Raw genomic sequence first — 110,499 nt, 5'->3', positions numbered from 1 at the left:
GCAGAGAAGCGAGATTATGAACCGTGTTTCGCAGCTCGTCAACAACTTTCTGCACTACATCGTTGCGACTGCGGGGCCATCTTTCTGCGCCGTCGGGCTCGTGACTTCCGAACCTCAACAGAGCACCGCTTCCCTTCCTTCCGCACCGCGTTTCCGTTGGCGCGAAAGAGGCGTGATTCTATGCATCCGCCCCCGTCCGCGCAAGCCTTTTGTGAAGAAAGATTGAAAAAGCCTCCGTGCGCTACCGCGCACGGAGGCTAGGGTGCGACGCACGATGTCGCGCTATCGGCTCGCAGGCCGTCGGCAATCTTTCTCTCTATATATAGAAGCTAGAAGCGCGTCACTTGCCGCCCGCCGCAGCCCGCAGTTGTTCGATCGGCACCGCGTCGGCCATCGCCGCATAGCCCGCATCGCTCGGATGGATACCGTCGCCGCTATCGTATCGGCGCTGCAGCACGCTCGGGCGCGACGGATCGCGCAGCACCGCGTCGAAATCCACCACGCCGTCGAACCCGCCGCCGCCGCGGATCCATCGGTTCACCTCGAGCCGAATCGCTTCGCGTCCGGCCGGCAACGCCGCCGGCGTGAGCGTCGCGCCGAAGACCTTCACGCCCTGTCGGTGCGCCGCCTCGATCAGCCGGCGATAGCCGTCGATCAACGACGCGGCCGTCACCTGCGTATGCGGGTGATCGCAGTCGAGCCCCGCGCGCGGCGGCATCGCCGCGAAGTTGATGTCGTTGATCCCGATCAGCACGATCGCCGCCTTCACGCCCGAGCGCGACAGCGCGTCACGCTCGAACCGCGACGCCAGCGATGTGCCGTAACACGCGGAATCGCTGAGCAACCGGTTCCCGCTGATGCCGAGATTCACGACGCCGATCGAATCGGCGCCCGACGCCATCAACCGGCGCGCGAGCGCGTCGGGCCAGCGACGGTTCCGGTTCACGCTGGAGCGCAGCCCATCGGTGATGGAGTCGCCGATCGCGGCGACGCTGGCATGCGCGGAACCGACTTCGACGGCCAGCTCGGTCACCCACGCATATTGAGTAAAACGGGTGCGGAACACGACGGCGGCCGGATCGCTCACATGATCGCCGGGCCCAGACACATAGTTGAACTGGTTCGACACGCGATGCCAGACCGTCATCCGCTGGTTCGGCCCCATCCGGAGATCGATCGCATACGGCTGCGCGGCCGTCACGTCGATCGTCACCGGATCGCTTTCGAGCTCCTGACCCGGTGCGAGCGTCACCGACGCCTTGCCGCCGAACCGCACCGGCACCGCCGCGCCGCCGGCCAGTGCCGCCCCTTCGCCGGCGCGCGCAAGGCTCGCGGCCTCGACGACCAGCGGCGCACGACCGTATGCGTTGCTCACGCGAATCCGCGCGGCCCGCCCCGACACTGTCGGGTAGACGATCTGGCGCACGGTCCGCCCGGCCACGTCGGGGGCGCGGTAGAGCGGCGTCGGGGAGGCGAGATCGGGAATCGGCTGCAGCGCGGTCGCCCACGCGGCGACCCAACCGGCCGGCGCGGCCGACGCCGCAAGCGGCGACACGAACACGGCCGCGCCCAGCGCTACCGCGGCGAAACTGCTTCGAAATGACATCGGCAAAATCCTCATCGGAAAGCGGGCATTGTGCCGCAGAAGACGCGAGGCTCACTTGCGAGGCCGCACTCGCGGCGCCTGATCTCCACCCAATTCCCCTCGTTTACCCGAGTCTCGCTGCAAATCCTCAAGAAATTTATTAACCGACCGGTCGGTTGGTTTATACTTCGCAACACATTCAACCGGACGAGAGCTTTCGCCATGTACACGCAATCCCTCGACATCCCCGGCAACGTCGCGCCGCTCGACGCCGCAGCCGAGTCGCCCGAGCAGGCGCGGTTCGATGCGGTGATGGCCGCGGACGGCAAGATCGAACCGCAGGACTGGATGCCCGACGCGTATCGCAAGACGCTGGTACGCCAGATCTCGCAGCACGCGCATTCGGAAGTCGTCGGCATGCTGCCGGAAGGCAACTGGATCTCGCGCGCGCCGAGCCTGAAGCGCAAGGCGATCCTGCTCGCGAAGGTGCAGGACGAAGCCGGCCACGGCCTCTATCTTTACAGTGCGGCCGAAACGCTCGGCGTATCGCGCGATGCGCTGATCGACGCACTGCACGCCGGCAAGGCGAAATACTCGAGCATCTTCAACTATCCGACGCCGACCTGGGCCGACGTCGGCGTGATCGGCTGGCTGGTCGACGGCGCCGCGATCATGAACCAGATCCCGCTGTGCCGCTGCACGTACGGCCCGTACGCGCGCGCGATGATCCGCGTGTGCAAGGAAGAGTCGTTTCACCAGCGCCAGGGTTTCGATGCGCTGCTGTCGATGATGAAGGGCAGCGACGCGCAGCGCGCGATGGTCCAGCAGGCCGTCGACCGCTGGTGGTGGCCGGTGCTGATGATGTTCGGCCCGAGCGACGCCGATTCGGTCCACAGCAGCCAGTCCGCGAAATGGGGCATCAAGCGGATCTCGAACGACGATCTGCGGCAGAAATTCGTCGACGCGACGGTCGACCAGGCAAAGGTGCTCGGCGTGACGCTGCCCGACCCCGACCTGAAATGGAACGAGGCGCGCGGCCACTACGACTACGGCACGATCGACTGGGACGAATTCTGGCGCGTGGTCAACGGCGACGGCCCGTGCAACAAGGAGCGCCTCGCGACTCGCGTGAAAGCACACGAGGACGGCGCCTGGGTGCGCGAGGCCGCGCTCGCGCACGAAGCGAAGCGCCGCGCCCGCGCCGAACAGCACGCCGCCTGAGCGGCACCCCTCGAATTCAGGAATCAGGAGAAAGCGATGAACAAGGAATGGCCGATCTGGGAAGTGTTCGTGCGCAGCAAGCAGGGCCTCGACCACAAGCATTGCGGCAGCCTGCACGCCGCCGACGCGACGATGGCGCTGCGCATGGCGCGCGACGTCTACACGCGTCGCCAGGAAGGCGTGAGCATCTGGGTGGTGCCGTCGTCGGCGATCACCGCGTCGGATCCGAACGAAAAGGCCGAACTGTTCGAGCCGGCGGGCGACAAGATCTACCGTCACCCGACGTTCTATACGCTGCCCGACGAAGTCAACCACATGTAACGCGCGCGCCATGACGATCACGCCCGAACACCTCTCCTACGTGCTGCGCCTCGCGGACAACGCGCTGATCCTCGGTCAGCGCAACGCCGAATGGTGCGGCCACGGCCCGATCCTCGAGGAAGACATCGCGCTCACCAACATGAGCCTCGACCTCATCGGCCAGGCGCGCATGCTGTATACGCACGCGGCCGAACTCGAGCGCCAGCTCACCGGCGCGACGAAGACCGAGGACGACTACGCGTACTTCCGCACCGAGCGCGAGTTCGCGAATTTCACGCTCGCCGAGTTGCCGCACTACGGCCCGGTGTCCGGCACCGCGCACGCCGACAAGGACTACGCGGTGACGATCGTGCGCAACTTCCTGTACGCGGCGCTGATGCTGCACGTATGGAGCGCGCTGGAAACGTCGACCGACACGCAACTGGCTGCGATCGCCGCGAAATCGGTGAAGGAAACCCGCTATCACGTCCAGCATGCGCGCGAATGGCTCGTGCGCCTCGGCGACGGCACCGACGAATCGCACCGCCGCGCGCAGGCCGCGCTCGACTATCTGATGCCGTACACGCGCGAATGCTTCGCCGCCGATGCGATCGACGACGCGATCGCCGCCGCGGGCATCGGCCCGGCACCGGCCGCGATCGAGGCCGCGTGGCGCGCGGACGTGGACGATGCGCTCGCGGAGGCCACGCTGATGCTGCCGGCGCCGGTGAAGCATGTGACGACCGGCAAGCGAGGCGAGCACTCGGAGCACATGGGCTATCTGCTCGCGGAAATGCAGAGCCTCGCGCGCCAGCACCCCGGCGCGAGCTGGTAACCGGCCCACGCCACGGAGCCCGACGATGTCCGCCCACACCGCTGCCCCCGATCCCGCCGCGCACCGCGACGATCCGCTGCTCGCCCGTGCGTGGGACGTGCTGGAAGCCGTGCCCGACCCGGAGATCCCGGTCGTGTCGATCCGCGAGCTCGGCATCCTGCGCGACGTCCGCCGCGCGGACGACGGCCGGCTCGAAGTCGTGATCACGCCGACCTACTCGGGCTGCCCGGCAATGTCGCAGATCGCCGAGGACATCGCCGCCGCGCTGCAGGCCGCCGATCTGCCGCCGCACCGGATCGAGACGGTGCTCGCGCCCGCGTGGACGACCGACTGGATCACGCAGGAAGCGCGCGACAAGCTGCGCGCGTACGGCATCGCGCCGCCGGCCGGCCAGTGCGGCAGCGCCGCGCCGCGGGAGAACGTCGTGCGCTTCGTGCCGCGGCCGGTCGCGGCGCCCGCCTGCCCGCGCTGCGGCTCCGCGCGCACCGAGCGTCTCGCGCAATTCGCGTCCACGGCCTGCAAGGCGCTGTATCGCTGCGTCGACTGCCGCGAACCCTTCGACTACTTCAAACCCTACTGAATATGGCGACCCCGCAATTTCATCCGCTGCGTATCCGCGACGTGCGGCCCGAGACCGCCGACGCCGTGACCGTCTCGTTCGACGTGCCGCCCGAGCTGCGCGACGCGTACCGCTTCACGCAAGGCCAGTTCGTCACGCTGAAGACCCACATCGACGGCGAGGAGACGCGCCGCTCGTATTCGATCTGCGTCGGCACGACGGACTACGACCGCGACGGCGAACTGCGCATCGGCATCAAGCGCGTGCGCGGCGGCCGCTTCTCGAACTTCGCGTTCGACACGCTGAAGCCCGGCCACACGATCGACGTGATGACGCCGGACGGCCGCTTCTTCACGCACCTGAACGCCGATCACGGCAAGCAGTACGTCGCGTTTTCCGGCGGCTCGGGGATCACGCCGGTGCTCGCGATCGTGAAGACGACGCTCGAACTCGAGCCGCGCAGCACGTTCACGCTGATCTACGGCAACCGCAGCGTCGACGCGATCATGTTCGCGGAGGAACTCGAGGACCTGAAGAACCGCTACATGAACCGCTTCGTCCTCTATCACGTGCTGTCCGACGACCTGCAGGACGTCGAGCTGTTCAACGGCGTGCTCGATCAGGCGAAGTGCGCGGAATTCCTCGCGACGCTGACGCCGGCCGACGCGATCGACGAGGCGTTCATCTGCGGCCCGGCGCCGATGATGGACGCCGCCGAAGCCGCGCTGAAGGCGGCCGGCGTGCCGCAGGCGAAGGTGCACGTCGAGCGCTTCGGCACGCCGCTGCCGCAGGCCGGCGCGCCGGTCGTCGAGATCACCGACCAGACGCCGGCCGCCGACCTCGAAATCGTGCTCGACGGCAAGAAACGCAAGCTGCGTTTGCCGTACGAAGGCGTGAGCCTGCTCGACGTGGGCCTGCGCGCCGGCCTCGCGCTGCCGTACGCGTGCAAGGGCGGCGTGTGCTGCACGTGCCGCGCGAAGGTGGTCGAAGGCGAAGTGCGGATGGAGAAGAACTACACGCTCGAGGACCACGAAGTGAAGGACGGCTTCGTGCTCACGTGCCAGTGCCACCCGATCAGCGACAAGGTCGTCGTGAGCTTCGACGAACGTTGAGCGGCATCGCGTCGCGGCGCCCGACGGTTTCTCGCCGTCACACATCTCGCTTACACTAGGGTCTGTTTACATATGGAACGCGCATGCGTTGCCACGAGAACGGCCGCTCGCCGTGTTGCGCTCCTTGCGAATACGTCAGTATTCGCGGCGTCGCGCGCCTCGCGAGCGGCCGTTCTCGTGGCAACCCCAAATTAAAAAATCATGTCACGGGAATGCCCGAAATCGCCCGTATGGCGGCGTCGTTCGTCGCTTGTTTGGCGCGGCCAAACGGCGCTCCTCACTCCTTGCCCTACGAGCGATTTCGGGCATTCGCATGTGCGTTCCATATGTAAACAGACCCTAGGGGCCGCCGGCGGGGTGGACGTCTCAACGTCCGCCCCGCCGGCGGTTTTCTTTTGTTGACGACAGGCCGATGAGTACCATTCATGTGATTCAGGGCGGCACCGCCGCCGCGTCGCTGCGCGAGGCCCTTGCGCAAGCCGGACGCGACGAGCGCGTCGTCGGTTTGCTCGACGATCTCGGCGTCGGGCCGCTGAAGGGCGCCGACGAGACGCCCGACACGCGCGCCGCCTTCTGGCAGCACGTGCTCGGCGACCAGATTCCCGACTGGAACGCGGAAATCGAAGGCGAATTCGCACGCCTCGGCCAGCTCGCGACGGAGACCGGCCAGGTCGTCGTGTGGCACGCGCCGAGCGTCGGCGACAAGCTGCTGCTGCGCCGCGTCGCCTATCACCTGCGCAACGTGCCGCAGCGCCTGAACGAGGTGCGGCTGTCGGCCGCCGATCTCGACGCCGCGCAGCGTGCGTCGCTGTCGCGCACCGACCAGGCATGCGCGACCGGGATGTTCTCGCCCGCGGAACTGGCGCGCAAGCGGCCGGCGGCCGCGCCGGTCTCGGTCCTGCGCATCGGCCGCCTCGCGCTCGAATGGCAGGAAGCGAAGCACCTGAACGCCGAACTGCGTTATTGGGTCAGCAACACGATCAAGAGCGGCCACTACGCCGATCTCGACGCACTGATCGTCGCGCGCGCGGAAACCGACTGGCAGCCCGCGCGGCGCCTCGTCGGCAGCATCATGGCCGCCGCCGACCGCGGCGGGCTGTTCGTCAGCGACTCGATCGCCTGGTGGCGTTGCCGCGAGCTGGCGGTCGCCGGCCGGCTCGAGCTGCAGGACGACGCGCCCGACGCCCTCTCTTCCACGCAGGTGCGCGCGGTCCGTGCCGCCCCGCACCGCTAATCTTCCGTATTCGACCATGGCCCGAACCCGAGCGCCCGACCACGAATCCCAGCGCGAGCAGATCCTCGACCTGGCCGCCGAGAAATTCGCGCAGACGAGCTACCCGAGCACGTCGATGTCCGATCTCGCGACCGCGAGCGGCACGTCGAAGGCGCGGCTCTATCACTATTACGAGAGCAAGGAAGCGATCCTGTTCGACCTGCTCGACCGTTACACGAAACGGCTGATGCTGATCATCGCCGAGGTCGAGGGCGCGAGCCAGCGGCGCGGCCTCAGCGAGCGCGACGCGTTCGCCGAACTCGTGCGCGCGTTCCTCGCCGAATACGAGACGTCGCACAGCCGCCACGTCGCGCTGCTCAACGACGTGAAGTATCTCGAGGACGCGCAGCGCGAAATCGTGCTCGACCGCCAGCGCGACATCGTCGCGGCGTTCACGCGGCAGCTCGCGCGCGCGTACCCGGACCGCATCTCGAAGGAAAACCAGACCTCGGTGACGATGATGGTGTTCGGGATGATCAACTGGACCTTCACGTGGCTGAAGCCGGGCGGGCGCCTCGGCTACCGCGACTTTGCCGAACAGGTGATCGACCTGATCGAGCGCGGGCTGTCGACAGCCGTCTGATTGCCGCGCAGCAGCATGCGTTGCGTGACGGGCACAGTGCGACCGCCCGCCACGCATTTCATATGCTGAATTTTATATCCGTTAAAAATCAAATAGATAGAGAATGAACTAAGCGGATTTAGAATTCCCCCTCGGCATAAACACTGTCAAATACGGGTTTTCCCCAACCCCGCTCGGGTAAAATGCTGTTGCATTGCACAACCCGTTTGTGCGCTCACACTGAGGAACCCACGATGAACACGCAATTCAACGGCCGTGCCGATGCTGTCGGCAAGGTCGGTACTGCGCCGGTTCTCGTCAGGGAACTGGCTTCCAAAGACCGTGAGCACATGCTCACCCACTTTCTCTCGCTCGACGAAGAGGACCGCCTGCTGCGCTTCAGCCAGATGGTGCCCGACCACGTCATCGAGAACTATGTCCGCACGATCGACTTCGGTCGCGATACCGTGTTCGGCGTGTTCGACCACGACCTCGAACTGATCGGCGTCGGCCATCTGGCCTATCTGCCGGCCGAGGGCGACACGCGCACGGCGGAATTCGGCGTGTCGGTGCTCGAAAGCGCGCGCGGCCGCGGCGTCGGCTCGAAGCTGTTCGAGCGCGCGGCGATCCGCAGCCGCAACACGCACGTGACGATGCTGTACATGCACTGCCTGTCGCGTAACGCGACGATGATGCACATCGCGAAGAAGTCCGGGATGCGGATCGAGTACGCGTACGGCGAAGCCGATGCGTACCTGTCGCTGCCGCCGGCCGACCACTCGACGATCATCGCCGAGATGCTGCAGGAGCAGGCCGCGGTGTTCGACTACGCGATGAAGCGCCAGGCGCGCCGCACGACGAAGTTCATCGAATCGCTGATGCCCGCCGCACTGACGGCCTGACGTCGACCAGCCGGGCCGCGCGTGCGGCGCGCCCGGCGCCCTCCCTTCCCCGCCGCGCTAGCGCACCGAACGAATCGGCAACGCCGTCGTTTCCTTGAAGCAATCGAGCGAAAAGCTCGTTTTCACGTCGATCACCGACGGATGGTGCAGCAGATGCTCCTGCACGAAGCGGGAGAAATGCGCCATGTCCTCGACCTGCACACGCAGCAGGTAATCCATGTCGCCCGTCATCGCATGGCACGCGACCACTTCCGGCCAGGCCTGCACGGCCGCGCGAAACAGTTCCGCGTGGGTCGCGCCCGCGCGCGCCGACGTCTCGTCGGCCCGCATCGGCGCAAGGCCGCCGCGCTTTTCGAGCCGCACGCTCACGTAGGCCAGCAGGTCGAGCCCGAGCTTCTGCGGATTCAACAGCGCGACGTAGCCCGTGATCACGCCGATTTCCTCGAGCCGCCGGATCCGCCGCAGGCACGGGCTCGGCGACAGGTTCACGCGTTCGGCGATCTCCTGGTTCGACAGGCGCCCGTTCTCCTGAAGAATCGCGAGGATTCGACGATCGATGGCATCCAATTCGACCTGCGCCATCTTCTGCCCTCCGATGAGTATTTTGAGACTGGAAATTGCGCCATCGTAGGCCCGGGCGATTAAGTTCGCAAGTTTCCGCTCGCAGTCGCCCGCTACACTCTGTCGCATGCTTCGACTCGCCGCGCACGCGCGCTGCCGGCGCGGCCGTCGACATCGAACCACGCCGGACACGCGCACGCCGCCCCCGGCCGATCGCCCCGCACAGGAGACACGACATGCAGATCCCCACCTGGGACAACCCCGTCGGCACCGACGGCTTCGAATTCATCGAATACACGGCACCGGACCCGAAAGCACTCGGACAACTGTTCGAACGGATGGGTTTCACCGCGATCGCGCGCCATCGCCACAAGGACGTGACGGTGTACCGCCAGGGCGACATCAATTTCATCATCAATGCCGAACCCGATTCGTTCGCGCAACGCTTCGCGCGGCTGCACGGCCCGTCGATCTGCGCGATCGCGTTCCGCGTGCAGGATGCCGCCAAGGCGTACCAGCGCGCGCTGGAACTCGGCGCATGGGGCTTCGACAACAAGACGGGCCCGATGGAGCTGAACATCCCGGCGATCAAGGGCATCGGCGACTCGTTGATCTACTTCGTCGATCGCTGGCGCGGCAAGAACGGCGCACAACCGGGCGCGATCGGCGACATCAGCATCTACGACGTCGACTTCGAACCGATTCCCGGCGCGAACCCGAACCCGGTCGGCCACGGCCTCACCTACATCGACCATCTGACGCACAACGTGCATCGCGGCCGCATGCAGGAATGGGCGGAGTTCTACGAACGCCTGTTCAACTTCCGCGAAGTGCGCTATTTCGACATCGAAGGCAAGGTGACGGGCGTGAAGTCGAAGGCGATGACGTCGCCGTGCGGCAAGATCCGCATCCCGATCAACGAGGAAGGCTCGGATACGGCCGGCCAGATCCAGGAATATCTCGACGCGTATCACGGCGAAGGCATCCAGCACATCGCGCTCGGCGCGAGCGACATCTACCGGGCGGTCGACGGGCTGCGCAGCAAGGAAGTGAAGCTGCTCGACACGATCGACACGTATTACGAGCTGGTCGACCGCCGCGTACCGAACCACGGCGAATCGCTGGAAGAGCTGAAGAAGCGCAAGATCCTGATCGACGGCGCGCGCGACGACCTGCTGCTGCAGATCTTCACCGAAAACCAGATCGGGCCGATCTTCTTCGAAATCATCCAGCGCAAGGGCAACCAGGGCTTCGGCGAAGGCAACTTCAAGGCGCTGTTCGAATCGATCGAACTCGACCAGATCCGCCGCGGCGTCGTGCAGGACAAGGCCTGACGCTGCCGCCGCGCGGCGGCAGCCCCGAGTAACCGGGACGGCCACGCGATCCGGCGGCACAAAGAAAAAGGGCGGGAACCCTGGGATTCCCGCCCTTTTTGCATTCCGGCGCAGCCCGCGGGCCGCGCGATCGCATCAACGCACGTTCGCCTTCGACTCGGCGGCACGTTCGGCCGACGGCTGGGCTGCGGTGTCCTGGGCCGGCACGATCTGACGCATCTGCGCGCCGGCTGCCGCCAGTGCGCTCGCGCCGCGCGCGTGCACCGGGCCGGTCATCGCGAAAAATGCGGCGGACACGATCAGGAAACTCTGGATATGACGTGTGTTCATTGCACCTCCTGTAAAACTGCCGGCGCCTCCCCGACTGCGTCGGAACGAACCGACGCGGCCGGACACCTCCGGCAGGCCGACAAGATTAACGGCATTTGCCGGCAGATCAACGCGGCTTTACATGCTTTTACATGATGTAACGCATCATCCCGCCCTGTTTTGCGGTGCGCCGCCCTCGTTCCTCCGCGTAGCGACCGATGGGCGGCGGGTTTGCCCCAGTGCTACCATCCCTTGAAACCGGCGAACATGCCGGCCACTGCCGAAGCGTCCAAAAGATGCCGACGCAACCGAAGTTTTGGTGATCCCAGACCGGGTGGAGGAGACAGTTAATGAATGCCCCGCTAGACGCAGACCAACGCGCGTCGCTAGAAGCCGCGCTGAAGTCCGTCACGCTTGACGACAAATACACGCTGGAACGCGGCCGCGCGTACATGAGCGGCATCCAGGCCCTCGTGCGCCTGCCGATGCTCCAACAGGAACGCGACCGCGCCGCCGGCCTCAATACGGCCGGCTTCATCTCCGGCTACCGCGGCTCGCCGCTCGGCGGCCTCGATCTGTCGCTCTGGAAAGCCAAGCAGCATCTGGCCGCCCACCAGATCGTCTTCCAGCCCGGCCTCAACGAAGACCTCGCCGCCACCGCCGTGTGGGGCTCGCAGCAGGTGAACCTGTACCCGGGCGCAAAATACGACGGCGTGTTCGGCATGTGGTACGGCAAGGGCCCGGGCGTCGATCGCACCGGCGACGTCTTCAAGCACGCGAACTCGGCCGGCTCGTCGCAGCACGGCGGCGTGCTGGTGCTCGCCGGCGACGATCACGCGGCGAAATCGTCGACGCTCGCGCATCAATCCGAACACATCTTCAAGGCCTGCGGGCTGCCGGTGCTGTTTCCGTCCAACGTGCAGGAATATCTCGATTTCGGCCTGCACGGCTGGGCGATGAGCCGTTATTCGGGCCTGTGGGTCGCGCTCAAGTGCGTGACGGACGTGGTCGAATCGTCGGCGTCGGTCGACATCGACCCGCATCGCACCGAGATCGTGCTGCCGACCGATTTCATCCTGCCGGAAGGCGGACTGAACATCCGCTGGCCCGATCCGCCGCTCGTGCAGGAAGCGCGGCTGCTCGACTACAAGTGGTACGCGGCGCTCGCCTACGTGCGCGCGAACAAGCTCGACCGGATCGAGATCGACTCGCCGCATGCGCGCTTCGGGATCATGACCGGCGGCAAGGCGTACCTCGACGTGCGCCAGGCGCTGATCGACCTCGGCCTCGACGACGAAACCTGCGCGCGGATCGGCATCCGACTCTACAAGGTCGGCTGCGTGTGGCCGCTCGAAGCGCAGGGCGCGCAGGCGTTCGCGCGCGGGCTCGACGAAATCCTGGTCGTCGAGGAAAAGCGCCAGATCCTCGAATACGCGATCAAGGAAGAGCTGTACAACTGGCCCGACGCGCAACGCCCGCGCGTGTTCGGCAAGTTCGACGAGAAGGACGGCGCCGGCGGCGAATGGTCGGTGCCGATGGGCAACTGGCTGCTGCCCGCGCACTACGAGCTGTCGCCGGCGATCATCGCGAAGGCCATCGCGACGCGGCTCGAGAAGTTCGAATTGCCGTCCGACGTGCGCGCGCGTATCGCCGCGCGGCTCGCGGTGATCAACGCGAAGGAAATGGCGCTCGCGAAGCCGCACGTGCAGACCGAGCGCAAACCGTGGTTCTGCTCGGGCTGCCCGCACAACACGTCGACCAACGTGCCGGAAGGCTCGCGTGCGATCGCGGGGATCGGCTGCCACTACATGACCGTGTGGATGGACCGCAGCACGAGCACCTTCAGCCAGATGGGCGGCGAAGGCGTGCCGTGGATCGGCCAGGCGCCGTTCACGGACGAAAAGCACGTGTTCGCGAACCTCGGCGACGGCACCTATTTCCATTCGGGCCTGCTCGCGGTGCGCGCGGCGATCTCGTCGAAGGCGAACATCACCTACAAGATCCTCTACAACGACGCGGTGGCGATGACGGGCGGCCAGCCGGTCGACGGCGTGCTGACGGTGCCGCAGATCACGCATCAGCTCGCGTCCGAAGGCGCGAAGAAGATCGTGATCGTCACCGACGAACCGGAGAAGTACGACAGCCAGAAGGCGCTGCTCGCGCCGGGCGTGACGATCCATCACCGCGACCGGCTCGACGACGTGCAGCGCGAGTTGCGCGAGATCGAAGGCACGACGATCCTGATCTACGACCAGACCTGCGCGACCGAGAAGCGCCGCCGTCGCAAACGCGGCACGTATCCGGACCCGGCCAAGCGCGTCGTGATCAACGAAGCGGTGTGCGAGGGCTGCGGCGACTGCTCGGTGCAGTCGAACTGCCTGTCGGTCGAACCGCTGGAAACCGAATTCGGCACGAAGCGCCAGATCAACCAGTCGAGCTGCAACAAGGACTTTTCGTGCGTGAAGGGCTTCTGCCCGAGCTTCGTCACGGTCGAGGGCGGCCAGTTGAAGAAGCCGAAGGCCGTGTCGGTCGACGGCAGCGCATTGCCGCCGATCCCCGAGCCGACGCTGCCGGACATCGAGCGCGCGTACGGCGTGCTCGTCACCGGCGTGGGCGGCACGGGCGTCGTCACGATCGGCGCGCTGCTCGGCATGGCCGCGCACCTGGAGAACAAGGGCGTGACCGTGCTCGACGTCACCGGCCTCGCGCAGAAAGGCGGCGCCGTGATGAGCCACGTGCAGATCTCGCACGCGCCGACCGACATCCACGCCACGCGGATCGCGATGGGCGAAGCCGATCTCGTGATCGGCTGCGACGCGATCGTCACGGCCGGCGACGAGTGCACGTCGCGGATGCGGCACGACGCGACGCGGGTCGTCGTCAACAATGCGCAGACGCCGACCGCCGAGTTCATCAAGAACCCGAACTGGGCATTCCCCGGCGTGTCCGCCGAGAACGACATTCGCGCAGCGGCGGGTGACGCGGTCGACTTCATCGACGCGAACCGCTTCGCGGTCGCGCTGCTCGGCGACGCGATCTACACGAACCCGTTCGTGCTCGGCTACGCCTGGCAGAAGGGCTGGCTGCCGCTGACGCTCGCGTCGCTCGAACGCGCGATCGAGTTGAACGCGGTATCGGTCGAGAAGAACCGCGCGGCGTTCGACTGGGGCCGCCGCGCCGCGTACGACCTGGCCAGCGTGAAGCAGGCCGCGGCCGGCGACGCCCGCCCCGCGCAAGGCGCCACGGTGATCTCGCTGCACACGAAGAAGGCGGTCGACGCGCTGATCGCGAAGCGCGTGGCATTCCTCACCGCGTACCAGAACGCCGCGTACGCGTCGCGTTATGCGGCATTCGTCGACAAGGTGCGTGCCACCGAGCGCGCGCTGGCGGACGGCGACACCGTGCAGGAACCGCTGACCGAAGCGGTCGCGCGCAACCTGTTCAAGCTGATGGCGTACAAGGACGAATACGAGGTCGCGCGGCTGCAGTCCGATCCTGCGTTCCTCGCGCGCCTGACCGCGCAGTTCGAAGGCGACTGGAAGCTGAAATTCCACCTCGCGCCGCCGCTGTTCGCGAAGACGGATGCGCACGGCCATCTCGTGAAGAAGGCGTACGGCCCGTGGATGATGACGGCGTTCCGGCTGCTGGCGAAGGCGAAGTTCCTGCGCGGCACGGGGCTCGATCCGTTCGGCCGCACCGCGGAGCGCCGCACCGAGCGCGCGCTGATCGGCGAGTACGAAGCGCTGATCGACGAGGTGCTGGCCAGGCTGAACGCGGCCAACCGCCCGCTCGCGCTCGAGCTCGCGGCGCTGCCGGACGGCATTCGAGGCTACGGTCACGTGAAGGAGAACAACCTGCGCGCGGTGCGCCAGAAGTGGCACACGCTGCTCGCGAAGTGGCGTTCGCCGGCAGGCGGCGAGTCGCACCAGCAGGTCGCGTAACGGTACGCGGCGGGCGACGCGTTCGCGGTCGGAACGCCTCGCCCGCGCCGCCCTTTACGGTTCACACGAAAAAAAACGCCACGGAACGCAGGTTCCGTGGCGTTTTTCATTGCGCCGCGCCTGACGCGCGGCACCCGCGGGCGTGGGCTTACTTCGTGTTCGCGTTCGCGGCGGCAACGGCCGTCATGTTGATGATCCGGCGCACGGTCGCGGCCGGCGTCAGGATGTGGACCGGCTTCGCCGCGCCGAGCAGGAACGGGCCGACCGTCACGCCTTCGCCGCCGACCATCTTCAGCAGGTTGTACGCGATGTTCGCGGCTTCGACGTTCGGCATGATCAGCAGGTTCGCTTCGCCCGACAGCGTCGTGCCCGGGAACGCCTGCTTGCGGATCATTTCCGACAGCGCGGCGTCGCCGTGCATTTCGCCGTCGACTTCGAGGTTCGGCGCACGTTCGACGATCAGCTTGCGGGCCTCGGCCATCCGGCGCGACGACGCCGACGGCGCGCTGCCGAAGTTCGAGTTCGACAGCAGCGCGGCCTTCGGCGCGATGCCGAAGCGCTCGATCTCGGCCGCGGCCTGGATCGTCATGTCGGCGAGCTGGTCGGCGCTCGGCTGCTCGTTCACGTACGTGTCGCACAGGAACAGGTTGCGGCCCGGCAGCATCAGCAGGTTCATCGCGGCGAAGTGCTCGGCGCCCTTCGCGCGGCCCAGCACCTGCTCGATGAACTTCAGGTGGCTGTGGAACGTGTCGATCATCCCGCAGATCATCCCGTCCGCATCGCCCAGGTGCACCAGCATCGCGCCGATCAGCGTGTTGAACTTGCGCATCGCGGCCTTCGCGACTTCCGGCGTCACGCCGTCGCGCGCGCCGATCTCCTGATACGCCTGCCAATAGCGGTGGTAGCGCGCATCGTCTTCCGGATCGACGATTTCGAAATCGGTGCCGGCCTTCAGCTTCGAACCGATCTTCGCGAGACGCATGTCGACGACCGACGGACGGCCGATGATGATCGGCTTCGCGATCTTTTCCAGCAGCACGAACTGCGCGGCACGCAGCACGCGCTCGTCCTCGCCCTCGGCGAACACGATGCGGGCTTCCTTCTGCTTCGCGGTCGCGAACACCGGGCGCATCACCATGCCGGTGCGGTAGACGGTCGCGCCGAGCTGCTCGCGGTAGGCGTCCATGTCCTGGATCGGGCGCGTGGCGACACCCGAATCCATCGCGGCCTGCGCGACGGCCGGCGCGATCTTGATGATCAGGCGCGGATCGAACGGCTTCGGAATCAGGTATTCCGGGCCGAATTCGAGCGAATGGCCTTCATACGCCTTCGCGACTTCCTCGCTCTGGTCGGTTTCCTCGGCCAGCTCGGCGATCGCGCGCACGCACGCGAGCTTCATTTCTTCGGTGATCGTCGTCGCGCCGACGTCGAGCGCGCCGCGGAAGATGAACGGGAAGCACAGCACGTTGTTGACCTGGTTCGGGTAGTCCGAACGGCCGGTCGCGACGATCGCGTCCGGGCGCACGGCCTTCGCGTCTTCCGGGCGGATTTCCGGTTCCGGGTTCGCGAGCGCCAGGATCAGCGGGCGATCGCCCATCGTCTTGACCATGTCCTGCTTCAGCACGCCCGCGCTTGAGCAGCCGAGGAACACGTCCGCGCCGACGATCGCGTCGGCGAGCGTGCGCGCGTCGGTGTTCGCCGCATAGCGCTGCTTCGACGGATCGAGGTTGCCGCGCCCTTCGTGGATCACGCCCTTCGAATCGGCGACGAGGATGTTCGACTTCGTGAGGCCGAGGTTCACCAGCAGGTCCAGACACGCGATCGCCGCGGCGCCCGCGCCCGAGCACACGAGCTTCACTTCCGACAGCTTCTTGCCGACGACCTTCAGGCCGTTCAGGATCGCGGCCGACGCGATGATCGCGGTGCCGTGCTGGTCGTCGTGGAAGACGGGGATCTTCATGCGCTCGCGCAGCTTCTGCTCGATGTAGAAGCATTCCGGCGCCTTGATGTCCTCGAGGTTGATGCCGCCGAGCGTCGGCTCGAGCATCGCGATCGCCTCGACGAGCTTGTCGGGGTCGGACTCCGACAGTTCGATGTCGAACACGTCGATGCCCGCGAATTTCTTGAAGAGGCAGCCCTTGCCTTCCATCACCGGCTTCGCGGCGAGCGGGCCGATGTTGCCGAGACCGAGCACGGCCGTGCCGTTCGTGATGACGCCGACGAGGTTGCCGCGCGACGTGTACTTCTGCGCGTCGAGCGGATCGGCGTGGATCGCCTCGCACGCGGCGGCGACGCCCGGCGAATACGCGAGCGACAGATCGAGCTGGTTCGACAGCGGCTTGGTCGGGGTGACCGAAATCTTGCCGGGTTTCGGGTTCAGGTGATAAGCGAGAGCGGCCTGCTTCAGTTGTTCGTCCATGATTGACCTGCGAGAGACATGCGAAATTGTGACGATTCAGTACACAGCACCTTCGGCCGCGTCTGCTTGAATCGAGGGGATGGTCGACTGCGAGACGGCCCGCGACGCGCCGGATCGGCGCGCCATCGAACCTTGGCGGATGGCAAGAGGAAAGTACAAAGTACTGAACGATTTCCAAGGGTCGCCTAGTGTACACCCCCTAAATGACCTCTGTTGGTGCACCGCCGCATCCCCGGCATCAGCACCGGGACGGTCGTGCTCCATTTGTTTCGCCGGTGGTGAGCGACATCGCGAACCCGCGCGAATTCCGCCGAAAACCGACCTGAATCGGGTAAAATAGCCGGCTACGCGCGCAGCGATGCGATCGGTCCGCCGATCGCGCCCCGGCCCCCCGGGCGGGTTCCCTTGCTGCGCCACCGGGCCCGCGCCCGCTCCTCGCTCATCACCCAAGGAATGCCCATGACAGGCTACGATCGTCAGTCGATCTCGGATACGACCGCCAAAATCCTGCTCGAAGTGCAGGCGGTGCACTTCAATGCCGAAAAACCGTTCATCTTCACGTCCGGCTGGGCAAGCCCCGTCTACATCGACTGCCGCAAGCTGATCTCGTATCCGCGCGTGCGCCGTGCGCTGATGGAAATGGCGGAAACGACGATCACGCGCGACATCGGCTTCGAGCAGATCGACGCGGTGGCGGGCGGCGAGACGGCCGGCATCCCGTTCGCGGCCTGGATCGCGGACCGGATGATGGTGCCGATGCAGTACGTGCGCAAAAAGCCGAAGGGTTTCGGCCGCAATGCGCAGATCGAAGGCCATCTCGAGGAGGGCTCGCGCGTGCTGCTGGTGGAAGACCTGACGACCGACAGCCGCAGCAAGATCAACTTCGTCAACGCGCTGCGCACCGCCGGCGCGACGGTGAACCACTGCTTCGTGCTGTTCCACTACGACATCTTCAAGGAAAGCGTGTCGGTCCTGAAGGACATCGACGTCGACCTGCACGCGCTCGCCACGTGGTGGGACGTGCTGCGCGTCGCGAAGGCCTCGGGCTACTTCGAGACGAAGACGCTCGACGAAGTCGAGAAATTCCTGCACGCACCGGCCGAGTGGTCGGCCGCGCACGGCGGCGCGACGGCGCCGAAGGAATGACGCCACGCCGGCATGCGTGCCGGCGCACTGGCCGAGACAGCCGCCTGCTTCATCGCAGGCGGTTTTTTTTCGTCCGTCGGCCGGCGCGCTGACCGACCGCAATCGCGCTCGCCGGCGTGCGTCGCTCATCGAACCCTAATGCTAGACTTGATCCATCGCCGCCATCGGCGGCGCGGGCAACACACAACGCCAACAATGCCGGGAGCCTCGGCCCGGCCCACGTGACGGGAGAAGCGCCATATGCGTGTGGATCGCCGGATCACTCCGCCTGCGCCATCGGGTCGCCCGTCTCCGCTCCGCCTCCCCGCCCTCCTGTACGCCGCCGTTTTCGCGGTGCTGCCCGCGCATGCGGAAGGCCCGTTCACCGTGACGAGCGACGACCTGACGCCCGGCGCCCGCGTGCGGGCCGCGAACGTGTTCGACCGCGGCGACTGCAAGGGCGCGAACCGCTCGCCGCAACTCGCGTGGCACAACCCGCCGCCCGGCACGCGCGGCTACGCGGTCACGATCTTCGATCCCGACGCGCCTGGGCACGGCTGGTGGCACTGGGCCGTCGCGGGCATCCCCGCGACCGTCACGAGCCTGCCGGCCGACGCGAGCGCATCCGGCTTCCTGCGCCGCATCGGCGCGAGCGAGGCGCGCAACGATTTCGGGATCGACGGCTACGGCGGCCCGTGCCCGCCGCCCGGCAAGCCGCATCGCTACGTGATCACCGTCTACGCGCTGAAAGGCACCGACCTGCGCATCTCGCAGGGCCGCCCCGCGCCGATGTTCGAACACGAGATCGGCACGCTCGCGATCGGCGCCGCGCAACTCACGGTCACTTACGGACAGTAGGCACTCGCGCGCCTCCGCCCGTCGCGCGGCACGATTGCCCGCGCCGGCGAATTTCAGTGCGCGGCGTGCGCGCTTTTTCCCGTCATTTCGGCTTGCTAGACTCGGCAGCACCGGTCGCGGCGCCCCGCCGCGCATCCGTCGCGCCGACCGAGTGCGGCGCGCGACGCGGCGAGCCTGCGGTCCGCCGTTCCCATCCCTTTCCGGAGAACGCTTCATGTCGAACATCGTCATCGTCTATCACAGCGGCTACGGTCACACGCAGAAACTGGCCGAGGCCGTGCACGCGGGTGCGCAGGATGCCGGCGCCACCGCACGCCTCATCGCCGTCGGCGAACTCGACGACGCGGGCTGGGCCGCGCTCGACGCGGCGGACGCGATCGTCTTCGGCGCGCCGACCTACATGGGCGGCCCGTCCGCGCAGTTCAAGCAGTTCGCCGATGCCACGTCGAAACCGTGGTTTACGCAGAAATGGAAGGACAAGATCGCCGCGGGTTTCACGAATTCGGCGACGATGAACGGCGACAAGTTCTCGACGATTCAGTATTTCGTCACGCTGGCGATGCAACATGGGATGGTGTGGGTCGGCACGGGCATGATGCCGGCCAACTCGAAGGCGGCCACGCGCAACGACATCAACTACGTCGGCGGCTTCACGGGCCTGCTCGCGCAGTCGCCGGCGGACGCGACGCCCGACGAGGGCCCGCTGCCCGGCGACCTCGACACCGCGAAAGCGTTCGGCCGGCGCGTCGCCGACGCGACGGCGCGCTGGGTGGCCGGCGGCCGCTGAGCGCGCCCGGGCGCCGCCGCCGTTCGCGCGGCGACGCGGCGCGGGCCGCGTCGAAGGGACACAAGACGGCCCGCGGGCCGTCTTTTTTCGCCCCGTGCGGTGCAGTGCCGCCGGATGACGTCTTAAAATGGCGGTTTCAGGGCGCCGCGGCTCCCGTTTCATTCAGTGAGAGCGAAATGAGCACCAAAGTTTTTGTCGACGGCCAGGAAGGCACGACCGGCCTCAAGATCTTCGAATACCTGTCGGCACGCAGCGACATCGAGATCCTGCGCATCGATGAAGCGAAGCGCAAGGACGTCGACGAGCGCCGCCGCCTGATCAACGCGTCGGACGTCACGTTCCTGTGCCTGCCGGATGTCGCGTCGCGCGAATCCGCATCGCTCGTCGAGAATCCGAACACCACGCTGATCGACGCGAGCACCGCGTTCCGCACCCACGCCGACTGGGCCTACGGCCTGCCCGAACTGACCCGCGCGCAGCGCGAGAAGATTCGCACGTCGAAGCGCATCGCGGTGCCCGGCTGCCACGCATCGGCGTTCGTGCTCGCGATGCGTCCGCTCGTCGATGCGGGCATCGTCGCGCCGACGTTCGCCGCGCACAGCTACTCGATCACCGGCTACAGCGGCGGCGGCAAGTCGATGATCGCCGAATACGAAAGCGCCGCGCCGGGCGGCAAGCTCGCGAGCCCGCGCCCGTACGCGCTCGGCCTCGCTCACAAGCACCTGCCGGAAATGGCCGCGCATACCGGCCTCGCGAACGCGCCGATCTTCACGCCGATCGTCGGCCCCTTCCTGAAGGGCCTCGCGGTGACGACCTACTTCACGCCCGAGCAGCTCGCGAAGCGCGCGACGCCGCAGGACGTGCAGCGCGTGTTCGCCGAGTACTACGCGGACGAAGCGTTCGTGCGCGTCGCACCGTTCGACGCGGAGGCGAACCTCGACAGCGGCTTCTTCGACGTGCAGGCGAACAACGACACGAACCGCGTCGACCTGTTCGTGTTCGGCAACGCGGAGCGCTTCGTCACGGTCGCGCGCCTCGACAACCTCGGCAAGGGCGCATCGGGCGCCGCGATCCAGTGCATGAACCTCAACATCGGCGCGGCCGAGGACGCGGGCCTCAAACGCTGATTCAGCATCGCACGCGACGCAAAGCCGGCCACTGGCCGGCTTTTTATTTACTCGTATCAGGCAATATACAAAAACACCGGGCCGCGCATTTACAAATATTTACAAGCTTTCCATTGCGCGATTACCAGTGAATTAAACCAGCCTGCCTCCTTATCCAGTCAATCCCGAATAGGGATAAACCGGATACCGTCGATTTAAACGCTGCCGTTATACGCAGGAAGGCGCTGCGAGAGCGCGCCGGGCGTCGCGCATCCCCCTCCGCGGCAGCTTTCGACAGCCCGTCTCGCGTTTAAATTCTTACCAATTGCCATATCGGGCAAGGATTCAAATCGCAGATCCCGTTTCAATCGCCTTTTTTAGACGGGTTCATCAATTGACAGCAAAAATCCAGGCGGCGACATTAGCTCGCACAATTAAACGATTGGAGACAGCGGCATGTCGCACGCCTTATCGAAGGGGGTGGCAACGGCCTTTGCCATTGCCCCTTTCCTGGTTGCATGTGGTGGGGGGGACTCCGGTGGCGCGCTCGCGCCGATCAATGCCCCCCAATGTTCCGGCTCGAGCTGCGGCACGCAAGGGCCGCCGCCTTCGCAGCCCATCAACGGCGCACTCTGCCCGGCCAACGCGGATATCGTGAAGAGCACGTATCTCGGCGGCGCAGGGAGCGGCGAGATCGTCAGCGTCAACATCGACGCGGTCGCGATGACGTACACGCTCACGTGGCTCGAATCGCCGATTCCGCTGAAGACGGGCACCGTCACGCCGAGCCGCGTCGGCACGACCATCACCGGCAAGGTCGTCCACCCGCCGACCGGCACGCTGCCGACCGCCGAGCAGACGCGCTGCGCGTTCGTCCTCACGCCGGGCACCGGCCCCGCGCCGGACGGCTCGACCTACTCGACGGCCGCCGACTTCAACCAGGCGAACCCGCCGATGCTGCTGGTCGGCATGGGCGTGGCGGGCGGCGGCATTCCCGGCGCGACGATCCAGTACGACGGGCTGACGATCATCCCGGGCGTCGTGCAGAACGTCGGCCAGGTGCCGAACCGTCACTTCGACTTCTATCCGTTCCTCGGCTTCGCGAACACGACGACCGACCTCTCGAAACTGCCGGGCACGTACAACGCGCTGCTCTACCACCTCGTGCCGTCGGGCAACTACGCGACGAAGGGCTCGAATTCGAGCGAGACGTTCGATGCGAACGGCGCGTGCACGTCGAGCGGTTCGGGCGGCTGCCAGACGACCGGCGATCCGTGGAAGACGAGCGCGAAGGGTGGCTACTTCGACAGCACGAAGGCGCCGCAGACGCTGCCGCAGACGCAACTGCCGATCGTCGGCGCGACCGGCAAGTCGGCGACTGCGCACATGGTGATCGGCCAGCTCAACGGCGCGACGGTGCCGGTGATCGTGCGCACGGGCAACGTGAACCTCGGCACGCCGCCGCTGCACCTCGACGCGCAGGTCGACGACGAATCGGGCATCGCGGTGCTCGGCGCGGCGACGGCGATCACGTCGGGCGCGATCGACGGCGGCTACGCGGGCGCGGACTCGAACTTCAAGTACACGGCCGCGCTGATCCGCGGCAGTAACGCGTCGTTCATCAACCCGTCCACGCAGGCCGAGGAAGACGGCTTCACGCTCGACTACGGTCAGACGACGCCGGGCCTGCTGAACGCGACGACGACACCGAAGCCGCCGCCCGGCACGAACTACCCGTCCGCATCGGGCGTCGTGATCGCGACGGGCGGGCTGTACGCGGCGCTGATCCAGGGCACGGTGAATGGCGGCGTCACGTCGACGTCGGCGAATTCGACGACATCGTCGACCCCGTACTTCGGCGTGGGCGCGCAGATCAGCAAGTAGCGATCGAGGGCGCGGCGGCCGGCCCGCCGCCGCGCGACGCAGGGAAGGCACGAAGGCGCTCGGCTCGGCGCCGGCAGGACGAGCACACGACAGAAGCGGCCGACAGGGAGCTGGCCGCCGCACAAGACAAATCTGGAGGAGCAACATGAAGCGCAACCTCATTCTGGCGGCGGCCCTTGCCGCCCCCCTTCTTTCCGCATGCGGCGGCGGCAGCGACAATCCGCCGCCGCTCGTCGAGGATCGGCTCTGCCCTGCCACGCTCGACTACAACACCGTGTTTACGGGCGGCGCGGGCAGCGGCGAACTCGCGAAGGTCCAGCTCGACACGACCAAGATGACCTGGCAGGTCACCTATGTCGAATCGGCGGTGCCGCAAAAGACCGGCACCGTCGTGCCGACCCGCGCGGGCACCGTCGACAGCGGCACGCTCACGCAGGAAACGCTGCTGCCGACCAACAAGCTGAACCAGTGCGCGTTCCGCCTGAACGGCGCGAGCCTCGATGCGTCGCGTCCGGCGCGCATCTTCGTCGGCTTCGGCGTCGCGGGCGGCACGATTCCCGGCAAGGAGATCCAGTTCGACGGCGTGCTCGGCCAGGCCGCGGTGCCCGACACGAAATTCCCGTACTACCCGTTCATCGGCTTCTCGTCGATCGAAACCGACATCACGAAGGTCGCGGGCACGTACAGCCACATCGGCTTCGGCGAAGTGCCGTCGCAGAAATTCGCGCCGGCATCGATCGACGCGAAGGTGACGATCAACGCGGACGGCACGTGGACCAAGTGCGACACGACCGGCCAGTTCGCGGGCGGCGCGTGCGCGCAGCAGGGCACGAACTTCGTGCAGTCGGCCGACGGCAGCGGCGCGTTCCAGTCGAACAACTACGCGAGCCAGTTGAAGCCGACGCTGTCGGCCACGCCGCAGGGCAAGGGCTTCATGATCGTCGGCAAGCTGCGCAACCAGCTCGTGCCGATCCTCGTGCGCACGGGGGTCGCGAACCCGAACCCGACGCCCGACAGCAACGGCGTGCCGGGCCTGACCGCCGACGACGAATCGAGCATCTCGATCCTCGCGCCGCAGACGGCCGTGGCGGCCGGCTCGCAGAACGGCGAGTACATCGGCGTCGACAGCCAGTTCGATTACCGCACCACCGCGCTGATCGACAAGCAGGCCACGCTGCTCGACCCGTTCCAGCCGTCGCAGGCGTCGCTCGCGACCGCGCTCGACCTCGACTACACGCAGAAGGTGCCGGGCACGGTCACGACGATCCACACGGGTTCGGGCAGCACGTCGCCGACCGGCAAGTTCATCTTCACGGGTGGCGTGTTCGGTTTCCTCGACAACGCGGGATCGACGCCGTATTTCACGATCGGCGCATTCGTCCAGTAAGCGGAGGGAGAAGCCGTGATGAAGAAAACCCTTCTCTGCGCGGCGGCGGCCGCCGTCGCGCCGCTCGCGGCGCACGCGCAGAGCGCCGGCAGCAACGTCGTCACGCTGGGCTGGTTCCACATCATGCCGCAGCAGAGCAGCACGCCGATGACGACCAACGTCGCGCCGACGCCGATCAACACGCCGCTGCGGCTGCCGCCGTCGTTCACGTCGCCGGGCACGGGGCTGCACACGAGCGGCGCCGACACCGTCGGCCTGACGGTCAGCCACTTCCTGACCGACCACATCGCGGTCACGTCGGTGGCGGGCGTGCCGCCGGTGTTCAAGGTGTCGGGTCAGGGGACGATCAAGCCGCCCGGCCCCGCCGGCGCACTCGGCACGCAGAACATCGGGCTGGGATCGGTCAACCCGATCGTGAAGAGTGTGCGGCAGTGGAGCCCGGCGGTGATCCTGCAGTACTACTTCGGGCAGGCCACCGCGAAGTTCCGGCCGTTCCTCGGCCTCGGCGTGTCGTACAACTGGTTCAGCGACCTGCAGCTCAACACGAACTTCATCAAGCAGACGCAGGACAACCTCGGTGCGATCCTCGCGGCGGGCGCGGGCAAGCCGGGGACGACGTCGGTGGAAGCGAAGGCGTCGTCGTCGTGGCAGCCGGTGTTCAACGCGGGCCTGCAGTACAACCTGACCGAACACTTCGGGCTGGTCGCGTCGGTGACCTACATCCCGCTGAAGACGACGTCGACGGTGACGATCAAGGCGGCCGACGGCTCGGTGCTCGCCGAATCGAAATCGGACCTGAAGGCGGACCCGATCATCAGCTACGTCGGGATGACCTACAAGTTCTGAGCGCGGCGAGGGCCGGCAAATGGAGCGCCGCGACACAATCGCAGGCAAAAAAAAGCCCGCCTAAGTGGCGGGCTGAATCCATATCAGAGGAGACATGGAGGAGACAGGTGCAACTATAGCGAATCGGTTTCCGCAATGCAACATTTCCGTAGAGAAAATAAGGATTTTCCCTCGAACGCGGCCTCTAGTTCGCCGTTACGGCACCTGACCCCCTCTCGTTCTCCCGTTCGAGGACCTCGCCCAGCGCGTCGCGCAACAGCGCGACCGGCCGCACCAGCCGGCCCGGCAACGTGCCGTGCACGATCCACACGTTGATCGCCGTTTCCAGCCCCGTCGTTTCCACCACCCTCAGCGCATCGCGATGCGCGCTACGCGCCAGCGCGTTCGGCGCAGCGATCCCGATGCCGGCGCCGCGCGCGACGAGCGACAACTGCAACTCCGAGCCGAATGCCTCGACCGCGACGTCGAACGGCAGCCCGGCCGCGCCGAGCGCCCGGCTCAGCGCCGAACGCATCCCGCAGCCGTCCTGGCTCAGCACCCACGGAAAACCCGACAGCGTGTCGAGCGACAGCGGGCCCGCCGGCAGCGGGAAATCGCGCGCGGCGACGAGCACCGTCGGCTGCGTGGCGATGAGCGTCGCCGTCAACGCGTCCGGTAGCGCCGCGCTCGCCGGCACCATCACGGTGGCGACGTCGAGCGCGCCGCGCTCGATGCCCTGCACCAGCGCGGGCGACCAGCCGGCCGTCACGCGCAGCGTGAGGCGCGGGAACGCGTCGCGCAGCCGATCGATCGGCCGCTCCAGCGCGAGTTCGGACAGAAACGGCGGCACGCCGATGCGCAGTTCGCCCGACGGCTCGCCGTCCGGCGCGCCCGCCGCCATCAGCTCGTCGACCGCGCCGAGCACGTTGCGCGCGAGCGCGTAGACGTCGCGCCCGGCCGCGGTCGGCTTCAGCGGCTTGCTCTGCCGTTCGAGCAGCGGCACGCCGAGCAGCGATTCGAGGTTCTGCACGCGCCGCGTCAGGCCCGGCTGCGTCAGATGAAGCTTCGCGGCCGCGGCAACCATCGACCCGCTGTCGACGACCGCGACGAACGCCTGGAGATCACGCGTATTCAAAACAAACTCGCATAATCGTGTTAGACATATTTCAATTGTCGCATAAACATCGGACACCTACGATGGGAATTCCTTCGACCTCCCCGTCAGGCTTCCGATGAACTGCCCTGCCAACCGTTGCCCCGCCCCCGTTTCCTCGTCCGTCGCCGCGCCGCCCGCGCTGAGCGCGGGCATGACGCTGTTCTTCGCCGCGACGGTCGGCGTGATCGTGATGGATCTGTTCGCCGCGCAACCGCTGACCGGCCCGATCAGCGCGGACCTGCACCTGCCGCCCGGCCTCGCCGGGCTCGTCGCGATGCTGCCGCAACTCGGCTACGCGGCCGGGCTCGCGCTACTCGTGCCGCTGGTCGACCTGCTCGAGAACCGCCGCCTGATCGTCGCGACGCTCGCCGTCTGCGCGGCAGCGCTCGCGCTGCCCGCCTTCACGCGCTCGGGCACCGTGTTCCTGCTCGCAACGCTCGCGGCCGGCGCCGCGTCGAGCGTGATCCAGATGCTCGTGCCGATGGCCGCGTCGATGGCGCCCGAAGCGCAGCGCGGCCGCGCGGTCGGCAACGTGATGAGCGGGCTGATGCTCGGGATCCTGCTGTCGCGGCCGCTCGCGAGCCTGATCGCGGGATCGGCCGGCTGGCGCGCGTTCTATCTGCTGGCCGCGCTCGCGAACGCGGCGATCGCCGTCGTGCTCGCGCTGCGCCTGCCGACGCGCACGCCGTCGATCACGGTCGGCTACCGCGCGTTGCTCGCATCGATGGGACGCCTGCTCGCCGACGAGCCGGTGCTGCGTCGGCATGCGCTGTCGGCCGCGCTCGCGATGGCCGCGTTCAGCGCATTCTGGACCGCCGTCGGGCTGCGGCTCGCGCAGCCGCCGTTCGCGCTCGACCTGCATGGGATCGCGCTGTTCGCGTTCGCCGGCGCCAGCGGCGCGATCGTCACGCCGCTCGCCGGCCGCGCGGGCGACCGCGGTCACGGCCCGGCCGCGCAGCGGCTCGCGCACGGCACGATGCTCGCGGCGCTCGCCGTGCTCGGGATCGCCGGCGCCGGCTGGTTCGGCTTCGACGCGCATGCGCATCGCGGCGTCGCGCTCGCGCTGCTGGCCGGCGGTGCGGCGCTGCTCGATGCGGGCGTCATCGTCGACCAGACGATCGGCCGTCGCGCGATCAACCTGCTGAACCCGGCCGCGCGCGGACGCCTGAACGGGCTGTTCGTCGGGCTGTTCTTCGTCGGCGGCGCGCTCGGCGCGGCGCTCGCGGGCAGCGCATGGGCATGGGGCGGATGGAGCGCGGTGTGCGGCGTCGGGTTCGCGTTCGCCGGCGCGACGGCCGTGTTCGGGCTGACGGCCGGACGCGGCGCCGGCGCGGTGGCGCTGAATCGCCCGCGTGCGTGAGCGGGCAGCGGTGCGACGCGGCGCCCGAAAACCGAACGCCCCGCCCTCTTGCGAGGGACGGGGCGTTCGGTACGCCGGTGCCGGCCGGGAATCAGTGACGAACCAGCGCCATCATCGCGCCGAAGCCGACGAACAGCCCGCCCGTCAGCCGGTTGAACACCTTCGCGACGCTCTGGCTCTTCAGCGTGGCGCCGATGCGCGTGCCGAACGCCGCGTAGACGAGATACCAGCTCACTTCGATCACCGCGAACGTGACGACGAGGATGCCGAACTGCGGCAGCGTAGGCTCGGCCGCGTTGATGAACTGCGGCAGCAGCGCGGCCGCGAACAGGATCGCCTTCGGGTTGCTGCCCGCGACCAGGAAGCCGTTGCGGAACAGCGCCACGCGCGATGCCGACGCCCCTTGCGACACGGCATCGGCGTCGGCCGCCGGCGCGTCGTCCACGCGCGCGCGCCACGCCTTCACGCCGAGATAGACCAGGTAGGCCGCGCCCGCGAAGCGCAACGCATTGAACATCGCCGGCCATGCCTCGAGCACCGCGCCGAGCCCCGCCGCGGATACCGCGAGCATCAGCACCAGCGCGCTCAGGCAGCCGACCATCGTCGCGGACGCGCGCCGCAGCCCGTGCCGCGCGCCGTGCGTCATCACGAGCAGCATGTTCGGGCCCGGAATCGCCGACACGACGAACACCGTCGCCACGAAAAGCCACCACGTATGCAAGTTCATGAGCTGCCTCTGCCTGGAATGATGTAAGGGAAAACGGACTGCCGATTATGCCGTGCGCATGGCGCTTCTGTCGCGTGTCAGCGGCCGGCGCGGCGCAGCGCGGTCTCGCCGAGCACCGCGAAATCCTGGTCGCCGCCGCCGTGCGCGAGCGCGTCGAGCAGGCTGTCGCGCACGACGCTCGCCACCGGCAGCGGCACCGACGTCGCGTCGCCGGCCTCCAGCGCGAGCCGGACGTCCTTCAGCCCGAGCCGCGCCTTGAAACGCGCGGGCTCGTAGCGCCGCTCCGCGATCATCGCGCCGTAGCCTTCGTAGACGGGCCCCGGGAACACGCTGCTGGTGATCACGTCGAGGAAATCGCGCATCGCGACGCCGTGCGCGCCCAGCAGCGCGGACGCCTCGCCGAGCGTCTCGATCGCCGACGCGAGCGTGAAATTCGCGGCGATCTTCGCGACGTTCGCGTGCTGCGGCAGCGAACCGAAGCGCCAGGTCTTCTGACCGATCGCGTCGAACAGCGGCTGCACGCGGTCGATCGCCTCGGCCGGGCCGCCCGCCATGATCGTCAGGCGCGCGGCGGCCGCGACGTCGGGCCGCCCCATCACCGGCGCGGCGACGTAGTCGATGCCGCGCGACGCATGCGCGTGCGCGAGCGACTCGGCGAGCGCGACCGACACCGTCGCCATGTTCACGTGGATCAGCCCGCGCGGCGCCTGGGCCAGCAGCGCGTCGTCGAATACCGCGCGCGCGGCCGTATCGTCGCCGAGCATCGAGAACACGGCGTCGCCGCGAAACGCGTCGGCCGGCGTGTCGACGACACGCGCGCCGAATGCGGCCAGCGGCTCGGCCCGTTCGCGCGACCGGTTCCAGACCCGCACCGTGTGGCCCGCCTTCAGCAGGTTCGTCGCGATCGCCTGCCCCATTTCGCCCAGCCCGATAAACCCGAGATCCATGTCCCGCTCCTTCGCTCCGTGAAGCCGCGAGTTAAACACAGATGCCGGCGCTTTGCAGCGCCTGCCGCCGGCCGGGCGCGGTGCGATACTGCACGGATGGCGACCGCGACCTTCCGCTTTCACGGCGAACTGAACGCCTTTCTCGCGCGCCCGCAGCGCGACCGGGCGTTCGCGCACGCGTACGCCCGCGATGCGACGGTGAAGCATGCGATCGAGGCGCTCGGCGTCCCGCATACCGAAATCGGCCGGCTGTGCGTGAACGACGCGCCGGCCGCGCTCGACCGGCCGCTCGGCGACGGCGACCGCGTCGAGGTCTTTCCCGAGCGCGCACGGCCGGCGGTCAACGGCGCGGCCGCGCGGCAACCGGCGTCATGGCGCTTCGTGGCCGACGCGCATCTCGGCGGCCTCGCGCAACTGCTGCGCCTCGCCGGCTTCGACACCTGCTACGACAACCACTACCGCGACGACGAACTCGCGGCGCTCGCCGAGCGCGAGAACCGGATCGTGCTGACGCGCGACCGCGAGCTGCTCAAGCGGCGCGCGGTCGTGCGCGGCTGCTATCTCCATGCGCTGCAGCCGGCCGACCAGTTGCGCGAACTGTTCGAGCGGCTCGATCTCGCGCCGCACATGCGGCCGTTCCGGCTGTGCCTGCGCTGCAACGCGCCGCTGCATCCGCTCGACGCGGCGGCCGCGGCGCCGCGCGTGCCGGCCGGCATCCGGCAGCGGCACCGGCGCTTCGCCGCGTGCGACGTGTGCCGGCGTGTGTTCTGGGAAGGCTCGCACTGGCGGCGCATGCGCGCGGTGGTCGACGCGATGCGCATGCCGCCGCCCGCCCGGCTCGACGAACCCGCCGAACCCGGCGCCTGAAAAAACGAAACCCCGCATGCCGGAGCATGCGGGGTTGGCAAACCGGTGACCGGCAACGCCGGTCGTGGGGCGAACCGCTTAGTTCTGCGTGCCTGCGTCGTTCGTGCCGGCGGCCGATGCGGCTGCAGCCTTCGCCTGGCCCTTCTTCGAACCGTGGTGCTTCAGCTGGTGCTTCGGCTTGCTGTGATCCTTCTTGGCCGGTGCCGAAGCGGCGGCCGACGTGTCGGCTGCCGGCGCGGACGCCTGTGCGAATGCCGAAACCGATGCGAGTGCGAATGCTGCGGCGATGATCGAAGCGAGCGTCTTCTTCATTGTTCTTCCTTTAGCGGAGAAAAATCAAACGTACCGGTAATCAAAGATGCGAGGCATTCGCACCGGAGCCCCAGGCCGCGAGGCCGGCTTTCGCCGTTTCCGTCGCGACAAAACCTGGCGCACTGGTTCCATAACGCACCGCGTTCGCGGCAAGTTGACACGTTGCTTGCATCCTCGGGTTTCCCCGGGGGCGAGCGCGTCGGCCGGCGCCGGCAGGCCGGACAGGCCGCCGCCTCGCGGCGCCGCAAACCGGCTCGCGCGGCGCCGGGGCCGCGCTTATACTGGCGTCCATCCGTCCCTTTCCCCGGAAACCGGATCGCGCCGGTCACACGACCGCCGCCGTCTCGAGGCGCTCAAATTGCCCGATCACAATCTGGACAAACTGAAAATAGACCGGCGTCCGATCGCACCGGTGCCGCGCCGGCGCCGGTGGGTCCGCTATGCGGTCGCCGCCGCGCTGATCGTCGTCGCGATCGTCGCCGGCCTCGCGCTCACCGGTCGGCCGACCGTCGACACCACGTCCGTCACGTCCGCCTACCCGTACCAGAACGACACGCAGCTCAATGCGACCGGCTACGTCGTGCCGCAACGCAAGGCCGCGGTCGCGTCGAAGGGCCAGGGGCGCGTCGAATGGCTCGGCGTGCTCGAAGGCACGCGCGTGAAGCAGGACGAGATCATCGCGCGGCTCGAAAGCAGCGACGTGCAGGCGTCGCTTGCCCAGGCGCGCGCGCAGGTGCAGGTTTCCCGCGCGAACCTCGGCGTCGCGCAGGCGGAACTCAAGGATGCGGAGATCGCGTTGCGCCGCACCGCCGCGCTCGCGCCGCGCGGCGCCGTGCCGGCCGCGCAGCTCGACACCGACACGGCGCGCGTGAACAAGGCGCGCGCGACGCTCGCCAGCGACCGGGCCGCGATCGCGTCCGCCGAAGCGAACGCGCAGGCCGCGCAGGTCGCGGTCGACCAGACGGTGATCCGCGCGCCGTTCGACGGCATCGTGCTCGCCAAGCACGCGAACGTCGGCGACAACATCACGCCGTTCTCGTCCGCGTCGGACAGCAAGGGCGCGGTCGTGACGATCGCCGACATGGAGACGCTCGAGGTCGAGGCCGACGTCGCCGAATCGAACATCGCGAAGATCCGCGCCGAGCAGCCGTGCGAGATCCAGCTCGACGCGCTGCCCGACATGCGCTTCGCCGGCCGCGTGTCGCGGATCGTGCCGACCGTCGACCGCTCGAAGGCCACCGTGCTCGTGAAGGTGCGCTTCGTCGACCGCGACGAGCGCGTGCTGCCCGACATGAGCGCGAAGATCGCGTTCCTGTCGAAGCCGGCGTCGCCGCAGGACCGGCAGCCGGTGACCGCCGTGCAGGCGAGCGCCGTGGTCGAGCGCGACGGCCGGCCGGTCGTGTTCGTCGTGAAGGACGACGCCGTGCATGCGGTGGCCGTGACGCGCGGCATGCGGATCGGCGAGCTGGTGGCGATCCGTGGCGTGAAATCCGGCGACACGGTCGTGCTCGCGCCGGGCGCGAAGCTGAAGGACGGCGCGAAAGTGACCGTCGCGAAGAAGTAGCGCGCGTGAACGACGCCCCACCGCCCCTCGTCGAGATCAGCCACGTCGCGAAGTCGTACCGGCGCGGCAACCAGATCGTGCCCGTGCTCACCGACATCTCGCTCGACATCGGCGAAGGCGACTTCGTCGCGCTGATGGGGCCGTCCGGTTCCGGCAAGAGCACGCTGCTGAACCTCGTGGCCGGCATCGACCGGCCCGACAGCGGCGAGCTGCGCGTCGGCGGCCTCGACATCTCGCAACTCGCCGAGGCGCAACTGGCCGAATGGCGCGCCGCGAACGTCGGCTTCATCTTCCAGTTCTACAACCTGATGCCCGTGCTCACCGCGTTCGAGAACGTCGAGCTGCCGCTGATGCTCACGCACCTGTCGCGCCGCGAACGACGCGAGCGCGTCGAGCTCGTGCTCGACATGGTGAATCTCGGCGATCGCACGCGCCATTACCCGTCCGAGCTGTCGGGCGGTCAGCAGCAGCGCGTCGCGATCGCGCGCGCGCTGATCACCGATCCCGTGCTGATCGTCGCCGACGAGCCGACCGGCGACCTCGACCGCGCGTCGGCGACCGACGTGCTCGCGATGCTGCAGCGGATGAACGCCGAACTCGGCAAGACGATCATCATGGTGACGCACGACGCGCATGCGGCCGGCGCCGCGCGCTCGCTCGTCCATCTGGAAAAAGGAGAGCTGATCGATGGGCACGCCGGCTGACCGGCGGCGGGAGCGCGCAAGATGGTCGTGAAGCTGATCGCGCGCAACGCGCTGCGGCACCGGCTGCGCACGCTCCTGACCGTGCTCGGGCTGACCATCGCGGTGCTCGCGTTCGGGCTGCTGCATACGGTGGTCGACGCGTGGTACGCGGGCGCGGCGGCCGCGTCCAGCGGCCGTCTCGTCACGCGCAACGCGATCTCGCTGGTGTTTCCGCTGCCGGTGAGCGACGAGAGCCGGATCCGCGGCGTCGACGGCGTGACAACCGTGGTCCGCTCGAACTGGTTCGGCGGCATCTACCGCGACCCGAAGAACTTCTTCGCGAGCTTCGCGGTATCGGACAACTATCTCGACCTGTATCCCGAATTCATCCTGCCGGCGCAGCAGCGCGCCGACTACGACCGCGACCGCCGCGGCTGCCTCGTGGGCCGCCAGCTCGCGACGCAGTTCGGCTTCAAGGTCGGCGACGTGATCCCGCTGAAGGGCACGATCTATCCGGGCACGTGGGACTTCGTCGTGCGCGGGATTCTCGACGGCCGCGACGATTCGACGATCACGCGCCAGTTGGTGTTCCACTGGGATTACCTGAACGAGACGGTGCGCAAGCGCACGCCGAAGCAGGCCGACCAGGTCGGCGTGTTCGTGCTCGGCATCGCGAACCCCGACGACGGCGCGTCGATCGCGCGCAACGTCGACGCGGTGTTCAAGAACTCGCTCGCCGAAACGCTGACCGAGACCGAACAGGCGTTCCAGCTCGGCTTCGTCGCGATGTCGAACCAGATCATCGCGGCGATCCGCCTCGTGTCGTACGTGGTGATCCTGATCATCGTGGCCGTGATGGCCAACGCGATGGCGATGAGCGCGCGCGAGCGCACGGCCGAATACGCGACGCTGAAGGCGCTCGGCTTCGGCCCCGGGTTCCTCGCGCTGCTCGTGTTCGGCGAATCGGTCGCGATCGCGGTGGCCGGCGGCGCGCTCGGCATCCTCGCGACGCCGCCCGCCGCGAGCCTGTTCAAGCAGGCGGCCGGCGGCATCTTCCCGGTGTTCAAGGTGTCGACCGAGACGGTCGTGCTGCAGGCCGCGTGCTCGGTCGCGGTCGGTCTCGCGGCCGCGCTCGTGCCGGCGTGGCAGGCCGCGCGCGTGCGCGTCGTCGAAGGCCTGCGGGCGATCGGATAGAGGCACGCATGGCCATTCCGCTCACCTACATCGCGCGCAACCTGTGGACCCGACGGCTCACCACCGCGCTCACGGCCGGCGGGATGGCGCTCGTGATCTTCGTGTTCGCGACGGTGCAGATGCTCGACGCGGGGCTCACGAAAACGCTCGTGTCGACCGGCGAGGCGGACAACGCGGTGGTGATCCGCAAGGGCGCCGAGACCGAGATCCAGAGTTCGATCGACCATCAGCAGGCCAACGCGCTCGAGATGCACCCGGCCGTCGCGCTCGGCCCCGACGGCCGGCCGCTCGTCTCGAAGGAAGCCGTCGTGCTGATCTCGCTCGTCAAGACCTCGACCGGCAAGCCGTCGAACGTCGTGATCCGCGGCGTGTCGCCGGCCGGCCTCGCGCTGCGGCCGCACGTGAAGCTCGCGGCCGGCCGCCCGTTCGCGCCGGGCTCGTCGGAGATCGTCGTCGGCAGCGCGATCGCGAAAGGCTTCAGCGGCACGCAACTCGGCGACCGCCTGCATTTCGCGCAGCGCGACTGGTCCATCGTCGGCGTGTTCGACGCGGGCGGCAGCGGCTTCGACTCGGAGATCTGGGGCGACGTCGACCAGCTGATGCAGTCGTTCCGGCGCACCAGCTATTCGTCGATGGTGCTGCGCATCCCGAGCGCCGACGGCTTCGCGCGCTTCAAGGCCGACATCGACGTCGACCCGCGGCTGACCGACGAGGCGAAACGCGAACAGACCTTCTACGGCGACCAGTCGAAGGCGCTGTCGACGTTCATCAACATCCTCGGCATCACGCTGTCGACGATCTTCTCGATCGCCGCGATGATCGGCGCGATGATCACGATGTATGCATCGGTCGCGAACCGCGTGGCCGAGATCGGCACGCTGCGCGCGCTCGGCTTCAAGCGCACCAACGTGCTCGCCGCGTTCCTGCTGGAGGCGCTGCTGCTCGGCTTCGTCGGCGGCGTGATGGGGCTCGCGTGTGCGTCGCTGATGCAGTTCGCGTCGTTCTCGACGACCAACTTCCAGACCTTCTCGGACCTGTCGTTCCGCTTCGTGCTGACGCCCGCGATCGTCGTGAAGACGCTCGTGTTCTCGCTCGTGATGGGGCTCGTCGGCGGCTTCCTGCCGGCGATGCGCGCCGCGCGGCTGAAGATCGTCGACGCGCTGCGCGCGCAGTGACGCGCGCCGCCGCTCACGTTCGACGCTCGCGCGGCACCCACGCGCCGTGGAACCCGGCCGGCACGCGACGCGGCAGATGCACGGTCGCGACCGGCCCCGCGTCGATCGCGCGCGCATCGAGGATCACGACGTCGCTCGTATCCGTCGCCGCGCGGTAGACCATCACCAGCAGCCAGCCGTCGTCCTCGTCTTCGTCGCGACGGCCCGGACACGGCACGAACACCGGCTCGCCGTTCTGGTCGCCGGCCGGCACCGCGTAGTGCATCGTCGTGCCGCGCACATGATCGAAACGCATCACGCCGCGCATTTCGGCGTTGTTCGGCTGCTCGGCCGCATACAGGTAGCGGTAGCGGCGCCCGGTCCGGCTTTCGTCGATGCGCGGCAGCTCGATGCCGCCGTCGGCAAGCGGTCCTTCGTCGACCAGCCCGTTCGCCGTATCGATCACGTAGCGCCACAGCTCGCCGACCGGGTTGTCGGCGAAGCGGCCCGTGCGCGCGTCGAGCCGCAGGAACGACGGATAGCGCACCGCGTCGAGCACGATGCACGACGCGTCGCAGTCGTACGCGTTCACGACGTGCTGGATGAAGCACGGCTCGACGCCGAACCAGCGCACGTCGCCGCCATGGCGCGGGATCACACCGATGCGCGCGGGCCGGTCGTCGTGCCAGCGCAGCGGCATCCGGTGGCCTTGCTTCAGCAGCGAGAAGTCGTAGCCGACGTTCAGGTCGAGCAACAGGCTGCGGGTTTCGGTGATCGCGAGGTCGTGCATCATCGACGGCGCGCTCAGCTCGATCTCGAGCTCGACGCGCGGCACGCCCTGCGCATCCGCGACGCCGTAGCGCAGCCACGGCGCACGCCAGTCCGCGCGGAACAGGATCAGCTCGCCGGTCACCGGATCGACCTTCGGATGCGCGGTCATCCCGCCGTCGAAACCCGCATGCCGCGCCGGCAGGCCGAGCGAATCGAGCGCGGCGGTGATCGCGAGCGGCGCGCCGCCCTCGGCCAGCGCGAGCAGTTCGCCCGCATGCTGCAACACGCTCACGTTCGGATTGGTGTCGGGCAGATGCGGCACTTGCCCGGGCGCGTGCACGGCGGCCCAGCGCTGCGTGCGCGCCCAGCGGTTCCGGTAGCCGGCCGCGCGGCCGCCGTCGAACGCGATCGCATGCAGCATCGCGGCCTCCGGCCACCACGACAGCATGTCGTTGCCTTCGAAACGGCCGCCCGGCGGGTTCGGGCCGTTGCGCAGCAGCGTGCCGTCGAGTTCGCGCGGAATGGCGCCCGTCACACGCAGATCGACGAGGTCGACTTCGTCGGCGACCGGCGCGATCGCGCCGCGGTTCAGGTCGAATACGGTCATGGCGTCGGCGCTCCGTCAGTGGCCTTCGGTGGACGGCGGCAGGTCGCCGCGCGCCAGCGCGAGCGCATGGTCGCGTACGTCGTCGGGCCAGCCGGCGACGCACTCGGCCAGTCGCGCCGGATCGTTCGCATACAGCGCCCGCGCGGCTTCCTCGAAACCGGGCAGGTCGCCCGCCATCGCCGACATGAAGTGGTAGGCACGGGCCTGCGCGTCGCGCTGCCGGTCGGCCGCCGCATGCGTACGCCGCGCGTCCTCGACGAGCTTGCGCAGCGCGACCGACGCGCCGCCCGGCTGCGCGCCGAGCCATTCCCAGTGACGCGGCAGCAGCGTGACCTCGCGCGACACGACGCCGAGCTTCGGCCGGCCGCGGCCGCGCTGCTCGCCCGCGCCGGCCGGCTCGCCGGCGCCGCCGGATGCATCGCCCGACGGCACCGCATAGCGCGCGCGAATGTCGTCCACGGTGCCGCGCAGGTCGAGGTCGATCGAGCGGCCCGTCGCGTCGTCGAAGATCAGGATCGAACCGGGCATCGCGTCGCCGGCCGCCTGCCGGACCGCGAGCGCGACCGTCGCGAGCGGGCCGGACGCGAGCCGCCGGTGGCCGTCGAAGGCCGTGTACGAAGGAAGGAGCGTGGAAGTCGTCATGGCGGTCGCCCTCGGGCTGGAATCGGAATGACGCTATTTTTATCCGGGTATTAATTGGATGTCAATATTGTCCGGGTAAAAATATCGCCAGCGGATTCCACCCTGATGCGCGGCCGAGTTGGCCGAGTTGGCCGAGTTGGCCGAGTTGGCCGAGTTGGCCGAGTTGGCCGAGTTGGCCGAGTTGGCCGAGGTGGCCGAGGTGGCCGAGGCGGCCGATCAGGCAGCCCGCGCCGGCACCGCGATGCCGCGCGCGCTGGCCAACGCGTCGTCGAGCGACACATGCCCCTCGAACGCGGACGACACCGGCGGCGGCAGGTTTTCCTCGATCGCGTGCGCGAACCGCACGCCCGCATCGTCGGCCAGCCGCGCGCGCAGCGCGGCGACACGCGGGAACGCATTGCGCTCGAACACCGCGTGATAGTCGGCCCAGCGCGCGATCCCGGCAAAGTACGCATCGGCCAGCGTGCGCCGCGCGCCCAGCAGCCACGGGCCTTCTCCGCGTTCGAGCAGCGCTTCGAGCTGCCGGTGCGCCTTCAGCACCTTGCCGCGACCGTACGCCTGCAGCGCCGCTTTCTCGGCGCCTTCGGTGTCGTGTTCGTACACGTACCAGAGCGCACCGAACGCGTTGAAGAACGTCGTGTTCAGCCACGCCAGCATCCGGTTCAGCCGGTCGAAATCCGCGCTGCCCTGGCGAAACGCGAGGCCGCTGTCGAGCGCCTGCGCGCCGATATGGCCGAGGATCGCGATGCTTTCGGTCAGCACGTCGCCGTTCGCGGTGACGAACGCCGGCGTTTCGGCGACGGGGTTCAGCGCGACGAACACGTCGCTCGTCACGGCGCCCGGCATCGTGATGCGCGACAGCCGGTACGGGCGGGCGACCCATTCGAGCGCGACGATCGAGCCGAACGAGCAGCCGGCGGGAATACCGTAGAGAAGGATCGGAGACATCGGGGAATTCCGCGAAAGTTGAACGAGCCGTCATGCTCCCATGGCGGACGATGGCGCAGTAGCCGCTAAAATCGAAACCCGTCGTTTCTCCATGTGGACGCTGGAAGTGAATCTGAACGATCTCTACCTGTTCGTGCAGGCGGTGGATGCCGGCAGCATGTCGGCGGCCGCGCGCCGGCTCGACCTGCCGAAATCGACGGTCAGCAAGCGCGTGGCCGAGCTCGAGCGCACGCTCGGCGCGCGGCTCGTGCATCGCACGTCGCGCAGCTTCCGGCTCACGCCGGTCGGCGCCGAATTCTTCGAGCATGCGCGCGCCGCCGTGATCGAGGCCGAAAGCGCGCGCGACGCGGTGCTGCGGCAAGCCGCCGAGCCGGCCGGCGTCGTGCGGATCACGAGCTCGGTGCCGGTCGCGCAGCACATCCTCGCGCCGTGCCTGCCGGCGCTGGCGATCGCGCACCCGAAGCTGCTGCTGCAGATTCATGCGAGCGACCGCCTCGTCGACATCGCGCAGGAAGGCTTCGACATCGCGGTGCGCAGCCATTTCGCGCCGCTGCCCGATTCCGCGCTCGTGCAACGGCCGCTCGCGGCGTCGCCGATCGTCGTCGTCGCCGCGCCGGCCTATCTCGCACGGGCCGGCACGCCCGACACGCCGGCCGATCTCGCGCGGCACGACGGGCTCCACCCGGGGCCGCAGCCGTGGCGGCTGCAGCGCCTCGACGATGCCGGCGACGCCGTCGACGTGACGCCGCGCTTGCGGCTGCAGGCCGACGAATCGACGCTGCTGCTACAGGCGGCGACGGCCGGCCTCGGCCTCGCCTGCCTGCCCGACTGGATCGCCGGGGCCGCGCTCGCGTCCGGCACGCTCGTGCGCGTGCTGCCCGGCTGGTGCGCCGGCACCGTCACGACGACGCTGCTGATGCCGCATCGGCGCGGCCAGTTGCCGGGCGTGCGCGCCGCCGTCGAGTTTCTCGCGCAGCACGTCGCGCGCCGCCACCGCAACAGCCCGGACGACGCGCACGCGTGACCGCGCGCCGCCTTCGATCGATTCAAATGCTGAATCGATCAAGTCAGCAATTGGCATGAAAGCGCAAATGTCGACATGACAGAATGGCCGGGACGCCCCGCCTGCATCGGCGTCCGGTGCCCGGCCTCCCGTCGGCGGCATCCACACCCATCACGCGCGCACCCGACGCGCCTGCCGCACGACGGCACCTTCCGCCCTTCGGAGGAGACGAGTCATGAATCCGCTTCACGCGCTGCCGGCGTCCGCGTCGGCAACGGCCCGGCGCACCCGCGTGCGCTGGCTGGTGCTGGCCGTCCTGTTCGCGATCACGACGATCAACTACGCGGATCGCGCCGCCATCGCGATCGCGGGCCCGGCGCTGGCCCGCTCGATGCACCTGAGCCACGTGCAGATGGGCTTCATCTTTTCCGCGTTCGGCTGGTCGTACGTGATCGCGCAATTGCCCGGCGGCTGGCTGCTCGACCGCTACGGCTCGCGCATCGTCTACGCATTCAGCATCTTCTTCTGGTCGCTGTTCACGCTGCTGCAAGGCGGGATCGGCTTCTTCGGCGGGGCGGCCGCGTTCGCGCTGCTGTTCGGGCTGCGTTTCCTGGTCGGCGCGGCCGAGGCGCCGTCGTTCCCCGCCAACAGCCGGATCGTGTCCGCGTGGTTCCCGGCGCCCGAGCGCGGCACCGCGTCGGCGATCTTCAACGCCGCGCAGTACGCGGCGACCGTCGTGTTCGCGCCGCTGATGGGCTGGCTCGTGCATGCGTTCGGCTGGCAGTCGGTGTTCGCGGTGATGGGCGTGCTCGGCTTCGTGTTCGTGCTGGTGTGGAACCGCACGATGTACGACCCGAAGCATCACCCGAACATCAACCGCGCGGAACTCGACTACCTCGCCGAAGGCGGGGCGCTCGTCGACATCGACCAGGCGACGGGCGGGCGCGACGGCGGCCCGTCGATGCGCCACGTGAAGGCGCTGCTGAGGAACCGGATGCTGGTCGGCGTGTACGTCGCGCAGTACTGCATCAACGCGCTCACCTACTTCTTCATCACGTGGTTCCCCGTCTATCTCGTGCAGGCGCGCGGGATGTCGATCCTCAACGCCGGCCTCGTCGCGTCGATCCCCGCCGTCTGCGGGTTCCTCGGCGGGATTCTCGGCGGCGTCGTGTCCGATGCGCTGCTCAGGCAGGGCCGGTCGCTGTCGGTCGCGCGCAAGGTGCCGATCGTGATCGGCATGCTGCTGTCGATGTCGATGATCGTCTGCAATTACACCGATTCGCACGTGCTCGTCGTGGTGTTCATGGCGCTGTCGTTCTTCGGCAAGGGGCTCGGCGCGCTCGGCTGGGCCGTCAACGCCGACACCGCGCCGCGCCAGATCGCCGGCCTGAGCGGTGCGCTGCTCAACACGTGCGGCAATCTTTCCAGCATCACGACGCCGATCGCGATCGGCTATATCGTCGACCGCAGCGGCTCGTTCAACGGCGCGCTCGTCTATGTCGTCGCGCATGCGCTCGTCGCCGTGATCTGCTACCTGTTCGTCGTCGGCGAGATCCGCCGCGTCGAGCTTCAATGAACGGCGCGGGCCGCGCCGGCGCGTCCGGCGGCCCGCACGCCACCGGAACCAGGAGCGAACCGATGTCCGAACCCAGCCGTGCCGGCACCCCGCGCGTCACCCGCATGCAGGTGATTCCCGTCGCCGGCCGCGACAGCATGCTGCTCAACCTGTGCGGCGCGCACGCGCCGTACTTCACGCGCAACCTCGTGATCCTCGACGACGGCAGCGGGCATACGGGCGTCGGCGAAGTGCCGGGCGGCGAAGGCATCCGCCACGCGCTCGAGCGCATGACGGATCTCGTGGTCGGGCAGCCGATCGGACGCTACCAGGCCACGCTCAACGCGGTGCGCGCGGCGCTGTCCGGCGCGGGCGCCGGCGCCGGACGCACGATTCGCCACGAAGTGACGTCGGCCGGCGAGGCGGCGGTGCTGCGTCAGCCGCACGAGATCAACCTGCGGCTCGACAACGTGATCACCGCGATCGAAGCCGCGCTGCTCGACCTGCTCGGCCAGCACCTCGACGTGCCGGTCGCGGCGCTGCTCGGCGAAGGCCAGCAGCGCGACGCGGTGCCGATGCTCGCGTATTTGTTCTACATCGGCGACCGGCGCCGCACCGATCTGCCGTATCGCGACGAAGCGCAGGCGTCGGCGCCGTGGTTCCGGCTGCGCAACGAAGCGGCGCTGACGCCGGCCGCGATCGCTCGGCAGGCCGAAGCCGCGGTCGAGCGCTACGGTTTCGCCGATTTCAAGCTGAAGGGCGGCGTGATGGCCGGCGCCGACGAGATGGAAGCGATCGCGGCGATCAAGGCGCGCTTTCCCGACGCGCGCGCGACGCTCGACCCGAACGGCGCGTGGTCGCTCGACGAGGCCGTCGCGCTGTGCCGCGGACAAGGCCACCTGCTCGCGTATGCGGAAGATCCGTGCGGGCCGGAAGGCGGTTATTCGGGCCGCGAGGTGATGGCCGAATTCCGCCGCGCGACGGGGATTCCGACCGCCACCAACATGATCGCGACCGACTGGCGGCAGATGGATCATGCGGTGCGGCTGCAGGCGGTCGACATTCCGCTCGCCGATCCGCATTTCTGGACGATGCAGGGCTCGGTGCGGCTCGCGCAGCTGTGCCGCGACTGGGGGCTCACCTGGGGTTCGCACTCGAACAACCACTTCGACGTGTCGCTCGCGATGTTCACGCATGCGGCAGCGGCCGCGCCCGGCACGATCACCGCGATCGATACGCACTGGATCTGGCAGGAAGGCGACGCGCGGCTCACGCGCGAGCCGCTCGCGATCGTCGGCGGCAAGGTGGCCGTGCCGGAACGGCCGGGGCTGGGCATCGAACTGGACATGGCGCAGGTCGAGGCCGCGCATGCGCTGTACAACGAGGTGGGTGGCACCGCGCGCGACGATGCGGTCGCGATGCGTTATCTGGTGCCGGGGTGGACGTACGATCCGAAGCGGCCGAGTTTCGGGCGGGTTTAGTGTGGAGTGGGGGGACGGCGGGTGGCGTGACGGGTGGCGGTTGCCAGACGCGGCAAACGGCCGCATTCTGCCGGCTGCCTGAATCGGCCTGCGCGGCGGGCGGTCGGGCGCCTTCGTCCATCCGCAAAAGAACGCCCTCGCCATGACGTCATCCGAGCCGACACCGCGACAGATCATCGTCCTCGTGCTGTATTCAGTGCTGTGCCTGCCCGCGAGCATGGCCGTCGCCGGGTATCTCGCGACCCGGATCACGCAGAACGTATCGAACTTCGAAGGCGGGGCGGGCTACGCGGCGCTGTGGTGGATCGTCATTCTGACCTGCGTGTTGTATGGACTATCGATCGCCCTCTGCGCGCTGCTGCGGAAGAGGACCGCGGTGCTCGCGGTCATGACGGCGGGGTTCGCCGTGTTGTCGGTGCCGACGTTCAGGGTGATCCATGAATTGGCGACTTAGCGCGCAGGCCGAGCTCCCGCGGACAAACAAAAAGGCCCGATCTCGCGATCGGGCCTTTCAAATTCCGTTGGTGGAGCGGAGGAGGATCGAACTCCCGACCTTCGCATTGCGAACGCGACGCTCTCCCAGCTGAGCTACCGCCCCAACAGTCGACCATCATACACACGCATTTCCGCGCTTGGCAATAGGGGTTACGTCACTCCCGTCGCGTTACTTCGACGGCGCCCCCGCCAATACCCATTCGACCACCGAACGGACGTCGGCATCGCTCATGCGCGGATGCGCCGGCATCGGAATCGCGCCCCAGACGCCCGAGCCGCCGTCCTTCACCTTCTTCGACAGCTTGGCCACGGCCTGCGGATCGGACTTGTAGCGCGCGGCGATATCCTTGAACGACGGGCCGACGAGCTTGCGGTCGACCGCGTGGCAGCCCATGCACGCGTTGCTGCGCGCCACCTTCAGGCCGTCGCCGACGTCCGCATGCGCGACGCCCAGCGTGCCGGCCGCGAACGCCGCAGCCGCGGCGCCCTGCACCATCCATCGTTTCATCTGCTTCATCCGCATGCCCGTCATTGCGCCTTCGCCTTCGGATTGCCCGGATGCACGCTCGACGAATTCGAGATCGGCGCGGGCGACTGCAGCGGCGCGGACTGCACCGACGCGTCCGGCACCGCGCCGACCGTCGCGCTGTCCGCCGGCGCGGCGGCCGCCTGCGCGCCGGATGCGCCGCTCGCGGGCGACGCGTCCTGCAGCGCCTGCGCGTCCTGCGGCTTCACGTACTGGAACACCTTCACGACCTTCTCGACGCCCGGCACCTGGCTCGCGGCTTCCGCACCGCGATTGCCTTCATCCACCGTCACGAGGCCCATCAGGTAAAGATTGCCGCGTTCGGCGACGACCTTGTAGTAGTTCGCCGAGATGCCCTTCGTCGCGATCAGCTCCGACTTCACGCGCCCTTCGAGGTACGAGTCGTTCGCGCGCGACGACAGCGACGACGCCGGCTCGACCGACAGCTCGTTGACGATGCCGTTCACGTTGTTGATGCCGCGCACGATTTCCTCGGCGCGCTGCTTCGACGCATCGTTCGGCACTTCGCCCGTCAGCAGCACGCGACGGTTGAACACCGTCACGTTGACGTGCGACTGGTCCGGCAGCCCGTTGTTGATCTGCGTGAGCGACTTGACCTGGATCTCGCGATCCTCCGTCTGCGCGCCGAGCGTACGGCGATCGGTCGCGATCAGCGCGCCGCCGCCCGCCGCAGCGCCCACGACTCCGAGCACACAACCCTGCAGCGACACGGCGAGGCCCGCCGTCAGCGCGGCGAGCAGCGTGGTTCTGACGAGCGTCTGTTTGACGCGGCTTTGATTCATCGACGGCTCTCCTTCGTTCAATCCTCACCCAGCAGCATCGCGTCGATGCCGTCGCACAGGCAGTGGATGGTCAGCAGATGGACTTCGTGGATGCGCGCCGCGCGAACGGCGGGTACGCTGATCGGAATATCGGTGTCGGACAACGCCGCCGCGACCGTGTGGCCGTTGCCGCCCGTCAATGCGACGACGGTCATCTCGCGCTCGTGCGCTTCGTCGATCGCCGCGAGCACGCGCGGCGATGCGCCACCCGCGTCGAGCACCAGCAGGACGTCGCCCGTCTGGCCCAGCACGCGCACCTGCTGCGCGAACAACTGCTCGACGGCCGCCGCGCCCGCGAGGCCGGCCTGCGACGCGTCGGTGGCCAGCGCGATCGCGGGCAAGCCCGGACGCTCGCGCTCGAAACCGCCGACGAGCGACGCGGCGAGGTATTGCGCGGCGGCGGCCGACGGGCCGTCGCCGCACGCGACGATCTTGTTGCCGTTCGCCAGTGCGGCGAACATCGCATCGACCGCGGCTGCGATCGGCAGCGACAGCGCGTCGGCCGCTTCGGCATGAAGCGCGGCGCTGTCGCGGAATTGTTGCTGAATACGTTCGACTGACATCGATTCCTGGTGAACTGGGCGCGCGGCACAACTCGCGCGACATCGTGGGTGCGGCGAGTTTACCGTACTCCGGCGCCCTCTCCGGGGGTCCGGCAAGAACTCTTTACATCTCGTCACAGCTCGCGGCTACGCATCGTCGGTACGAAATGCGTCGCGCAGCCACGCAAGCCGTCCGGCCTCGAACGCGACGACGTCGAAACGGCACGCGGCGCCAGCGCCGTGCCGCGACCAGAACTGCAACGCGGCCGCGACCAGACGCCGCCGCTTGCGCCAGCCGACGCTCGCGGCCGCGCCGCCATGCCGGGTGCTGCGCCGCGCGCGCACCTCGACGAACACGAGCATGCCGTCGGGCTCGCGCATCACGAGATCGAGCTCGCCGCCGCGCATCGTCACGTTCGCGGCGACGAACCCGAGACCGCGGCGCTCGAGAAACTGCCGTGCGCGCTGCTCGAACACTGCACCGACCGGCTTGGATCGCGCCGCGCCGGAAAAGTTGTCGCCCGAATGCGGCCGACCGCGCGCGCCATCCGGTCGGGCCGGCGCCGCGTGGCACAATGCCGTCCTTGTTCCGTTCGTGCCGCGATTGCGTGCCTTGCCTGCCATGACTGCCCTCCTCGAACTCGCGCATACGCAGCACTACCCGGACGCCGCGCTCTACGTGGTCGCCACACCGATCGGCAACACGGCCGACATCACGCTGCGCGCGCTGCACGTGCTCGGCCTAGCCGACCGCATCGCGGCCGAAGACACCCGCAACACGGGCCAACTGCTCGCCCGCTACGGGATCTCGAAACCGCTCGTCGCCGTGCACGAGCACAACGAACGCGAAGCCGCGCAGCGCGTGATCGAGCTGCTGCGTGGCGGCGAACGCGTGGCCTACGTGTCGGACGCCGGCACGCCCGGCATCTCGGACCCCGGCGCGCGGCTCGTCGACGCCGTGCGCGCCGCCGGCTTCACGGTGGTTCCGCTGCCGGGCCCGAGCGCGGCCGTGACCGCGCTGAGCGTGGCCGGCGACTGGGCCGGCGCGTTCACGTTCTCGGGCTTCCTGCCGCCGAAGGCGAAGCAGCGCGCGACCGCGCTGCAGGCGCTGGCCTCGCACCCGTACGCGCTGGTGTTCTATGAAGCGCCGCACCGGATCGCCGAAACCGTCGCCGCGCTCGCCGACGCGTTCGGCCCCACGCGCCGGCTGCTGATCGCGCGCGAGCTCACCAAGCTACACGAGGAGTTGTTCCAGGGCACCCTGGCCGAAGGACGGAGCTGGCTCGCCGGCGACGCGAACCGGCAGCGCGGCGAGTTCGTGCTGGTCGTCGAAGGCGCGCCGGCGGCAAGCGGCGAAGCCGACGATACCGCGCACGACGCGCTGCTCAGGCTGCTGCTGGAAGAGGTGCCGGTGAAGAGCGCGGCCAGGCTCGCGGCCGCACTCACGGGTGCGTCGCGCAACACGCTGTATGCGCGTGCGCTCGTGCTGAAGAAAGGCTGACACGCGACGCCGGCGCGCGGAAACGACAAAGGGCTGCCGGCAGGCAGCCCTTCGTGCATGAGCGGACGATCCGCCGCGTTACTTCGCCGAGATCGACGCGAACATTTCGTCGCGCGCCTCGCGCGCTTCCTGCGGCGACAGCCCTTCGATCTTCACGCGGCCCGTGCCGGCGTGCACGAGGCCGATCACCTTGGCCGCCGCGTACGACAGGTCGAGCACGCGGCCGCGCTTGAACGGCCCGCGATCGTTGACCTTCACGACGACCCACTTGCCGGTCGATGCGTTCGTCACCTTGATGTACGACGACAGCGGCAGCGTGCGGTGCGCGGCGGTGAACGCATTCATGTTGAAGCGCTCGCCGTTCGCGGTGCGGCGGCCGTGGAAATCCCGCCCGTACCACGATGCGCGGCCGGTCTGGCGGAAATCGGATACGTCCTTGCCGTCGATCGGCTCGGCGTCCGCCAGCGACGACTTCTTCGCGTCCTTGCTGTCGGCGGCCGGCATCGATGCCAGCGCGGAATCGAAATTGAGCGGCTGCTTGTCGTCGTCCGCCTTCGCGGCGGCGGCCGTCTTGTCGACCGCCTTCTTCTGGCTCACGCTGCCGGTGGTCTGGCTGGGTGGCACCGCACAGCCCGTCAGCGCAAAAAATAATGCAATGGTTCCGAATCGGCTCGGAAAACGTAAATTCATCGACGTGTCGCCTTCTGGTTCGGGCCGCATCGATACAACGCTGCTTCACAACGCAGCGATGCGGCCCGGACGGCAAATGCGTGCACGCCCCGCTCGAGTGCGAGCAGGCGGCTAGCATGGGCGCGGCGTTCGTCTAGGCCGCAACCGTCCTGATTAGCTTTCACGTCTGGCGCAACCTGTCCCCAACAGCCTGACCAGACCCCACATGCCGCCATCGAACATGGCTTCACGTTCGCGCGCGTCGATACGACCAACGCACAGGAACGGCGGCACAGGCCTCATCCGGCGGCGCGGCAGCAGGGCCGCAGACGGGCGCGCAGCACCCGGCCGGACAAGACGTGAGCACCGAATGCTCGGTGCTGGATACACCGCCGGACTCCCCGGCGGCCGATGCTTGACGGTGAATCGGATGCCTCGTTTAACGGGGCCGAAACACCAGCGAATTGCGTGAAATTCACGCGCAATGGGGCGCATTATACATAAATCAAAACCTTGTCTCGAAATGCGCCCCCGGCGGACCATTGATTCTCGCTATGGCTGTAACAATCGGCATGCTCCGGGAATGCCCTCATCCGCACGCCGCGGCATGCGTCGCACGCACGGCAGGCGGCGCGCGCGACCGGTACAATCGGTCCTTTTAGCCGCCGGTGCCTCCATGAAAGTCACGCTCATTCCGGTCACGCCATTCCAGCAGAACTGCTCGCTGCTCGTCTGCGAGAAGACGGGCCGCGCCGCCGTCGTCGATCCGGGCGGCGATCTCGACCGGATCGAACAGGAAGTCGCGCGGCAGAACGTGCAGGTCGAGAAGGTGCTGCTCACGCACGGGCACATCGATCACTGCGCGGGCGCGAAGACGCTCGCGACGCGCTACGGCGTGCCGATCGAGGGGCCTCAGGAAGAAGAGCGCTTCTGGATCGAGAAGCTGCCGATGCAGAGCGAACGCTTCGGCTTTCCGGCCGCCGACAGCTTCGAGCCCGACCGGTGGCTGAACGACGGCGACACAGTGCAGTTCGGCGACGAGACGCTCGAGGTCTATCACTGCCCGGGTCACACGCCCGGCCACGTCGTGTTCTTCAGCCGCGCGCATCGCGTCGCGATCGTCGGCGACGTGCTGTTCGCGGGCTCGATCGGCCGGACCGATTTCCCGCGCGGCAATCACGAGGACCTCGTCCGTTCGATCAAGGAAAAGCTGTGGCCGCTCGGCGACGACGTCACGTTCGTGCCCGGTCACGGCCCGGTGTCGACGTTCGGCGACGAGCGCCGCACGAACCCGTTCGTGTCCGACAAGGTATTCGGATGAACCAGACCGCCATCCCGGAAATTTACGTCAGCACCGACGTCGAAGCCGACGGCCCGATTCCCGGCCCGCACTCGATGCTGAGCTTCGCGTCGGCCGCCTATACCGAGGACAAGCAGCTGATCGCGACGTTCTCGGCAAACCTCGAGACCCTGCCCGGCGCGCACGCGCATCCGGTGCAGGAGGCCTGGTGGAAAACCGAACCCGAAGCGTGGGCCGCATGCCGGCGCGACCTGCAGACGCCCGAGACGGCGCTGGTCGCCTACGTCGAATGGGTCGAGGCGCTGCCCGGCAAGCCGGTGTTCGTCGCGATGCCGGCCGGCTTCGATTTCACGTTCATGTTCTGGTACATGATGCGTTTCGCGGGGCGCTGCCCGTTCTCGTGGTCGGCGCTCGACATCAAGACGCTCGCGTTCGCGATGACGGGCCTGCCGTACCGCAAGGCGATCAAGCCGCGCTTTCCGAAGCACTGGTTCGACGACCATCCGCACACGCACGTCGCGCTCGACGACGCGATCGAGCAAGGCGCACTCTTCTGCAACATGCTCGCCGACCTGCGCCGTCAGCAGGCCGCGCTCGCGGGTCTGGCCGTGTCGGATACCGATCGGTCGGATCGCGCGGGGGCGGGACAAAATCCCACGGATCCGCGAGCAAATTAGCGAATCTCGCTCAACGGCGCGTCGCCAGATTGCCTTTCCTTCCCCGGCCCTCTAACATTCAGCGTGTTGTAGCTGCCGCATGGAGGCGCAGGTGACGCTCGATTCCTTTTCGCAAAAAATCCTTCGCCTGTTGCAGCTCGACGCGCGCCGTTCCGTTCAGGAAATCTCCGATCAGGTCGGGCTGTCGAGCACACCGTGCTGGCGCCGCATCAAGGACATGGAACAGTCGGGCGTGATCCAGCGCTACACGGCGCTGCTCGATCGCGAGAAGCTCGGCCTGCACGTCTGCGCGCTCGCGCACGTGCACCTGACGCGCCACAACGAAGGCGGCGTCGAGCAGTTCGAGCGCGAGATCGCGACCTGCCCGGAAGTCACCGAGTGCTACAGCACGACCGGCGAAGCCGATTACATCCTCAAGATCGTCGCACCGGACATCAAGGCCTACGACGTGTTCCTGCACGAACGCATCTTCAAGATTCCGGCCGTGTCGCAGGTGCGCACGAGCGTCGTGCTGCGCGAAATCAAGTTCGACACGCAACTGCCGCTGTAACGCGCGGGCCCGCGCCTGCGGCCGGCCGCGTTCGCGGCTGCCGGCTGCCCGGTCAGGTCTGCACGGGCAACGTGCGCGTGAAGCCGATCCGGCGCGCACCGAACTCGCGCTTCAGCGTCTCGACGTCGAGCCGCCCGGCCAGCGCCGCATCGGCGTCGCGCGGGTCGCTGTCGAGCGTCACGTCGACCTCGAGCCCCGTACTCAGGTAATGCAGATTGATCGCCGCCGCGTGCAACCCGCGCTGCGCGAGCGCGGCCTCGAGCCGGGCCGCGAGCTCGCCGCGCGGCGGCAGCGCGAGCGCCGGACGGCGCGCCGCGTCGTTCTCGGGGTCGACATGGATCAGCGCATCCAGCACGCGCGGGTCGGACAGCACGCGCGCCCGCGCGGTCTCGGCGATGTAATGCCCTTCGGAGACGGAGATCTTCGGATCGACGAGGATGTGCGCATCGACGAGCGCGGCATCGCCCATCTTGCGCGTGCGCAGGTCGTGCACGTCGCGCACGCCGGGCGTCGCGGCGAGCAGCGCGCGGATTTCGGCCGTGTCGGCCGTATCGAGCGCGCGGTCGGAGAGGTCCTGCAACGCGTCATAGCCGAACGTCCAGCCCATGCGCGCGACCATGAAGCCGACGATCGCCGCCGCGATCGGGTCGAGCAGCCGCACCCCGGCCAGACTGCCGACGATGCCGATCGCGACGACGAGCGACGACGCGGCATCCGAACGCGCATGCCACGCGTTGGCGACGAGCATCGCCGAGCGCACGCGCCGCGCTTCGCGCAGCATGTAGCGGAACAACGCTTCCTTCGACACGAGCACCGTCAGCGCAACGATCAGCGCGGAAAAATGCACGGCCGGAATGTTTTCGAGATTAACGAGGCGGTCGCCGGCGCGCCAGAGCATGCCGATACCGACCGCAATCAGGATCGCGCCGAGAAACAGCGACGCGACCGTCTCGTAGCGGCTATGGCCGTAATTGTGGTCGGCATCCGGCGATGCGCCGCTATGCCGATTCGCAACCAGCACGACAAAATCCGAGATCAAATCGGAAATCGAATGCACACCGTCGGCAATCAATGCCTGCGAATGCGCAATCACGCCGACGACGATCTGAAATGTCGCAAGCACGACATTCAGGACAATACTGACGAGCGTGCTCTTGCGCGCGACTGCGTGCTTATCCGCGCTCTGCGCGTCGCCGGAAAACGTGGACATGAAATATGAGATATCGGTGTGCGAGTCGTAATTCTATCAAAGGCGCCCCGCGAGCCCAGCCAATACCCACAAATTTCTCATTTAAATCAACCGCTTATACGAACGTGTCGCATTTTCATTCACGCGACACATGCTTACGTTTTCATGACGGCGCAGCCGGGCGCAGCCGGGCGCTGCCGGTGTCCGGAAACAAAAAAGCCGCGCTCCTCGACGGACACGCGGCTCTCTTGAAGAGCGAGCAACTTAAACGAACGTTTAAATCGCAAACTGATCGCGGTTCTTGCCGGCGATCCAGCGCGGCGGCTTGCCACGCCCCGACCACGTCGCGCCCGTTTCCGGATCGCGGTATTTGGCGGCCACGCCTGCGCGCGGACGACCGACCTTGCCGGCCTTCGCGCGGCTGAGACCGAGTTCGGCGAGCGAAAAGCCGTAGTCGGCAATTTTCTGCTTCACGTCATTCAGCACTTCAGCGTATTCACGCGACTTCGCTTCTTCGATTTGCTTCTCCAGCTTCTCCCGCTGGGCCAGCAGGTCCTTGTAAGAAGACATAGTTTCCCTTTCTATCTATCTGACCAATGGCGCCGGTCTGCAGCCAGCTCACCATTCATGAAATATATGTGCCTCGGATTTTCGAAGGCAGAGATTAGCACAAAAAAGATTTGATAGAAGCGAGATTCATGAAAATCCCGAGGCCAATTGGAATTCGCGCATGTCATTTTGACCGGCCGCGGCCTTTTCTCAAATTTTTACGCTCCTGCATAGAGATTAGGACATTAGCGATCGACTATTCGGTCTATCAACATACGCAATTACCCTGCATTCGAGAAAATCAAAGCTTTCATCGGACGACAGTTTTGCAAAAACCACATGACGCAGTTTGCTAAACGGACAAATCCCTGACCCGTGACGTCACGTCACATCCTTTGCGCAGGCGATCAGCCGCTCGTGCAGCGCACCGGTATCGGCCGAAGGCGACTCGAACGGCGTGCGCACGCGGCGCCCGTCGCATCGCCAGTCTGCGCCATGACGATCGACGCCGAGCAGGTCGAGCCCGTCGCGGTATGCGTCGCTCGCCTCGTAGGCACGCCACAGCGCCTGTTCGTCGTCGAAAGCGAGCGGCGGCAGCGCATCGAGATGCGTGCCGTCGACCCAGCCCATCCGCCCGAACCCGCCGATATAGCGCAGCCGCTCGATCTCGAGCGCCCAGAACGCGAAATCGCCGAGCGCGAGATAGCGCGCGGCGTCCGGTTCGTAGCGCAGGTAACGCGCGGTGACGTGCGGATCGTCGCCGAGCGGCACGAACCGGCCCAGCAGCGTCGCGCGCTCGGCATTCAGGACCTCGCCGCCGCTCGCATCGACGACGAGGAAACCCGCACGCGGATCGGCGGCGAGATTGCGCGTGTGCTCGGCCAGGCCGCTCACCAGGATCACGGGCCGATGGCTTGCATCGGGTGCAAACGGCACGACCGTCGGATACGGGAAGCCCTGTGGTTCGCGCGCATGGGTGGCGAGCGTGCCGAGCGCGCAGCGGTGCAGCAGATGCAAGGCGAAGGCGGGATCGATGTTCAAGGGGGAACTCCTGCGGTCGAAAGGCGGCGCGGCGGGCATCGCTTCGATGTTACCCGCGCTCGCCGTGCGTTGCGCATCGGCCGAACGGCCGATGCGACACCGGGCCGCCGCCGCAGGATGGCCCGATCGCCCGGGCATCGACCGAACGGCCATCGCCCGGCAAGAACGTAAGCGGTTCGATAGAATCGGACAGATCCGACGGGCGCCGTGTGCGCCCGCGCATTTTCCTGGCGAGCCTTCCCGTGTCCGAATCCTCCTCCCCTGAATCGTCGTCCCCGTTCGCCGCGCCGCCCGACGCGCATCGCGTGCTGCCGCTGCCCGCCCGCCGGCGTGCGCGCACGGCATCGATGGCGCTGTTCTTCGTCGCCGGCATGATGTACGCGTCGTGGGGCGTGCACGTGCCGACCGTGCGCGACAAGTTCGCGCTGAGCCCCGGGCTGCTGTCGATCGCGCTGTTCGCGGTCGCCGGCGGATCGATCGCCGCGATGCTGACCATCGCGCGCTGGATCGCGCGCGTCGGCTCGCGCACCGCGTGCCTCGCCGGCGGGCTCGTGATGTCCGCGTGCGCGGCGCTGATCCTCGTCGTGCCCGACTACTGGCTGCTGCTCCCGGTGCTCGCGCTGTTCGGCTTCTCGATGGCGACGCTCGACGTCGCGATGAACGCCGAGGCCAGCGCGGTCGAAATCGCGCTCGGCAAGCCGATCATGTCGTCGCTGCACGGGATGTTCAGCATCGGCGGGATGGCCGGCGCGGCGGCCGGCGGCGCGCTGCTGTCGGCCGGCATGGCGCCGGTCGCGCATCTCGCGCTCGCGGCGGCGGTGAGCGCCGCGGTGCTCGTGGCCGCGAGCCCGGCCGTGCTGCCGCACGTGCCGCATCACGAACAGGCGCACGGCGGCGGCAACCGCTGGCGCTCGCCCGCGCTGTGGATGCTCGGCGGCATCGCGCTGATCGCGCTGGTCGCCGAAGGCGCGATGTACGACTGGGCGACGGTCTACATGCGCGACGTGGTCGCGGCGAGCCCGGCGCTCGCGAGCGCCGCGTACGCGGCGTTCTCCGGCGGGATGGCCGTCGCGCGCTTCGCGGGCGACGCCGTGCGCGCCCGCTTCGGCGCGCCGCAGCTCGTGTTCGCGAGTGCGTCGCTCGCGTGCGCGGGGATGATCGGCGCGCTGCTGCTGCCGAATCCGGTCGCGGTGCTGACGGGTTTCACGCTGATGGGCCTCGGGCTGGCCAACATGATGCCCGTGCTGTTCGCGGCCGCCGCGCGCGTGAAAGGCATCCATGCGGCCGAAGGGCTCGCGCACGTGGCCGGGCTCGCGTATTTCGGGCTGCTGTTCGGTCCGGTCGTGATCGGCGCCGTCGCGCAGGCCGCGAACCTGACGATCGGCCTGTCGGTCGTCGCACTGTGCGCGGCGCTCGTCGCGCTCGTCGCGCCGAGGGTGCTCGCGCACCTGAAAATCTGACGGCGCGGCGGCGCACGCCGGCCCAAAAAGAAAGCGCGCCTGCGTGGCCGCATGCGCGCTTTCACCCCTGCTGTTGACCGCTGGTCGCGTTACATCTTCACTTCGTCGAGCAGCGACTTCTTGCCGCTCTTGTAGTTGTACAGCGAGATCACGCCGTGCTGCAGGTCGCCCTTCGAGTCGAAGGTCGTCGTGCCGATCACGCCCGTGTACTTCGTCGCCGGCATCGCCGCGAGGATCTTCGCCGGGTCCGTCGAGTCCGCGCGCTTCATCGCGTCGGCGATGATGTACACGGCGTCATACGTGAACGGTGCGTAGATCTGGATCGGCTGGCCGAAGCGCTTCTCGTACTTCGCCTTGAACGCGGCACCGCCCGGCATCTTCTCGAGCGATGCACCGGCCTCCGAGCACACGACGTTGTCGGTCGCGTCGCCGGCCAGGTCGGCCAGCTTCTCCGTGCACACGCCGTCGCCGGCGAAGATCTTCGCGCGCAGGCCGAGCTGCTTCGCCTGTTTCGCGAACGGGCCGCCGGTGGCGTCCATGCCGCCGTACATGATCGCGTCCGGGTTCTCGCCCTTGATCTTGGTCAGAATCGCGCGGAAGTCGACCGCCTTGTCGTTCGTCGCGTCGTGCGACATCACCTTCAGGCCGAGCGCCTTCGCCTTCTTCTCGAACTCGTTCGCGAGACCCTGGCCGTACGCGGTCGAATCGTCGACCACCGCCACGCTCTTGATGCCCTTCGAGTGCGCGTAGTTCGCCAGTGCCGGGCCCTGCTGCGCATCGGTCGCGACCACGCGGTACGTGGTCTTGAAACCTTGCTGCGTGTACGCCGGGTTGGTCGCCGACGGCGAGATCTGCACGATGCCCGCATCGCTGTAGATCTTCGAGGCCGGGATCGACGTGCCCGAGTTCAGGTGGCCGACCACCGCGACGACCTTGTCGTCGACGAGCTTCTGCGCAACCTGCGTCGCCTGCCGCGGGTCGGCGGCGTCATCCTGCGGATCGAGTTGCAGCGTGATCTTCTGGCCGCCGATCGTGAGACCCTTCGCGTTGATTTCCTCGACGGCGAGACGCGCGCCGTTTTCGTTGTCCTTGCCCAGGTGTGCAATGCCGCCCGTCAACGGCGCGACGTGGCCGATCTTGACGACTTGATCGGCGGACGCGTTGCTTGCAGCTGCAGCGCACAGCATCGCCGCTGCGGTGATCGGCAACAGCTTTTGCATCTTGATATTCATGTAAGTCTCCAGTTCGGTCCCAAAAAACGCCATCGCCCGGTGCCCCGCTGCCATCCCCGTGTTTGCCATCACTGGACGATTCGCCGGTTGCATCGTTCATGCACTTGGCCTCAAGCACGTGAAAACCGCCGCTTTTAGCGGCCGCCCGCCCGTACTTGCGCGCAAGTGTAGGTGATCAAATTAATTTGTGGGACTTTTTTGGGGTAGTGGTAACACTACCGATATGCATGCTTTGGAAGGATGACTCGAATAACGCTGCAAGCCCCGACGGATAAGGGTTTCCGCTAAGTCGGAAGAGACTTTCGAAAGGGCGTTTCAACCTATTCGCGAGGGCATTTCGATTCGGTATTTTGTGCCCTGGATCGTTGAATGAAACGCGCGTGACACCACGCGCGTTTCGTCGTCCGGTATCGATCGTTCTGGCGGATGAAGCAGCGGTCAGGCGGCCGCTGCACGCCATTCCGCGTCGAGCGCGGCGACCAGTTGCGACGTCGTCAGCGCATCGCCGCGCCGCCGCGCGAGCGGCGCGCCCTGTCCCGCCCACAGCGACAGGTAGTCGCCGTCGTTCGCGCGCGCGGCGGCCTGGCGCAGCGGCTGGGTCAGCGCGTTCTGTATCGGATACGGTGCGACGTCCGCCACGTGCTCGCCGAGCCGCGCCATCAACGCGTTGCGCAGCCCACGTGCATGACGGCCGGTGATCGCGCGCGTGACCTGCGTCGACGTATCGGCGCTCGCGAGCAGCCGTGCCTTCCAGTTCGCCGCGATCGCGCTTTCCGCGCACGTGAGGAACGCGGTGCCGAGTTGAGCGGCCTGCGCGCCGAGCGCGAGCACGGCCGCGATGCCGCGGCCGTCCATGATCCCGCCCGCGGCGAGCACGGGCAGGCCCGTCGCGTCGACGAGCTGCGGCACGAGCGCGAGCGTGCCGATCAACGCATCGTCGGCGGAACCGATGAAGGTGCCGCGATGGCCGCCCGCCTCGGCGCCTTGCGCGGAGATCGCGTCGGCGCCGGCCGCCTGCCACGCGAGCCCTTCGGCCACGTGCGTCGCGGTGCCGATCACATACGTGCCGGCGGCTTTCAGGCGTGCGACGTCGGCCGCGTCGAGCACGCCGAACGTGAAGCTCGCGACCGGCACGCGCAGCGCAACGAGCGCATCGAGCTGCGCGCGGAAATCGGGCGCGTAGCGCGCGGGCGCCGTGCCCGGCGGCAAGCCGAGCGTGGCGTTCAGCGGATCGATTGCGGCCAGCGCGCGCGCGACGGTCGCCGCGTCGGGCGCGGCTTCATCGGGCAGCACGAACAGGTTGATCGCGAACGGGCGATCGGTCGCCGCGCGGATCGCGGCGACTTCGGCTTCGATACGTTCGGGCGCGAGCGCGCCGGCGCCGAGGCTGCCGAGCGCACCGGCGTTCGACGCGGCCGCGACCATCGCGGTCGTGGTCGCGCCGACCATCGGCGCCTGCACGAGCGGCAGGCGCAGGCCGAAACGTTCGGAAAAGGGCGTGGAAAACGAGCGGACAGACATGGCGAATCCTTCGAAGACGATGCGCGAAAGCGCTTTGTAAAGGCCGACACATCGACTGTATCGAAGCCGGCCGGCGCCGAAAAATGAATAATCGAGATCGAAACGATCGCTGCGCGAGAAGCGGCCGCGCGCGCTGCAGCACCGGACGATCGGTGGCACACTAGGCCGCCCTCTATTCATTCCCCGGGGCGCCTCGCGCACCCCGTACGCCAGGAGTTCAAAACGTGACTGCCCAATGGATCGACATCCCGACCGGTAACGACAGCTTCGGCGGCTATCTTGCACTGCCCAAGCGCGGCAGGGGCCCTGCCGTCATCATCATCCAGGAAATCTTCGGCGTGAACGCACACATCCGTTCGGTCGCCGACCAGTATGCGGCCGACGGCTTCGTCGCGCTCGCGCCGGACGTGTTCTGGCGCACGCAGCCGCGCGTCGAGCTGACCTACGACGGCGCGGATCGCGACAAGGGCATCGAGCTGATGAAGAAGACCGACGTGGGTCTCGCGGTCGCGGACATCGGCGCGGCGGCCGACGCGTTGCGCGCGCGCCCCGAAGTGGGCGGCAAGCTCGCCGCGATCGGCTACTGCTTCGGCGGCCAGCTCGCGTACCGCGCGGCGGCGACCGGCAAGCTCGACGCGGCGGTGTCCTATTACGGCGGCGGCATCCACAACGCGCTCGATCTCGCCGGCCAGATCAAGCAGCCGATCCTGTTCCACTACGCGGAAAACGACCACGCCATTCCGCTCACCGCCGTCGACCAGGTGAAGGCCGCGTTCGCCGGCCACGGCGATGCGTCGTTCCACGTGTACCCGGGCGCCGAGCACGGCTTCAACTGCACGGACCGCGCCTCGTACAACCAGCGCGCGGCGGCGCTCGCGCACGGCCGCACGTTGACCTTCCTCGCCGAGCACCTTTAAAAAGGCACGGCCGCGGGCCCGCCACGCCGGGCCCGCGTTATGCTCGCACCATCGCCACGCGTGACAACGGGGGGCCGCGATGCACTCGGACTATCTCGCGCATGATGCAATCGGCCTCGCCGCGCTCGTGCGCGAGCGCCGCGCCAGCCCGCGCGAACTGCTCGACGCCGCGATCGGCCAGGCCGAAGCGGTCAACGGCGCGATCAACGCGATCGTGCTGCAGGACTACGAAGCCGCGCGCCAGCGTGCGGCGGCCGCGCCCGAGCCGGGCGCCGACGCGCCGTTCGCGGGCGTCCCGTATCTCGTCAAGGATCTCGGCGCGGCGGTCGCCGGGCTGCCGCTGTCGATGGGCAGCCGGCACTACCGTTACTTCGTGCCGGCCGACGATTCGCCGGTGATCGCGCGCAGCCGCGCGGCGGGCCTCAACGTATTCGGCAAAACCAACACGTCCGAGATCGGCCAGATGCCGTACACGGAACCGGAACTGTTCGGTGCGTGCCGCAACCCGTGGAACCTCGATCACACGCCCGGCGGTTCGAGCGGCGGCGCGGCGGCAGCCGTCGCGGCCGGCATCGTGCCGCTCGCGCATGCGTCCGACGGCGGCGGCTCGATCCGCATTCCGGCGTCGTGCTGCGGGCTGTTCGGCCTGAAGCCGAGCCGCAACCCGGTGCTCGTCGACCTGCCGTCGAACGGCGAACTCGTCGTCCAGCACGCGGTGTCGCGCAGCGTGCGCGACAGTGCGCTGCTGCTCGACGTGACGACCGGCCAGACACTGCCGCCCGGCGCGCCCGGCACCTTCCTCGGCGCGCTCGATACGCCGCCCGGCCCGCTGCGGATCGGCCTCGTCATCGATCCGATGCTCGCGCCGGCGCTCGCCGACGACACGCGCGCGGCGCTCGACGATGCGGCCGCGCTGCTCGAATCGCTCGGCCATCACGTCGAGCCGGCGACGCTGCCAATCGACTACGCGCGCGCGGCCGAAACCTTCCTGACGCTGTGGGCGACGATCGCCGAGGACATGGTGCTCGGCGCGCGCGAACTGACCGGTCGCACGCCGCGGCGCGGCGAATTCGAGGCCGCGACCTGGGCGATGGCGGTGGTCGGCCGCCGCCTCGCGCGCACGCGGCTGCCCGACGTGCTCGAATGGCAGCGCCAGCTCACCGTGCAGGTCGCCGGCCTCGTGTCGCGCTACGACGCGATCCTGTGCGCGTCGCTCGCCGGGCCGCCGGTGAAGATCGGCGAATTGCAGCCGACGCCGTTCGAATCCGCGCAGATGAAGCTGCTCGCCGCGCTGCCGGTGAAACCGCTGCTGAAGGAAATGCTCGCGAAGTCGTCGGAGAAGGCGTTCGCGTGGGCCGGCTGCACCGAGCTGTTCAACCTGACCGGCCAGCCGGCGATGTCGGTGCCGCTGTACTGGAATGCGCGCGGGCTGCCGATCGGCGTGCAGTTCGCCGCGCGCCATGCCGACGACGCGTTGCTGCTCCGGCTCGCGCGGCAGCTCGAACAGGCGCGGCCGTGGTTCGACCGCCGCCCGCCGCTGATGCAGGCGCAGCGCTGACGCGCGCACGTTTGCGCCACGCGTCACGCGCCACGATAAAAAAAGCCCCGCCGGCACGAACCGGCGGGGCCGTTGCGCATGCAACCGCGTGACGGCGCTTACACCGCGAGCCGTTCGCAGATCGTCCGCGTCGCGGCCGCTGCGTTCAGCGTGTAGAAGTGCAGCCCCGGCACGCCCGCGTCGATCAGGCGCTGGCACAGGCTCGTGACGACGTCCGCGCCGAACGCACGGATCGACTCGCGATCGTCGCCGAAGCTCTCGAGCCGGCGCGCGACCCAGCGCGGCACTTCGGCGCCGCACATCTCGGAGAAGCGCATCAGCTGCGAGAAGTTCGTGATCGGCATGATGCCCGGCACGATCGGCACGTCCACGCCTAGCTTGCGCGCATCGTCGACGAAGCGGAAATACGCATCCGCGTTGAAGAAATACTGCGTGATCGCGGAATTCGCGCCGGCTTTCACCTTGCGCGCGAAATTCTCGAGATCGGCTGCGGGCGAACGCGATTGCGGGTGGTACTCCGGGTAGCCCGCGACCTCGATGTGGAACCAGTCGCCATGCTCGGCGCGGATGAAGCTGACGAGCTCGGACGCATAGCGCAGCTCGCCGACCGCGCCCATCCCCGACGGCAGGTCGCCGCGCAGCGCGACGATGTGCCGGATGCCGTGCGAGCGGTACTGGTCGAGAATCGCGCGCAGGCTGTCGCGCGACGAGCCGATGCACGACAGGTGCGGCGCGGCCTCGAGGCCGTCCTTCTGCATGTCGAGCACGGTATCGAGCGTGCCCTGCTGCGTCGATCCGCCGGCGCCGAACGTCACGGAGACGAATTTCGGCTTCAGCGGCAGCAGCTGCGCGCGCGTGGCGCGCAGCTTGTCGACGCCGTCCGCCGTCTTCGGCGGGAAGAATTCAAACGAGAGTTCGATCGGTTTCATGATTCGATGGGGTTGGGCCCGTGCCCGCCCTCAGCCGATGTCGCGCTGGCCGAAGATCAGGGCGGACAGCAGCCACGACACGATGCTGTACAGGATCGAACCGAAGAACGCGGACCAGAACCCCGACACCTCGAAGCCCTTCAGCAGCGACGACGCGAACCAGAAGCACAGCGCGTTCACGACGAGGATGAACACCCCGAGCGTGACGATCGTGACGGGTAGCGTCAGCAGGATCAGCACCGGCCGGATCACCGTGTTGATCAGCCCGAGCACGACCGCGATGATCAGCGCGGTGCCGAAGCTCTTGATGTGGATCGACGGCACGAGGTACGTGATGATCAGCAACGCGAGCGCGTTGATGACCCAGGTGAGGATGACGCTCATGGAGGGCTCCGGTTCGGTTGTCGATCGGTACGATCGGTGAGCGCCGCCGCGCCGTGCGCCCGCAACGGGCGCGCACGGCGCGGCGGCAGCGCATCAATAGCGGTAGTGGTTCGGCTTGAACGGGCCGTCCTTCTGCACGCCGATGTACGCGGCCTGCTCGTCCGACAGCACCGACAGGTTCGCGCCGATGCGCGCCAGGTGCAGGCGCGCGACCTTTTCGTCGAGATGCTTCGGCAGCACGTACACCTTGTTCTCGTACTGCTCGCCGCGCGTGAACAGTTCGATCTGCGCGAGCGTCTGGTTCGCGAACGAGTTCGACATCACGAACGACGGGTGGCCGGTCGCGCAGCCGAGGTTCACGAGGCGGCCTTCGGCCAGCAGGATCACGCGCTTGCCGTCCGGGAAGATGATGTGGTCGACCTGCGGCTTGATGTTTTCCCACTGGTACTGGCGCGTCGACGCGACGTCGATTTCCGAGTCGAAGTGGCCGATGTTGCAGACGATCGCGTTGTGACGCATCGCCTTCATGTGATCGTGGTTGATCACGTGGTAGTTGCCGGTCGCCGTCACGAAGATGTCGGCCTTGTCCGCCGCGTATTCCATCGTCACGACGCGGTAGCCTTCCATCGCCGCCTGCAGCGCGCAGATCGGATCGATTTCGGTGACCCACACGGTCGCGCCCAGGCCGCGCAGCGATTGCGCGCAACCCTTGCCCACGTCGCCGTAGCCCGCGACGACCGCGACCTTGCCCGCGATCATCACGTCGGTCGCGCGCTTGATGCCGTCGACGAGCGACTCGCGGCAGCCGTACAGGTTGTCGAACTTCGACTTCGTGACCGAATCGTTCACGTTGAACGCCGGGAACGGCAGGCGGCCGTCCTTTTCCATCTGGTACAGGCGATGCACGCCGGTCGTGGTTTCTTCGGTCACGCCCTTGATGTGCGCGAGGCGCTTCGAGTACCAGTTCGCGTCGACGTCGAGGTGCGCCGCGATCGACTTGTACAGCGCGACTTCTTCCTCGTTGGTCGGCTTCGCGATCACCGAACGGTCCTTCTCGGCCTTCGAGCCGAGGATCAGCAGCAGCGTGGCATCGCCGCCGTCGTCCAGGATCATGTTCGCGAATTCGCCGTTCGGCCATTCGAAGATGCGGTGCGAGAACTCCCAGTATTCGTCGAGCGATTCGCCCTTGAACGCGAACACCGGCGTGCCGGCTTCGACGATCGCGGCCGCCGCGTGATCCTGGGTCGAGAAGATGTTGCACGACGCCCAGCGCACGTCCGCGCCGAGCGCCTTCAGCGTCTCGATCAGCACGCCCGTCTGGATCGTCATGTGCAGCGAACCGGCAATGCGCGCGCCCTTCAGCGGCTGCTGCGCCTTGTATTCGTCGCGGATCTGCACGAGGCCCGGCATTTCGGTCTCGGCGATGTTCAGTTCCTTGCGGCCCCAGCCGGCCAGCGCCATGTCGGCGACGACGTAATCGTGGGAAGCCTTGGAATCGATAATGGCGTTCATCACGCCCTCCTTTCTAAAAAGTTTCTAGATTGGTGACGTGAGCGCCGTTCAGGAAGCGGGGCCGGCGCGGAACAATCGCTGCACGGCTGCTTGGTGAAGCCTTCCGAGCCTGGCGGACGCTGGATGGTCCGTCGCAACGCTCCTCGGAAAACGGAGGGGATTGTAGCAAATCGGCGCGCGAAATGCGCAAGCGCCGAGCAACCGCGGCACGGGCGCGCGGCGTCGGCGCGCGCGGCCGTTCCAAAGGGTCAGGACTCCGCGCCGACCCACGCCTGTTCGCGCAGCCGCGCACGCAGGCGCGCGACGGCCTGGCTGTGCAACTGGCACACGCGCGATTCGCTCACCTCGAGGACCGCGCCGATCTCGCGCAGATTCAGACCCCGTTCGTAGTACAGCGACATCAGCAGCTTCTCGCGCTCCGGCAGCCGCTCGATCGCCTCGACGAGCGCCTCGCGCAGGTGCTCGTCGAGCAACGCCGACAGCGGATCGGCGTGATCGACGCGATAGCGGTCGAGAAACGGCTCGTCGTCGGCCGCGCGGTCGAAATCCTCGTAGTAGATGAGCTGGCTGCCGTGCAGGTCCTGCAGCATCCCCTGGTATTCGTCGAGCGGCATGTTCAGGTGCTGCGCGATCTCGGTCTCGCTCGCCGAGCGGCCGAGGTGCTGCTCGACCTGGTGCACCGCGTGCTCGACCTCGCGCGACGTCTTGCGCAGGCTGCGCGGCAGCCAGTCGTTGCTGCGCAGCTCGTCGAGCATCGCGCCGCGGATGCGCTGCGTCGCGTAGGTCTCGAACTGCGCGCCCTGGTCTTCCTTGTAGCGGCCGGCCGCGTCCATCAGGCCGATCATGCCGGCCTGGATCAGGTCGTCGAGATCGACGCTCGCCGGCATCTTCGCGACGAGCTGCAGCCCGAGGCGGCGCACGAGCGGCGCGTATTGCGCGAGCACGTCGGCCTGGGACATCTTTCCTTGAGCGTTGTACATCATGGCTCCCTCCTTCGGGTGGCGCTCACGCGGCGTGTGCCGCGCCCGCCTCGTACGACGGCTTGCCGCCGGCGTGGACCGCGCGGCCCGCGCCCGAACGCGGGCGCATCGGCCAGTACAACAGGTCGGCGGCAATCTGCCGGTAGTCGCGCGCGGCAGCCGACGACGGGAACGCGTCGACCACCGCATGCATCAGTTCGCGGGCGTGCTCGACGAGCGGATCGGCGCTCACGCAGCCCGCGTCGGCGATCGATACGGTCAGGTAGCGGCTCGCGACGCCCGCGAGATTGTCGAAGGCCGTCTTCGCGTCCGCGTGGCTGCCGACCTGGTTGGTCAGCACACGGAACTGCGCGAACGCGTGCGCGAAATGCAGCCGCTTCATGCACGCGTACGCCTCGGTGATCGCCTGCGCGGCGACCCGCGTGACGACCAGCACGTCGTGGGCTTCGCGCGCGAGCGCCGAGAACGAGCCGTCGGCGCCGAGCTGCGCGTCGACGAGCACGATGTCGGCCGGGCCGTCGATGAAGTCGCTCAGTTGCGCGTCGCTGTAGCCGGCGCGCGCGAGCCGCGCGGCGCCGCACAGGCCGAAGCCGGCCGCCACCCGCGTGCGTTCGCCGTCGCGCAGCCACGCGCCGGCGAGCGTCGCGCTGGCCGAATGCACGTCGGCGCGCTCGTCGACGACGAGCACGTCCTTGCCGAGCGACGCGAGCGCCGCCGCGAGGTTCACCACGGTGGACGTGCAGCCGACGCCCGCCGGGCCGCCCGTCACCGCGACGATGCGCGACGCGCGCCCGGCCAGCAGGCGCCGCAGCCCTTCTGCCTGGTCGATGATCCGTTTATCCAAATCGCACCTCGTGCAGCTCGGCGGTGGAACGTGCGGTCAGTGCGGAAAGCAGCGTCGGCATGTCCTCGTCTTGCGGCACGAAGGGCGAGCCGTCGCGCGGCACACAGAACGCGCTCTTCAGCAGGAATCGGGTCGATGCGACGTACAGGTTCTCCGGCACCTTCTGGCCGGTCGACACGTAGTGGACCGGCAGCTTGTAGCGGATCACCGTGTCGAGCACGCCGCCGAGGTGGGTCGCCTCGTCGAGCTTCGTGAGAATGCAGCCGGCCAGGTTCGGATGCTCGCCCGCGCTGCGGTACGCCTGCACGACTTCGTTCAGCGTGTCGCCGTGGCTCGTCGCGTTCAGCAGCAGCAGGCGCTGCACCGGCGCGTTCGCGCCGTGCAGCATCGCGATCTGGTCGGACACCGCGCGGTCGCGCTGGCTCATGCCGATCGTGTCGATCAGCACGATATGCTTGTTGCGCAACTCGGACAGCGCGAGCGCGAGGTCGCCCGCATCCTTCACCGCGTGAACCGGCACGCCGAGAATCTTGCCGAAGATGCGCAGTTGCTCGTGGCCGCCGATCCGGTAGCTGTCGGTGGTCAGCAGCGCGACCTTGCTCGCGCCGAAGCGCATCACGCAGCGCGCCGCCAGCTTCGCGGTGGTGGTCGTCTTGCCGACGCCCGTCGGCCCCATCAGCGCGAACACGCCGCCGCGCTCCATCAGCGCGTCCTCGCTGTCGAGCACCGGCAGGTTCGACGCGAGCACCGACTGCGCCCATTCGGCGGCCTGCTCGAAAGTCTGCGCGCCGTCGCCGGACGGCAGGTTGTCGACCAGCATCCGCACGAGCTGCGCGGAGAAGCCGGCCGCGAACAGGTGCTTCGTCAGCGCGCCGTGAACGGCGCTGCGACGCTGGCGGTCGTGCCACATCAGGCTGTCGAACTGCTCCGCCATCATCCCGCGCAGCTCGCCGAGCTCGTGCATCACGGTGTCGTTGACGATCCGCTCGATGCGCGACTTCACCGCATCGGCCACCGCGGCGGCCGTGTCCGCGGACAGCCGCGCGCGCTCCGTCGCCTTGCCGGCGTACGCGACGCCCGTGTCGGGGGCGCGCTTCGTGGCGGCCGCGGCTTGCGGCGCGGGCGCGCTCGCCCGCGGCTCGGCCGGCGCCTGCGCGCGAGCCATCAGCGCGTCGCGCTGCTGCGTCAGGCGCTTCGCGTGCTCGACCAGCCACGGCGCGGGTTCGGAAGGAGCGGCCGGGGCGCCGGCGGCCGGCGTACCGGCGGTGGGCGTACCGGCAGTCGCCGCCGCGATCGAAGACGCCGCCGCCGGCTCGTCCGCATCGATCGACGAAGCGTGCCCGTCAGCCTCTTGCGCGTCGGCGCTCGCGCCGAACACGGACGAGAACACGTCCGGCAGCCCGCCTGCGCCCGCCGCATACGGATTGACGGCCGGGCGCGGCGCGATGCCCGGGCGCGACACGATGCCCGGCACGGCGGCGGCCGGCACGGATTCCGGCTGGCGCGACGTCGCGAGACGCGGACGCGCGGCCGGCGGCGCCACCGCGGCGAGATCCGAATCGGCGAGTGCAACGATTTCGACACTGCCGTCATCGAGCGTGCGGTTCGACAGCACGACCGCGTCGGCGCCGAGCGCCTCGCGCACGAGACGAAGTGCGTCGCGGCTCGTTGCGCCGGTGAATTTGCGAATGTTCAAGCGGAACCCCCGATGACGTTAACGACTTTGATCGTGCGCGTGTCCGGCACTTCGGCATACGACAGCACTTTCAATTGCGGCAGGCTGCGGCGCAGGAAACGCGCGAGCATCGCGCGCAGCGCGTGCTGCACGAGCAGCACGGGCGGCAGCCCGAGATTCTGTTGACGCAGCATCGCCTGCTGCGTGCCGGTCAGAAGGTTGTGCGCGAGGCCGGGTTCGAGGCCCGGGTTCGCGCCGGTGGCGAGCGCCTGCGACAGCACGCGCTCCAGATTCGCGTCGAGGCCCATCACCTGCATTTCGCCGGCGCCCGGATACCACTGCTGCGTGATCGCGCGGCCGAGCGAGAGCCGCACCGCGGCCGTGATCTCGTACGCGTCGCCGCGGCCCGCATGCTCGGACACGGCCTCGAGAATCGTGCGCATGTCGCGGATCGGCACGCCTTCCTCGAGCAGGTTCTGCAGCACCTTCTGCAGCGTCGTGAGCGAGATCGTCTTCGGCACGAGATCCTCGACGAGCGACGGCGCGTCCTTGCCGGTGCGCTCGACGAGCGCCTGCACTTCCTGGCGGCCGAGCAGCTCGGCCGCGTGCTGGACGACGAGATGGTTCAGATGCGTCGCGACGACCGTGCTCGCGTCGACCACCGTGTAGCCGTACACCTGCGCCTGCTCGCGCAGCGCGACGTCGATCCATACGGCCGGCAGCCCGAACGCGGGATCCTGCGTGACGGCACCCGGCAGCGCGGCCGTCACCTGGCCCGGGTTGATCGCGAGCCACTGGCCCGGGAACACTTCGCCGACGCCGATCTCGACGCCCTTCAGCGCGATCCGGTACGCGTTCGGCCGCAGTTCGAGGTTGTCGCGAATATGGATCACCGGCGGCAGGAAGCCGATTTCCTGTGCGAATTTCTTGCGGATGCTCTTGATGCGCTTGAGCAGCTCGCCGTCGCTGTTCTTGTCGACGAGCGGAATCAGCCGGTAGCCGACTTCGAGGCCGAGCGGGTCGATCAGCTGCACGTCGTCCCACGTCGCTTCGTGGCTGTCGGCCGGCAGCACGGCGGGCGGCGCGATGTCGGTCACGTCGCCGGCCGCCTTGCGGGCCGCCGCGCGCCTCGTCTGCGTGCGCGCCAGCCAGATCGCGCCGCCGCCGAGCGCGAGGAACGCGAAGTGCGGCATCCCGGGGATCAGCCCCATCAGCGCGATGATCGCGCCGGTGATGTTCAGCACGCGCGGGTTCGTGAACAACTGGCCGGTGATCTGCGTGCCGATGTCCTCGTCGGTCGCGACGCGCGACACGATCACGCCGGCCGCGGTCGAGATCACGAGCGACGGGATCTGCGCGACGAGGCCGTCGCCGATCGTCAGCAGCGTGTAGTTGGTGCCGGCCGCGGCGAACGACATGTCGTGCTGGACCATCCCGACGATCAGCCCGCCGATCACGTTGATCGCCATGATGATCAGGCCGGCGATCGCGTCGCCGCGCACGAACTTCGACGCACCGTCCATCGACCCGTAGAACTCGGCTTCCTGCGATACCGCGAGGCGCCGCTTGCGCGCCTGTTCCTCGTTGATGAGGCCCGCGTTCAGGTCGGCGTCGATCGCCATCTGCTTGCCGGGCATCGCGTCGAGCGTGAAGCGCGCGGACACTTCGGCGATCCGCCCCGCGCCCTTCGTGATCACCATGAAGTTGATGATCATCAGGATCACGAACACCACGATGCCGACCGCGAAGTTGCCGCCGACGAGGAAGTGGCCGAACGCCTCGATCACCTGGCCGGCCGCGTCCGGCCCGGTGTGCCCTTCGAGCAGCACGACGCGCGTCGACGCGACGTTCAGCGACAGGCGCAGGAGCGTCGAGAACAGCAGCACGCTCGGGAACGCCGCGAAGTCGAGCGGCTTCATCGTGTACATGCTGACGAGCAGCACCATCACGGACAGCGCGATGTTGAACGTGAACAGCAGATCCAGCAGCAGCGGCGGCAGCGGCAGGATCATCATCCCCAGGATCATGCAGATGAGGATCGGGCCCGCGAGCGCGCGCAGGTTCGTGCCCGCGAACGGGTTCGGGCGCTTCGCGAACAGGCCGGTGGTCGGGGTGCTCATGCTGCGTTCCCTTGCTTGCCGAGCGTGTCTTCGGCTTCTTCGCGCTCGTCGTCGGCGGACACCGACGCGCCCTTGTCGAGTTCGGCCGGCACGTCGAGATCGACCGGCACCGCCGGGAACGCGCCGCCTTCCGAACGGAAGCGCTTGAGCTGGTACACCCACGCGAGCACTTCGGCGACCGCCGAGTACAGCGAGCCGGGGATCTCGCGCTCGAGTTCGACGTTGTGATACAGCGCACGCGCGAGCGGCGGCGCTTCGAGCAGCGGCACGTTGTGTTCGGCCGCGAGCTCGCGGATGCGCGCGGCGACGAGGTTCACGCCCTTCGCGACGACCTTCGGCGCGCGCATCTCGCCGTCCGTGTATTGCAGCGCGACCGCGAAGTGCGTCGGGTTCGTGACGACCACGTCGGCCTTCGGCACGGCCGCCATCATCCGGCGGCGCGCGATCGCGCGCTGCTGCTGGCGGATCCGCCCCTTCACGTGCGGATCGCCTTCGTTCTCGCGATGCTCGCGCTTCACTTCTTCCTTCGTCATGCGCAACTTCTTGTTGTACTGCCAGAGTTGGTAAGGCACGTCGAGCCCGGCGACCACCAGCATCCCGGCGACCGTCGTGCCGCAGCACACGGCGACCAGATGCAGCGCATCGGGCAGCGCGGCGCCGAGCGGCTGCGTCGCGAGACCGAGCAGTTCGTCCTTGCTGCGCCAGATCGCGATGCCGCCGATCCCGCCGACGACCAGCGTCTTCGCGATCGACATCCCGAGCTGGATCGGCCCCTGGATCGAGAAGATCCGGCCGAGGCCCGAGATCGGGTTCAGGCGGTCGAACTTCAGCTCGAACGTCTTTGGCGAAATCAGCCAGCCGCCGAGCGCCATCGGCGCGAGCAGCGCGGCGACGCCGGTGAGCGCGAGCAGCGGCAGCAGCGCGGCGAAGCCTTCGAGGCTCGCGCTGCCGGCCGCCGACAGCATCCGGTTGGTGTCGAACGCGGTCGCGCGATCGAACGTGAACGCGCCGCGCAGCATCGCCTGCAGATGGCCGCCCGACGGGCCTGCGAGCAGCCATGCGCCGTAGAACCCCGCCGCGAGCAGCGCGAACGAAGCCAGTTCGCGCGAACGCGCGACCTGCCCCTCCTCGCGCGCCTTCTCGCGGCGCCTGGGAGTGGCGGCTTCGGTCTTGTCGAGATCGCTCTCGTCTGCCACGGGGCCTCCGGTCGGGTACGGCGGAATGCCGCTTTCCAGTGACACCGATTATTCATGGAGGCGTCAAACGCCGATCGGTCGAGCAAAGCCGGGAAAGGGGGGTATTTCGGGGAATCGGGCGAGCCGCCGCAAACGCTGTCGGATCGGGGGCGCAACGATGCGACGCGCGGCGGAAAACGGTCCGGCGGGCGTATGGCGACGCGGTGGTCGCAAGCGGAGCGGCTGCGGCGTAATGCGAGGGGGGAACGGTGAAACGACGGGCGGGAAAGACGGGGGAAACGTGGCCGGACGAAATGGGGCCGGGGTCTCGGGTCTCGGGTCTCGGGTCTCGGGTCTCGGGTCTCGGGTCTCGGGTCTCGGGCGTCGGGAGTCCGGAGTCGGGCCCCGCGCGTCGCGACAGGCCAGCGGCCGCCGGCCCGAACGACCTGCAAGACCTCGGCGACCTAAGCGGATTCGCCTGCCGCCGCCCGCTGCAGCGCATCGAGATCGAGCTTCTTCATCGTCATCACCTGCGCCATCACGCGCTCGGCGCGGGCCGGGTCGCCCGTCATCAGTTCGGCCATCTGCACGGGCACGACCTGCCACGATACGCCGAAGCGGTCGCGCAGCCAGCCGCATTGCTGCGCGCGCTCGTCGCCGCCTTCGGACAGGCGCGTCCAGTAATGGTCGATCTCGTCCTGGTCGCGGCAGTTGACGACGAACGACACGGCCGGCGTCATCTGGAACGCGGGGCCGCCGTTCAGCGCGACGAACGCCTGCCCGTCGAGCTCGAACGCCACGGTCATCACCGCGCCCTCGGCGTTGCCGGACGCGTGCGCGCCGGCCTTGCCGTAGCGCGCGACGTGCACGATGCGCGCGTTGTCGAACACCGATACGTAGAAACCGGCCGCCGCCTCGGCGTCGCGGTCGAACCACAGGAACGGCGTGATGCGCTGGATACGCGAGTTCATGGCGTTGTCTCCTCGATGTCGTGCCGGCACCGGTGCCGGTCTTACATCGTAGGCGCTATGCCGGCGCCTGGCAGCGATCCGGTTCGTAGCGCCCGCCCGGCACGCCGGAATAAAAAAGGGGGCGATCGCTCGCCCCCTCGTTCCTGCGTCCGGCCGTGCCGCGTCAGAACGCGACGAACGGCTGCGCGCCGCCGCTCGCGGTCTTGTCCATCCCGAAGTAGATCGTCTTGCCGTAGAAGTGCGGCATGCCGATGTCGAGCCAGTTGGACGAGCCGAACGGGCCCGCGATGTCGTTGAACGCGAACGTCGACGGGTTCGAGAACAGCGAATCCGCGTTCGCGACCGTCATCGACACGGTGCCCGACGCGCCGTTCTGGCCGCTCAGCGTGGCCGAATAGGCGGTCGTGGCCGACGGGCAGTAGAACTCCGTATTCCTCGAACAGACCGTTTGCGCCGAATCGTTGAAGAAATACGCGTTCGAGCCCGTATCGAAGAACGCGGTCACGTTGCGCCCCTGGAACGTCGCGCTGACGTCGCCGGTCGTGGTCGACGTCATCACCGTCTTGCCGCTCAGGTTCGGCAGGCCGAACGTCAGCGTGCCGGTCGCGCTCGCCTGCCCGCTGGGCGAGATGTCGGGCATCTGCACGCTCACGCCGTCGTTGTTCGCGAACCGATGCACCGGGTTGGCCACCTGCTGCGCGAGCGGCACGAGCGCGACCGTGCAGCTCGCGTTGTCGCCGTTCGGGCACGCGTAGTAGTTGTTGCTCGTCGACGTCGACGTCGCGCAGGTCGTGCCGCAGTCGTACGGCGCCGGCCCGATGCCGAGGATCCCGTTCGCGCCGAGCGCGCCGGTCGAGTTGGCCGACGCGCCGCCGTTCGTGCACGAGCTCGGCACGTTCGTCGTGCCGAGGTCGCCGATGATCTGCACGGGCAGCGAGCTCGCCTGCTCGGCGCCGATCGACAGGTCGACGGTGCGCACCGACCCCCACGTGTAGCTCGACACGAACTTGCCGCATTCGGCGACCGGCGCGCCGCCGCTCGTCACCTGCGGCAGGCTGTCGTGGACGCCCGCTACCGCGCTGCCGACGAGCCGCAGCCCGTAGGACGCGGTATCGACGAGCACGTTGTTGACGATCTGGCAGTTCGACGTGCCCGGCACGCAGACCTTCACGCTGATGGTCGGGATGTTGATCACGTTCGCGGCGCCCGCGCCGACCGTGATGACGGCCGTGTTGCCGCTGTTGCCGTCGGACCCGCCCGAGCCATTGCCGCCGGTGTTGCCGTTGTTGGCCGAACCGCCGCCGCCATCGCCGCCGCCGCATGCCGTCACGAGCACGGCCGTCGCGGCCAGGAGGCCCAGCACGCCGAGCCAGCGCTTGAATGTACGAGGAATGCTCAAGATCGCTCTCCCGCTGTCACTGGATATCGGTGCCGGCCACGCCGGCCGGCAGCGCCGACGGCAGCCATGCCTGGCCGGAGAAGGCGCCCATGTGGCCGCCCGTCCGGATCACGAGGCCGCTCGTCTCGACGGCCACCGGCGCGCGCCAGCCGCGCGCCCGATGCGCGGCCTCGACGCCGGCGGTGTACTGCGGGAAATAGCTGCCGAGCAGCGACGCGAGATCCGGCATCGTCGGCCCGCGCCACGCGAGGCCGAACACGCTGCCGGCGGCCGACGTGTATTCGTGAATGACGGTGCCCGATCCGAGCGTGATCTCACGGACGGTATAAGCGGCCGTGCTCGTCTGCACGCCGTCCGCCGAGCGCATCGCGCGCTGCAGCGCACGCACGGTGGCGGCCTGATCGTCCGCCGGCGGCGACATCGGCGCGCCGCCCAGTTCCGCGTGTGCGTGGACGGCCCACAGCACACCCATTGCAGCCGTCGCATGCGCGACGGTCCAGCCCAAGCGTTTCAGCTTCACGTTCCCCCCCACGGGACTGGCTTCGTTGCCGACGGCGCCGCCATCGGCCCACGCCGCCTGCCAACTTATGAATCTTACGGATGACGCTACGTTGCTGCTGACGCGTAGTATGCCTGCGGAGGGTGGCCAAGTGTCAATTCGACGCAGGATCACGCCGCGCCGCGCAGGGGCGGCGCGCACGGAAAAACGAGGCGGGGACGGGGAATGCACGCATCGGGCGGCCCGCGGAACGGGGCACGCGGATGCGCCGCGGCAGGATCAGAAACCGAGGCTCGCGAGCAGGTCGTCGACCTGCCCCTGGTCCTGGACGACGTCGGATTTGCCTTCCGGCGCGATCTGCGGGCCGTTCAGCAGCGATTCGGGGCTGCCGGTCGCGCTCATCTGCTCGGCCGCGAGCGCGGCCGCGGTGGCCGCGAACTGCTCGCGCCGCTCCGGCGCGATGTTCTCGACGAGCACGGTGAGGAGCTGCTGCTCGATCAGGTAGACCATGTCCATGATCTTCTTGATCACCTGCCCGGTCAGATCCTGGAAATCCTGCGCGAGCATGATCTCGAGCAGTTGCGCGCGGGTCGCCGACGTCGACTCGGGCAACGTGCGCAGGAACGCGCGCGTATCGTCCATCAGCTCGCGCACTTCCGCGTGCTCGATCGGTGCGGCGTACCACTGCGCCCAGCGTGCGTCAAGCGCCTCGGCCTCGTTCTGCACGCGCTCCTGCATCGGCTTCGCGATCTCGATCGCATTCAGCACGCGCACCGCGGCCTGCTCGGTCATCGTCGCGACGTAGCGCAGCCGGTCGCGCGCATCGGGCACGGCTTCCGCCGCGCGCTCGACGTGCTTGTCGAGCCCGAGCTCGCGCATCGAATCGCGCAGCGTGCGCGTGACCTGGCCGATGCGCGCGAGAATGCGGTCGCTCGGGAAGTCGGCGCCTTCTGGATGGCTGTCGGCGCTGAACCCCGCGCCGGCGAGCGCCGCATGGATCGGCTCGTTCACGTCAGCTCCCGGCTTTCGCCATCTTGTCGATGATCTTGTTCAGCTTCTCGTCGAGCGTCGCGGCCGTGAACGGTTTCACGACGTAGCCGCTCGCGCCGGCCTGCGCGGCCGCGATGATGTTCTCCTTCTTCGACTCGGCCGTGACCATCAGCACCGGCAGGTGCGTGAGCGTCGCGTCGGCGCGGATTTCCTTCAGCATCGCGAGGCCGTCGAGGTTCGGCATGTTCCAGTCGGAGATCACGAAGTCGAAGCCGCCGCCGCGCAGCCGCGCGAGGCCGGCCGCGCCGTCCTCGGCTTCGTCGACGTTCGTGTAGCCCAGTTCCTTGAGCAGGTTGCGGACGATCCGGCGCATCGTCGGGAAATCGTCCACCACCAGGATTTTCATGCTCTTGTCCATCGTCGTTCCTTTCCAGATTCGTTTCCGTCGGGACGCGTATCGTGGCACGCGCCCCGTGACATTCCCTTCACACGCGCTGCACGCGGTCGCCCATCGTCGCCAGGCGCGCCATCACGCGGCGGCTCATGTCGGCGAGCGGCGCGACCTCGTCCGCGCCGCCGAGCGCGATCGCCTCGCGCGGCATCCCGAACACGATGCAGCTCGCTTCGTCCTGCGCGAACGTGTGAGCGCCCGCGCGTTTCATTTCCAGCAGGCCGGCCGCGCCGTCGCGGCCCATCCCGGTAAGGATCACGCCGATCGCGTTCTTGCCCGCGTGCGTCGCCGCCGAGCGGAACAGCACGTCGACCGACGGGCGGTGCCGGTTCACCGGCGGCTCGTCCGACAGCTGCGCAATATAGTTCGCGCCGCTTCTCGCGAGCAACAGGTGCGCGTGGCCCGGCGCGATGTAGGCATGGCCGGGCAGCACGCGCTCGCCGTGCTCGGCTTCCTTCACCGCGATCCGGCACAGGCCGTTCAGCCGCTGCGCGAACGACTTCGTGAAGCCCGGCGGCATGTGCTGCGCGATCAGCACGGCCGGTGCGTCGGGCGGCAGCGGCGTCAGCACTTCGCGGATCGCCTCGGTGCCGCCCGTCGACGCGCCGATGATGATCAGCTTCTCGGTACTGACGAGCGGGTTGTTGATCATCGGCGCGGCCGCGGCGCTGTCCGCCGTGCGGGCGGCGGCCTGCGGCTGCGGCGCCTGGCGCACGCGCGCGCGCGACGCCGCGCGGATCTTGTCGGCGAGCTTTTCCGCGTAGTCGAGCATCCCGTCGCGAATCCCGACGCGCGGCTTCGTGACGAAATCCACCGCGCCGAGTTCGAGCGCGCGCAGCGTGATTTCCGAGCCGCGCTCGGTCAGCGACGACACCATCACGACCGGCATCGGCCGCAGGCGCATCAGCTTCTCGAGGAAGTCGAGCCCGTCCATGCGCGGCATTTCGACGTCGAGCGTGAGCACGTCCGGGTTGTGCTGCTTGATGAGCTCGCGCGCGACGAGCGGATCGGGCGCGGTCGCGCACACCGTCATGTCGGGCTGGCTGTTGATGATCTCGGTCATCAGGCTGCGGATCAGCGCCGAATCGTCGACGCACAACACTTTGATCTTCTGCACTGCGGTCATGCCTCCTGCTTTCTTGATAGGGTCGCCGCGTACGGGGCGCCCGGGCTCCCGGCATGCGGGTTCGCCGTCCGCGCGCCGCCGCCGCTGCCGGCCGGTGCGGCGCCGCGCGCGCCGAACAGCTCGATGCGCGGGCGCGCCGGTTGCGGTGGCGCAGGCCGCTTCGCGGCGAACAGCTCGACGTGCGCACGCGTGCGCGCGGTGCGGGCGCGATCGGCCTCGCGCGCGAGCGCGGCTTCGCGCTCGGTCACGCCCGGCACCTGCAGCCGCAGCTTCTTCACCATCGCGCGCCCGCTGTGCGGCATGAACGCGACCTTACGCGGATGCACGCCCTGCAGGTCTTCCGCGGTGATGCGGATGCGCTCGAGCGCGAGGTAGCGGCGCACGAAATCCGCGTTGCGATCGCCGATGTTGATCGTCGTCATCCCGGCCAGCACGGCCGCGCCGCCGAACACCTTCGCCTCGATGCGCTCGCGGCGCCCGCCGGCCTTGATCAGCTCGTTGATCAGCACTTCCATCGCATACGCGCCGTAGCGCATCGATTCCGACGCGGCCGCGCCCGGATCGGCGCCGTCGTCCGGCAGCATGAAGTGGTTCATCCCGCCGATACCCGCGTACGGGTCGTGCAGGCACGCGGCGACGCACGAGCCGAGCACGGTCATCAGCACCATGTCCTCGGCCGTCGTGTAGAACTCGTTCGGCAACAGCTTCACGCCGGGGCGCTCGAAGTGGTTGTCGAAGTAGCGATTGGTCGCGATCGGCAGTGCGCTCATCCGCGCTCTCCATAGGCGAGCACACCGCCCGCGGCCCGCGCGCGCGACGGCGTCGCGCTCGCCGCGCTCGCCGGCGCGCCGCGCGGCCGTGCGCCCTGCGCGGCGTCGCGCGTCAGTTCGTACACCGTCTGCCCGCGCAGCCGGAACGCCTGCGTCACGTACGTGAAGTTCTCCGAATGGCCGGCGAACAGCAACCCGCCGGGCTTCACGAGCGGCTCGAAGCGCGACAGCACCTGCCCCTGCGTCGGCTTGTCGAAATAGATCATCACGTTGCGGCAGAAGATCGCGTCGAACGGCTTCGCGATCCCGTAGTCCGCATCGGTCAGGTTCAACTGTTCGAAGCGGATCATCGCGCGCAGCTCGGGACGCACCTTCACGCGGCCGGCCTGCGCGCCCGTGCCCTTCAGGAAGAAGCGCTTCAGCCGCTCCGGCGACAGGTGCTTGACCTGGTCGTACGTGTAGATGCCGGCTTCGGCCTTCGCGAGCACCTGCGTGTCGAGATCGGTCGCGAGGATCGACGCGCTGCGCGCAGCCGTTTCGCCGAGCGCCTCGATCAGCGTGATCGCGATCGAGTACGGCTCCTCGCCGGTCGACGCCGCCGAGCACCAGACCGATACCGGCGCCGGCCGCGCTTTCACGAACTCGGACAGGATCGGGAAATGGTGCGCCTCGCGGAAAAACGCGGTCAGGTTGGTCGTCAGCGCGTTGGTGAACGCTTCCCACTCGAGCGGATCGTCTTCCTGCTCGAGCAGGTCGAGGTAGTCGCGAAACGTGTCGAGGCCGCGCGCCCGCAGCCGTCGCGCGAGACGGCTGTAGGCCATGTCGCGCTTGTGCTCGGACAGCGAGATGCCCGCGCGTTGGTGGATCAGCGCGCGGATCCGGGCGAAATCCGCGCCGGTGAACGCGAAGTCGCGCCCCGGCTCGCCCGCGCGAGGCGAGGCATCCGGTGCATCGGGTCGAAACGGCGCGCGCGCGTGCGACATGGTTTAGAAGGTCTCCCAGTCGTCGTCGGACGCGCCGGCGGCCGCCAGCGCCGGCTTCTCGCCGTTCAGCGCCGGGCGCACGAGCGCGGGTTTCGCGGCCGGCTTGTCCGCCGGTGCAGCCGTCTTCGCGAGACGCGGGCCGTAACCGCCCGCCGCAGCGGCGCCGCGGGAAGCCGCTGCGTCCTTCTGCGTACGCGCGGCGGCATCGGCCTCGCGCTTCGGTTCGGGGGCGGCGACTGCGGCAGCCGCACGCGACGCCGGCGCGGCGCGGCGCGCCGCCGGCTGGGTCGCCGCCTGCGGCGCCGGCAGCGCGGCGACCGGTGCGTGGCCGCGCGATTCCGACGGCAGCGCGGCCGGTTCGTGCGCGACCGGCCGCGCGACGCCGCGCGCCGGCGCGAGCGCGATGCCGCCCGCGACGCGCCAGCCCGACACGATCGCCTTCATCTGGCGCGTCTGCTCCTCGAGCGACGCGGCCGCGGCGGCCGCCTGCTCGACGAGCGCCGCGTTCTGCTGCGTGACCGCATCCATCTGGCCGACCGCGCGATTGACCTGCTCGATGCCGGTCGACTGCTCGTCGGACGCGGCGCTGATCTCGCCCATGATGTCGGTCACGCGGCGCACGGCCTGCACGATCTCGTCCATCGTCGAACCGGCGCGCGCGACGAGCGCCGAGCCGCTGTCGACCTTCTCGGCCGAATCGCCGATCAACTGCTTGATTTCCTTCGCGGCGCTCGCGCTGCGCTGCGCGAGCGAGCGCACCTCGCCCGCGACCACCGCGAAGCCGCGGCCCTGCTCGCCGGCGCGCGCCGCTTCGACGGCCGCGTTCAGCGCGAGGATGTTGGTCTGGAACGCGATGCCTTCGATCGTGCCGATGATGTCGACGACCTTGCCCGAGCTCGCCGCGATGTCCTGCATCGTCGACACGACCTGGCCGACCACCTCGCCGCCCTGCATCGCGATGTCCGACGCATTCACCGCGAGCTGGCTCGCCTGCCGCGCGTTTTCCGCGTTCTGTCGCACGGTGCCCGTCAGTTGCTCCATGCTCGACGCGGTTTCCTGCAGCGATGCGGCCTGCTCCTCGGTGCGCTGCGACAGGTCGGTGTTGCCGGTCGCGATCTCGCGCGCGCCGACGTCGATCGACTCGGTGCCGCGATGCACGGCCTGCACCATCGTCGTGACGGCGTCCTGCATCCGCTTGATACCGCCGAACAGGCGGCCGATCTCGTTGGTGCTGAACACGCTCACCGGCTGCGTGAGATCGCCGCCGGCGATGCGCTCGAAGTGCGCGATCGCGTCTTCCAGCGGCTTGACGATCAGCCCGCGCAGCGCGAAGCGGATCGCGATCACGACGACGAACGCGATCGCGATGCCGGCCGCGATCAGCGCGATCATCATCGAGATCTGCGACTGCGTCTCGGCCTGACGTTCTTCCGCGCGCTTCTGCAGCGCCGCGATCACGGCCGCCGCCGTCTGGTCGAACGCGACGAACATCGGGCTGATCTTCGTGTCGGCGATCGCGTGATACGCCCCCATGTCGCCCGCGCGCGCCGCGGCGAATTCGGGCTCGACGCCTTCCTTCACGATCGTCGTATACCGTGCGGTGAGCTCGTCGACGAGCGCCTGCTCGATACCGGGCTTCGGCGTCGACTGGAATGCCTGCCAGTTCTGGTTCGACTTCGCATACAGCGCCTGCGCGCGCTCGAGCACCTTCGCGGCCTCGGCCGCATTGCCGGCTTCGGTCAGCGTACGGAAGCGGTCGAGCGCCACGCGCGAGCGCAGCAGGTGCGCGGCCGTGTCGTCGAGCGTATGGATCGCCGGCAGGTCGACGTGCGCGATCTCGTCGAGCGAGCGGCTCGCGTGATTCAGCGCGTAGAGGCCGAGCCCGCCGACCGCGGCGGTCAGGCACACGAGGATGAGTCCGACCGCCGTGAGCGTCGTGCGGATCGACCAGTTATGCAACATTGCAGATTCTCCCGAAATTGCTGCGCGCGCGGCGCGCTTACCCGCCGAGCGTCTCGATCAACGCCATTTCCCGGCTCGACATCAGCTTCTCGATGTCCATCAGGATCAGCATCCGGCCGTCGACCGTGCCGAGGCCCGTCAGGTACTCGGTCGTCAGCGTCGCGCCGAACTCCGGCGCCGGCATGATCTGGTCGGTCTGCAGCGTCAGCACGTCCGACACGCCGTCGACGACCATCCCGACCACGCGGTTCGACACGTTCAGGATGATCACGACGGTCTGGTGGTCGTACTCGACGCGGCCCAGGTGGAACTTGATCCGCATGTCGACGATCGGCACGATGATCCCGCGCAGGTTGATCACGCCCTTGATGAACTCGGGCGCGTTCGCGATGCGCGTGACGCTGTCGTAGCCGCGGATTTCCTGCACTTTCAGGATGTCGATCCCGTATTCCTCGTCACCGAGCGTGAACACGAGGAATTCCTGGCCCGTCGCGTCGCCGTGTTCCGCGTCGCGGCGATTGGTTGCCGCGTTCGCCGCGGCCGGATTGATCATTTGGACTTCAGCAGACACGTTTGCCCCCAATCGGTTGATGGCGAGAATCAGAACATCGCGAGCTCGGCGCCGGCACGGGCGCCGTGCGTCGCACGGGTTTCGCGGTTCAGCGCCGCGACGTCGACGATCAGTGCGACGCTGCCGTCGCCGAGGATGGTCGCCGCCGAGATGCCGTGCACCTTGCGGTAGTTGGTTTCGAGGTTCTTCACGACTACCTGCTGCTGGCCGACCAGCTCGTCGATCAGCATCGCGAAGCGACGCCCCTCGGTTTCCATGATCGTGACGATCCCCTGCGTCGGGTCGGTGCGCGCGTCGTCGACCGAGAACACCTCGTGCAGCGCGACCAGCGGCAGGTATTCGCCGCGCACGCGCACCACGCGCTCGCCGTTGCCGACCGTGTAGATGTCGTCGTTCGACGGCTGCAGCGACTCCATCACGAAGTTCAGCGGCAGGATGAAGATCTCGCTGCCGACCTTCACCGACATCCCGTCGAGGATCGCGAGCGTGAGCGGCAGCACGATCCGCGTGGTCGTGCCGCGGCCGGCCTGCGACGAGATCTCGACGTGGCCGCCCATCGACTGGATGTTGCGCTTCACCACGTCCATCCCGACGCCGCGGCCCGACACGTCGGTCACCGTCTCGGCGGTCGAGAAGCCCGGCGCGAAGATCAGTTGCCACACTTCGTCGTCGCTGATGTTCTCGGAGATCTGCATGCCCTGCTTCGCGGCCTTCGCGAGGATCCGCTCGCGGTTCAGGCCCGCGCCGTCGTCGCTCACCTCGATCACGATGTTGCCGCCGTGATGCGCGGCCGACAGCACGAGCTGGCCGACCGCGTCCTTGCCGGCGGCGACGCGCCTGTCGACGGTTTCGATGCCGTGGTCGAGGCTGTTGCGCACCAGGTGCGTGAGCGGGTCGATGATCCGTTCGATCAGGCTCTTGTCGAGCTCGGTCGCCTGGCCGAACGTGACCAGTTCGACCTGCTTGCCGAGCTTGCCGGCGAGGTCGCGCACGAGCCGCGGGAAGCGACTGAACACGTAGTCCATCGGCATCATGCGGATCGACATCACCGCTTCCTGCAGGTCGCGCGCGTTGCGCTCGAGCTGCGCCATCCCGTTGAACAGGCGGTCGTGCAGCGCCGGATCGAACGCGCTCGCCGTCTCGGCCAGCATCGCCTGCGTGATCACCAGTTCGCCGACGAGGTTGATCAGTTGATCGACCTTCTCGACGCCGACGCGAATCGAGCTGCCTTCGGCGCCGGCCGCGGCCGCGGCGGCCGGGCGGGCGCGCTTGTCGTCGTGGTGCGCGGCGGCCGGCGCCGCGTGGTCGGCCGGTTGCGGTTGAGCGTGCTGTTGCGGCTGCGGCTGCGGCTGCGGCTGCGGTTGCGCCGCGACCGCGGGCGGCTCGGCCGGCGCCGGCGCGGCCGGCTGCGGTGCGGCAGCCTGCGGCGCGAATACCTCGACGCGCGCGGGCTGCGCGGCGGGGGCCGCTTCGACCGCTTCGGCGGCGTCCTGCGCGACGGCCGGTGCCGACTGCGCGGCCGGCGCCGTGCCGTGCGCGACGCGGATCTGGCTTTCGTCGATCACGAAACAGCACACCGCGACGATATCGTCGGACGGCACGTCCGATTCGACCCACAGCGACAGGTCGGCGCCCGCTTCCTCGCGACCGACGATCCGGCCGAGGTTGCCGAGTTCTTCGGTGAGCAGCGCCTGGTCCTTCGCGTCGACGCCGACCAGCGTGATCTTCAGGTGCGGGCCGCCGGCGCCGGCGTCGGCCGCCGGATGCGCGGCCGCGACGGCCTGCTCGACCACATGGTCGGGCGCGCGGTCGCCGCCGGCGGCCGGCGCTGCGGCGGGTGCGGCCGCCGGCGCCACGGCTGCGGCAACCGGGGCGGCCGGCGCGGGCTCGGCTGCGGCAGCGGGCGCACCCGCCCCGCTTTCGGCCTGCAGCCGCTCGAGCTTCGCGCAGATCGCCGCGGCGGCCGCCGCGTCCGGTTCGGCGCTCGCGCGGTAGTCGACGAGCTGGTCGGACAGCACGTCCTTGGTCTCGAGGAACGCGTCGACCATGTCCTTGGTCAGCGTCAGCTCATGGTTGCGCGCGCGGTCGAGCAGCGATTCGAGGATGTGCGTCGTATCGGTCAGCGCGGAAAAGCCGAACGTCGCCGCGCCGCCCTTGATCGAATGCGCGGCGCGGAAGATCGCCGCCAGATCCTCGGGATCGGGCGAATCGACGTCGAGATTCAGCAGCAGCTGCTCCATCTGCGCGAGCAGCTCGTCCGCTTCGTCGAAAAAGGTCTGGTAGAACTGAGTGATGTCGAGAGTCATGCCCGGTCACCGGTTGAATTCGTCGCGTTCATGTCAGGAGGCAGCCGGCTCGGACAGCGTGGCGACCAGATCGACCAGCACGCCCGGGTCGATCGGCTTTTCGATCCAGCCGGTCGCGCCCGCGTCGCGTGCGGCGTCCTTGAACGCGTCGCTGCCCTCGGTCGTCAGCACGAGGATCGGCGTGTCCGCGTACGCGCTCAGCTTGCGCAGCGCGGCGATCACCTCGAGCCCGCTCTTGCGCGGCATGTTCTGGTCGGTCAGGACCAGGTCGTACGGCGCCGTCGCCGCCATGTCGAAGCCGGCTTCGCCGTCCGGCGCCACCGTCACGTCGTAGCCGGCCTGCGCAAGCGTGGCCTGCAGCAGCGCACGCATGGTCGCGGAGTCGTCGATGGCGAGAATGGTTCGGATCATGTCTGTCTCGGAAACGTCAGGGTTTCGGCGCCACGGCGACGGCGCTCGCCACGACCGGACGCACCGCCGGCGCCGGGCCGCCGAGCTGCTGCGCGAGCAGCTTCGAGCCGGCCGCGTCGGCGGACAGCGTCGTCGTCGTCGCGTCGTCGCGCATCAGCGCTTCTTCGGATTTGCGATTCAGCACGATCACGCTGATCCGGCGGTTTTCCGGATCGAGCGGATCGGCCTTGTTCAGGTTCTGCGTCGATGCGAGGCCCAGCACGCGCAGCACTTTCGCCTCGTCCATGCCGCCGGAGATCAGCTCGCGGCGCGACGCGTTCGCGCGATCGGCCGACAGCTCCCAGTTGCTGTAGCCGCCCTCGCCGCCCGCGTACGGCACGGCGTCGGTATGACCCTGGACGATGATCCGGTTCGGCACGTCGTTCAGCGTCTTGCCGATCTCGCGCAGGATGTCGCGCATGTACGGCTCGACGTGGTCGCTCGACATCGCGAACATCGGCCGCTTCTGCGTATCGACGATCTCGATGCGCAGCCCCATCAGCGTCGAATCGATGCGAATCTGCTGCTTGAACTGGCGCAGCGTCGGATTGGCCTCGATCGCGGCCATCAGCTTGATCTGCAGGTCGTGCAGGCGCGCCTGCTCGAGCCGTTCGAGCGCGCCCTGCGCCTGTGCTTGCGCATGCTCGTCGACCGGCTTCGCGACGCGCTCGGCGAGCGACGTCGTGCCGTCGGTGCGGCGCAGCGTGCCGGCGTCGACGCTCGACAGGTCGCGGCCGCCGCCGTTGATGATGCTCGAGTCCTGCGAGCTGCGGTCGCCGCTGCCGAGAATCGCGGCCTTCAGCGGCATGTTGAAGTATTCGGCGATCCCCTTCAGCTGCACCGGCGTGACCGAACTCAGCAGCCACATCAGCAGGAAGAACGCCATCATCGCGGTCATGAAGTCCGCGTACGCGAGCTTCCATGCGCCGCCGTGGTGGCCCTTCTTCGCCGGGGCCACCCGCTTGACGACGATCGCGCGATCCTTGCTCTTGCTCATCGGTCGCTCCGCGTCACTTCGCCTTCACGCGGCGCACATGTTCTTCGAGCTCGGAGAACGACGGGCGCTCGGTGGAGAACAGCACCTTGCGGCCGAACTCGACCGCGATCGCCGGCGCATAGCCGTTCAGCGTCGCGAGGATCGTCACCTTGATGCACTGGAACATCTTGGTCGACTCGGCGACGCGCTGCTCCGCGAGGCTCGCGAGCGGCCCGATCAGCCCGTACGACAGCAGGATCCCGAGGAACGTGCCGACCAGCGCCTGCGCGATCATCGCGCCCAGCACCGCGGGCGGCTTGTCGGCCGACGCCATCGTGTGCACGACGCCCATCACGGCCGCGACGATGCCGAACGCCGGCATCGCGTCGCCGACGCGCATCAGCGCGTGCGCCGGACCTTCGCCTTCCGCGTGGTGCGTCTCGATCTCCTCGTCCATCAGGCTTTCGATCTCGAACGCGTTCATGTTGCCGCCCACCATCAGGCGCAGGTAGTCGGTCAGGAATTCGACGATGTGGTGATCGGCGAGGATCTTCGGGTATTGCGTGAAGATCGGGCTCTTTTGCGGATCGTCGATGTCGGCCTCGAGCGTCAGCGTGCCTTCCTTGCGTGCCTTCGCGAGCAGCACGTAAAGAAGCGCCATCAGCTCCATATAGACGTCCTTCGTGTATTTCGAGCCCTTGAAGAGCGTCGGCAGCACGCGCAGCGTGGCCTTGATGGTCTTGCCGCCGTTGCCGAGGATGAACGCACCGACGCCGGCGCCCACGATCATCAGGATCTCGACCGGCTGGATCAAGGCGCCCAGATGCCCGCCTGCCAGCGCATAACCGCCGAAGACGGACAACAGCGTCACGAGTGTTCCCACGATAATCAGCACTGCCTGTCCCTCACGAAAGACCGGCGGGGAGACCGCCGTTAAACAGGTTTACGGCAGTCGGCAGGAAAACTTTCGCGGCCGCGCGGCGGCGGCCCGACGGTGTTTACCAGAGCAATGCGCGGACGATTCGCGCGGCCCGCGGGCGTCGCCCGTGCGCCGCTCGCGCCCCGTCCCGCCTTGCCCGGCCCGGCGCTCAGGCCGCGGCGGCGGCCAGTTCGGCGCGCGCGGCGGCGGCCTTGCGGGTCTTGCCGGCGCGCGACGGCGGCTGGCACAGGCCGCACACGAAACCTTGATGCGGATCATGCGCATGCGCGACGAAGTGGCCGCCGCAGCGCGTGCACGGGGTCATCTGCAGCATCCCAGAGTCGAAGAAGCGCACCAGCGTCCATGCCCGCGTGAGGCTCAGCGCGGCCTCGTCGCCGGACAGGTTCACGTGCTCCAGATAGAGCCGGTACGCCTTCACGATCGACTGGATCGGCTCGCAGCGGCCGTGGTCCTGCATGAACCGGTAGATGTTGTAGAACAGCGACGAGTGGATGTTCGGCTGCCACGTCATGAACCAGTCGGTCGAAAACGGCAGCATCCCCTTCGGCGGCGACACGCCCTTCAGTTCCTTGTACAGCTTGATCAGACGGTCCCGCGACAGGCTCGTCTCCGCCTCCAGCAGCTGCAGCCGGGCGCCCAGTTCGATCAGTTCGATGGCGAGGGTGATTTCCTTCACCTCGATCACGACGCTTTTGCTTGCCATGGTGATAACCGTCCGCTTGACGTTGTTCGAATGAATGGCCGATACGCTGCCGGCCGGCGCGGCACGCCGGGACAGACGCAAGGGCGGGATGGATCAGCGGACGCCTTCGACCTGCTGCCCGGCCATCAGGATGGCCGAGTGGGCGTGCGTGACGACGTCGCTGCGGCCCTTGTCGGCGAGCGACGACAGCAGCGCGTGATCATCGAAGCGGAAGCGGCACAGCATCTGGTTCGACGCGGCCAGCTTCACGGTCTGGGCGAGCGTGAGGTTGGCGAGCACGTCGGCGAGTTCCTGGGAAATGCCCATGCGGAACATGCCCATCGCCTTGTCTTCCCGCAGCAGGCGCTGCGCGAGGAGGAGGTACGACAGGTTGACCTCTTTGATCTCACTGAGCATTTCGCTGGTAGCGCTCATGATTCCCCCGTTAAAAAGCTTTGCTTTGGCCATTCATGTTATGAAAACGTTTGCTCGATCGATGCGCAGCGGGCGCTCGATCGGCTCGTTTATAGTCTTACAGGGCGAATTTTGGCCAAACGGGATTTATGTCGGTATCAGCGAAGTGGCGTATGCCATGCAGGATTTGTCTGTAAACCGTGTAGGAATTTTTCCGACAAGGCGAATTGAAAGGGAAGGGCGGAAAAGCGGGTTGCAACGCGAATTCGGTTGCACGGGGTGGATGGCCGCGGCGCGCGTGGCGCAAGGCTTGCCGGCAGGGCTGCCGACAATCGGATCGGTAAAAATTATAGTGCTTTTTCACGATAGCGCAACAATAGTTATGGCTGTCGCGATTCCCGATTCCGCGCCCTTTTTCTCGGGGTTTTCGCGTATTTCATCGTGTAACAAGCCTTAAGTGTTTGAAAAAACACTCGAACCCCGCAGGGCGATATCGATAATGAACTCCAATGGGCGGCGGCACGAGCCGTGCCGGCCCGCCCCGCAGCTTGCCGACCGGCGCCCCGCGCACCCCGCCCGCGGCCCGGCCACGTACCGCGAACCGCGTGCGTCGGCAAGTTCCGCCACCTTGTACGGATCCGCATCGGCGCCGTCGCGCCGTCGGATCGACACAGGAGAACACCCATGCGAATTGCCCAGATCGCGCCGCTTTACGAAGCCGTCCCGCCGAAACTCTACGGCGGCACCGAGCGCGTCGTGTCCTACCTCACCGAGGCGCTCGTCGAACTCGGCCACGACGTGACGCTGTTCGCCAGCGGCGACTCCGTCACGTCGGCCCGCCTCGAGGCGGCGTGGCCGCGCGCGCTGCGGCTCGACCCGTCGGTCCGCGATTCGATGGCGCCCCATATGCGGCTCCTCGAGCAGGTCGCCCGGGTCGCGCACGAATTCGACGTGCTGCACTTCCACCTCGACTACCTGCCGTTCCCGCTGATGTCGCGCCTCGACACGCCGTACGTGACGACGCTGCACGGTCGCCTCGACCTGCCGGAGCTGCAGCCGGTGTTCGACGCCTTCCCGGATTCGCCGGTCGTGTCGATCTCGAACAACCAGCGCAAGCCGCTGCCGCAGGCCGCGTGGGCCGGCACCGTGTACCACGGGCTGCCCGACACGCTGCTCACCCCGCAGCACGTGAAGCCCGAATATCTCGCGTTCCTCGGCCGGATCTGCCCCGAAAAGCGTGTCGACACCGCGATCCGGATCGCCGCGCAAAGCGGGCTGCCGCTGAAGATTGCCGCGAAGGTCGACAAGGCCGACGCGGACTACTTCAAGGAAGTGATCGAGCCGCTGCTCGACCAGGCGCATGTCGAATTCATCGGCGAGATCAACGAAGCGCAAAAGCCGGCGTTCCTGTCCGGCGCGAAGGCGCTGCTGTTTCCGATCGACTGGCCGGAGCCGTTCGGCCTGGTGATGATCGAGGCGATGGCCTGCGGCACGCCGGTCGTCGCGTTCAACCGCGGCTCGGTACCGGAAGTAATCGAGGACGGCGTGACCGGCTTCATCGTCGAAGACGTGCAGGGCGCGGTCGGCGCGCTGCACCGGATCGACAGCCTGTCGCGCAGCGCGATCCGCGCGCGTTTCGACACGCGTTTCAGCGCGAAGGCCATGGCGCAGCGTTACGTCGAAACTTACGAATCGCTATGCGCGGCAACCAAGCAACCGGCATTGCGCCGGGTTGCGGGCGCCTGACACGGAAATCCGCACGGAAAATATTCCGGTAAATCCGCGCCGAAATCGGCGCGCAAAACAAAAGAGCCGCATCGTCGATGCGGCTCTTTCTATTCGGCTTGCGCTCACTCGATCAGGAAACGATCGCGGTTTTTGCCGGCGATCCAATTCGGCGGCTTGCCGCGCCCGCTCCAGGTTGCACCCGACTTCGGATCGCGGTATTTCGGCGGCAGCGGCGCCTTCTTCGGCGGACGCCCGCGCCGCGCCCGCTCCGCGAAGCCCAGGTCCTGGGCCGTCAGGCCATACTCGGCAATCATTCGCTGGACATCGGCAATCACCGCTGCCACTTCCTGGCGGCGCACGTCGTCCGCCTGGGCCTGCAGATCGGCGATCTGCGCCTTGAGTTTCGCGTATTGAGACATTTTTCGACTCCCCTTTTCGATGATGCGGCCCCGGCGAATCCGGCCGGGACACCAACATCCGTTACGTCGTCCGCACTGCCGCCCTGCCCTTCGAAATTAATGCTGCCATCTTTAACCGAATCGCCTATATCGAGAATGCGGACTTATTCTAATAAAAGGCATTCGTCAGCCATTCAAATTTAACAATCGTTTACCCTCCTGCGCCCGATTCATTTCCTATAATCCAGACCAATTCCGGACGACGGAATAAATTCGTTGCGTCGTTCGGGGTCTTCAACCCACTTGAACGAGGTCCTTAGATGAATCTTTCTCAGCGTCTCGCTGCAGAGGTATTCGGCACGTTCTGGCTGGTGCTCGGCGGGTGCGGAAGCGCCGTGCTGGCCGCCGCCTTTCCGGGCCTCGGCATCGGCTTTGCCGGCGTCGCACTCGCCTTCGGCCTGACCGTACTGACGATGGCATTCGCAATCGGCCACATCTCGGGCTGCCACCTGAACCCGGCGGTAAGCGTCGGCCTGACGGTCGCCGGCCGCTTCCCGGCGCGCGATCTCGTGCCGTACATCGTCGCGCAAGTCGTCGGCGCCACGCTCGGCGCGTTCGTGCTGTACCTGATCGCAACCGGCAAGCCGGGTTTCGACGTCGTCGGCAGCGGCTTTGCGACGAACGGCTTCGGCGATCGCTCGCCCGGCCATTACTCGCTCGCCGCATCGTTCATCTGCGAAGTCGTGATGACGGGCTTCTTCCTGTTCGTGATCCTCGGCGCGACCGACAAGCGCGCGCCGGCCGGCTTCGCGCCGATCGCGATCGGGCTGTGCCTGACGCTGATTCACCTGATCTCGATTCCGGTCACCAATACGTCGGTGAACCCGGCGCGCTCGACCGGCCCGGCGCTGTTCGTGGGCGGCGACGCGATCGGCCAGCTCTGGCTGTTCTGGGTCGCGCCGCTGATCGGCGCGGTACTCGCAGGGATCATCTACCCGCTGGTCGCCGGGCGTGACGACGCCGTCGACCTGCTGCCCGCATCAGCTCGCACAAGCGAATAAAACGTTACGGGGTCAAGCGAGCAGAGCAGCGAGCCTCACGCTGTCGAAGAACATCGAGGCAGGCAATTTCGACGGGCGCCCCTGGCGCCCGTTTTTCATTGCTGCACGGAAAACGCCGCCGGCGCGGGCGCTCAGGACGCGACGACGTCGTCTTCGAGCGAGAACAGCGTGCGCAGGTGGCGGGCGACGCCCGCGTCGAAGTTGTTGCCGATCCGCGGGATGTGGGGCAGCCGCGCCACCAGGTCGGGGTTCGCGTTGTTCATCATGAATGCGTGACCGGCGGTTTCGAGCAGGTCGATGTCGTTCATGTTGTCGCCGAACGCGATACAGTGGCCGGCGTCGATGCCGAGCCGCGCGAGCACCGTGCGCAGCGCGCGCCCCTTCGACACGTTCGCGGTCATGACTTCGAGGCAGTCGGGCAGCGAGTACGTGACGTACAGCGTATCGCCGAACTGCACGCGCATCTGCTCGGCGACGACCGCCAGATCGGCCGGTTCGCCGATATACAGCACCTTCGCAATCGCCGCGCCGTCGTGCGCGGCCATGTCGATCACTTCGTACCGGAAGCCCGAATCCTGGTGGAATTCGAGCAGGTGCGGCGCTTCGCGGTCGATCAGCCAGCCGTCGTTGGTGAACAGGTTGACGATCACGCGGCCGTGCGCGCCGACGACTTCCGGCTGCACCAGGCTGCGCACGACCGCTGCGTCGATGTCCTGCGCGTGGATCGTCGTGTCGTCCGGCGCATGCACGCGCGCGCCGTTCGACGTGATCAGGTACGGCCGAATGCCGAGGACATCGCGAATGCCGGCGACGTCCGCATAATGGCGCCCCGTGGCGATCACGAACTGCACGCCGTCGCGGTCGAGCCGACGAACGGTGTCGATCGTGTACGGGTCGAGCTGGTGGTCGCTGTTCAGCAGCGTACCGTCGAGATCGGTGGCGATGACTTTGTACATGGGACGGGAGAGTGGCGCTCGCGGCACGGAGGAAGCGTCATTTTAACGTCGTGCCCGACAGCGCGCCGGGCGGTTGCCGGGCCCGCGCCGCTTGACGCGCTGCTGCGGCGCGGCATCTGCTGCACGCGCCGCTCACCTTAATCGCCCTCCGCGGCCCTGGCCGACTTGGCCGATCTGGCCGAACTAGCCGCCCTCCGCCGCCCGCAACGCCTGCAGCGCGAGCCGCAGCGCACCATGCGCCGAATCGTCGAGCGGCGCGCGCAGCCGTGCGGCGTGCCGCGCCGGCACGGCCGGCGCGAGCGCGTCCGCCAGCCCACCGCACAGCGCGACCGGCAGCGCCTGCTGCGGATCGAGCGCGTCGATCATCTTGCCGATCTCGTCGCCGGCTTGCGCGATCAGCGCGCTCGCGACCGGATGCGCGCGGTGCGCGAACACGATCGGCGCAAGACGCGCGTAGGCCGTCTGGTTCGCGTCGCACGACCACTCGACGAGCGCGTCGCGGTTCTGCGCGCCCGTTTCCGCAAGGAGAGCCGTGGCGAACGCGTCGCGCGGCACGCGACCGTCGAGCGCCTGTTGCGCATAGGCGAGCGCGCGCACGCCGAGCCACGCGCCGCTCGCCTCGTCTCCGGACGGAAAGCCGAAGCCGCCCGCGATCCGGCACGCGCCGGTCGCATCGAGCGCCGCCGCGATGCTGCCGGTGCCGAGCGCGACGATGAGCCCCGGCGCGCCGCCGTGCGCGCCGACGACGGTCGTGTACGCATCGCTCTCGATCGCGAGCGCGCCGAGCGGCGCCTTGGCGCGGAACGCGGCGAGCCACGCCGCGTTGTTGACGCCGGCGAGCCCGCAGCCGAGCGCGCACTGCGACCACTCGAACACGAGACCGGCCTGCGAGAACGCGTCCGCGCAGGCCGCGCCGATCGACGCCCAGGCGCGCTCGATACCGAGGCCGAGCCCCGACGGACCGCCGCGCCCCTGCGCCAGCTCGCGCCCGTGCCGGTCCGCCAGCACCGCGCGCGTGCCCGTGCCGCCGCCGTCGATGCCGATCGCAAAAAGTAATGCCGCCATGCCTTCATCCCGCTGATTCGAACAGGCGCCAAGCTTAACCGGATCGGCGCCGCGCGCCCATCTGCCGTTCGGCCGGCTATCCCGCCAAAAGGGCTTCCGCTATGCTGGCGCGATCGAATCGACACTGAAAACGAGGCAGACGATGTCGCAGCGGTGCAACTGGGTGAAGACGGAAGCGGACGCTCACTATCACGATACCGAGTGGGGCGTGCCGTCGCACGACGATCGCCACCTGTTCGAAATGCTGATCCTGGAAGGCGCGCAGGCGGGGCTGTCGTGGTCGACGATCCTGAACAAGCGCGCGGGCTATCGCGAAGCATTCGCCGATTTCGACGTCGACGCCGTCGCGCGCTTCACGCCCAAGCGCATCGAGAAGTTGCTGGAGAACCCGGGCATCGTGCGCAACCGCGCGAAGGTCGAAGCGGCGGTGACCAACGCGCGCGCGGTGCAGCGCATACGAGAAGAGCACGGGTCGCTCGCCGCGTTCCTGTGGTCGTTCGTCGGCGACACGCCGGTTCAGAATGCGTGGCAGTCGTACCGCGACGCGCCCGCGTCCACCGAACAGTCCGACGCGCTCAGCAAGGCGCTGAAGGCGTACGGTTGCAAGTTCGTGGGCTCGACGATCTGCTATGCGCTGATGCAGGCGACCGGCATGGTCAACGATCACGAAGCCGGCTGCCCTTGCCACGCACGATGCGCGGCGCTCGGCGGCAAGCAGTCGGCACGCCGGCGCAAGGCGGGCTGACGGCGCCAGTGCAAACCCGGTACGGACGCCGCGCCGCCGCCCTGCGGCGGGGGCACCGTCCGCCGGCCGCTCGTGACTTGCCGTTCGGCCGTTACCGCGCCGCGCGCGACAACGCCGATACGACCGCCCGCGCGCTCCGCGCAGCTCGCACGCGTGCGCTGCGCTTCTTCACCCAGATGCAGATGCCCGTCACGCTCAGCATCGCGATCACGATGCCGAGCACGCTCACGGCGACACGTCCGGCGACACCGGCGATCCGCCCCGAGTGCAGCGGAAACTGCGCCTGCATGAACAGGTCGCCGGCCGAACCGCGGCCCGGCACCTGCGCGGCGACGGGCTTGCCGGTCACCGCATTCCAGTACAGCCACGCGTTGCCGAGCCCGACGTCGCCATGGTCGTTGCCGGGCGTGAAGAACCCGACCGCATAGGCATTCATCGCCGGGGCGAACAGCAGCGCACCCGGCGGCGCGGCGATTCCCGCGTCGCGGCCGGCCGAGCGCGCGATCTCGACGATCCGCTCGCGCGGCAATACCGGGCTGCCCGGCGGGGCCGGCGGGAAATGTTCGGGATTCGTGTACGGCGTTTCGGCGAGCGGCGACACCAGCGAGACCAGCGGGCGCACGACGGGCACCGCAAGGTTCATCGAAATCGACGTGACCGCGACGATGAGCAGCAGCCCCCACACCCACACGCCACCCGAGCGGTGCAGGTCGAACACGAGCGGATAGCCGCCGCGCCGCACGCGGAACGCGAACGACTTGCGCCAGCTTTTCAGGTTCGGAAACGCGAGCACGAGCGCGATCAGGCTGTCGATCGCCCACACGATGCCGACGACGCCCATCACCCAGAACCCGAAATTGATCCCGCCGTACACGGGCAGGAACAGCGAGTAGTGCAGCCGGTAGATGAACGGCATCAGGTCGAGCCGCGCGAGCGACGGCGCGCCCCATTCGCGGCGGCCCTGCACCGTGCCGGTCGCGGGATCGACGGCGATCTGGCTGAAACCGAGTGCGTACGGCTGGCCGGTTGCCGGATCGGTACGCGGCATCACGCCCGCCTGCAGCGTGTGCCCCGGTTCGATCGCGAGCGGCAGATAGGTCACCTGCACGCGCGGATCGGCGGCCTCGATGCGCGCCGCGAGCTCGAGCGGCGCAAGCGGCGCCGCGCCGCTGCGCGCGATATAGAAATCCGGGTTCAGCGCCGCATCGAGTTCATGGTCCCACGCGATCAGCGCGCCGGTGAGCCCCGCGACGAACAGGAACAGCGCGATGGCGAGCCCGAACCAGCGGTGCAGGCGCACGAGAAACGGTCGCAGGAACGCGTTCATCGCGTGCGCGGCGAAAGAAAAGCGGGCCGGCACGAGCGGCGGCCCCGATTCGACGAAATGCAGTTCATTTGATGTCGGGCGCCGCGCAACGATCGTCCGGCCGGGTCGGGCGAGGCCGGATGCCCTTGTACGCGGCATGGAATTGTTGCGCGGTTGGCGGGTTTTGATACGATGCGCGACATTTTAACGCAATGCGAATGATTCTTACTCGCATTTTTACTCGCTCGCCATGACCGTCTGCCTCGCCCGCCCGCCTGTCCGTCCACGCCGCGTGGCCGCCGCTCTCGCCTGCCTTGCCGCGTCGCTCGCGCACGCGGACGATTCGCCCGGCGACGCCGCGGTACTGCCCGCCCTCAACATCACGGCCGCGCATGATTCGCCGCAACACTTGACCGACACGATCTCGACGGGTGCGCTCGGCACCCGCCGCCAGCTCGACACGCCGTTCTCGACGACCATCGTCACGTCGGAAGAGCTCGAGGCCCGCCAGCCGTACAAGCTCGGCGACGTGTTCGCGAACGACGCGTCGGTGTCGGACAACAGCGGCGCCTACAGCGCCTGGGCCAGCTACATGACGGTGCGCGGCATGCAGCTCGACTGGCAGAACGGCTACAAGATCGACGGACTGCCGTTCGTCACGTACGGCATCACGATGCCGTACGAGCAGCTCGATCGCGTCGAACTGCTGAAGGGGCTCGGCGGCTTCCTGTATGGCTTCGTGACGCCGGGCGGCGTCGTCAACTACGTGACGAAGCAGCCGGGCGCCGAACCGGTGCGCAGCGTCGACATCGGTTACCGGAGCACCAACGTGTGGACCGAGCATGTCGATCTCGGCCAGCGCTTCGGGCCCGACCACATGTTCGGCGCGCGGCTGAATGCGACCCACGAGGAAGGCAAGACCTACAACGACGGCAACATCCGCCGCGACAGCGTGTCGCTCGCGCTGCAGGCGAACCTGACGCGCGACCTGTCCGTGTCGTTCGGCGCGCTGTACCAGGACCGCCGCACGACGGGCCAGACGCCGTCGATCTTCACCGGCAGCTATCCGGGCGGCGCGCTGCCCGCGACGATCAGCGGCGGATCGACGAACCTGGGCGGCAAGGACCAGTACCTGAACACGAACCTGCAGCTCTATACGACCGGGCTGCAATACCAGCTCTCGCCCGACTGGCAGCTCGACGTCACGTACAGCTACAGCAAGGCGACGCGCCGGCGTAACGAAAGCACGCTCTACCTGCAGGACGCGGCCGGCTACTACACCGACAGCCGCTACGTCGGCATGGAGGATCACCGCTTCAGCCAGTGGCGCGCGATGGTCGAGGGCAAGGTACGCACGGGCCCGTTCAGCCACCAGATCGTGCTCGGCGCGTCGTGGCAGAAGCAGGCGAACGACTATTCGGCGAACAGCGTGTTCGTGCCGCTCGGCGCCGGCAACCTCTATGCGCCGAATCCGTACCGCTACGAGAGTCCGCACGGTTTCATCCAGTACCGCACGAGCGAGATCGTGCAGAAATCGCTGTTCGCGAGCGACACCGTGCAGTTGACCGAGCGCTGGTCGGTGCTGGCCGGCGTGCGCTACATGAACTACACGCAGCGCGCGTTCCAGGCGAGCGGCGTCGAGGACCCCGGCTATCGCCAGAACGGCGTAGTGACGCCGACCTTCGCGGTGATGTTCAAGCTCGCGCCGACGACCACCGCGTACGCGAGCTACGCCGAGTCGCTCGAGCCCGGCAGCCGCGTGAACGACGTCTACGCGAACGCGGGCCAGGTGCTCAAGCCGTTGCGCAGCAAGCAGTACGAGCTGGGGATCAAGAGCGAGCACGCGCGCTGGAGCGCGACGGCCGCGCTGTTCCGCATCGAGCGCAGCGCCGAATACGCGAACGCCGCGAACGTCTACGTGCAGGACGGCGAATCAATCATTCAGGGGATCGAGGTCGGCGCGCGCGCGAAATTCGGCGCGCACTGGAACGCGGGCGTCGACACGATGCTGCTCGACGCGTGGTACGCGAACGGGATCGGCAACAATGGCAACCGCGTGGCCGGCGCGCCGCGCTTCGTGCTCGCCGGCGACCTCGGCTATGCGGTGCCGGGCGTGCCGGGGCTGACGCTCGGCGTCGACGCGAAATTCACCGGCGCGACGCCGCTGCGCGCGGCCGGCGGCCTCGACGCACCGGGCTTTCTCGTCGTCAACGCGGGCGCCCGTTACCTGACGCGGGTCGGACGGCACGACGTGACGCTGCGCGCATCGATCGACAACGTGTTGAACCGCCGTTACTGGGAATACCAGTACGCGGACTACGTGAAGCCGGGCGACCCGCGCACAGTGAGCCTGAGCGCGAAGATCGATTTCTGAACGCCGCGGCCGGCGGCCGCAACCCGCTGGCCGCAGGGTCTCGCCAGCCGGCGGGAACACCCGCGCCGCAATGGCCCCGGGATTTTCCCGGCCCGCAAAAGCAAAACGGCGGAGCGGCCTCTTTCGAGGCACACTCCGCCGTTTTGCGGCGAACCGGCAGACGCTCTTAGTGGAGCTTCTTCGGCAGCATCTGGCTGCGCAGACGCTTGTGCAGGCGCTTGACGGCTGCTGCCTTCTTGCGCTTGCGGACTGCGGTCGGCTTTTCGTAAGACTGGCGCTCACGCAGTTCAGCGATCAGGCCATTTTTTTCGATAGCGCGACGAAAGCGGCGAATCGCCACTTCGAACGGCTCGTTTTCTTTCAGAAGAATCGTCGTCATGTCGTTCCTAAATTGCTTAAACGGTCAAAAACGTAGCGGCCAAGCGCCACGCACCGGCCATCCGAGCGTCCCCACAACAGGCGAAACGAGCGGAAATACGGCCTCGGAGGCCGGAAAAGAGAGGCGGAAAGCACCGCGAGTACGCTTCACAACCGCGTGCAGCGCCGCGTTTGACTGCCAGCAGACATGCCGAAACCGGCAAAGGCGTGACAGAAAATCTCAATTCAGCCCGCCATCATAGCAGGGAATCACAGACAAAACCACCCTTTTGTCGGTCGTGTGTGGACAGCGTCGCGACTGCGTCTCCGCGCCTGTTTCTGCCCCATTTAATCCGGCGCCGTGCTGCGCCGGTCCGAATTGACAAAGAAGGATAAAAAATCGGGCCGAATCTGCAAGCGCCCCTCAAGTTTTGTTTTGGTACGCCGAAATCCTGCTCTGAGGCGGCCAGCAATGAACGAGTGCTTCCGCCGACGCCAAAACGGCTTTCCAGGGCTTTCGGCTTACACAGGAGATTTTTCCATGCTCGGAATTAACAGCAACATCAACTCGCTGGTTGCACAGCAGAACCTCAACGGCTCGCAAAACGCCCTGTCCCAGGCCATCACGCGCCTGTCGTCGGGCAAGCGCATCAACAGCGCAGCGGACGACGCGGCAGGCCTCGCGATCTCGACCCGGATGCAGACCCAGATCAACGGTCTGAACCAGGGCGTGTCGAACGCCAACGACGGCGTGTCGATGATCCAGACGGCATCGAGCGCACTGTCGTCGCTGACGAACAGCCTGCAGCGTATCCGCCAGCTGGCCGTCCAGGCGTCGACGGGCACGATGTCCACGACCGACCAGGCAGCACTGCAGCAGGAAGTTGCGCAGCAGATCCAGGAAGTGAACCGTATCGCGTCGCAAACGACGTACAACGGCACGAACATTCTCGACGGCTCGGCAGGCATCGTGTCGTTCCAGGTCGGCGCGAACGTCGGCCAGACGATTTCGCTCGATCTGAGCCAAAGCATGTCGGCTGCGAAGATCGGCGGCGGCCTGGTGCAGAAGGGCCAGACGGTGGGTACGGTGACGGGCCTGTCGCTCACGAGCGCCGGCGCATACACCGCTTCGGGCGCGACGATTACCGCGATCAACGTGATTTCGGACGGCCAGGGCGGCTACTCGTTTACGGACCAGAACGGCCAAGGCATCACGTCGGGCGCCGCAACGGCCGTCTTCGGTTCGAACGCAACGGCCGGCACGGGCACGGCAGTCGGCGCACTGTCGCTGCAATCGGGCGCAACGGGTGCGGGCACCACGGCTGCACAACTGACGGCAATCAACAACGCCATCGCCCAGATCAACGCCGTCAACACGCCGAAGACCGTGTCGAACCTCGACATCAGCACGGTCAGCGGTGCGAACGTCGCGATGGTGTCGATCGACAACGCGCTGCAGACGGTGAACAACGTGCAGGCGGCACTGGGCGCGGCACAAAACCGTTTCACGGCAATCGCCACGGCGCAACAGGCGGAATCGACCGACCTGTCGTCGGCACAATCGCAGATCACCGACGCGAACTTCGCGCAGGAAACCGCGAACATGTCGAAGAACCAGGTGCTGCAGCAAGCAGGCATCTCGGTGCTCGCACAGGCGAACTCGCTGCCGCAGCAGGTCCTGAAGCTCCTGCAGTAACCGCGTAGCAACTCACGGCCGGGCCCCGCGTAACGCGCGGCCCGGCCGCAGGCACTTGGCGCGCGGGGCGTTGCTCCGCCGCCAGGTCTTCATCCAGAACTTCCCGGATCACCCGCCGCACGGAGCAACACGATGTCGACGATCAATCCCGCCGTCACCGCCGCCAACAACTCGGCCAACAGCGCGCTGCAGCAAGCCGCCCAATCGATCATCAGCGGTTCGACCGGCAACTCGTCGATGGACGTCAACTCGCTCGTGACGGCACTCGTCAATGCGAAAACCGCCGGTCAGGCCGCCGCGCTCAACGCGCAGCAAAGCAGCGACAACACCCAGATTTCCGCGTACGGCGCGCTGTCGGCTGCGCTGAGCGCACTGCAGGCCAGCCTCACGACGCTGTCGAACGGCTCGCTGCAGAACACCTTCACCGCGACCGCGAGCAGCACCGGCCTCACCGCGACCGCGGGCGCCGGCGCGGTGGCCGGCAGCTATTCGGTCGGCGTCACGCAGATCGCGACGTCGCAGTCGCTGTCGTCGGCCGCGTTCGGCGCGTCGACCGCGCTCGGCACCGGCACGATGACGCTGTCGCTCGGCAGCCAGTCGTTCACCGTCGACGTGAACAACACCAACAACACGCTGTCCGGCATCGCCGCCGCGATCAACTCCGCGACCGGCAACCCGGGCATCGTCGCGTCGGTCGTCAACGGCAGCGACGGCGCGCACCTCGTGCTCAGCTCGACGCCGACCGGCGCGGCGAGCACGATCGGCGTCGCCCTCAGCAACGTCGCGAGCGACAACGGCCTGTCCAGCCTCGGCGTCACGTCGACGGCCAGCACGACGGGCGGCCAGTCGACGATCGCGTCCGCGAACGGCAGCGCCGCGTGGAAGCAGAGCACGGCCGCACAGGACGCCGCGTTCACGATCAACGGGATCGCCGGCACGAGCGCGAGCAACACCGTGACGAGCGCGATCACCGGCGTCACGCTGAACCTGACCAGCGCCGCCGTCAGCGCCACGCAGCCGCAAACGTTGACGGTCGCGACCGACACGAAATCCCAGGCCGCCGCGATCAACAACTTCGCGACGCTCTACAACACGCTCGTCACGACGATGGGCTCGCTGTCGAGCTTCACGTCCGGCGCGTCGTCGCAAGGCCCGCTGCTCGGCGACTCGACGCTCAACACGATCAAGAATGCGCTCGCGTCGATCGTCGCGAGCGGCGTGAACAGCAACGGCTCGACGGTCAACCTCGCGTCGATCGGCGTCACGCTGCAGGCCGACGGCACGCTGAAGGTCGACAGCACCGCGCTCAACGGCGCGCTGCAGAACAATCCGACGGGCGTCGCGTCGCTGTTCAACTCGACGAACGGGATCGGCGAGCAGTTGACGACGAACATCACGAACTACACGAAGACGAACGGTTTGATCGCCGCGCGCACGACCGCGCTCAGCAACGATCTGAAGAACGTCGCCCAGCAGCAGACGACGCTGACGAACTACGCGGCACAGCTGACCACCCAGTACCAGGCGCAGTTCACCGCGCTCAACACGCTGATGGCGACGATGAACAGCAACTCGCAATACCTGACCCAGCTGTTCGGCGGCGCGAACAGCGGCGGCGCGCTGGCGAACAACAAGAGCTGACCGCTAGCCGGACAGGAGAGCCTCGATGGAACAGACCGAACTGATCGCCCGGATCGACGCGCTGACCGACTCGATCGAACACGCGGCCACGATGGCCGACTGGGCCGAGGCCGTGCGCCTCGCCGATGCGCGCTGGCAGCTCGTCGCGCTGCTCTCGACCGATCAGCCGCCCGTCGGCATCGCCGCGATCCGCCGCATGCAGGTCAGCAACGACCGCATCTTCGCCGACGCGCAACGCGCGCAGCAGGAGCTGACCGACGAATACCAGGCGGCGATGAGCCGCGTGCAGGCCGTCGGCCAGTACCAGAGCATCGCGAGCCGTTGAGACGCGCCGCGCGACGTGCTCGACGCGCGCGCCGCCCACCCGACAACAAGAACTACACGCTGATGTGAGGGCGTGCTCGTTCGCCTCCCCGCCCGCCTCGTGCGGGCGTTTTTTTGGGTGCCGTCAGGCCGTCACGCCTGCGTCTACGCGACCCAATCGGCGGAATTGGCCGCGCTTTTGACACCATCTCGCCGGTTCGGTGCGGCCACTCGTTACAGATAATGGCAAACACCGAACAACCGCGCCCCTTGCCATGCTCCCACTCGACTCATCCGACCGCGCCACACTCAGCCCGGAGCAGCAGTTCGAGCAAGATATCGCGCTCGTCATGCAGAACGCCATCAAGCACCATCACGACGGCGCATTGAGCGATGCGGAAGCCTTGTATGGCGCGATCCTCGACGCCATGCCGGAACATGCAGACGCGAACCACAACCTCGCAGTACTGCTGGTCGACACCGATCGGCCCGCCGACGCGATTCCGCACTTCGAAATCGCACTGGGAGCGAACCCGGGCAACGGCCAATGCTGGGTCAGCTACATCAACGCGTTGTTCCGGGCAAACCAGACGCCGGCGGCATGGGTCGCCGTCGAAATGGCACAGCAGCGCGGCGTGCACGGCCCCGCCCTGGACGGCCTGATCTCGCAAATGGCCACGCCCACCGTGACGTTCCCGACGGCAGCCGCCGCAGGTCCGGCCGCTCCGGCCAGCATCACGCTGACCATTTCGTCAACGCGGCAACTCGACGAAAGCAAGAAGGAGAACGTGCCCGCGGAGCACGTGCGCAAGGCACCGCTGTCCAGCCTGCGCAAGCACGCCGCCCTCTTCGACAAGCGGCGCTCGGCGGAGGCGCTCGCGCTTGCACGGCGGCTCGTCGCGGACTATCCCGATGACGGCGCGTGCTGGCGCACGCTGGCGGTCTCGCTGTACAAGGAACGGCAATACGTGGAGATGGCGGACGTCGCCTATCGCGCACTCGAAACCCTGCCCGGCGACCTCCTGTTACGCACGCTGCTCGCCGACACGCTGCGCCTCATGACGCGGCACCAGGAAGCGGAAGTCCAGTGCCGCGCGATCATTGCGGCGCAGCCGACGCACATGGAGGCGCACCGCATTCTCGGCATCGCGCTGCACGGGCTGCGACGCCAGCAGGAAGCCGTCGCGGCATGTCGACGCGCCGTGGAACTGGCGCCGCACATGGCACCACCAAACGGCGCACTCGGCTTCGTGCTGCTCGATCAGGGCGCTGCGCGGGAGGCGGTCCCCTGGCTGCGACGCACCATCGAAATCGATCCGAACGACAGCGTGTCGCACAGTTCGCTGCTGTTCAGCCTGATTCACGACGACGCCAACACGCCCGAAATGCTGCTCGACGCGCATCGCGCGTTCGGCAAGCAGCATGAAAGACATGCGTTGCCGAAAAAATACGCCAATTCCCGCGACCCCGAACGCCCGTTGCGGATCGGCTTCGTGTCCGGCGACTTGCTGAACCATGCGGTCGCGCACTATCTACTGCCCGTCGTCGAACACCTGAGCCGCGACCCGAACCTGTCGCTGCACTTCTACTACAACTTCGTGATCGACGATCACGTCACGGCGAAGCTGCGCGCGTACTCCACCACGTGGCGAACCGTAACAGCGCTGAGCGATGCCGCGCTCGCGGAACAGATCCGCGACGATCGTATCGATATCGTAATCGATCTCTCCGGTCACACTGGTCGCAACCGCCTGGTTGCGCTTGCGCGCAAACCCGCACCGTTGCAGGCATCGTGGATCGGCTACCCGGGCACGACGGGCATGCGCACGATCGACTACTACCTGAGCGACGGCGTCGTCACGCCGGCCGGCGAACTGGACGAACAGTTCGTCGAGAAGATCGTGCGCATGCCCGCACTGGCGCCATACGCGCCACCCGCGAACTGCCCGCCCGTCAACGGCTTGCCAGCGCTCCACAATGGCTACGTCACCTTCGGCAGCTTCAACCGGCTCAACAAGTTGCGCCAAGACGTGGTTGCACTGTGGGCCGCAGTGCTGCGCGCGAAGCCTGACGCGCGGATGGTGATCGGCGCGATCGAGCAGGATCTCGATCGCGAGACGATCGCCGGTTGGTTCGCAGCCGAAGGCATCGATCCGGCACGCCTGACCTTCCAGTCGCGCGCGACCATCGCCGTCTATCTGCAGCAGCATCACCATGTCGACATCTGCCTCGACACCTTCCCGTATGCCGGCTCGACGACGACGCTCAACGCGCTGTGGATGGGGGTACCGACCGTCACGATCGCCGGACGATCGATCCCGACCCGAGGCTCCTCAAGCTGGCTCAAGCGGGTCGATCTCGACGCCTTCGTCGCATACGACAAAGACGAATTCGTCCGCAAGGCCGTCGCGCTGGCCGGCGACCTCGACACGCTGCAGGCGCTGCGCACCAGCCTCCGCGATCGCTGCCTTGCATCGGCTCCGTTTCATCCGGACGTCGTCGCGCAGGGGCTGTCGGTCGCGTTGCGAATGATGTGGCGGCGATGGTGCGCGGGCGAAGCACCGGTCTCGTTCGATGCCGTCCTGCCCGACCCGCCGACATCGGCGCACATCGAACAAGCGACCGGCTGAACGGCCTGACAGCCCCAGGATGTTCGACCGGCCGGCCAGGGCAGACCATGGCATTCCCGTGAATTGGCTCGCAAACCGCCCCCTGCTCGGTCAATCGCTAGTGCAACACGCGCGCTAGAGTGTTCTCACGATCAACGGTGTGCGCATTGGCGCTCGAGACGTACGACTTCGGGAACGCATCATGGACAAGCTCATACCCGTCACACAGCCCTACATGCCTCCACTGGACGAGTTTCTCCCGTATCTGAACCAGATCTGGGAGAGCAAGATCGTCACCAACGGCGGGCGCTTCCATGCGGAGCTCGAGCGAGCGCTGTGCGAATTCCTCGGTGTCGAGCACATTTCGCTGTTTTCCAACGCGACGCTCGCGCTGATCACGGCGCTCCAGGCGATGAAAATCACCGGCGAAGTCATCACGACGCCGTTCAGCTTCGTCGCCACGACGCATGCGCTGCACTGGAACGGCATTCGCCCCGTGTTCGTCGACATCGATCCCGTGTCCATGAACCTCGATCCCGGGCGCATCGAAGCGGCGATCACGCCGCAGACCACCGCGATCCTGCCCGTACATGTCTACGGCTATCCGTGCGACGTCGAGGCAATCGAGCGGATCGCCGACACCTACGGCTTGCGTGTGCTCTACGACGCCGCCCATGCGTTCGGCGTGCGGCGCCACGGCCGCTCGGTGCTCGAATTCGGCGACATGTCCGTACTCAGTTTTCACGGCACCAAGATCTTCAATACGTTCGAGGGCGGCGCACTCATCTGCCGCGATGCAAAGACGAAGCGACGCATCGATCATCTGAAGAACTTCGGCTTCGTCGACGAAGTAACGGTGATCGGCCCCGGCATCAACGGCAAGATGAACGAGGTGCAGGCGGCCTTCGGCCTGCTGCAGCTCGAACACATGGATCGAATCGCGGACGGCCGCGCGCGCGTGGACGAGCGCTATCGGGCGGCATTGAAGAACGTGCCAGGCCTGCTGCTGCCGCCGGTGCCCGAGCACTGCACCCGCAACCACTCGTACTTTCCGGTGCGCATCACCCGCGACTTCCCGGTGACGCGCAATGCGCTCTACGATGCGCTGCGCGCGAACAACGTCGCGGCGCGCCGGTATTTCTATCCGCTGATCAGCGAGTTCCCGACCTATCGCGGCCTGCCGTCGGCGGCGCGCTCGAATCTGCCCGTCGCCAGCGACCTCTCGCACCAAGTGCTGTGCCTGCCGATCTATCCGGCGCTCACCGCGCGCGATCAGGATCGCATCATCAACATCGTGCTGGCCGAGGCAGGTCTGACGCAACATGCAAGCTGAACGCCGGCTGGCCGTCATGCAGCCGTACTTCTTCCCGTACATCGGCTATTTCCAATTGATGGCCAGTGTCGACACGTTCGTCGTGTTCGACGACGTGAGCTTCATCAATCGCGGCTGGATCAATCGCAATCGCATCAACGTCAACGGTGCGGCGCACATGATCACCATGCCGTTGCGGCAGGCCAGCCAGAACCGGCTCATCTGCGATATCGACGTGGCAGACGACGCAAACTGGCGGCCCCGGATCCTGCGCACGATCCATCAAAGCTATGCACGCTCGCCGCATTTCTCGCGGGTGTTCCCGATCATCGAGCGCATTCTGATGCACGACGCACGCAACCTGGCCGATTTCCTCGTGCATGGCCTCATCGCGCTGCGCGACCACCTGCGGCTCGACACACACATCGTCGCGACGTCGCGACGCTACGAGAACGCATCGTTGAAGGCACAGGCGCGCATCATCGACATCGGTCGGCAGGAGCGCGCGGCTGTCTACGTGAATCCGGTCGGCGGGCAAGAACTGTACGATCCGCATGCGTTCGCCGCCGCCGGCCTGCAACTGAAGTTCCTGACACCTGACCTCGCGCCATACACCTCCGTCCGCGGCCCGTTCATTCCCGCTCTGTCGATCATCGACGTGTTGATGTGCAACGACGATTCAGCGATCGACCAATTGCTGACGGGCGCCACCTTGTCATGAAAGACGATCTCCACACCACCCTCATCCGTCACTACGAGTCGTGTCTCGAACGCCACGGCGATACGCATCGCGGCGTGGACTGGCCCAACGCCGAGGATGCCGACACACGCTATCGCGTGATGCTCGAGCTGGTGCGGCCCGGTTCGACGCCAGCCGCACTGCTCGATTTCGGATGCGGGGCGTCGCATCTGTACCAGTACATGCTGGACCACGGCATCGACGGGCTGAGCTATGCCGGGCTCGATGCGTCTCCGGCATTCTGCGACCTGTCCCGGCGCAAGTATCCGCACAACGACTACCAATGCGTCGATGTGCTCGCAGAACCCGACCGGCTAGGCGAATACGACTACATCGTGATGAACGGCGTCTTCACCGAGAAACGCGAGCTCGGCTACGACGAGATGTTCGAGTATTTCACGCGCGTGTTGCGCGTCGTGTTCCCGAAGGCGCGCAAAGGCATCGCGTTCAACGTGATGTCGAAGGAGGTCGACTGGGAGCGCGACGACCTGTTCCACGTGCCGGTCACGCAGTTGACGCACTTCCTGTCGCGCGAGCTGTCGCGCCACTATGTGCTGCGCCACGACTACGGGCTTTACGAGTACACGACGTACGTGTACAGGGAGCACAACTGATGGCAAACGTCATTCTGTTCGGCCTGCAAGACTATGCAGAACTCGCGCACTACTACCTTCAGCACGATTCGCCGCACACGGTGGTCGCATTCTGCGTCAACCGGCAGTACTTGCCCGAGAGCCGAACGTTCAGGGGCCTCCCCGTGATCGCATTCGAGGACGTCGCCGAGTCCCATCCTCCGGGCGACTTCAGTTTCTTCGCGCCGATGTCGCCGAAGCGGATGAACCGCGAACGCGAGAAGATCTTCAACGACCTCAAGACACGCGGCTACCCACTGATCAGCTACGTGAGTTCGCGCGCCACTGTCTGCCACAACACGATCGGCGAGAACTGCTTCATCCTCGAAGACAATACCCTTCAGCCGTTCACGACCATCGGCAACAACGTCGTGCTGTGGAGCGGCAACCATATCGGCCATCACGGGCGCATCGCCGATCACGTGACGATGACCTCGCACGTCGTCATGTCCGGCCATTGCGATATCGGTGCGTACAGCTTCGTGGGTGTGAACGCCACGCTGCGTGACGGCGTGACGATCGGTGAAGGCACGTTCATCACGATGGCTGCCGCGATCACGAAGTCGACGGAACCGTGGTCGGTATACAAAGGCAATCCCGCGGTCAAACTGGCAATGGCCAGCACTGATCTGAAACTCTAGGAAAACCCATGGCAGGCATACGGTGGGACAAGCAGGGGCTGATCTATAAGCCCGATGCACGGCTGCCCTGGGCGAAATCGCACGCACAAATTCCGACGGTAGCAGGGGGCGACGGCGATACGCTGCAACTGCTGTTCAGCAGTCGCGACGCGGACAATCGCAGCGCGATCGCCAGCATGGCCGTGCGTACAAACGCACCCGCCGAGATCGTGTCGATCGGCCCCGATCCGGTACTGCCGCCGGGTGCGCTCGGCACGTTCGACGACTGCGGCACGATGCCGTCGTCGGTCGTGGAGCACGAAGGCGTCCGCTATCTGTATTACATCGGCTGGAACGTGCGCAATACGATTCCGTACCACAACGCAGTGGGCCTCGCGATCAGTGAGGACGGCGGTCATCATTATCGGAGACTGTTCGAGGGGCCGGTGATGGATCGCACGGCCGACGAACCGCACTTCTGTGGCACCACCTGCGTCCGGATCGAAAACGGCATCTGGCGCAACTGGTACCTGTCGTGCACCGGCTGGACCCTGGTCGACGGCAAGCCCGAAGCGCGCTATCACCTGAAATACGCGGAATCCCGTGACGGCATTCACTGGTCGCGCGGCGGCCGCGTCGCGATCGACTACCTGGACGGTCACGAAGGCGGCCTGGCTCGCGCGTCGGTTCATTTCGACGGCACCCGTTACCGGATGTGGTTCTGCAAGCGCAGCCACGACGGGTACCGCGAGCGTTCGTCGGTCAGCTACCGGATCGGCTATGCCGAATCCACGGACGGTATCACCTGGCATCGCCGCGACGAGGAGGCGGGACTCGACGTATCACCGAGCGGGTGGGATGCGTTCATGGTCGCCTATCCCGAAGTCGTGCAGGTCGGCGAGCGCCTGTACATGTTCTACAACGGCGACGGTTTCGGTGCGAGCGGGTTCGGGTACGCGCAAGCGCGGATCGGTAGCGGAATTCAGGGCGAGACAACATGGACGTGATCGCAGGTAACTTTCGCGAACTAGGTTATGCGGTCGTTGCACACAGCACGCTGCAGTCGGCGATGAGCGCCGTGCGGACGAAATTCGAGCAGCACTTCATCCCGAGATTCGGCGACGACACGACGCGCAACCGCAACATCATCAAGCTGCTCGCTGAAGATATCGATGTGAAGCGCTTCTTCTGCTCGCCGGAGCTGGCTGCCGCGCTCGACCGTCACGTCGGCATCGTCATGCCGGTGCAGACAGGCCCGATCGTCACGCACTACACGGCGAACGATCGCATCGGCAACAACTACGGGCTGCCGTATCACCAGGACTGGCCGAGCATGGGGACATCCTCTCGCGGCGTGATCGCGTGGACGTCGCTCACGGACATCCGCCCCGGAGCGCCCGGACTACGCATCGTCCCGGGCAGCCATCGGCGCGGACTGTGGGCGGGAGAACAGACCGACCGCGGCTATGTACTCCACGATCAGGAGATCGATGGCGCCTGCGACCTGGAGATCGACGCTGGCCACGTGCTCTTCATGTCGCCCTATCTCGTGCATCGGACACTCACCAGCGACGCGGTCGACTGGAAACTGTCGCTGTCGTGCCGCTTCGACGATTTCGCGTGCGATCAATGGAGTCACCGCGGGTTCGTGAGCGCTTACCGCACCGCTGTCGACCGGCAAGCCTATCTGTCGGGGTTCTGAGCACGGCACGCGGTGCCGCGGGCCGTGGCGATCGGCGTACGAAGATACAGTTCCATAATCCCGCGTAGTTCTGCACCGGGTGCTTGCTCGCGATGGTCAGACCGAACTCGCCGAGACGGCGCGTAAGCAGATCCATCTTCGCGTCCTCGATCTCGATCCGCAGTTGCCTGCACGCACCCAGGCCCTGCGTCGCATCATCGATGAGCGGGACCTCATGCCCGTCGACGTCGATCGTGACGTACTCGAACCCCGCCGCCATCCGAGCAATCGCTTGCTCGGCGCGAGCCAGCGCAACATGAGTTCGCGCACCGTCGTCTCGATGACGTGCCGATCGAAACCGAACGCTTGCGCGCGAGTCAACGCTTCCTCGCTCACGAGACTTTCAACAGCGACAAACTTCCAGCCATTCATGACGGCCTTGTTCGATTTCATGCATGGCTGGAACGCGTGTCCGCTGCTCCCGATCGGACCTCCCCCGAGAACGCGTTGATTCTAGCGATGCGCGATCGATTCGAAGCGTTGAATCGATTCAGCAAACCCGGGGCAATTCGCGTCGTTCGCGCGAAGAGCCAGCCAGTGCGGGACGGCGAGCACGACCCGCGGCGTGCAACGATCGCTGCTGGGTTACGACATGCCGCGGATTCGAGCCATGCGTTCGGATCGCGGCGGATCGTACCGACGGGCCGTGAACTCGCAGACCGAGACCATCGCTGCGCACCCAATGCCGGCGTGTTCAGACATCGTCAAGATGCGTGCCCGGCCTAAATTCGGTGTCAGACCTGCCGTTATAGCTAAAGCAAGGAAGACGTCATGCAAGAGACAGGCATTCGTCAATTACGACCGCTTGCGCATACGCCGGATCCTGCACGGTGGAACGGGGGGGCAACGCTTGGCATGAAACGGTTTCATGCCGTACCCGCACGGCCACCGGAACGCATGCCGGGTGTCCGCCTTGCCCCGTCAAGGGTTCATTACAGCGTGCCCGACGCGGGCGAAACCGGCGCCCCGGTGCGTCTCCCACGTACCGGGCAAATATCAATCAACAAACACTGAGAGAACTCAATTCATGCGTAACAAACTGATCACACTTGCGGCCATGGTTCCCCTGATGTGCGACGCAGCGACGAGCGTCGTGATTGACGCGAAGGCCAATTGCCTCTCCAGCTACGTCGGGACCGTATCTGGCGGCACACCGGTCAAACTCACGCTCGCTGGCGGCCGGTATGCAGTTTCGCTCACGTCGAACTCGATGAGTTGCAGCGGCGGCGCGCTGGCGAACGGCTGCAACATCGACACGGCGTTCATGCAAGGTGGCTTCGGCAACATTCGGTGGGGCGGTACGGCCACGGCACGCCCCACCGTCATCGAGATGCCCTCGAGCCTCTCGAACGTCTACGTTTATGTGAGTGACGATTACTGCGGCGACAACTCGGGACAGGCAACGTTGCTGATTCAACCCGCAAACTAAGCAACCCTCGCACGGCTCCGGCGGCCGGGCAGCCTGCCTGGCATCACCGCGATACGAGATGACCCGACCCGTCGAGCCGTGCATGATTCGCACCGTTGTCGATCACCATTGCGCCCGGCTCATCACGTCGGGCGTCGTGCATCGAAGGGCACGTGGGTGGCTTGTACGTGACGATAGTCGGACAAGCGCGCGACCATTTCGGTCATCAGGTCAAGTGGTACGCAGTGTCGCATCCGCGATCACGCGCCCGGCCGCGATATATGCGGCAAACGTCTCCCGCAAGCGCTCAGCCATCTGAATCCAGCTGTCGCCACGCCCGCGCCGGAACAGCCGCACCGTGCCCGGATACCACGGCGAATCCTCACGGTCGTGCATCCACCGCCAGTCCACGTCCTGATTCGGCAGCAGCACCCAGCAAGGCTTGCCGAGCGATGCGGCCAGATGCGCGGTCGACGTGTCGACGCACACCACGAGATCGAGTTGCGCGACGATCGCGGCCGTATCGGCGAAATCGTCGATCTCCGAGCCCAGGTGCAGCAACGGCAAGCCGCCCGGCGGATGCCGCGCCTCGTCCTCGCCCTGCCCCTTCTGCAGGCTCACGAAATTCACGCCCGGCACGCTCCACAGCGGCGTCAGCAATGCCAGCGACGGCAGCGAGCGGTGCGCGTCGTTGTGATGCTTCGGATTGCCTTTCCACACGAGGCCGACACGCGGGCCGACCGGCAGCGCGTCGAGGCGGGCCCCCCAGTGCGCGACGCGCGCCGGCTCGGGGACGAACCGCATCGGCGGCGGGATCGTGTCGAGCGTCGTGCCGGCGTGCATCGGCGCGCTCAACAGGCTCGTCCAGTAATCGAATTGCGCGGCCTGCGCGGTAGCCGTTTCGTGATCGAGCACCGCGTCGACGCCGTCGACCGTCGCCATCAGCCGATGCAGCGCCGGCTGGCACGCGAACACCACACGCACCGCCTGCCGTGCGCGAAACTCCGCGAAATAACGGCTGAACTGCAGCATGTCGCCGAGGCCGTCCTCCTGCCAGACCAGCAACGTCTTGCCGGCCAGCGGCTCGCCTTGCCATTGCACGCACCGCAGCACCTCACGGGTCCGGCGATGCACGAACGTCGACTGCTCGTAACGGGATTCGTAGCGACGCCACCCTTCCTCGAACCGTCCGCGGCTGAGCAGCAGCGTCGCCAGCCCGAAGCGCGCGTCGTCGTAGTCGGCGCGCAGCTCGAGCGCGCGACGGTATGCGCGTTCGGCTTCGTCGAGGCGGCCCGCATGCGCGAACGTCGTGCCGAGGTTGTAGTGCGCCTCGGCCATCTGTGGCGCGAGCGCCAGCGCGTCGGCGAACGCGATGGCCGCTTCGTCGTGGCGGCCCTGCGCACGCAGGACGCAGCCGAGATTGTTGTGCGCCTGCGGCAGGTCGGGTCGGCAGCGGATGGCGTCGCGATAGGCCGCTTCCGCTTCGGGCAAACGATCGAGGTTCTGCAGCGCGATACCGAGGTTGTAATGCGCTTCCGGATGATCCGGACACAGCGCTATGGTCTGCCGGCTGGCCGCCTCCGCTTCCGGCAGCCGCTGCATGTCGACGAGGATCGCGCCGAGATTCGCGTGCGCGAGTACGTGATCGGCGCGAACGGCGATCGCGAGCCGATACGCGAGCTCCGCCTCCGCCGGCCGGGCCAGGACACGAAGCAGGTTGCCGAGATCGGTCAGCACATCGGGCGACCGCGGCTCGATCGACAGTGCCTGCCCGAATGCCTGTTCGGCCTCGTCGAGCCGGCCGAGCGCTTCGAGTACCTTGCCGAGCCGGTGATGGTGCGACGCGCGTAGCGGCGTGACCGACGCCAATTGCCGGCGGGCGATCACCTCCGCCTCGGGTAGCCGCCCCTGCGACACAAGTAGCGCGCCAAGTCCTTCGTATGGCGGATCGAACGCCGGCATGGCATCGATCGCGCGTCGCCACCAGGCTTCCGCGTCGGCCATCCGGTTCAGGCCAAGCGCGCACACGGCCGCGACGTGCAGCGCCGCAATGGCCGGCGCGGGCGCATCGAGCAGCGGCGCGACGCGCGACAGCGCGTCGGCGAACCGTCCGTTCTGGCACAAGGTCGCGGCTTGCTGGGCAAGCGCAGATTCGTCGGGGGCTGGCTTCGTCATGAGCGGAGGCTGGGGCGGTTCGTCGCGTCCGGCGGCATCGCGGCGGTACGCCGTGCGCGGGAGTGCGACGCGCGGTTCGCCGTTTTGGCACGGACGGCTTCGCATCACCGGCTACCGAAGCAGATGCGGCTACGGTGCCGCGATTTGAGCTCGTTGCAGGCGGTTGTTCAACCGATTGACCACGTCGTGCAACGCCGGCCATCGCATTGCGGCGCCGCTGCCGGACACGCGAGGCGCGCCGTGAGTCCGGATGATCCGATGCTCAGGCGGGCGTCGTAGCGCTCGGGTCGCGGGACGCACTCATTGCACGATCCTTCGCCTCCTGTAGCGCTGCGAGCGTGTCGAGCGCCCGCCCTTCGTCGGCAGTCAGGTCGACAAGAAACGCATCGTTGTTCTCTTTGATCCAGCCGAGTGGCATATCCCACCACGCGAGTTGCAGCAGTTGTTCGCGCACTTTCTCCGAGAAACGGAAGCGAATCAGGCGCGCGGGCGATCCCGCGTAGATTCCATATGCCTCGGTACGGAAATTGGGCGGAATCACGGCTCGTGCACCGATCACGCAGCCGCTTTCGATTCGACTGCCACCAAGAAACAACGCTTCGTCGCCAATCCAGACGTCGTTTTGGATCACCGTGTCCTGGTATTGCGGCATCGGCACACTTTCAAGGCCATTACCGTAGATGCTGAACAGACTCGTGGAGATGGTTCGCATTTCGTGCTGGCCATTCAACAGAAATCGCAGACGCATTCCGCCGGCAACGTTCTTGCCGATCACAAGTTTCTGATGCCCTTGGTCATACTTAGCGATCGACCCCACACCGAGTCCTGAGCACCGGCCGATTTGAAAGGTGCCGACCTGGGCCTCTTCATCAAGCCAGTCGCGGAAGAAATTGTTCGGAATGGTCGAAAAGGCACCATCGCGGTAGCCCAGTACGATGAAATGCTTCGCCCACGGATGGTCGGACAGTACACCAATGCAATCGTCGGAGGTCGTAACGTTCATACGCGGTCGCAGGTTTGCCGGCGCAGCGGCTCGATGCCGGGGCCGCCGGGAACAGGATGGGGTAGCGGCGCGGCACATCGGCCGCGATCATGGACGATGCAGTATAGAAAGCATGCGGAATCGATTGACGACGAATAAGAGTGGCGTTCTGACTTCTGTTCCGTCGATCGAGTCGGCGTAGTCGCGAGCCGGCGACGCGGCATCGCAGGCGCGGAAACAGGCACGGCGGAACGTTGTCGTTGCTACTTTGACGCACCGCTCTCGCTCAGCTCGACGAACACCCGCCGCAACTGCTCGAACTGCACGAACTCGACGAACTGCAGCTCGACGACGAGCAACTGCTGTCGGACGAATCGTACGACGTGCCGCCGCCCGCTTTCGCCGCGGCGACCGGCGGCACCGGCGAGGCGGCCAGCACCGTGCCCGAATACGCCGACCACGCGGTACCGGCCAGCGCGCCTGCCCCGAACAGCGCGGCGGTCCACAACAGCGGGTCCGGATCGTCGCGTTCTGCGTCGCGTGTCCCGCCCGTTTCCTGCGCGTTGCGCGCATGCGACGCCTCACGCGCGGCCCGCGGATCGTGCGCAGTCCGGCGCTCGAGCAGCGCGGCGCGCCCGGCCGCCGTGGCGCCGCCGCGCCCGAAGCCGGTCAGTCGTCGCGCGACGATCCGGTACGCGATCGCGAACACCGCCATGCAGATGCCGAGCAGCAGCACGGGCCGACCGCGGCTCAACCCGACCGCGAGCTTCGCGGCGCCGGTGCCGAGCACGAGCAGCACGATCGCGCGCGCGGCCAGGCGCGACGCGCGCAACTCGCCGGGCGCCCAGAACCAGCCCTGCGCCCGCATCCCGTCGACCACCTCCTGCGCATACCCGGCAAGCCGCTCGCGAAACACGCCGTAGCGCACGGTGCCGGACGGTTGCTCCTCAAGCCACACGCAGTGATCGTCGTACCGGCCCGCGCGTTCCGGATCCGCGATCTTCACGTAACCGCCGTGCCGGGGAAGGGTCCACAGAACGACCGCGCCCGCATGCGCGAGCCACATCGTCACGACTTGCGCGACCCGCGCTTCGCCGCCGGTGAGATAGGCGACTTC

105 protein-coding genes, 1 tRNA gene and 1 riboswitch (1 of these 107 running past the window's edge) are annotated in these 110,499 nt (G+C 67.6%); of the genes, 52 read left to right on the top strand and 54 right to left on the bottom strand.

The genetic code is table 11. From position 1 onward, the window contains the following. Positions 1–226, top strand: a 226-nt coding sequence (locus tag WT53_RS33970) for a hypothetical protein (RefSeq protein WP_218921407.1), incomplete at its 5' end; no start/stop codon positions are given. A gap of 114 nt (positions 227–340) precedes the next feature. On the opposite strand, the gene WT53_RS02685 is transcribed toward WT53_RS33970, so the two are convergent. After that, positions 341–1,606 carry an SGNH/GDSL hydrolase family protein gene (locus WT53_RS02685; protein WP_060086678.1) on the bottom strand — a complete coding sequence of 422 codons (1,266 nt, stop codon included), beginning with the start codon at positions 1,604–1,606 and terminating at the stop codon, positions 341–343. A gap of 201 nt (positions 1,607–1,807) precedes the next feature. On the opposite strand from WT53_RS02685, the gene paaA reads away from it, so the two are divergent. The 8 genes from paaA (at position 1,808) to WT53_RS02645 (ending at position 8,349) form a co-directional block, all read left to right on the top strand. Continuing rightward, entirely contained in the window at positions 1,808–2,806 is a 999-nt protein-coding gene (paaA, locus tag WT53_RS02680; RefSeq protein ID WP_059822936.1) for a 1,2-phenylacetyl-CoA epoxidase subunit PaaA, read from the top strand. Between the two features lie 36 nt (positions 2,807–2,842). Beyond that, positions 2,843–3,127 carry a 1,2-phenylacetyl-CoA epoxidase subunit PaaB gene (gene paaB / locus WT53_RS33320; RefSeq protein ID WP_034188015.1) on the top strand — a complete coding sequence of 95 codons (285 nt, stop codon included), beginning with the start codon at positions 2,843–2,845 and terminating at the stop codon, positions 3,125–3,127. A 10-nt stretch (positions 3,128–3,137) separates the two neighbouring features. After that, the gene (gene paaC / locus WT53_RS02670) at positions 3,138–3,941 is read left to right on the top strand and encodes a 1,2-phenylacetyl-CoA epoxidase subunit PaaC (protein WP_060258366.1); all 804 of its coding nucleotides are present in this window, start codon (positions 3,138–3,140) and stop codon (positions 3,939–3,941) included. A gap of 25 nt (positions 3,942–3,966) precedes the next feature. Beyond that, positions 3,967–4,521 (top strand): 1,2-phenylacetyl-CoA epoxidase subunit PaaD, encoded by a 555-nt coding sequence (paaD, locus tag WT53_RS02665; protein WP_060258363.1) that lies wholly within the window; start codon positions 3,967–3,969, stop codon positions 4,519–4,521. 2 nt (positions 4,522–4,523) lie between these two features. Continuing rightward, positions 4,524–5,612, top strand: coding sequence for a 1,2-phenylacetyl-CoA epoxidase subunit PaaE (paaE, locus tag WT53_RS02660; protein ID WP_034209525.1), 1,089 nt, complete (start codon positions 4,524–4,526; stop codon positions 5,610–5,612). 412 nt (positions 5,613–6,024) lie between these two features. After that, positions 6,025–6,846 (top strand): DUF1835 domain-containing protein, encoded by an 822-nt coding sequence (locus WT53_RS02655; RefSeq protein WP_034209526.1) that lies wholly within the window; start codon positions 6,025–6,027, stop codon positions 6,844–6,846. A 16-nt stretch (positions 6,847–6,862) separates the two neighbouring features. Next, complete coding sequence (locus WT53_RS02650) at positions 6,863–7,468, top strand: TetR/AcrR family transcriptional regulator (protein WP_060258360.1); 606 nt, start codon at positions 6,863–6,865, stop codon at positions 7,466–7,468. A gap of 233 nt (positions 7,469–7,701) precedes the next feature. After that, positions 7,702–8,349, top strand: a complete 648-nt coding sequence (locus WT53_RS02645) for a GNAT family N-acetyltransferase (protein ID WP_060258357.1) — start codon at positions 7,702–7,704, stop codon at positions 8,347–8,349. A 57-nt stretch (positions 8,350–8,406) separates the two neighbouring features. Here WT53_RS02645 and WT53_RS02640 read toward each other — a convergent pair whose 3' ends face one another. Then, the gene (locus WT53_RS02640; RefSeq protein WP_034209528.1) at positions 8,407–8,931 is read right to left on the bottom strand and encodes an Lrp/AsnC family transcriptional regulator; all 525 of its coding nucleotides are present in this window, start codon (positions 8,929–8,931) and stop codon (positions 8,407–8,409) included. Between the two features lie 215 nt (positions 8,932–9,146). On the opposite strand from WT53_RS02640, the gene hppD reads away from it, so the two are divergent. Further along, positions 9,147–10,244, top strand: coding sequence for a 4-hydroxyphenylpyruvate dioxygenase (gene hppD / locus WT53_RS02635; RefSeq protein ID WP_034209529.1), 1,098 nt, complete (start codon positions 9,147–9,149; stop codon positions 10,242–10,244). 135 nt (positions 10,245–10,379) lie between these two features. Here the strand turns inward: hppD and WT53_RS02630 are convergent, their stop codons facing one another. Further along, positions 10,380–10,574 (bottom strand): hypothetical protein, encoded by a 195-nt coding sequence (locus WT53_RS02630; protein WP_034209530.1) that lies wholly within the window; start codon positions 10,572–10,574, stop codon positions 10,380–10,382. A gap of 329 nt (positions 10,575–10,903) precedes the next feature. Between WT53_RS02630 and WT53_RS02625 the strand changes: the two genes are divergently transcribed. After that, the gene (locus WT53_RS02625; RefSeq protein WP_060258354.1) at positions 10,904–14,494 is read left to right on the top strand and encodes an indolepyruvate ferredoxin oxidoreductase family protein; all 3,591 of its coding nucleotides are present in this window, start codon (positions 10,904–10,906) and stop codon (positions 14,492–14,494) included. 148 nt (positions 14,495–14,642) lie between these two features. On the opposite strand, the gene WT53_RS02620 is transcribed toward WT53_RS02625, so the two are convergent. Then, a complete protein-coding gene (locus WT53_RS02620; protein WP_034209532.1) occupies positions 14,643–16,913 on the bottom strand; it encodes an NADP-dependent malic enzyme in 2,271 nt (756 codons plus the stop codon). A gap of 459 nt (positions 16,914–17,372) precedes the next feature. On the opposite strand from WT53_RS02620, the gene WT53_RS02615 reads away from it, so the two are divergent. From WT53_RS02615 to WT53_RS02585, 7 genes are all read left to right on the top strand, one after another. Further along, positions 17,373–18,059 carry an orotate phosphoribosyltransferase gene (locus tag WT53_RS02615; protein WP_011546659.1) on the top strand — a complete coding sequence of 229 codons (687 nt, stop codon included), beginning with the start codon at positions 17,373–17,375 and terminating at the stop codon, positions 18,057–18,059. A 240-nt stretch (positions 18,060–18,299) separates the two neighbouring features. Further along, positions 18,300–18,896, top strand: coding sequence for a YbhB/YbcL family Raf kinase inhibitor-like protein (locus tag WT53_RS02610; protein ID WP_034209533.1), 597 nt, complete (start codon positions 18,300–18,302; stop codon positions 18,894–18,896). A 214-nt stretch (positions 18,897–19,110) separates the two neighbouring features. Further along, positions 19,111–19,683 (top strand): flavodoxin family protein, encoded by a 573-nt coding sequence (locus WT53_RS02605; protein ID WP_027783284.1) that lies wholly within the window; start codon positions 19,111–19,113, stop codon positions 19,681–19,683. A 176-nt stretch (positions 19,684–19,859) separates the two neighbouring features. Then, entirely contained in the window at positions 19,860–20,810 is a 951-nt protein-coding gene (gene argC, locus WT53_RS02600) for an N-acetyl-gamma-glutamyl-phosphate reductase (protein ID WP_034209534.1), read from the top strand. Positions 20,811–21,245: 435 nt separating this feature from the next. Next, positions 21,246–22,673 carry a DUF2957 domain-containing protein gene (locus WT53_RS02595; RefSeq protein WP_059780354.1) on the top strand — a complete coding sequence of 476 codons (1,428 nt, stop codon included), beginning with the start codon at positions 21,246–21,248 and terminating at the stop codon, positions 22,671–22,673. A gap of 145 nt (positions 22,674–22,818) precedes the next feature. Then, positions 22,819–24,060 (top strand): DUF2957 domain-containing protein, encoded by a 1,242-nt coding sequence (locus WT53_RS02590; RefSeq protein ID WP_060258351.1) that lies wholly within the window; start codon positions 22,819–22,821, stop codon positions 24,058–24,060. 18 nt (positions 24,061–24,078) lie between these two features. Then, on the top strand, positions 24,079–24,906 hold the full coding sequence (locus WT53_RS02585; RefSeq protein ID WP_034209850.1) for an OmpW family protein: 828 nt from the start codon (positions 24,079–24,081) through the stop codon (positions 24,904–24,906). 184 nt (positions 24,907–25,090) lie between these two features. Here the strand turns inward: WT53_RS02585 and WT53_RS02580 are convergent, their stop codons facing one another. Further along, on the bottom strand, positions 25,091–26,020 hold the full coding sequence (locus WT53_RS02580) for a LysR family transcriptional regulator (RefSeq protein ID WP_060258349.1): 930 nt from the start codon (positions 26,018–26,020) through the stop codon (positions 25,091–25,093). Positions 26,021–26,117: 97 nt separating this feature from the next. Here WT53_RS02580 and WT53_RS02575 point away from each other — a divergent pair, with 97 nt between their 5' ends. After that, on the top strand, positions 26,118–27,401 hold the full coding sequence (locus WT53_RS02575; protein ID WP_060258346.1) for an MFS transporter: 1,284 nt from the start codon (positions 26,118–26,120) through the stop codon (positions 27,399–27,401). 91 nt (positions 27,402–27,492) lie between these two features. Here WT53_RS02575 and WT53_RS02570 read toward each other — a convergent pair whose 3' ends face one another. Both WT53_RS02570 and WT53_RS02565 read right to left on the bottom strand, forming a co-directional pair. Then, positions 27,493–28,128, bottom strand: a complete 636-nt coding sequence (locus WT53_RS02570; protein ID WP_060258343.1) for a LysE family translocator — start codon at positions 28,126–28,128, stop codon at positions 27,493–27,495. A 77-nt stretch (positions 28,129–28,205) separates the two neighbouring features. Then, on the bottom strand, positions 28,206–29,282 hold the full coding sequence (locus tag WT53_RS02565; protein WP_257127810.1) for an NAD(P)-dependent oxidoreductase: 1,077 nt from the start codon (positions 29,280–29,282) through the stop codon (positions 28,206–28,208). Between WT53_RS02565 and WT53_RS02560 the strand changes: the two genes are divergently transcribed. Continuing rightward, complete coding sequence (locus WT53_RS02560; protein ID WP_060258340.1) at positions 29,172–29,942, top strand: Mut7-C RNAse domain-containing protein; 771 nt, start codon at positions 29,172–29,174, stop codon at positions 29,940–29,942. The two genes, WT53_RS02565 and WT53_RS02560, sit on opposite strands and share 111 nt — an antisense overlap. A gap of 78 nt (positions 29,943–30,020) precedes the next feature. Here WT53_RS02560 and WT53_RS02555 read toward each other — a convergent pair whose 3' ends face one another. Next, positions 30,021–30,254: a hypothetical protein gene (locus WT53_RS02555; protein WP_012327737.1), complete on the bottom strand. Its 234-nt coding sequence runs from the start codon at positions 30,252–30,254 to the stop codon at positions 30,021–30,023. A gap of 358 nt (positions 30,255–30,612) precedes the next feature. Here WT53_RS02555 and WT53_RS02550 point away from each other — a divergent pair, with 358 nt between their 5' ends. Genes WT53_RS02550 through WT53_RS02535 form a run of 4 tightly spaced genes read left to right on the top strand, consistent with a single transcriptional unit; the run spans position 30,613 to position 34,870 of the window. Beyond that, complete coding sequence (locus tag WT53_RS02550) at positions 30,613–31,818, top strand: efflux RND transporter periplasmic adaptor subunit (protein WP_034209542.1); 1,206 nt, start codon at positions 30,613–30,615, stop codon at positions 31,816–31,818. 5 nt (positions 31,819–31,823) lie between these two features. Continuing rightward, positions 31,824–32,522 (top strand): ABC transporter ATP-binding protein, encoded by a 699-nt coding sequence (locus tag WT53_RS02545; protein ID WP_034209543.1) that lies wholly within the window; start codon positions 31,824–31,826, stop codon positions 32,520–32,522. Positions 32,523–32,543: 21 nt separating this feature from the next. Beyond that, positions 32,544–33,695 carry an ABC transporter permease gene (locus WT53_RS02540; RefSeq protein WP_060258337.1) on the top strand — a complete coding sequence of 384 codons (1,152 nt, stop codon included), beginning with the start codon at positions 32,544–32,546 and terminating at the stop codon, positions 33,693–33,695. A gap of 8 nt (positions 33,696–33,703) precedes the next feature. After that, positions 33,704–34,870: an ABC transporter permease gene (locus tag WT53_RS02535; RefSeq protein ID WP_060258334.1), complete on the top strand. Its 1,167-nt coding sequence runs from the start codon at positions 33,704–33,706 to the stop codon at positions 34,868–34,870. A gap of 13 nt (positions 34,871–34,883) precedes the next feature. Here the strand turns inward: WT53_RS02535 and WT53_RS02530 are convergent, their stop codons facing one another. The 3 genes from WT53_RS02530 to WT53_RS02520 all read right to left on the bottom strand — a co-directional run bounded on the left by WT53_RS02530 (position 34,884) and on the right by WT53_RS02520 (position 37,817). After that, entirely contained in the window at positions 34,884–36,227 is a 1,344-nt protein-coding gene (locus tag WT53_RS02530) for a carotenoid oxygenase family protein (RefSeq protein WP_060258331.1), read from the bottom strand. Positions 36,228–36,242: 15 nt separating this feature from the next. After that, the gene (locus WT53_RS02525) at positions 36,243–36,869 is read right to left on the bottom strand and encodes a DUF2239 family protein (RefSeq protein WP_060258327.1); all 627 of its coding nucleotides are present in this window, start codon (positions 36,867–36,869) and stop codon (positions 36,243–36,245) included. Positions 36,870–37,085: 216 nt separating this feature from the next. Continuing rightward, positions 37,086–37,817 (bottom strand): glutathione S-transferase family protein, encoded by a 732-nt coding sequence (locus tag WT53_RS02520; RefSeq protein WP_060258324.1) that lies wholly within the window; start codon positions 37,815–37,817, stop codon positions 37,086–37,088. A gap of 40 nt (positions 37,818–37,857) precedes the next feature. Here WT53_RS02520 and WT53_RS02515 point away from each other — a divergent pair, with 40 nt between their 5' ends. The 4 genes from WT53_RS02515 to WT53_RS02500 all read left to right on the top strand — a co-directional run bounded on the left by WT53_RS02515 (position 37,858) and on the right by WT53_RS02500 (position 42,310). Beyond that, entirely contained in the window at positions 37,858–38,841 is a 984-nt protein-coding gene (locus WT53_RS02515) for a LysR family transcriptional regulator (protein WP_034209549.1), read from the top strand. A 214-nt stretch (positions 38,842–39,055) separates the two neighbouring features. Continuing rightward, positions 39,056–40,396: an MFS transporter gene (locus WT53_RS02510; protein ID WP_034209550.1), complete on the top strand. Its 1,341-nt coding sequence runs from the start codon at positions 39,056–39,058 to the stop codon at positions 40,394–40,396. Between the two features lie 62 nt (positions 40,397–40,458). Continuing rightward, positions 40,459–41,856, top strand: coding sequence for an enolase C-terminal domain-like protein (locus WT53_RS02505; protein WP_059830043.1), 1,398 nt, complete (start codon positions 40,459–40,461; stop codon positions 41,854–41,856). 142 nt (positions 41,857–41,998) lie between these two features. Further along, entirely contained in the window at positions 41,999–42,310 is a 312-nt protein-coding gene (locus WT53_RS02500) for a hypothetical protein (protein ID WP_060258321.1), read from the top strand. A 68-nt stretch (positions 42,311–42,378) separates the two neighbouring features. Here WT53_RS02500 and WT53_RS02495 read toward each other — a convergent pair. The 5 genes from WT53_RS02495 to WT53_RS02475 all read right to left on the bottom strand — a co-directional run bounded on the left by WT53_RS02495 (position 42,379) and on the right by WT53_RS02475 (position 44,837). Further along, positions 42,379–42,454 (bottom strand) — tRNA-Ala (locus tag WT53_RS02495). A 66-nt stretch (positions 42,455–42,520) separates the two neighbouring features. Next, positions 42,521–42,883: a c-type cytochrome gene (locus tag WT53_RS02490; RefSeq protein WP_034209552.1), complete on the bottom strand. Its 363-nt coding sequence runs from the start codon at positions 42,881–42,883 to the stop codon at positions 42,521–42,523. Next, positions 42,880–43,680 carry a BON domain-containing protein gene (locus WT53_RS02485; protein WP_034209553.1) on the bottom strand — a complete coding sequence of 267 codons (801 nt, stop codon included), beginning with the start codon at positions 43,678–43,680 and terminating at the stop codon, positions 42,880–42,882. The genes WT53_RS02490 and WT53_RS02485 overlap by 4 nt, the downstream gene beginning before the upstream one ends. 17 nt (positions 43,681–43,697) lie before the next feature. Continuing rightward, positions 43,698–44,282 carry an SIS domain-containing protein gene (locus tag WT53_RS02480; RefSeq protein ID WP_034209554.1) on the bottom strand — a complete coding sequence of 195 codons (585 nt, stop codon included), beginning with the start codon at positions 44,280–44,282 and terminating at the stop codon, positions 43,698–43,700. 126 nt (positions 44,283–44,408) lie between these two features. Continuing rightward, positions 44,409–44,837, bottom strand: coding sequence for a YraN family protein (locus WT53_RS02475; RefSeq protein ID WP_179948983.1), 429 nt, complete (start codon positions 44,835–44,837; stop codon positions 44,409–44,411). 46 nt (positions 44,838–44,883) lie between these two features. On the opposite strand from WT53_RS02475, the gene rsmI reads away from it, so the two are divergent. Further along, positions 44,884–45,762: a 16S rRNA (cytidine(1402)-2'-O)-methyltransferase gene (rsmI, locus tag WT53_RS02470; RefSeq protein ID WP_060258315.1), complete on the top strand. Its 879-nt coding sequence runs from the start codon at positions 44,884–44,886 to the stop codon at positions 45,760–45,762. 78 nt (positions 45,763–45,840) lie between these two features. Here the strand turns inward: rsmI and WT53_RS02465 are convergent, their stop codons facing one another. Then, a complete protein-coding gene (locus tag WT53_RS02465) occupies positions 45,841–46,452 on the bottom strand; it encodes a septal ring lytic transglycosylase RlpA family protein (protein ID WP_034209557.1) in 612 nt (203 codons plus the stop codon). A gap of 655 nt (positions 46,453–47,107) precedes the next feature. Between WT53_RS02465 and WT53_RS02460 the strand changes: the two genes are divergently transcribed. The 3 genes from WT53_RS02460 (at position 47,108) to WT53_RS02450 (ending at position 48,958) form a co-directional block, all read left to right on the top strand. Beyond that, entirely contained in the window at positions 47,108–47,752 is a 645-nt protein-coding gene (locus tag WT53_RS02460) for an MBL fold metallo-hydrolase (protein ID WP_034209558.1), read from the top strand. Next, complete coding sequence (locus WT53_RS02455; RefSeq protein ID WP_034209559.1) at positions 47,749–48,408, top strand: exonuclease; 660 nt, start codon at positions 47,749–47,751, stop codon at positions 48,406–48,408. The genes WT53_RS02460 and WT53_RS02455 overlap by 4 nt, the downstream gene beginning before the upstream one ends. A 79-nt stretch (positions 48,409–48,487) precedes the next feature. After that, the gene (locus tag WT53_RS02450) at positions 48,488–48,958 is read left to right on the top strand and encodes an Lrp/AsnC family transcriptional regulator (protein ID WP_006477376.1); all 471 of its coding nucleotides are present in this window, start codon (positions 48,488–48,490) and stop codon (positions 48,956–48,958) included. 52 nt (positions 48,959–49,010) lie between these two features. On the opposite strand, the gene WT53_RS02445 is transcribed toward WT53_RS02450, so the two are convergent. The 3 genes from WT53_RS02445 to WT53_RS02435 all read right to left on the bottom strand — a co-directional run bounded on the left by WT53_RS02445 (position 49,011) and on the right by WT53_RS02435 (position 51,737). Further along, entirely contained in the window at positions 49,011–50,168 is a 1,158-nt protein-coding gene (locus WT53_RS02445) for a cation diffusion facilitator family transporter (RefSeq protein WP_034209560.1), read from the bottom strand. Between the two features lie 255 nt (positions 50,169–50,423). Further along, positions 50,424–50,717 (bottom strand): H-NS family nucleoid-associated regulatory protein, encoded by a 294-nt coding sequence (locus WT53_RS02440; RefSeq protein ID WP_034209561.1) that lies wholly within the window; start codon positions 50,715–50,717, stop codon positions 50,424–50,426. 360 nt (positions 50,718–51,077) lie between these two features. Then, positions 51,078–51,737 (bottom strand): HugZ family protein, encoded by a 660-nt coding sequence (locus WT53_RS02435; RefSeq protein ID WP_034209562.1) that lies wholly within the window; start codon positions 51,735–51,737, stop codon positions 51,078–51,080. A 242-nt stretch (positions 51,738–51,979) separates the two neighbouring features. Here WT53_RS02435 and WT53_RS02430 point away from each other — a divergent pair, with 242 nt between their 5' ends. After that, on the top strand, positions 51,980–53,197 hold the full coding sequence (locus WT53_RS02430; protein ID WP_034209852.1) for an MFS transporter: 1,218 nt from the start codon (positions 51,980–51,982) through the stop codon (positions 53,195–53,197). 89 nt (positions 53,198–53,286) lie between these two features. Here the strand turns inward: WT53_RS02430 and WT53_RS02425 are convergent, their stop codons facing one another. Further along, positions 53,287–54,429, bottom strand: a complete 1,143-nt coding sequence (locus WT53_RS02425; RefSeq protein ID WP_034209563.1) for a branched-chain amino acid ABC transporter substrate-binding protein — start codon at positions 54,427–54,429, stop codon at positions 53,287–53,289. A 438-nt stretch (positions 54,430–54,867) separates the two neighbouring features. Next, the gene (locus WT53_RS02420; RefSeq protein ID WP_034209853.1) at positions 54,868–55,950 is read right to left on the bottom strand and encodes a nitronate monooxygenase family protein; all 1,083 of its coding nucleotides are present in this window, start codon (positions 55,948–55,950) and stop codon (positions 54,868–54,870) included. A 224-nt stretch (positions 55,951–56,174) separates the two neighbouring features. Between WT53_RS02420 and WT53_RS02415 the strand changes: the two genes are divergently transcribed. Together WT53_RS02415 and WT53_RS02410 are read left to right on the top strand one after the other, a co-directional pair. Then, positions 56,175–56,867: a dienelactone hydrolase family protein gene (locus WT53_RS02415; RefSeq protein WP_034209564.1), complete on the top strand. Its 693-nt coding sequence runs from the start codon at positions 56,175–56,177 to the stop codon at positions 56,865–56,867. A gap of 79 nt (positions 56,868–56,946) precedes the next feature. After that, the gene (locus WT53_RS02410; RefSeq protein ID WP_034209565.1) at positions 56,947–58,425 is read left to right on the top strand and encodes an amidase; all 1,479 of its coding nucleotides are present in this window, start codon (positions 56,947–56,949) and stop codon (positions 58,423–58,425) included. Positions 58,426–58,523: 98 nt separating this feature from the next. Here WT53_RS02410 and metF read toward each other — a convergent pair whose 3' ends face one another. From metF to flhD, 24 genes are all read right to left on the bottom strand, one after another. After that, complete coding sequence (metF, locus tag WT53_RS02405) at positions 58,524–59,354, bottom strand: methylenetetrahydrofolate reductase [NAD(P)H] (protein ID WP_034209566.1); 831 nt, start codon at positions 59,352–59,354, stop codon at positions 58,524–58,526. A gap of 30 nt (positions 59,355–59,384) precedes the next feature. After that, positions 59,385–59,738 (bottom strand): phage holin family protein, encoded by a 354-nt coding sequence (locus WT53_RS02400; protein WP_006477367.1) that lies wholly within the window; start codon positions 59,736–59,738, stop codon positions 59,385–59,387. A 93-nt stretch (positions 59,739–59,831) separates the two neighbouring features. Continuing rightward, complete coding sequence (ahcY, locus tag WT53_RS02395) at positions 59,832–61,250, bottom strand: adenosylhomocysteinase (RefSeq protein WP_034209567.1); 1,419 nt, start codon at positions 61,248–61,250, stop codon at positions 59,832–59,834. Between the two features lie 32 nt (positions 61,251–61,282). Then, a riboswitch (S-adenosyl-L-homocysteine riboswitch) is annotated at positions 61,283–61,401 on the bottom strand. A gap of 97 nt (positions 61,402–61,498) precedes the next feature. Beyond that, positions 61,499–62,233: an RNA polymerase sigma factor FliA gene (locus WT53_RS02390; RefSeq protein WP_006484033.1), complete on the bottom strand. Its 735-nt coding sequence runs from the start codon at positions 62,231–62,233 to the stop codon at positions 61,499–61,501. 22 nt (positions 62,234–62,255) lie between these two features. After that, positions 62,256–63,074 carry a flagellar biosynthesis protein FlhG gene (locus WT53_RS02385; protein ID WP_027806797.1) on the bottom strand — a complete coding sequence of 273 codons (819 nt, stop codon included), beginning with the start codon at positions 63,072–63,074 and terminating at the stop codon, positions 62,256–62,258. Next, positions 63,067–64,770, bottom strand: coding sequence for a flagellar biosynthesis protein FlhF (gene flhF, locus WT53_RS02380; RefSeq protein ID WP_034209568.1), 1,704 nt, complete (start codon positions 64,768–64,770; stop codon positions 63,067–63,069). Before flhF ends, WT53_RS02385 begins: the two co-directional genes overlap by 8 nt. Next, positions 64,767–66,869, bottom strand: a complete 2,103-nt coding sequence (flhA, locus tag WT53_RS02375) for a flagellar biosynthesis protein FlhA (protein WP_034209569.1) — start codon at positions 66,867–66,869, stop codon at positions 64,767–64,769. The genes flhF and flhA overlap by 4 nt, the downstream gene beginning before the upstream one ends. Then, positions 66,866–68,065 carry a flagellar biosynthesis protein FlhB gene (gene flhB / locus WT53_RS02370; RefSeq protein WP_034209570.1) on the bottom strand — a complete coding sequence of 400 codons (1,200 nt, stop codon included), beginning with the start codon at positions 68,063–68,065 and terminating at the stop codon, positions 66,866–66,868. Before flhB ends, flhA begins: the two co-directional genes overlap by 4 nt. A gap of 443 nt (positions 68,066–68,508) precedes the next feature. Then, entirely contained in the window at positions 68,509–69,015 is a 507-nt protein-coding gene (locus WT53_RS02365; protein ID WP_034209571.1) for a VOC family protein, read from the bottom strand. A gap of 163 nt (positions 69,016–69,178) precedes the next feature. Then, a complete protein-coding gene (locus WT53_RS02360) occupies positions 69,179–70,414 on the bottom strand; it encodes a DUF3443 family protein (protein WP_034209572.1) in 1,236 nt (411 codons plus the stop codon). Positions 70,415–70,430: 16 nt separating this feature from the next. Continuing rightward, positions 70,431–70,934, bottom strand: coding sequence for a DUF2844 domain-containing protein (locus WT53_RS02355; RefSeq protein ID WP_034209573.1), 504 nt, complete (start codon positions 70,932–70,934; stop codon positions 70,431–70,433). 258 nt (positions 70,935–71,192) lie between these two features. Continuing rightward, entirely contained in the window at positions 71,193–71,924 is a 732-nt protein-coding gene (gene cheZ / locus WT53_RS02350) for a protein phosphatase CheZ (protein ID WP_034209574.1), read from the bottom strand. A 1-nt stretch (position 71,925) separates the two neighbouring features. Further along, positions 71,926–72,321: a chemotaxis response regulator CheY gene (gene cheY, locus WT53_RS02345; RefSeq protein ID WP_006754880.1), complete on the bottom strand. Its 396-nt coding sequence runs from the start codon at positions 72,319–72,321 to the stop codon at positions 71,926–71,928. Positions 72,322–72,388: 67 nt separating this feature from the next. Beyond that, on the bottom strand, positions 72,389–73,480 hold the full coding sequence (locus WT53_RS02340) for a chemotaxis response regulator protein-glutamate methylesterase (protein WP_034209575.1): 1,092 nt from the start codon (positions 73,478–73,480) through the stop codon (positions 72,389–72,391). After that, complete coding sequence (gene cheD, locus WT53_RS02335; protein WP_034209576.1) at positions 73,477–74,250, bottom strand: chemoreceptor glutamine deamidase CheD; 774 nt, start codon at positions 74,248–74,250, stop codon at positions 73,477–73,479. The genes WT53_RS02340 and cheD overlap by 4 nt, the downstream gene beginning before the upstream one ends. Continuing rightward, a complete protein-coding gene (locus tag WT53_RS02330; protein ID WP_034209577.1) occupies positions 74,247–75,233 on the bottom strand; it encodes a CheR family methyltransferase in 987 nt (328 codons plus the stop codon). Before WT53_RS02330 ends, cheD begins: the two co-directional genes overlap by 4 nt. 3 nt (positions 75,234–75,236) lie before the next feature. Then, positions 75,237–77,195 (bottom strand): methyl-accepting chemotaxis protein, encoded by a 1,959-nt coding sequence (locus tag WT53_RS02325; protein ID WP_034209578.1) that lies wholly within the window; start codon positions 77,193–77,195, stop codon positions 75,237–75,239. 37 nt (positions 77,196–77,232) lie between these two features. After that, positions 77,233–77,748, bottom strand: coding sequence for a chemotaxis protein CheW (gene cheW, locus WT53_RS02320; protein WP_034209579.1), 516 nt, complete (start codon positions 77,746–77,748; stop codon positions 77,233–77,235). A 47-nt stretch (positions 77,749–77,795) separates the two neighbouring features. After that, positions 77,796–80,072, bottom strand: a complete 2,277-nt coding sequence (gene cheA / locus WT53_RS02315; RefSeq protein ID WP_034209580.1) for a chemotaxis protein CheA — start codon at positions 80,070–80,072, stop codon at positions 77,796–77,798. Positions 80,073–80,105: 33 nt separating this feature from the next. Further along, positions 80,106–80,483, bottom strand: a complete 378-nt coding sequence (locus tag WT53_RS02310; protein WP_034209581.1) for a response regulator — start codon at positions 80,481–80,483, stop codon at positions 80,106–80,108. Between the two features lie 16 nt (positions 80,484–80,499). After that, positions 80,500–81,519: a flagellar motor protein MotB gene (gene motB, locus WT53_RS02305; RefSeq protein WP_034209582.1), complete on the bottom strand. Its 1,020-nt coding sequence runs from the start codon at positions 81,517–81,519 to the stop codon at positions 80,500–80,502. A 13-nt stretch (positions 81,520–81,532) separates the two neighbouring features. Further along, the gene (gene motA, locus WT53_RS02300; RefSeq protein WP_034209583.1) at positions 81,533–82,393 is read right to left on the bottom strand and encodes a flagellar motor stator protein MotA; all 861 of its coding nucleotides are present in this window, start codon (positions 82,391–82,393) and stop codon (positions 81,533–81,535) included. A 193-nt stretch (positions 82,394–82,586) separates the two neighbouring features. Then, positions 82,587–83,141 (bottom strand): flagellar transcriptional regulator FlhC, encoded by a 555-nt coding sequence (gene flhC, locus WT53_RS02295; protein ID WP_034209584.1) that lies wholly within the window; start codon positions 83,139–83,141, stop codon positions 82,587–82,589. 93 nt (positions 83,142–83,234) lie between these two features. Beyond that, positions 83,235–83,555 (bottom strand): flagellar transcriptional regulator FlhD, encoded by a 321-nt coding sequence (gene flhD / locus WT53_RS02290; protein WP_034209585.1) that lies wholly within the window; start codon positions 83,553–83,555, stop codon positions 83,235–83,237. On the opposite strand from flhD, the gene WT53_RS33315 reads away from it, so the two are divergent. Beyond that, positions 83,554–83,991: a hypothetical protein gene (locus WT53_RS33315; RefSeq protein ID WP_179948981.1), complete on the top strand. Its 438-nt coding sequence runs from the start codon at positions 83,554–83,556 to the stop codon at positions 83,989–83,991. The genes flhD and WT53_RS33315 overlap by 2 nt on opposite strands. A 227-nt stretch (positions 83,992–84,218) precedes the next feature. Next, positions 84,219–85,280: a glycosyltransferase family 4 protein gene (locus WT53_RS02285; RefSeq protein ID WP_034209586.1), complete on the top strand. Its 1,062-nt coding sequence runs from the start codon at positions 84,219–84,221 to the stop codon at positions 85,278–85,280. A 104-nt stretch (positions 85,281–85,384) separates the two neighbouring features. Here WT53_RS02285 and WT53_RS02280 read toward each other — a convergent pair whose 3' ends face one another. Next, positions 85,385–85,681, bottom strand: a complete 297-nt coding sequence (locus WT53_RS02280) for an H-NS histone family protein (protein WP_034183894.1) — start codon at positions 85,679–85,681, stop codon at positions 85,385–85,387. A gap of 299 nt (positions 85,682–85,980) precedes the next feature. Here WT53_RS02280 and aqpZ point away from each other — a divergent pair, with 299 nt between their 5' ends. Continuing rightward, positions 85,981–86,721, top strand: coding sequence for an aquaporin Z (aqpZ, locus tag WT53_RS02275; RefSeq protein WP_034209587.1), 741 nt, complete (start codon positions 85,981–85,983; stop codon positions 86,719–86,721). A gap of 131 nt (positions 86,722–86,852) precedes the next feature. Here the strand turns inward: aqpZ and WT53_RS02270 are convergent, their stop codons facing one another. After that, positions 86,853–87,677, bottom strand: coding sequence for a Cof-type HAD-IIB family hydrolase (locus tag WT53_RS02270; RefSeq protein ID WP_034209588.1), 825 nt, complete (start codon positions 87,675–87,677; stop codon positions 86,853–86,855). 183 nt (positions 87,678–87,860) lie between these two features. Then, positions 87,861–88,742, bottom strand: coding sequence for a BadF/BadG/BcrA/BcrD ATPase family protein (locus WT53_RS02265; protein WP_034209589.1), 882 nt, complete (start codon positions 88,740–88,742; stop codon positions 87,861–87,863). A gap of 142 nt (positions 88,743–88,884) precedes the next feature. On the opposite strand from WT53_RS02265, the gene WT53_RS02260 reads away from it, so the two are divergent. Beyond that, a complete protein-coding gene (locus WT53_RS02260; protein WP_034209590.1) occupies positions 88,885–89,487 on the top strand; it encodes a DNA-3-methyladenine glycosylase I in 603 nt (200 codons plus the stop codon). A 91-nt stretch (positions 89,488–89,578) separates the two neighbouring features. On the opposite strand, the gene WT53_RS02255 is transcribed toward WT53_RS02260, so the two are convergent. Continuing rightward, positions 89,579–90,814, bottom strand: a complete 1,236-nt coding sequence (locus WT53_RS02255) for a PepSY domain-containing protein (protein ID WP_034209854.1) — start codon at positions 90,812–90,814, stop codon at positions 89,579–89,581. A 229-nt stretch (positions 90,815–91,043) separates the two neighbouring features. Between WT53_RS02255 and WT53_RS02250 the strand changes: the two genes are divergently transcribed. Next, positions 91,044–93,167, top strand: a complete 2,124-nt coding sequence (locus WT53_RS02250) for a TonB-dependent siderophore receptor (RefSeq protein ID WP_034209591.1) — start codon at positions 91,044–91,046, stop codon at positions 93,165–93,167. Positions 93,168–93,333: 166 nt separating this feature from the next. Here WT53_RS02250 and rpsU read toward each other — a convergent pair whose 3' ends face one another. Further along, complete coding sequence (gene rpsU, locus WT53_RS02245; protein WP_006401410.1) at positions 93,334–93,546, bottom strand: 30S ribosomal protein S21; 213 nt, start codon at positions 93,544–93,546, stop codon at positions 93,334–93,336. Positions 93,547–94,065: 519 nt separating this feature from the next. On the opposite strand from rpsU, the gene WT53_RS02240 reads away from it, so the two are divergent. From WT53_RS02240 to WT53_RS02185, 12 genes are all read left to right on the top strand, one after another. Further along, positions 94,066–95,220: a flagellin gene (locus WT53_RS02240; protein WP_034209592.1), complete on the top strand. Its 1,155-nt coding sequence runs from the start codon at positions 94,066–94,068 to the stop codon at positions 95,218–95,220. A gap of 132 nt (positions 95,221–95,352) precedes the next feature. Next, a complete protein-coding gene (fliD, locus tag WT53_RS02235) occupies positions 95,353–96,861 on the top strand; it encodes a flagellar filament capping protein FliD (protein ID WP_034209593.1) in 1,509 nt (502 codons plus the stop codon). Positions 96,862–96,886: 25 nt separating this feature from the next. Further along, positions 96,887–97,186: a flagellar protein FliT gene (locus tag WT53_RS02230; protein ID WP_034209594.1), complete on the top strand. Its 300-nt coding sequence runs from the start codon at positions 96,887–96,889 to the stop codon at positions 97,184–97,186. Between the two features lie 253 nt (positions 97,187–97,439). Then, positions 97,440–99,794, top strand: a complete 2,355-nt coding sequence (locus WT53_RS02225; protein WP_034209595.1) for a tetratricopeptide repeat protein — start codon at positions 97,440–97,442, stop codon at positions 99,792–99,794. Between the two features lie 145 nt (positions 99,795–99,939). Further along, positions 99,940–101,106, top strand: coding sequence for an aminotransferase class I/II-fold pyridoxal phosphate-dependent enzyme (locus WT53_RS02220; protein ID WP_034209855.1), 1,167 nt, complete (start codon positions 99,940–99,942; stop codon positions 101,104–101,106). Continuing rightward, entirely contained in the window at positions 101,096–101,806 is a 711-nt protein-coding gene (locus WT53_RS02215; RefSeq protein WP_034209596.1) for a WbqC family protein, read from the top strand. Before WT53_RS02220 ends, WT53_RS02215 begins: the two co-directional genes overlap by 11 nt. Further along, positions 101,803–102,438, top strand: coding sequence for a trans-aconitate 2-methyltransferase (locus WT53_RS02210; RefSeq protein ID WP_034209597.1), 636 nt, complete (start codon positions 101,803–101,805; stop codon positions 102,436–102,438). The genes WT53_RS02215 and WT53_RS02210 overlap by 4 nt, the downstream gene beginning before the upstream one ends. Next, complete coding sequence (locus tag WT53_RS02205) at positions 102,438–103,097, top strand: acetyltransferase (RefSeq protein WP_034209598.1); 660 nt, start codon at positions 102,438–102,440, stop codon at positions 103,095–103,097. The genes WT53_RS02210 and WT53_RS02205 overlap by 1 nt, the downstream gene beginning before the upstream one ends. A gap of 8 nt (positions 103,098–103,105) precedes the next feature. Then, positions 103,106–104,083, top strand: a complete 978-nt coding sequence (locus WT53_RS02200) for a hypothetical protein (RefSeq protein WP_034209599.1) — start codon at positions 103,106–103,108, stop codon at positions 104,081–104,083. Continuing rightward, the gene (locus tag WT53_RS02195) at positions 104,074–104,778 is read left to right on the top strand and encodes a phytanoyl-CoA dioxygenase family protein (RefSeq protein ID WP_034209600.1); all 705 of its coding nucleotides are present in this window, start codon (positions 104,074–104,076) and stop codon (positions 104,776–104,778) included. The genes WT53_RS02200 and WT53_RS02195 overlap by 10 nt, the downstream gene beginning before the upstream one ends. A 79-nt stretch (positions 104,779–104,857) precedes the next feature. After that, complete coding sequence (locus tag WT53_RS02190; RefSeq protein ID WP_060258312.1) at positions 104,858–105,268, top strand: hypothetical protein; 411 nt, start codon at positions 104,858–104,860, stop codon at positions 105,266–105,268. Between the two features lie 576 nt (positions 105,269–105,844). Further along, a complete protein-coding gene (locus tag WT53_RS02185; RefSeq protein WP_034209601.1) occupies positions 105,845–106,246 on the top strand; it encodes a hypothetical protein in 402 nt (133 codons plus the stop codon). A 210-nt stretch (positions 106,247–106,456) separates the two neighbouring features. Here the strand turns inward: WT53_RS02185 and WT53_RS02180 are convergent, their stop codons facing one another. From WT53_RS02180 to WT53_RS02170, 3 genes are all read right to left on the bottom strand, one after another. Continuing rightward, positions 106,457–108,400 (bottom strand): tetratricopeptide repeat protein, encoded by a 1,944-nt coding sequence (locus WT53_RS02180; RefSeq protein WP_060258388.1) that lies wholly within the window; start codon positions 108,398–108,400, stop codon positions 106,457–106,459. A 262-nt stretch (positions 108,401–108,662) separates the two neighbouring features. Continuing rightward, positions 108,663–109,403 carry an acetyltransferase gene (locus WT53_RS02175; RefSeq protein WP_034209602.1) on the bottom strand — a complete coding sequence of 247 codons (741 nt, stop codon included), beginning with the start codon at positions 109,401–109,403 and terminating at the stop codon, positions 108,663–108,665. Positions 109,404–109,668: 265 nt separating this feature from the next. Then, positions 109,669–110,499, bottom strand: the 3' portion of a protein-coding gene (locus tag WT53_RS02170) for a TIGR04222 domain-containing membrane protein (protein ID WP_034209857.1). Its footprint extends 768 nt past the window's final position; the window shows 831 of its 1,599 coding nt (coding positions 769–1,599); the start codon falls outside the window, past its right edge — the gene reads right to left on this strand; the stop codon is at positions 109,669–109,671.

This window comes from Burkholderia sp. MSMB2157WGS (genome assembly GCF_001532755.1).
Taxonomy (GTDB): domain Bacteria; phylum Pseudomonadota; class Gammaproteobacteria; order Burkholderiales; family Burkholderiaceae; genus Burkholderia.
This window is presented reverse-complemented; position numbering and strand designations above follow the sequence as displayed.

What these genes read in the sequence shown, in the direction of transcription:
- WT53_RS02685 (WP_060086678.1), bottom strand. Translation starts at nt 1,606, where the DNA reads ATGTCATTTCGAAGCAGTTTCGCCGCGGTAGCGCTGGGCGCGGCCGTG.
- paaA (WP_059822936.1), top strand. Translation starts at nt 1,808, where the DNA reads ATGTACACGCAATCCCTCGACATCCCCGGCAACGTCGCGCCGCTCGAC.
- paaB (WP_034188015.1), top strand. Translation starts at nt 2,843, where the DNA reads ATGAACAAGGAATGGCCGATCTGGGAAGTGTTCGTGCGCAGCAAGCAG.
- paaC (WP_060258366.1), top strand. Translation starts at nt 3,138, where the DNA reads ATGACGATCACGCCCGAACACCTCTCCTACGTGCTGCGCCTCGCGGAC.
- paaD (WP_060258363.1), top strand. Translation starts at nt 3,967, where the DNA reads ATGTCCGCCCACACCGCTGCCCCCGATCCCGCCGCGCACCGCGACGAT.
- paaE (WP_034209525.1), top strand. Translation starts at nt 4,524, where the DNA reads ATGGCGACCCCGCAATTTCATCCGCTGCGTATCCGCGACGTGCGGCCC.
- WT53_RS02655 (WP_034209526.1), top strand. Translation starts at nt 6,025, where the DNA reads ATGAGTACCATTCATGTGATTCAGGGCGGCACCGCCGCCGCGTCGCTG.
- WT53_RS02650 (WP_060258360.1), top strand. Translation starts at nt 6,863, where the DNA reads ATGGCCCGAACCCGAGCGCCCGACCACGAATCCCAGCGCGAGCAGATC.
- WT53_RS02645 (WP_060258357.1), top strand. Translation starts at nt 7,702, where the DNA reads ATGAACACGCAATTCAACGGCCGTGCCGATGCTGTCGGCAAGGTCGGT.
- WT53_RS02640 (WP_034209528.1), bottom strand. Translation starts at nt 8,931, where the DNA reads ATGGCGCAGGTCGAATTGGATGCCATCGATCGTCGAATCCTCGCGATT.
- hppD (WP_034209529.1), top strand. Translation starts at nt 9,147, where the DNA reads ATGCAGATCCCCACCTGGGACAACCCCGTCGGCACCGACGGCTTCGAA.
- WT53_RS02630 (WP_034209530.1), bottom strand. Translation starts at nt 10,574, where the DNA reads ATGAACACACGTCATATCCAGAGTTTCCTGATCGTGTCCGCCGCATTT.
- WT53_RS02625 (WP_060258354.1), top strand. Translation starts at nt 10,904, where the DNA reads ATGAATGCCCCGCTAGACGCAGACCAACGCGCGTCGCTAGAAGCCGCG.
- WT53_RS02620 (WP_034209532.1), bottom strand. Translation starts at nt 16,913, where the DNA reads ATGGACGAACAACTGAAGCAGGCCGCTCTCGCTTATCACCTGAACCCG.
- WT53_RS02615 (WP_011546659.1), top strand. Translation starts at nt 17,373, where the DNA reads ATGACAGGCTACGATCGTCAGTCGATCTCGGATACGACCGCCAAAATC.
- WT53_RS02610 (WP_034209533.1), top strand. Translation starts at nt 18,300, where the DNA reads ATGCGTGTGGATCGCCGGATCACTCCGCCTGCGCCATCGGGTCGCCCG.
- WT53_RS02605 (WP_027783284.1), top strand. Translation starts at nt 19,111, where the DNA reads ATGTCGAACATCGTCATCGTCTATCACAGCGGCTACGGTCACACGCAG.
- argC (WP_034209534.1), top strand. Translation starts at nt 19,860, where the DNA reads ATGAGCACCAAAGTTTTTGTCGACGGCCAGGAAGGCACGACCGGCCTC.
- WT53_RS02595 (WP_059780354.1), top strand. Translation starts at nt 21,246, where the DNA reads ATGTCGCACGCCTTATCGAAGGGGGTGGCAACGGCCTTTGCCATTGCC.
- WT53_RS02590 (WP_060258351.1), top strand. Translation starts at nt 22,819, where the DNA reads ATGAAGCGCAACCTCATTCTGGCGGCGGCCCTTGCCGCCCCCCTTCTT.
- WT53_RS02585 (WP_034209850.1), top strand. Translation starts at nt 24,079, where the DNA reads ATGAAGAAAACCCTTCTCTGCGCGGCGGCGGCCGCCGTCGCGCCGCTC.
- WT53_RS02575 (WP_060258346.1), top strand. Translation starts at nt 26,118, where the DNA reads ATGAACTGCCCTGCCAACCGTTGCCCCGCCCCCGTTTCCTCGTCCGTC.
- WT53_RS02570 (WP_060258343.1), bottom strand. Translation starts at nt 28,128, where the DNA reads ATGAACTTGCATACGTGGTGGCTTTTCGTGGCGACGGTGTTCGTCGTG.
- WT53_RS02560 (WP_060258340.1), top strand. Translation starts at nt 29,172, where the DNA reads ATGGCGACCGCGACCTTCCGCTTTCACGGCGAACTGAACGCCTTTCTC.
- WT53_RS02565 (WP_257127810.1), bottom strand. Translation starts at nt 29,282, where the DNA reads ATGCTTCACCGTCGCATCGCGGGCGTACGCGTGCGCGAACGCCCGGTC.
- WT53_RS02555 (WP_012327737.1), bottom strand. Translation starts at nt 30,254, where the DNA reads ATGAAGAAGACGCTCGCTTCGATCATCGCCGCAGCATTCGCACTCGCA.
- WT53_RS02540 (WP_060258337.1), top strand. Translation starts at nt 32,544, where the DNA reads ATGGTCGTGAAGCTGATCGCGCGCAACGCGCTGCGGCACCGGCTGCGC.
- WT53_RS02535 (WP_060258334.1), top strand. Translation starts at nt 33,704, where the DNA reads ATGGCCATTCCGCTCACCTACATCGCGCGCAACCTGTGGACCCGACGG.
- WT53_RS02530 (WP_060258331.1), bottom strand. Translation starts at nt 36,227, where the DNA reads ATGACCGTATTCGACCTGAACCGCGGCGCGATCGCGCCGGTCGCCGAC.
- WT53_RS02525 (WP_060258327.1), bottom strand. Translation starts at nt 36,869, where the DNA reads ATGACGACTTCCACGCTCCTTCCTTCGTACACGGCCTTCGACGGCCAC.
- WT53_RS02520 (WP_060258324.1), bottom strand. Translation starts at nt 37,817, where the DNA reads ATGTCTCCGATCCTTCTCTACGGTATTCCCGCCGGCTGCTCGTTCGGC.
- WT53_RS02515 (WP_034209549.1), top strand. Translation starts at nt 37,858, where the DNA reads ATGGCGGACGATGGCGCAGTAGCCGCTAAAATCGAAACCCGTCGTTTC.
- WT53_RS02510 (WP_034209550.1), top strand. Translation starts at nt 39,056, where the DNA reads ATGAATCCGCTTCACGCGCTGCCGGCGTCCGCGTCGGCAACGGCCCGG.
- WT53_RS02505 (WP_059830043.1), top strand. Translation starts at nt 40,459, where the DNA reads ATGTCCGAACCCAGCCGTGCCGGCACCCCGCGCGTCACCCGCATGCAG.
- WT53_RS02500 (WP_060258321.1), top strand. Translation starts at nt 41,999, where the DNA reads ATGACGTCATCCGAGCCGACACCGCGACAGATCATCGTCCTCGTGCTG.
- WT53_RS02490 (WP_034209552.1), bottom strand. Translation starts at nt 42,883, where the DNA reads ATGACGGGCATGCGGATGAAGCAGATGAAACGATGGATGGTGCAGGGC.
- WT53_RS02485 (WP_034209553.1), bottom strand. Translation starts at nt 43,680, where the DNA reads ATGAATCAAAGCCGCGTCAAACAGACGCTCGTCAGAACCACGCTGCTC.
- WT53_RS02480 (WP_034209554.1), bottom strand. Translation starts at nt 44,282, where the DNA reads ATGTCAGTCGAACGTATTCAGCAACAATTCCGCGACAGCGCCGCGCTT.
- rsmI (WP_060258315.1), top strand. Translation starts at nt 44,884, where the DNA reads ATGACTGCCCTCCTCGAACTCGCGCATACGCAGCACTACCCGGACGCC.
- WT53_RS02465 (WP_034209557.1), bottom strand. Translation starts at nt 46,452, where the DNA reads ATGAATTTACGTTTTCCGAGCCGATTCGGAACCATTGCATTATTTTTT.
- WT53_RS02460 (WP_034209558.1), top strand. Translation starts at nt 47,108, where the DNA reads ATGAAAGTCACGCTCATTCCGGTCACGCCATTCCAGCAGAACTGCTCG.
- WT53_RS02455 (WP_034209559.1), top strand. Translation starts at nt 47,749, where the DNA reads ATGAACCAGACCGCCATCCCGGAAATTTACGTCAGCACCGACGTCGAA.
- WT53_RS02450 (WP_006477376.1), top strand. Translation starts at nt 48,488, where the DNA reads ATGGAGGCGCAGGTGACGCTCGATTCCTTTTCGCAAAAAATCCTTCGC.
- WT53_RS02445 (WP_034209560.1), bottom strand. Translation starts at nt 50,168, where the DNA reads ATGTCCACGTTTTCCGGCGACGCGCAGAGCGCGGATAAGCACGCAGTC.
- WT53_RS02440 (WP_034209561.1), bottom strand. Translation starts at nt 50,717, where the DNA reads ATGTCTTCTTACAAGGACCTGCTGGCCCAGCGGGAGAAGCTGGAGAAG.
- WT53_RS02425 (WP_034209563.1), bottom strand. Translation starts at nt 54,429, where the DNA reads ATGAATATCAAGATGCAAAAGCTGTTGCCGATCACCGCAGCGGCGATG.
- WT53_RS02420 (WP_034209853.1), bottom strand. Translation starts at nt 55,950, where the DNA reads ATGTCTGTCCGCTCGTTTTCCACGCCCTTTTCCGAACGTTTCGGCCTG.
- WT53_RS02410 (WP_034209565.1), top strand. Translation starts at nt 56,947, where the DNA reads ATGCACTCGGACTATCTCGCGCATGATGCAATCGGCCTCGCCGCGCTC.
- metF (WP_034209566.1), bottom strand. Translation starts at nt 59,354, where the DNA reads ATGAAACCGATCGAACTCTCGTTTGAATTCTTCCCGCCGAAGACGGCG.
- WT53_RS02400 (WP_006477367.1), bottom strand. Translation starts at nt 59,738, where the DNA reads ATGAGCGTCATCCTCACCTGGGTCATCAACGCGCTCGCGTTGCTGATC.
- ahcY (WP_034209567.1), bottom strand. Translation starts at nt 61,250, where the DNA reads ATGAACGCCATTATCGATTCCAAGGCTTCCCACGATTACGTCGTCGCC.
- WT53_RS02390 (WP_006484033.1), bottom strand. Translation starts at nt 62,233, where the DNA reads ATGATGTACAACGCTCAAGGAAAGATGTCCCAGGCCGACGTGCTCGCG.
- flhA (WP_034209569.1), bottom strand. Translation starts at nt 66,869, where the DNA reads ATGAGCACCCCGACCACCGGCCTGTTCGCGAAGCGCCCGAACCCGTTC.
- WT53_RS02365 (WP_034209571.1), bottom strand. Translation starts at nt 69,015, where the DNA reads ATGAACTCGCGTATCCAGCGCATCACGCCGTTCCTGTGGTTCGACCGC.
- cheY (WP_006754880.1), bottom strand. Translation starts at nt 72,321, where the DNA reads ATGGACAAGAGCATGAAAATCCTGGTGGTGGACGATTTCCCGACGATG.
- WT53_RS02340 (WP_034209575.1), bottom strand. Translation starts at nt 73,480, where the DNA reads ATGACCGCAGTGCAGAAGATCAAAGTGTTGTGCGTCGACGATTCGGCG.
- cheD (WP_034209576.1), bottom strand. Translation starts at nt 74,250, where the DNA reads ATGAGCGCACTGCCGATCGCGACCAATCGCTACTTCGACAACCACTTC.
- WT53_RS02330 (WP_034209577.1), bottom strand. Translation starts at nt 75,233, where the DNA reads ATGTCGCACGCGCGCGCGCCGTTTCGACCCGATGCACCGGATGCCTCG.
- WT53_RS02325 (WP_034209578.1), bottom strand. Translation starts at nt 77,195, where the DNA reads ATGTTGCATAACTGGTCGATCCGCACGACGCTCACGGCGGTCGGACTC.
- cheW (WP_034209579.1), bottom strand. Translation starts at nt 77,748, where the DNA reads ATGATCAATCCGGCCGCGGCGAACGCGGCAACCAATCGCCGCGACGCG.
- cheA (WP_034209580.1), bottom strand. Translation starts at nt 80,072, where the DNA reads ATGACTCTCGACATCACTCAGTTCTACCAGACCTTTTTCGACGAAGCG.
- WT53_RS02310 (WP_034209581.1), bottom strand. Translation starts at nt 80,483, where the DNA reads ATGATCCGAACCATTCTCGCCATCGACGACTCCGCGACCATGCGTGCG.
- motB (WP_034209582.1), bottom strand. Translation starts at nt 81,519, where the DNA reads ATGAGCAAGAGCAAGGATCGCGCGATCGTCGTCAAGCGGGTGGCCCCG.
- flhC (WP_034209584.1), bottom strand. Translation starts at nt 83,141, where the DNA reads ATGGCAAGCAAAAGCGTCGTGATCGAGGTGAAGGAAATCACCCTCGCC.
- WT53_RS33315 (WP_179948981.1), top strand. Translation starts at nt 83,554, where the DNA reads ATGATTCCCCCGTTAAAAAGCTTTGCTTTGGCCATTCATGTTATGAAA.
- flhD (WP_034209585.1), bottom strand. Translation starts at nt 83,555, where the DNA reads ATGAGCGCTACCAGCGAAATGCTCAGTGAGATCAAAGAGGTCAACCTG.
- WT53_RS02285 (WP_034209586.1), top strand. Translation starts at nt 84,219, where the DNA reads ATGCGAATTGCCCAGATCGCGCCGCTTTACGAAGCCGTCCCGCCGAAA.
- WT53_RS02280 (WP_034183894.1), bottom strand. Translation starts at nt 85,681, where the DNA reads ATGTCTCAATACGCGAAACTCAAGGCGCAGATCGCCGATCTGCAGGCC.
- aqpZ (WP_034209587.1), top strand. Translation starts at nt 85,981, where the DNA reads ATGAATCTTTCTCAGCGTCTCGCTGCAGAGGTATTCGGCACGTTCTGG.
- WT53_RS02270 (WP_034209588.1), bottom strand. Translation starts at nt 87,677, where the DNA reads ATGTACAAAGTCATCGCCACCGATCTCGACGGTACGCTGCTGAACAGC.
- WT53_RS02265 (WP_034209589.1), bottom strand. Translation starts at nt 88,742, where the DNA reads ATGGCGGCATTACTTTTTGCGATCGGCATCGACGGCGGCGGCACGGGC.
- WT53_RS02260 (WP_034209590.1), top strand. Translation starts at nt 88,885, where the DNA reads ATGTCGCAGCGGTGCAACTGGGTGAAGACGGAAGCGGACGCTCACTAT.
- WT53_RS02255 (WP_034209854.1), bottom strand. Translation starts at nt 90,814, where the DNA reads ATGAACGCGTTCCTGCGACCGTTTCTCGTGCGCCTGCACCGCTGGTTC.
- WT53_RS02250 (WP_034209591.1), top strand. Translation starts at nt 91,044, where the DNA reads ATGACCGTCTGCCTCGCCCGCCCGCCTGTCCGTCCACGCCGCGTGGCC.
- rpsU (WP_006401410.1), bottom strand. Translation starts at nt 93,546, where the DNA reads ATGACGACGATTCTTCTGAAAGAAAACGAGCCGTTCGAAGTGGCGATT.
- WT53_RS02240 (WP_034209592.1), top strand. Translation starts at nt 94,066, where the DNA reads ATGCTCGGAATTAACAGCAACATCAACTCGCTGGTTGCACAGCAGAAC.
- fliD (WP_034209593.1), top strand. Translation starts at nt 95,353, where the DNA reads ATGTCGACGATCAATCCCGCCGTCACCGCCGCCAACAACTCGGCCAAC.
- WT53_RS02230 (WP_034209594.1), top strand. Translation starts at nt 96,887, where the DNA reads ATGGAACAGACCGAACTGATCGCCCGGATCGACGCGCTGACCGACTCG.
- WT53_RS02225 (WP_034209595.1), top strand. Translation starts at nt 97,440, where the DNA reads ATGCTCCCACTCGACTCATCCGACCGCGCCACACTCAGCCCGGAGCAG.
- WT53_RS02215 (WP_034209596.1), top strand. Translation starts at nt 101,096, where the DNA reads ATGCAAGCTGAACGCCGGCTGGCCGTCATGCAGCCGTACTTCTTCCCG.
- WT53_RS02210 (WP_034209597.1), top strand. Translation starts at nt 101,803, where the DNA reads ATGAAAGACGATCTCCACACCACCCTCATCCGTCACTACGAGTCGTGT.
- WT53_RS02205 (WP_034209598.1), top strand. Translation starts at nt 102,438, where the DNA reads ATGGCAAACGTCATTCTGTTCGGCCTGCAAGACTATGCAGAACTCGCG.
- WT53_RS02200 (WP_034209599.1), top strand. Translation starts at nt 103,106, where the DNA reads ATGGCAGGCATACGGTGGGACAAGCAGGGGCTGATCTATAAGCCCGAT.
- WT53_RS02195 (WP_034209600.1), top strand. Translation starts at nt 104,074, where the DNA reads ATGGACGTGATCGCAGGTAACTTTCGCGAACTAGGTTATGCGGTCGTT.
- WT53_RS02185 (WP_034209601.1), top strand. Translation starts at nt 105,845, where the DNA reads ATGCGTAACAAACTGATCACACTTGCGGCCATGGTTCCCCTGATGTGC.
- WT53_RS02180 (WP_060258388.1), bottom strand. Translation starts at nt 108,400, where the DNA reads ATGACGAAGCCAGCCCCCGACGAATCTGCGCTTGCCCAGCAAGCCGCG.
- WT53_RS02175 (WP_034209602.1), bottom strand. Translation starts at nt 109,403, where the DNA reads ATGAACGTTACGACCTCCGACGATTGCATTGGTGTACTGTCCGACCAT.